The sequence below is a fragment of the Methanogenium marinum genome, assembly GCF_028912405.1.
Lineage (GTDB): Archaea > Halobacteriota > Methanomicrobia > Methanomicrobiales > Methanomicrobiaceae > Methanogenium > Methanogenium marinum.
In genome coordinates this window covers 461374-576716 of record NZ_JAKELO010000002.1, presented here as the reverse complement: position 1 = coordinate 576716, position 115343 = coordinate 461374, and the positions used below count along the sequence as shown (strand labels likewise).

Here is a 115343-nt window from a genome sequence, read left to right as displayed (position 1 = left end):
CCAGGGTATATTTGTGGTTAAATGACACTGGAGTTTTCTTAGAGGATTTCCACAAGACCCAAATAATGATTATTTATTGTGGATGACAATCGAACCACCACAAATGCCTGTGGTCAGATCCTCATCGTCGGACTCCCCCGGCTGATTATCATAAACAACCTCATCGTTGTTATCTAAATTCCAGATCTTAATCCTGAATAAGTCCACATCGGTGCTTGATGTCAGCTTCTCATCAGTAGCAGTCAGCATAAACCCATAGTTTCCGTGGTTGTTGATTGTACCTCTCCCTATGTATTTTGCATTAGGACACTCAACCAACAGCCACTGGTAGTCAGTGGAATGGAAATTTAGATCTGCAACTTTAAATTGGAATTCTGTTTCACCAGTGGGTACATCAGTTCCTTTCTTGTATTTGGAGACAAATCCAAAGGTCACTTTGCCATTAAGTTCTGGATTGGGATAATATGCTCCATTCGGGGATTCAATCCACCCACCACCGGTAACAAAACCGCCATCAGGATCATATACAACAATGTACTGGGTAGAAATTTCCTCATCTTCACCGCCATCATCATCAGATACAACAACACGCAACGTGTAGACACCGGGGTTCTGATAGATGTGCGAAGCGATTTCATTTGTATCGGGTGGTGCAAGACATTCAGAGATGGAAATATCTCCATCACCCCAATCCCATGTAAGGGTGATCCCGTCAGCGCCAGGATCAACAAAAATTGTAGATACATACACGTTCTCGCCAACAGAGACTGGATCTGCAGGCATCGAGAGTGATTCAATCGTCGGTGCGACATTAAATACGTTTATTTCTGTAGATGTTGAGCTGTTGTCTCCGTCATCATCAAACACAGTAAGCACGATGGTGCTGTTGAAATCATCTTCCCAGATGTATTCCAACGTTTCACCAGTGAAATCAGTTTCACCGTCCCCCCCTATATCCCAAATATACTCCACAATACTGCCATCAGGATCGGTGGAATTCTCCGCGGAGATGATAACCATTGTTCCTTCAGCAATGGTGTAGGGGCCGTTTGTCCGGGCGAACGGTGGTCGGTTTATCACAGTAACATTGAACATATCACTTCCCATTCCACCGTCATCATCAGATACCGTCACATTGACCTGGAAGAGACCATGGTCCATGTAGGCATGATCCCCTATAACCTGGCCTTCAGTTTCATCGATGATTATCGACTCTTCCTCGCCGTCTCCCCAATCAACAAATGCGAAGTGAAGATCAAGAATGCCTGGATCGGTAAATGAGGAATTAAGGGCAAAGGTTTCATTTGTATATACCTCAATATCACCGCCGGCATCAACATCCGGTGCGATATTTAAAACTTTAATGGTCGTTGTTGCAGTGTCTGTTTCACCATCAGGATCGGTCACAGTCAGACAGACCATATATTCGCCATTGCTCGGATATAAGTGTTCGACCTGCATGCCAGAACTTGTTTCTCCGTCACCAAAGTCCCAGTTATAGGAGATTAAATCGTCATCGGGATCCGATGATGTGCAGGCATTGAAGCTTATGTTTGCGCCTTCATCACACGCAGTATCGACTGTGAAAGATGAAATCGGGGGTTGATTGCCTGGTAATACTGTGATGGTAACATCCGCTGTGTCTGTCAGATCGCTGTCGGAGACCTCGAAATGGACTGTGTGGGTGCCAATCTGGGATGTGTCGGGTGTCCAGGTGAAGTTCTGATCGGTGAACTCGGCCCCGGAGGGGAGATCGAGCGCCGAATAGGAGAGCGCATCGCTGTCAGCATCGGTGGCGTTCACACGGAATGTGAGTTCATCGCTCGTACAGACGGTCATGTTCCCTATTAGGTCCTCTATTGGATCGAGAACCGGGGGCTGGTTGCCCGGTATGATCTTGATCGTAACGTCCGCAGAATCGATAAGCTCCCCATCGGAGACCTCGAAATGGATGGTGTGGTTGCCGACCTGGGATATTTCTGGCGTCCAGTTGAAGATACAGGTTTCAGTGTCAAACAGAGCCCCTTGCGGAAGGTCGGTAGCTGTGAATATGAGTTGATCAGAATCCGAATCCACTGCAGATAGGGTGAACTCAATTATTTCACTTGCATTTATCGCTATTTCTGGGATGTATTTGAATTTTGGTGGGTGATTCTCGACTCTTATGCCTGTCGAAAAGAAATACACATATCCATTCTCACTGGCCGCTGCGAGTTTTGTCCCATCGTTGGAAAACGATATGCCTGTATTCGATCGAATGGGTTTTCCTGTTTCATATTCCCACAGCACATCCCCATACCGGTTCAGGAGAATAACCGTTCCTGTACCTATCCCGAGAGCAACATACTGACCGTCGTCGGAGATGGCGGATGCGGACACATAACTGTAGCCGATGAGGGTCCCGATCTGGTGCTCCCAGAGGAGATTGCCCTGAATATCGAAATAGTGCAGGCAATATTCACTGTCCGCAATAACATGAGTTCCATCGTGTGAAACCGCAACATGATAGCAGCAATCTCGATCCCGGACTACATCGTGAGGACGGTATTTCCACAAAAGGGTCCCGTTTTTGGCATATATACAGAGATCAGTATCCAAGTTCGAAAGAGCGATGTACTCCCCGTCGCCTGACATCGATATTCCCTCATAATAGACATACATAGGGTAATTGTGCCAGAGTTCGGTTCCATCTCCATCGAAGAAATAAACGGTGTAATCGTTTTGGCAGTAGGCTGCGATATACTCCCCGTCATCGGATATTGCTAATGCATAGAATATGTCATCTTCTGTCTGACTGCATTCGTAGCTCCAGATTATATTCCCGTCTTTATCAAATTTGAACAGGCTGTCTCCCTCTCGCTGGCTCGGTGCAACAACAAGAGAGTTCCCATCCCTTGAAAACTCCGGTTCTTTGATGTATCCGTAGTAGGTACTGAATGTGGAATAGTTCCAGAGAGATTCGCCCAACGCATCAAAAACGAAAAGATCGTATCGGCCGTCAACGGCAACCAACTGTCCGTCGTCAGAAGGGGTCACCAGAGTAATCTGGTTCGGGACATACGGAAGATCGTCATATTTGTGGTTGGTGAAGTTCCAGAGTTTTGTCCCATCGGAGTCAAAATAGTACGCGGTATTAATGGTATTTGCACCTACGTATTGGCCATCACCGGAGAGATCAACCGAATAAACATTGCCACCGAGATCCTTGCACCATGCCAGATGATCGCTTATCAGTACAATATCGATATTCTCACCATCGGTTAGTTGGCCATCACTAACTTCAAAATGAATCTGCACATAGGTTTTGTTCTCTTCAGCTGGTTTCAGAGTAAACTTTTTTGTCACTGTATCGAAATTTGCTCCGGGGGGGAGGTTCGTGGCGGTATAGGTAAGGGAATCACCATCAGGGTCTGTTGCAGTGATGAAGAACTCAAGTGTATCACCTGGCTGGAGTATTTTATTACCGATAGACGTGAGCACCGGCACCCGGTTAACATGATTCACCGTGATTGGGATATCTATACTCGCGGTGAATTTTCCATCATTTGCGTCAATATGAACGTTATATGATCCAGACTGGTCATACATCGGTGTCCAGTTGAATATCCATGTTGCAGGATCAATTGTGGGCGAAATAGTTGCCCCGGAAGGAAGCCCACTCACCGTCAAGTCAAGAAGATCGCCATTCAAATCTTTTGCAACGACACTGAATTGGAGGTTCCCGTTTTCATCAACGACTTGATCACCTACTGGTTCGATCACAGGGATCTGGTTAACAGGATCACTGTCAAATAAGTACACATATCCATTCTCACTGGCCGCTGCGAGTTTTGTCCCATCGTTGGAAAACGATATGCCTGTATTCGATCGAATGGTTTTTCCTGTTTCATATTCCCACAGCACGTCCCCATACCGGTTCAGAAGAAGAACTGTTCCTGTACTGGTCCCGACGGCGACATACTGGCCGTCATCGGAGATAGCTGATGAGAGCACATGACTGTCACCGTTGAAGGTCCCGATCTGGTGCTCCCAGAGGAGATTGCCCTGAATATCGAAATAGTACAGGCAATATTCACCGTCCGCAATAACATGAGTTCCATCGTGTGAAACCGCAACGTGATAGCAGCAATCTCGATCCCTGACTACATCGTGAGGGCGGTATTTCCACAAAAGTGTCCCGTTTTTGGCATATATACTGAGATCAGTATTCAAGTTCGAAAGAGCGATGTACTCTCCGTCGCCTGACATCGATATTCCCTCATAATAGACATACATAGGGTAATTGTGCCAGAGTTCGGTTCCATCTCCATCGAAGAAATAAACGGTGTAATCGTTTTGGCAGTAGGCTGCGATATACTCCCCGTCATCGGATATTGCTAATGCATAGAATATGTCATCTTCTGTCTGACTGCATTCGTAGCTCCAGATTATATTCCCGTCTTTATCAAATTTGAACAGGCTGTCTCCCTCTCGCTGGCTCGGTGCAACAACAAGAGAGTTCCCATCCCTTGAAAACTCCGGTTCTTTGATGTATCCGTAGTAGGTACTGAATGTGGAATAGTTCCAGAGAGATTCGCCCAACGCATCAAAAACGAAAAGATCGTATCGGCCGTCAACGGCAACCAACTGTCCGTCGTCAGAAGGGGTCACCAGAGTAATCTGGTTCGGGACATACGGAAGATCGTCATATTTGTGGTTGGTGAAGTTCCAGAGTTTTGTCCCATCGGAGTCAAAATAGTACGCGGTATTAATGGTATTTGCACCTACGTATTGGCCATCACCGGAGAGATCAACCGAATAAACATTGCCACCGAGATCCTTGCACCATGCCAGATGATCGCTTATCAGTACAATATCGATATTCTCACCATCGGTTAGTTGGCCATCACTGACTTCAAAATGAACCTGCACATAGGTTTTGTTCTTCTCAACTGGTGTCAGAGTAAATTTTTGTGTCACTGGATCGAAGCTTGCTCCGGGAGGGAGGTTCGTGGCATTATAAGTAAGGGAATCGCCATCAGGGTCTGTGGCGGTGATGAAGAACTCAAGCGAATCACCTGGCTGGAGTATTTTATCACCGATAGACGTGAGCACTGGCACCCGGTTAACATGATTCACCGTGATCGGAATATCCACGCTCGCGGTGAATTTACCATCATTTGCGTCAATATGGACGTTATATGATCCAGACTGGTCATACATCGGTGTCCAGTTGAATATCCATGTTGCAGGATCAATTGTGGGCGAAAGAGTTGCCCCGGAAGGAAGCCCACTCACCGTCAGGTCAAGAAGATCGCCATTCAAATCTTTTGCAACGACACTGAATTGGAGGTTCCCGTTTTCATCAACGACTTGATCACCTACCGGTTCGATCACAGGGATCAGGTTAACAGGATCACTGTCAAATAAATACACATAGCCATTCTCACTGGCTGCTGCGAGTTTTGTCCCGTCGTTGGAAAACGATATGCCTGTATTCGATCGAATGGTTTTTCCTGTTTCATATTCCCACAGCACGTCCCCATACCGGTTCAGGAGAATAACTGTTCCTGTACCTGTCCCGAGAGCAACATACTGACCGTCGTCGGAGATGGCGGATGCGGACACATAACTGCAGCCGATGAGGGTCCCGATCTGGTGCTCCCAGAGGAGATTGCCCTGAATATCGAAATAGTGCAGGCAATATTCACTGTCCGCAATAACATGAGTTCCATCGTGTGAAACCGCAACATGATAGCAGCAATCTCGATCCCGGACTACATCGTGAGGACGGTATTTCCACAAAAGGGTCCCGTTTTTGGCATATATACAGAGATCAGTATTCAAGTTCGAAAGAGCGATGTACTCCCCGTCGCCTGACATCGATATTCCCTCATAATAGACATGCATTGGGTAATTGTGCCAGAGTTCGGTTCCATCTCCATCGAAGAAATAAACGGTGTAATCGTTTTGACAGTAGGCTGCGATATACTCCCCGTCATCGGATATTGCTAATGCATAGAATATGTCATCTTCTGTCTGACTGCATTCGTAGCTCCAGATTATATTCCCGTCTTTATCAAATTTGAACAGGCTGTCTCCCTCTCGCTGGCTCGGTGCAACAACAAGAGAGTTCCCATCCCTTGAAAACTCCGGTTCTTTGATGTATCCGTAGTAGGTACTGAATGTGGAATAGTTCCAGAGAGATTCGCCCAACGCATCAAAAACGAAAAGATCGTATCGGCCGTCAACGGCAACCAACTGTCCGTCGTCAGAAGGGGTCACCAGAGTAATCTGGTTCGTGACATACGGGAGATCGTCATATTTGTGGTTGGTGAAGTTCCAGAGTTTTGTCCCATCGGAGTCAAAATAGTACGCGGTATTAATGGTATTTGCACCTACGTATTGGCCATCACCGGAGAGATCAACCGAATAAACATTGCCACCGAGATCCTTGCACCAGATCAAATTGTCAAACGAATCATCGGCATTTACACCCTGGAATAAACAAATTAGCAATAATCCAAAAATAATAATCGAAAAATTATCTTTCATTTTCGTCCCCCCATTTACGCTTTACCTGAAATCTGAAGAAGCGACGAAATGACTGAATGTGGCTAAAATCGCCATAATCAGAATTTATGTGAATTATTGACGATATTATCGGAGTATTGCAATTTTCATGTCGCTATTTAATCTGAGATGTTCTGCGATCTGATGTGTCAGGACGCAGTTCAAACTATCCTCTCATTAAATGTTTGGAATTATGTGTTTGTAGTATTTTAAATGTTTGATACAGTGTCTAATTGTGGCAATGATTTTATTATGAGTTTTGATTGGATATTTTAAATCTCCTGAAGTATATTCTGGGTTGTATCGTTTAGATACTTCCAAAATAGAATGGATCCATCAGTATTCGACGTATATTCAACCCCTTATCTCAACCCTTTTTTAAAAGAGATCCAGGCGCGTTACCTGTGATGGATTGTATGATTGTGGCGGGCAGAATGAATTGTTGAATCACAGACGTGCGGAAAGAACAAAACGAGGATATTAAAATGCGAGGTTACTGAAAATTCAATTAAACCTTAAATAACAAAAATAGCTCCTAAATGCTGATATGGGGATTCGAACCCCAGTCGCAGGAGTGAGAGTCCTGCATGATTGGCCGGACTACACTATATCAGCAATGTAGTGGTGCCTACTAAGATATGCCTGATTCGTACTTAAATATACGTATTTGTCCTTTGAGTTCTGGTTGTTCTGGTCGAATCGGCTGTTCTGACCGGCCCGACGTTTCTCGTATGTTTCTCACAAAATCCCCCTCTTCTCTCCCCCGGGGTGCGAAATGCTTAATGACTGGCGGGGTTATCAAGACACAGAGGGGTCTGTATGCCATTCCAGGAAATTATCCTTATCCAAGAGGCAGAGGCAGCGGCGCTGGCAGAAATAGAACGGGCACGCACAGAGGCAGATGCCCGCATCAGTGCGGCCCATGCAGATGCCCGGGTGGCTGTAGCAGATGCCAGAGAGCGGGCCGGGGCTGAAGTTGCAGCCCACATCGCCGCTGTGGAAGAAGAGGCGTCTGCCGAGGCGGCAAAGATTCGTGCGGCGGCAGAAACAGAGGTCGCAGCCATCCGGGAAGCAACTGATGCCAGGCTTGATGAGGCAATTACGTTCGTTGTCGGGGAGGTGACTGGGCGTGCTCAGACCCGCTGAAATGGTCAGGCTCACGGTGGGGGTGCATGCCGTTGGACGGGATGAGATGATCGCTACTCTGCACGAGGCGGGGGCCGTTGAACTACAATCGGTAGCCGATGAAGAGAGTCTTCGTCAGCTTGTCACTTCGTGCCACCGGTCACAAGCCGTCCCTGATATTGCATCTGCACGGTCCCGTATTGAGCGGACCGTTGAAGTTCTTGCAGTATTTGTCCCGGAAAAAAACGCGGTTGTCGCACTATTTTCCCGGCCACCAGACAACAAAATATCATTTCCGGTCACTAATGCCGCGTCTGCCCTCAAAGAAGCAGCCCGGTTTTCAGAAATAACTGACTCCATACTTGCCCTGCATGCCCGTGATATTTCCATCGCAGAACGCCTTGGACGGATGGATGAGGAAGAGGAGATGCTTTCCCTGTTGCTTCCGTTTGGCATCGAACCCGGTCGGCTTGGGGGAGCAGGTTTCCTGGAGGTGCGGGCTGGCATTGTCCCGACCGGCGAATGTGCAGATATTGATGCACACCTGAGAGAGGAGATGCCTGAGCTCGCTGTGCCGTTTCTTCTCTGTGGGGTTGGAGATCGTCCGGCAACCGTTGTTATCATTACTCATCCGGATGCATCAGCAGATGCCGATCGGGTGCTCCGGGCACTTGCATTCCGGGAGTTTACTCTTGAGACGGCTGAGGGAACCGCATTAGCAGGGATTGCATCCATACAAAACGAACGAGACCAGCTCCGGCAGGAACAAAACAAGATTCATGTCTCCCTGAAAGAACTGGCCCAAACACATCTCACACTGCTTGAGGCGATGGCGGAGGAACTGGGGGTTATGCGCGACCGTGAGGATGCCCGCCCTCTGTTCGGGGAGACTGGTTCTCTCATAGTCATGCAGGGATGGGCCAAAAAATGTGATATGCCACGGATACGGGAATTATGTGACCGTTCGACAGGCTCTCTCTCCTTCTGCACCACAGAGCCTGCAACAGGCGCTGTGCCGTCTGCCTTTGACCATCCCCACTGGCTGGCACCGTACGGATTTCTCACCGCCATGTTTGGAATGCCGGCGTATGGCAGGATTGACCCGACACTCTTTCTTGCGCCGGTTCTGATCCTCACATTTGGCCTTATGCTCGGGGATGCCGGGTATGGCATTCTTCTCTTTCTCATCGCAGCCCTCCTTCTCCGTGGAGCAGGGCATACACCGGGGACCACCCATGACCTTGCAATTGTCCTTTGTGCCTGTGGTGTAGCGGGTGCGGTCTTCGGTATCCTGATGGGGAGTTTTTTCGGTAATCTGGCGCCCTTCTTCGGTATCACATTGCCGTTTACGGTCATCGAACCACTGAATGATCCCCTCTCTCTCCTGATTTTGGCACTTGGCATCGGGATCGTCCATCTCAACCTTGGTTTTGTGATTGCCGCATCTGAACATCTCCGGTGTGGTGAACGTCGTAAGATGCTCTATTCGGAAGGTACCTGGTTTCTGCTCCAGCCCTGTGCGGCTGTTCTCATCCTCTCATTCTTTGGCTGGGCCACATTCTCATCTCTCATCACCACAGTTGCGTGGGCCGGTGCTGTGGTTGCCATCATTGGCATCCTCCGGGATAATGGGCCGCTTGGTTTCTTTTCTCTCACCGGTTACCTTGGAGACTGGCTCAGTTATGCCCGTATCCTTGCGCTTGCCCTTGCCACGAGCGGCATTGCGATGATGATCAACATCCTTTCCGGCATGATTGCAGGAATTGGGCCGTTTTTCCTCATTGTAGGCATCATTTTTGGCATAGGAGGGCATGCGGCAAACCTGGTCCTCCAGTGTCTTGGGGGATTTATTCACGCACTTCGTCTTCAGTATGTAGAGTTTTTTGGACGGTTCTTTGATGCAGGTGGCAGGGCGTTCTCGCCTTTTATCGCACGGCGGATACACACCAGACCGCAGGAGGAAAGAGATGGTAGTTGATGCAGGCACCATCCTTGCCGTAACGGGGGCGGGCCTTGCTGTTGGCCTCTCTGCTATCGGGTCTGGTATCGGTGTCGGGATTGCCGGTGCAACCGGTGCCGGTGTTATTGCGGTCCGTCCGGAGAAGTTTGGGCGGGCACTGGTCTTCCAGGCTGTGCCTCAGACACAGGGTATGTATGGTCTCCTTGTCGCGGTTCTCATCCTGCTTTCAACCGGTGTCATCGGTGGCGGGGGCGGTGATGTACCTCTCCCCCTTGGTCTTGCTGCGGTTGGTGCAGGACTTGCGACCGGTATTGCCGGTTTTTCAGCGATAGGCCAGGGCATTGCAGCATCAGCAGGTATTGCTGCTACTGCAGAGCATGATTCTGCAATGGGGAGAAGCCTGATATTTGCAGTAATTCCTGAGACGCAGGCCATCTATGGCCTTTTGGTTGCGATTCTTATCATGGCCTTTACCGGTCTTCTGACCGGAGACGCGGTTGCCACTGAAGCGACCGGTCTTGCTGCAATCGGGTGTGGTCTTGCAGTGGGCATCGCCGGCCTCTCTGCCATTGGCCAGGGTATCGCTGCTGCTGCAGGCTCTGCTGCCTCTGCCGAGCATGAAGAGAGTTTCGGAAAGAACCTCGTCTTTTCAGTGATACCCGAGACGCAGGCCATCTATGGCCTTTTGGTTGCGATTCTTATCATGGCCTTCACTGGGATGATTGCAGGAGAGCATACTGTAAATCTTGCTCTCGGGTTTGCCGCCGTCGGGTGTGGATTTGCGGTCGGGCTTGCAGGCATATCGGCCATTGGTCAGGGTATTGCTGCTGCTGCCGGTACGGCAACGACCGCAGAGCATGAGGAAAGTTTTGGGAAAAATCTGGTATTCTCGGTGATACCAGAGACACAGGCGATATACGGCCTTTTGGTTGCCATCCTGATTATGGTCTTCACCGGTATGATCACCCGTGATCTCACCGCTACCCTTGCCGCAGGGTTTGCTGCCATTGCCTGTGGATTTGCTGTGGGATTTGCGGGAATTTCTGCCATTGGTCAGGGTATTGCGGCATCTGCAGGCATTGCGGCAACCGCAGAGGACGAGGAGATGTTCGGGAAAGGACTGGTCTTCACCGTCATCCCGGAGACACAGGCAATTTATGGTCTTTTGGTTGCGATTCTCATCATGGCCTTCACCGGCATGATCACTCGTGATGTCACCGCAACGGCTGCAGCAGGCCTTGCTGCCATCGGTGCCGGATTTGCTGTAGGACTTGCAGGGCTCTCTGCCATTGGGCAGGGGATGACTGCTGCCTCGGGTATAGGTGCCACTGCCCAGCGCAGAGATGCGATGGGGGCAAGTCTTGTCTTTGCGGTAATGGCAGAGACGTTTGCAATATTTGGCCTCTTAATTGCTGTTTTAATCATGTTCGGCATTGGGCTCTTTGGGGGTGCATGAATGGGTGTGGAAGAGATTATTGCACGAATGAATGCAGACGCAGCTGCAGAAACCTCACGGATTCTGCGTGCGGCAGAAGAAGAAGAATCCCGTGTCCGGCGTGAAGGGGATGCCGCAGCACAGATGGCATACACAACCCTTTCTGCTGACGGCAGACGGGATGCGGAGGCCCGGCGCAGGAAGATTCTCGCACGGGCACAGCTTACAGCACGAGGTGGGGTGCGAAAGTCACGAGAGGAGGGAATTTCCCGTTGTTTTTCCGGGGCAAAAGAGTCTCTCTCTCAGCTTCCCCGTAATCCTGCCTATTCTGAAGTGTTGCGCCGGTTAATTGCAGAGGGGCAGGAGATTGTCGGGTCCGGGAACCACCAGGTGCTCTTCCGGGAGGAAGATCAGGATGCCGCAGAAGCGGCGCTTGCAGCCTTTCCAGCCGTTACCGCTGCCCTGCTCCGTGAAGACTCTACTGATCGCAGTGGGGGTGGAATAGTGGTCACCTGCCAGATGCACCGGTGTGATCAGCGTTTTTCTGCCAGGTTTGAGCGTATGCGGGAGCGTCTGACCCGGGAAACAGCGCAGATACTCTTTGGTGACCATGACTGATCTCTCTCTCTCATCCATATTCTCCGACCTTCTCTCCGGTGAAGGTGCAACAACACTTCTCGTTGCCGCTCTCTCCATTTCTATCCTTGTTGGTCTGATGTTGGCGGCATCAGCTGGATACTTCCGTATTATCCTGAATATTGCAGCCTTTGCCCGCCCGGATGCACGGGTGCGGGCCATAGGCAATCCGATGGTGGACCCTGTTAAGGTTGCAGCTGTGCGTGAGGCACATAATCTGCACGATCTCTTTGATCGTTTCCGTTCTGTCGGCCACCCCCTCCCGACAGCAGGCGAGATGAATTCTGAGATTGCAGAACAGGCAATCCGCAGCTATTACTATGGAAAGGTGATGAGTCTCAGTGAGAATGTGCCGGACGGCGTGTGCCATTTCTTTGCAATATATGGTGAGATGCTTGTTTCACGGGAGGCTGCATGGATTATCATGGGTAAAGCCAGAGATGTCTCCCCTGCAGACCTTGAGATGCAGGCATCTCCTGCAGGACCGCTGACACCGGAAGTGATTCGGAAAGCCGTACATGCCGGAGGCCCTGAGGATGCTCTGAGCAGGTTAAGACAGACATCCTTTGGGACGGTGCTTACCACAGCATACCATGAGGCAGCGGGCGATCCTGCACAATTCTCTGTAATTGTGCAGGCGAAATTGCTTGAAAACCTCTCCCTTGCGGCCCGGAGTGTAGATATATCTCTGTCCCCGCCGTTCACAGAGATAGCCGGCCGGATGGTAGATACTGCAAACATCCGTGCACTTTCCCGTGCACTCTCGTTTGGGACCGGGCGGGAAGAAGCAGGTCGTCATCTCATCTTTGATGGTGGATTTGAACTCACGGGTGACCGGTTCGAACATGCACGGCGGGCCGGGTCACTGCCTGATCTCATCCAGGCACTTGCCGGGACGCAGTATGAATCCTATCTTTCCCGTAATCCTGAGGCTGTCAGGGATGAGAATATACCTGTTTTAGAGGCAGCCCTTGATCAGTGTATGCTTGACGCTGTACGTGGGTTATCAAACCAGTATCATCTGGAAAGCGGCCCTTTGCTCCGTTATCTCGTCGCACTGGGATATGAGGTTCAGAATATGCAGGCGATTGCAGGAGGGGTTGCTGCCTCTCTCTCGCCGGATGAGATAGAACGGGAACTCGTGCTGGAGGAGACTGAAGAATGAAAATTGTCGCAATAGGTGATCGTATGACGGTCTCTGCCTGCAGGGCGGGAGGTATCTTTGATGTCATCCCCTGTAAAGATGCCGGGGAGGCACTCCGTGCTTTGGAAGAGGTTCTTGAGCACCCGGATATTGGTGTTGTCTGTGTGCTGGACCGGTATCTGGGAGATTTTGTCCTTCCTCGTTCAAAAGAGGCATATCCGGTTATCATCGGAATTCCCGGGCCGGGTGGTCCGGTCAGTCGTGAAGATGCGGTACGTGCTGCGGTCAGGAAGGTTGCAGGACGGCATGTCCCGGAGGCAGACCGTTGACCGGCCGTATCATCCGTATCACCGGACCGGTAGTTGAGGCAGATGGTATGCGGGGGGCGCTCATGTATGAGGTGGTCCATGTAGGAGAGGACGCCTTAATTGGCGAGATCATCGGCCTTTCTGAGGATGTGGCGACAATTCAGGTGTATGAAGATACCACCGGCCTTGCCCCGGGTGAAGTGGTGGAACGGACTGGTGCACCGCTCACCGCGGAACTGGGTCCTGGTCTTCTCGGTATGGTCTATGACGGCATTCAACGTCCACTTGAAGTGATACGTGAAGGGATGGGTGATTTCATTATTCGTGGTGCCTCGTTTCCTGCTCTTGACCGGAACCGCATGCATGCATTCACCCCGGTGGCAGAACAGGGTGCAGTGGCAACGCCTGGCACCGTGATTGGAACTGTGCAGGAAGGCAATTTCATCCATTCTGTTCTTGTCCCGAATGGTATAGAAGGCACCTTTGTCCGTGTGGCAGATGCCGGGGACTATACCATAACGGGGGAGATTGCCACTGTCCTTGTGAGTGATGGAAAAGAAGTGCCTGTTACCATGCTCCGCCGCTGGCCGGTGCGGGTGGCGCGACCGGTTGCAGAGAAGCTGAAACCCGGTGCTCCACTGATAACCGGGCAGCGGGTCATCGACTCTTTCTTTCCTATAGTTAAAGGTGGGACTGCTGCTGTGCCTGGGCCGTTTGGGGCGGGAAAAACAGTGGTTCAGCATCAGCTGGCAAAGTGGTCGGATGCAGATCTCATTGTTTATGTGGGATGTGGGGAGCGGGGCAATGAACTCGCTGACGTGCTCCGCCAGTTTCCGGCCCTCACTGACCCAACAAGTGGGGAGCCCCTGATGGGACGAACGGTTCTCATCGGTAACACCTCAAATATGCCGGTTGCTGCACGGGAGGCATCGGTTTATACCGGCATCACCATCGCTGAGTACTATCGTGACATGGGTTATGATGTGGCCCTGATGGCTGATTCCACCTCGCGATGGGCCGAGGCAATGCGGGAGATTTCCGGACGTCTCGAAGAGATGCCTGGTGAACATGGGTATCCTGCCTATCTTGCCTCCCGGCTTGCGAGTTTCTATGAACGGGCGGGGAATGCTACTGTCCTGGGTTCATCAGATAGAACCGGTTCTGTCTCTGTCATCGGTGCAATCTCACCGCCGGGTGGAGACTTCTCTGAACCAGTTACCCAGAATACGCTGCGGGTCGTACGGGTATTCTGGGCACTGGATGCGGATCTTGCCCACGAACGCCACTTCCCGGCGGTCAACTGGCTTACGTCCTACTCTCTGTATCCGGATGATGTAGAAGCGTGGTGGAATGAACAGGTGGGTGAAAGATGGGGGGAGATGCGTAGGGAAATGATGGCTATTCTCCAGAAAGAGAGTGAACTTGAGGAAATCGTCCAGTTGGTGGGACCTGACGTACTGCCTGAAGACGACAAATTATCCCTGCATATCGCCGAATATATCCGGGAATCATTTTTGATCCAGTCTGCCTTTGATCCGGCAGATACCTTCTGTGCACCGGAAAAGCAGTATATGATGATGCAGCTTATTACTGATTATGCCCGGTATGGGAGGGTGGCAGTGGCAAATGGCATGTTAGTATCTGCGATTGTAGCTTTGCCGGTCGCAAAACGCCTGTTGCGTCTTGGCGCAGTTCCGGGAGCTGAGTTCAGGAACTATTTTGAGGAGACTCTTCGCGAGATGAAAGAAGCATTCCACGGTTCTGGTGGAGGGACTGCATGACATCCCCGGCACGTGAATACACCTCGGTTGTCCGGGTGGCAGGTCCTCTGATGGCAGTATCCGGAGTCGGTGATGCTGCATACGGCGAGGTGGTGGAAGTGCGTCTTCCTGGTGGTGGAACCCGCCTTGGGGAGGTGCTGGAAAGCCGTTTGGATCTTGCCATCATTCAGGTATTCGGTGGAACACGGGATCTTGATACGGACATTACATCGGTTCGGTTTACGGGAGTCCCCATGCGCATGGTCGTTAGTCCCGAGATTATCGGCCGGGTATTTGACGGGTCTGCCGCACCGGCTGACGGCGGAGGGGCTGTTATCCCCGGAAAGGTGATGGACATCGCAGGGTCGGCTGTCAATCCCACCGCACGTGCCTACCCGGAAGACTGCATTGAGACCGGCATCTCGGCAATTGATGTCATGAATACCCTTGTGCGTGGGCAGAAACTGCCTATATTTTCCGGTGCAGGACTGCCACACTCTGCTCTTGCCGCACAGATTGCCCGCCAGGCCCGTGTCCTGAGGGATAATGAAGAGTTTGCCCTGGTCTTTGGCGCGATGGGAATAACTAATGAGGATGCGCAGTTCTTCCTGGATGAATTTGAAGACACCGGTGCTCTGGGGCATGCGGTCCTCTTTATCAATCGTGCCGATGACCCTGCCATTGAGCGTATTATCACCCCCCGTCTTGCCCTGACCGCTGCAGAATATCTTGCTTTTGATCGTGGGATGCATGTTCTTGTCATCCTTCAGGATATGACTGCTTACTGTGAGGCACTGCGAGAGGTTTCTGCCGCCCGTGATGAAGTCCCTGCCCGTCGGGGCTATCCTGGATATATGTACACTGATCTTGCCTCTATCTTTGAACGGGCTGGGAGAATTTATGGTCGTAAGGGGTCGATTACTCAGCTTCCCATCATCTCTATGCCGGATGATGACATCACCCATCCTGTGCCTGATTTGACCGGCTACATCACTGAGGGGCAGATTGTTCTTTCCCGCGATCTGCACCGCAAGGGCATCTATCCCCCCATTGATGTTCTCCCTTCCCTCTCGCGTCTGATGTCGGGGGGCATCGGTGAAGGGAAGACCCGGGAAGATCACAGTGCGGTATCAGACCAACTGTATGCCGCTTATGCAAAAGGAAGGAGGCTGGAGAGTCTTGTGACGGTCATTGGTGATGAAGGGCTCAGTGAATCAGATCGTCGATATCTTGCATTTTCCGCACGATTTGAGCGTGAATTCATTGGGCAGGGTCGTGCAGGGGGACGCGCTGTTGAGGAGAGTATTGACGCAGCCTGGGACCTTCTGAATATCTTCCCGGAGGAAGAACTTAATCGTATTTCGACAGACCTGATTGAAAAATATCGAGGCGGTGCGGAACAGTGAGCCGGCAGATTATACGTGGTATCCGGCCCACCAGAATTGAACTCTTAAAGATCAGAAAACGGATTGTGGTGGCAGAAAAGGGTCATGAACTGCTGCAGGAGAAGCTTGACACTATGGTAGTGGAGTTCTTCCGTCTTAAAGAGATACAGGATGGTCTGCGCAGGGAGGCAGAGGCTGCTTTTGCTGCTGCCTATTTGCCCCTTCAGCGTGCAGGGATGCTCATGGGTCAGCGGGGGTTGGAAGAGGCAATCTCTCTAACGAAATCAGCAGAGGGGATAGATATGGATACAAACACCGTGATGGGGACGCTGATTCCTGTCATAAATCTGCCTGTTCCGTTTCGGGATCCTGGTGTTCCGGGGTATCCGCTTGCGGTGCCATCTGCCCATCTGGATGTGGCATACCGGGGGTGCGAGGAGGCAGTGAAAGCTATCCTCACCCTTGCGGCACTGGAAGGATCCCTTGTGCGCCTTGCCGATCAAATTGTTGTAACCCGACGGAGGGTAAATGCCCTTGCAAATATTCTTATTCCTTCGCTGCATGACACAGCAGCCTATATTGATGACTATCTGGAGGAGATGGAACGTGAAGATATTTTTCGGAGAAAACGGGCAAAGATGACCCGTTCCGGAGGGTTGATTCCATGAATCCTGAAGGATCTGCCGGTATATTTTTTCTACTCCAAATTGCCGGTGTTGTGGCTCTTGCTGTTGGTGGGGTGGTATTTCTGCTTGTTCTGGTATGAATCCGGCCCGTGTAAGCCTGCATGCAGGAGACACTTTTCTGGTTTCATGCCATATTTGTATTAAACATGGATGGTGTGCTGGCAACACTCATCATAGGGTTTGTGATTGGGCTTTCCGGGGCCCTGGCACCCGGCCCTAACCCTGATAGCAATCATTCAGGGATCTGTCCTTTCTGTTCGTCAGTATCGTATTGTTCTTGCTGCCTGTGGGGTGTTTATCCTTATCTTCGGTGTGTCGTATTTCTTCAAAATGGTTTTAGGGTGGTGAGGGAGGTCACAATAATGGGGTTAATTTCGTCCGGGTATTTTGGATGGCTGGTGCCCTATATAGAGGTGATTTGATAAATCCGGGCCAATATTGTTGATTTTTTCCGTGATAGGCGTTCTGCAGAAAAACCGGGAGATACACTACCCATAAGTAGTGTCCCGCCGATATGTATAGCAACACCAATGGCCACAATTGAAGAAGAGATTAAACTAATCGAAGACGAAATTCGCAATACTAAATATAACAAGGCGACCTCCGGGCATATAGGAAAGCTCAAAGGAAAGATTGCCCGTCTCAAAGATGATGCCGTTTCCCGTGCCATGGCCTCTGCTGGCGGTGGTGAAGGATTTTCAGTGAAAAAATCAGGTGATGGAACCGTTGTCCTCGTTGGTTTCCCATCTGTTGGTAAGTCCACACTCCTGAATAAACTGACCAACACAGAAAGTGTGTCTGCAGCCTATGCTTTCACGACTCTTACTGTTGTGCCCGGTTCTATGGAACACAAAGGGGCAAATATCCAGATTCTGGATATCCCTGGCCTGATTGCAGGAGCTGCAATGGGGAAGGGGCGTGGTAAGGAAGTGATTGGCGTCGTACGTGGTGCTGATCTCATCCTGCTTCTGGGTGATGTGTACAATGAAAAACACATCAATGTCCTGATTCGAGAACTCTATGATGCTGGTATACGCCTGAACAAGGATAAACCGGATGTCACCATCAGGAGAAGGGGATCTGGTGGCCTCCGGTTCAACACGGTCGGGAATTCAGGCATCGATATCGATGATATCCGCCCTGTTCTTGCAGATAACAAGATTGTAAATGCTGATATCCTTGTCCGTGGAGAGGTAACGCAGGACGACTTTATTGACGCGATGTTCGGAAACCGTGTCTATGTCCCGGCGTTTTTTGCCGTCAACAAGGTAGACCTGGTCGACAAAGTGACCCTGGCTCAGATCAATGAGGATGTGACGGAACGTTTCGGCCGACCGCCAATTCTTCTCTCTGCTGTCAGTGGATTCAACATTGAAACGCTCAAAGATGAGATATTTGATCAACTGGGTTTCATCCGTATTTACATGAAGCCAGTGGGTGGCAAGGCGGACATGGAAGAGCCACTTATCATCCGTGAACCGGCAACCGTAGAGGCAGTCTGTATGAAACTGCACCGTGACTTTGTCGAGAAATTCCGCTACGCAAAAGTGTGGGGTCCGTCAGTGAAGCATGATGCCCAGCGGGTTGGCCTGTCGCATAGTCTCATTGACGGTGATATCCTGACCGTTGTTACCCGCGCGTAGTTATTGCATCCCTAAGAACATGCAGGGGTGCATCTGTTTTTATTCCCCGTCCATCGTAATGGGTCCGTGATGCCTGGTATCCTGCATCACGGATGGTTGCAATGACATCGTCTGCAGGAGACGGTGAGATCCGCCAGTGTTTGGCAAGCCGGTGGTAATTATAAAACGCTGGTGTGGGAAGTTCTCCGTCTAGGATTGTGACCAGCCGTGCGAGTACACTCTCTCCCATACCGTCTGCATCCAGATCTGCTGCCAGTTGCGTAAGCACCTCATGGTTGTTGATGGGGCCGACCCAGAGGGGCCCAATCCTGCTCATCTTAGCACCGCACTCCGGACATTCCTGCACAGATGGGAGGAAGGCGGTTTCTGTCATCCGCCATGGGCATGCAGGGCACTGGTGAATGTAGCCGATGTTTTTGAGCGCCATATCACCCTTGCCTGCACCATTTGTCATGCGCAGGTGGAGGCGGACGAAGTGCTCCCGCGCAAAGCAGAAGAGCGGTTCAATCCCCCTGTCATATTTTACTGTCTCGCGCACGACAAATCCAAGAAGTAAGCGCAGGCCCACCTCACTGTGGTATTCTGTGTTCATTGGGCGGGCGCCATATCGGCGAATGCCTGCCTTCAGGTGTGCTCCACAAAGGGGTGCAGTGTCGGTTGCAGTGACAAAGAGATAATGGCGTGCGCTGGTGGCTGCGATATCTACAAACGGTGCTGGTGTACCAAATGGGTCCAGGTCTACAACATCAAACCGCTGTCTCAGCATCACCGCTCTGCAGTCCTCTTCTGTAACAGTGATCTCATTCTCCGGGTACATGGCTGCATTCTTCCGGATAAGGGCTGCTGCCTCCGGGCTGTAATCATTAATCGTGACGGGGATGCCACATTCGTGAGCCACTCTCAGTCCGCGGACGCCGGACGCTGCCATTGCATCAAAGTATGATGATACGTCCAGCTGACGGAGAAGGTAATTTGTGCTGTCACGGTTCAGCCTCATTCGGTCATTAAAGAAAACCGCTGCACTTCCGGGTGGGAATGAACTGTTTTCGTCCTGTTCCGGTATGAAAAACCGGGTGCTCCCTTCCAAAACCTCTCTGTCACTCATCGTTCCAGAAACGTGGTGGTTCGGAAATCTTATACCTTCTGATGATGAAGGTTATAGGCACGTATGGGCTTGTGGCCTAGTCTGGATAAGGCGTTAGCCTCCTAAGTTAATGATCAGGGGTTCAAATCCCCTCAAGCCCGTTCTCCATTTATTTTAGACAAAATTAATCCGAAATGAACTGTATAGGATTTTGATACATGAGTCTTCGCGGATATCTGCAGATCATACGTCCTGTCAATGCGCTTGTCGCAGGCATTGCCGTCCTGCTTGGAGTGCTTGTCGCAGGGATGGAGCTGACTCCTGCCATGCTCCTGCTTGTTTTGGCAGTATTCTGCATTACCGGTGCGGGAAACGCAGTCAATGACTATTTTGATCGTGAAATTGACGCCATTAATCGTCCGGAAAGGCCGATTCCCTCCGCTGCTGTTAGTGTAAGGGGTGCAGCCATCTTCAGTGCTGTTCTCTTCCTTTCGGGTATCATCTGTGCGGCATTTGTCCATCCGTTTTGTTTTGGTTTTGCCTGCGTCAATTCCATAATTTTGATAGCCTATGCAGCGAGGCTGAAGGGTGTGCCTCTTGTGGGTAATTTCGCTGTCTCATATCTGTCCGGAAGTATCTTTCTTTTTGGGGGTGCTTCAGGAGGTATGGACGGTATTCTTCTGAATCTCCCCATTGCAGGCATCGTCTTTTTCCCAATGATGGCGCGTGAGATCCTGAAGGATGCAGAGGATATCGAAGGTGATCAGGCAGGGGGTGTCCGTACCCTTCCCATGGTCACCGGTGTCCTCACTTCCTGCCGTGTAGCGGCTGTCCTTGCGGCGGGAGCAGTCGTTCTCAGTATTTTGCCCATTGTGCCCTGGTGGGGAGTGTGGTATCTTGTCACAATTGTTGTGGCCGATTTGGTAATCCTTTCTGCGGTGGCATCTTCCCTCAGGTGTTCGACATCTGCCTGTGTCAGGAAATCCGGCGCGACAAAATCGCTTAAAACTGGAATGTTTGCTGTTCTCGCATTATTTATCCTCTGGGCCATGATTGGATGACTCTTCGGCAGAAGCAGAGAGTATAATTAATAATCTTTGAAATGGGAAACCTAATCAATGAAAGTTTACCGGCAGGGAGACAGTTTCATTGCACCAAAGGGATCCTTCTTTGACGGTAATGTGCAGATACCCGGCAATTTTATTGTAGCCCCTGACACCCACTTCTGGGGGCGCCTTGATGTGGGGGGTTCTCTTGAACTCGGCCCGCGTTCTACGGTAGGAGGAGATGTCACTTGTGATAATGCAGTCATTGGAAATCAGGTGCGCATCAAGGGTTTACTCAATGTTATAGAGGATGTGATCATTTGTGATGAAGCCCGTATCCGCAGTCTGCACGCCGGAGGGAACATCACTTTGCGCCCCGGTGTGCAGGTTGGGGAAGTCTCCTCTGATGAGACAATATTTGTGTGTGGAAAGATTAAATCTGGAAAACTTACCGGAAGAAACGTAAAAGTGGTTGGAAACGGCCCTTAGATGGCCGTATCTACATTTTCTGTACCAAGCAGTGCCACGTCATAGACATCCTGCCAGTTGACGGCTGTTTCCACACACCCGTCTTTGATGGTAACAACTCCCATGCCGATGATACCTGCCTTGTCGCACATCTCAAGGCCCTCTTTTACTTCCATCAGGCATCCGATGCCGATGATTGCAGTGGGGTGGTACTTTTTGAACATCCGTTTGATGAGTGTTGAGCCGGGTGCAACCCAGACACGATATCCAATTGCCTCAAGGTGATCAATATTCTCCCCGACTTCACATCTGCCGCACCGCCGGCAGATAATTCCTTCGGGGGTGAGGTGCGCCGGGCAGTCTGCTGCCCGCATGCACTGCGGGATGAATATCGCACGCTCTTCCACCGGCACTGCCTCGAACGATGTCGTGGAGAGGGTGTTGTGCAGGTGGATGAAAAATGCCATCAGTTCCTGATCTTCCAGGCCAAAAAAACGACAAAATGCCTTAATCATCCCTTCCGTCATCACGAGTCCCGCCTTGAGCAGACGGGGGGCATAAAAATGGCGGTTATGGATAGAAAGAAGGATGATGGCACTCATGATGAGCGGGACGATGATCATAAAAAGGAAGATGAGCAGAGTCACTTCCCCGATGAGATAGATCAACTGGTCCCACCACGGTGTGCCGACAACAACCGTCGGGTTAAGGTATTCTGCGCTCATGGTCTGTTCCTGCCATCCTGGCCCGCCAGTTCAGTATAGGGCTGCCGAATAATTCCCTTGTCAGTAATGATTGCAGTTATGAGGGCTAGGGGGGTTGCGTCAAAGGCGGGATTTATGGTTTCAACTCCGTCCGGCATCAGCTTACGGGTGCCACATACGGCCAGTTCATCACGTACACGTTCTTCAATTATTACATCCGCCTCATTCCTGCTATTGTCAAGAGTTGAATAGGGTGCTGCCACATAGAAGGGGATGGAATGGTGGTGTGCACATACGGCATGCATATAGGTCCCTATCTTATTGAATACCGCATCCGGGGTAATCCGGTCAGCACCGACCACTACCGCATCAATCATACCTTTCCTCATAAGGTGTGCTGCTGCAGAGTCAGGAATGGTTTTAACCGGTATGCCGTCCGCATGAAGTTCATATGCTGTGAGGCGTGATCCCTGATTTAAGGGGCGTGTTTCACAGGAAAGAACAGATATGTTCTTGCCTGCTTCAACAGCAGAGCGGATGACGCCCAGTGCCGTACCCCATTCAACGCAGGCAAGGGCTCCTGCATTGCAGTGTGTCAGGACGGTGCAGGTATCAGGCAGCAGAGATGCTCCATATGCACCGATGCGGTGGCAGAGTGCGATATCCTCTGCTTCGATGACCTGTGCCTCCTGCAACGCTGCCTCATATGCTGCTGCAGGTGTATCTTCTGCCATTGCATTCTGCAGTACACGGTCGATGCCCCATCCCAGGTTGACTGCTGTTGGTCGGGTTGCCCTGAGGAATGCTGCATCCGATTTGACTGCATGGCAGAACCCCTGAAAGGTTCCTTCATTCTTATGTGAGAAACAGGAGAGGGCCGCCCCGTATCCACCAGCAACTCCCAGTGCAGGTGCACCACGGACTTCGAGACGGCGTATGCCGTCTGCAAGGCGTGAGACTGACTGTGTCTCTACGGTCACCAGCTCCGCAGGCAGGCGTGTCTGGTTAATGTATGTGAGGCATCGTCCCTCAGTGTTCCATGTTATTGTTCGCATTGAGTACTCCTACTCTGCGGTGACTGTGTCCAGGAACGCTCGCATTGCTGCTGCTTCTCCCTGTGTCACACTGTCGGGGATATCCTTTGGCGCAACAGCTGCACCTGCAATGTAGATTCCCGGGCGTACGGTTTTGACTGGTGCGCATTTCATATCTTCCTGCTCGAAAAATCCGTTTTCATCCAGTTCGATTCCAAATTTTTCTGCAAGTTCTGCTGCTCCGTCCGCTGGTTCAAGGCCAACAGAGAGTACTACCAGTCCAGGCTCCAGTGTTTCCAGTTCTGACGTTTCCGTGTTTTCAACCGGAATTATCATCCCATCTTTTGTCCGGATAATTTCTCCCGGACGACCCCTCAGGAAACGAACTCCCAGTTCCTGTGCCCGGACATAGTATTCCTCGTATCCCTTCCCATAGGCACGGATGTCCATATAGCAGATGGTGACTCTGGTATCCGGGTTTTTCTCCTTGATGAGAATAGCGTTCTTTACCGCATACATGCAGCAGACACCTGAACAGTATGGTCGTTTCGCAGGAATGTCACGTGATCCGAAACACTGGATAAATACGATGTGGTCAGGTGCCTTTCCGTCAGAGAGGCGTTTAATCTTTCCGCCGGTAGGGCCGCTCGCGTTGATGAGTCGTTCAAATTCAAGGCTGGTGATAACATCCGGGTGGCGAAGATACCCGAATTCCGTCTTCTTATCAGCATCAAAGGTACGGAAGCCGGTTGCAATGACGACAGAGGCAACATGGAGCGTGATCTCTTTTTCTTCCTCCTCCCGGAAGATGGAGTCCTTGCCACAGATGTCATAGCAGAGACCACAGTCAATGCAGTGAACTGCATCACGAATCGTGATGTCGGGAACTGCCTGTGGGTGCGGTTTGTAGATTGCTTTCCTTACGCCCACTCCTGCATCAAATTCATTGTAGACCTCCACCGGACATATTTCGGTGCAGTCTCCGCAGCCGTTGCAGGTGTTCTCATCGACATATCGTGGGTGACGGATAGCTGTTATCGTAAAATTGCCTACGTCTCCGGTGATGCCGGTGACCTCAGTGAGGGTGTGGACAATCACATTCGGGTGGCGGGCAATATCCACCATCTTCGGGGAGAGAATGCACATTGAACAGTCGTTTGTGGGGAATGTCTTGTCCAGTTGGGCCATATGGCCCCCAATGGACGGTTCACGTTCTATCAGGTGTACTCTGACACCATGATCTGCTATATCAAGGGCTGCCTGGATGCCGGCCACCCCACCGCCGATGACTGCCACTTCAGCCATTGTTCGTATCCCTCCCCAGTTTAACATAGGAATGGGCATTCTTCAGGATATTGCTGATCTGTTCTTCTGATGCCTCTCGTATCACTTTGCCTGGTACGCCCATCACAAGGGATCGTGGGGGTATCTCTTTTCCTTCCGTCACAACAGATCCTGCTGCAATAATGCTGTCTTCTCCTATGACTGCGTTATTCATCACGATAGCGCCCATCCCTACCAGTACTCTGTCCTGTATTACTGCACCATGGATGATGGCACCATGGCCGACAGATACATCTTTGCCAATGGAAACCGGGCACCCGGTGGTGGTGTGAACAACAGCATTGTCCTGTATATTTGAACCTGCGTGGATGGTAATTTGGTCTTTATCGGCCCTGATGACTGCGCCGTACCAGATGCTGACATCATCTGCGATGCTGACATCTCCGGTCACGGTTGCATTTCCGGCAATAAATGCAGGTATCCCGGCAGAAGTATCGCTATTCATAATAGGTTATACGTTTAACGTCACGCTCCAATGAAGATTATGGTAGGGGGCACTTTCAGCCCGCTGCACGACGGCCATAAAAAGCTCATATCCCGTTCATTTGAGCTTGCCGGGAAAAACGGGCACGTTATTGTCGGTCTTTCCACTGATGCGTTCGCAGGTGGAAAAAATCATCCGATTTTATCGTATGAAGTGCGCAAAAAAAGCCTTGATGCATTTATCCGTGATTCCGGGTATTCGGCAACCTGGAATGTTATTCCCCTTGAGGACAGATACGGTGCTACCCTCGACACCGATTTTGATGCTCTTGTCGTCAGTGAGGAGACATTTCCGGTGAGTCTTGAGATCAATCGTCTGAGAAAAGAACGTGGCAGAAAAAAGGTGGATATTCACCAGATCACCTGTGTCCTCGCCGATGACGGGAGATGGATATCAAGCACCCGGATACACCGGGGTGAAATTGATGACCACGGGCGGATGATCAAATGATATGGTTTTCGGGATTTGTGGTTATGACGGTGTCACAGTACAGGCAGTGAAGGCCTTCCTCTGTGACTTCAAATGCACTTTTTATGGGTTCATTGTCATTGGTAATGCACCCGGCATTGGTGCACCTTATAATCCCTGAAAGGAATTTTGGTATTTCGACACCCTTCTTTTCGACCACAATATAGTCACGGATGATGTTGATGGTGGCATGGGGTGAAATGAGCGCAATTCTGTCCACTTCCTCCTTTGAAAGTTCCCTGTTGCTCACTTTGACAATATCTTTTTTACCCTCATGCCCGCTGGTCATGGAGGTCACATTCGTGGCAATGGAGAGTTCTTCATCTGTCTGACCCGTTATGTCCAGCATCCGCAGGACGGTGAGTGCGGCACCGGCACTGATATGGTCAATCACGGTCCCGTCTCTAATGGGGCTTATGAGGAGACCCCTTGGTTCATTCTCCATTTTTAGATCACCTCTTCAAGCATTGCCATTCTTACCGGTATCCCATTTCGTGCCTGTTCAAAGTAGCGTGCACAGGGCAGGGCATCCACGCGAGGGTCGATTTCACCTGCACGTGGCAGGGGGTGAAGAATAATCATCCCTTCTTTGCGGCCTTCTAATATTTCTGGTGTGATGCGGTAACTCTCTGCTACATTATAGTAGGATGCCGCGTCCGGGAAACGTTCCCGCTGGATTCGTGTGGTGTACATCACATCAAGATCCGGGACAACTTCTGTGATATCTTCATGCTCCTGCACTGTGCACCCGCGTTTGTGCAGTTCAGTCACCAGACTCTCCGGCAGTTCAAGAGTGGGGGGTGCGATGGTGTGGATGGTGACATCATAATTGGAGAGTGCATAGGCAAGTGAATGGGTAGTTCTTCCGTATCTAAGGTCACCCAGAAGGCCGATGTGGATGCCTTTAAGGGGCATCGACTGGCGGATGGTATAAAGATCAAGAAGGGTCTGGGATGGGTGCTGGCCTGCTCCGTCTCCTGCATTTATCACCGGCACTGATGCAAACTCACTTGCCAGGCGTGCCGCTCCCTCCTTTGGGTGGCGCAGAACGATGGCATCCACATAACTGCTCACCACTCGTACGGTATCTGCCAGTGTTTCACCCTTCGATATCGAACTGCCCTCAACACTGTCAACGGTGATTGTCGTGCCCCCAAGGCGTGCCACCGCGGATGTAAATGACATCCGTGTCCGTGTACTTGGCTCAAAGAAGAGGAGTGCGACCTGTTTTCCATCCAGTGTCTTTCGTATCTGCGGTGCTGCATCAATTGCACCTGCCCGTGCAAGAAGGCTGTCAATTTCCTCCCTGTCAAAATCCTTTATTGATATGATGTTTTTCATCAGAGGCCTGCCTCCTGTTGTAACGGCAAAAAAAGAATGGAAATATACGCAGGGAAATGCACCAGGCATCTCCGTCTGCGATTTCATTCATATTTAATAATGTGCGATTCGGGGTAATAGAAGTATCCTGCAGACAGGTTGTGCGCGGGAAAAAATGGGCTGGAAGTATTATTTCTTCCGGGCAACGGTGATATATCCGCTGTGACTTACGCGCGTGGATGGGCGGGTTCCTCGTTTTGTACGAGTCAGTTCACGCCCGATCAGTTCATGGCAGACGACATCGGTGAAGAGTGGTTCTGCTGTGTCCATGACAATGAACGTCTGTTCCAGAAACGGTGTGTAGGTGGCAAGATAACCGCCTGGTCTGAGCAGGGAATGAGCATGACGAATGTGTGCCTCTGTGATCTGCAGATCCAGATGGACAACGTCATATTCTCCTTCTGCATCGAGCATGTCACCTGCAATGACCTCAACATTCTCGAGGCCTGCTTCCAGAATGTTCTTCTGGCAGACTTTTGCAAATTCCTCGCGGATTTCATAGGTGGTGACAGTTCTGGCAATACCACCGAAGAAGATTGAGGCAATCCCGCTGCCAGTACCTGCATCCAGAACATCGTCATTCCTGTTCATGCCAGTCAGTGCACAGACCATTCCGATATCCTTTGGGAGCATCGGTGCCCCAGTACGTCGGGCGTGGGAAAAAAAATCAGTCGGCCGGGGTATTCTGATATAAAATGGGATTCCCAGGTGTGTTTCTATGTTCTCACCTGGCGATGCATCCAGGAGGGCATTCAGATCAATAATCCCCTTGTCAGTTGAGAGTGTCCCTTCGCCTGCACGTACGTAATACTCTTTTCCTTCCCAGATCAGAAGGACTCGCTGGCCAGTATTAATCATGCGCTGGTGAGCCTGATAATTGCCTCTGCAATTTCGCCTTTTGCCCCTTTGAGTGCAGCACGTGCTTCTTCAGGGGAGACCTGTGCCTGTTCTGTGACAAGCATCACATCTTCATCAGGTATTTCCATATCTTTTGGCGTGAATACTGGCTCGCTGCCCTGCAACTGGTAGGTCTTTGAGCCCTGCATTGTGGTGACTACGACCTCTGCGGGATCAAAGACATATTCCCCCTCGGTTGTATAGATGACCACCCGCTCGACACCCTCGATGTCTTCCATCTTCATGCCGAGCTGCTTCATCATCTGTTTCATTTTTTTTGGATTCATTCCTGGTATCATTAAATCGACCTTCCTGACCGTACTTGTACTGCTCCACCATAATTAAATGCCATCATCTCATCACCTGAGAGAAGCGCATTCCCGGTACCGATGAGCTGATCATCGCCTGTGACAACGAGGACTTCATCTCCTGCCATAATGTCCGGGTCAGCTGCGATGACATGTTTTGCCATAGCATTCTTTCCTTTCATAATGAACTCTGCCACCTCTTCTGCGACAGAAACGCGGTAGACGGGCGCGGGCAGGAACTGCCAGAGACGTTCCGCTCCTTCAATGGACAAGGTGAATCGTCCGTCATGTGCCCGGACTGTTGCGATACGGACTTTGTCCAGCATCACATAGCGTATTCGCTTGGTGGTGGAGAGTTTGAATGTACATTCATCGGGGAAGAGGGCAACTCCTGCCCCTCTCCCGAACTGATAATCCGCGATCGTCCGGACGCGGTTAATTGCGCTGTTCTGCGATAATTCTGTTGACACGTTCTGCAAACCCCTCTTCGGCATTCCGTGGTATATATGCTCCCGCAGCTATCTTATGTCCTCCGCCGCCTCCACCGATCTCTTCAGATGCTGTGATGAGTGCTGCCTGCAGGTCGACCCCCCGTTCAACCATCCGTGTATTGGTTCGCATGGATACCTTCGTGAGTTCAGGATCGTCATTGAGGTAGCAGAGGATCATGATTGGTTTTTCGTAATCCAGTTTGGAGAGTGCCATCCCTGCCCCTATTCCTACGATGGTATCCGGAAACCGGTCACCGACATGGATGTGCTGTATATGGCTTAGTGCAGTGGTGCCCGTATCAAGGATGTACTCCATCATTTCCCGTATGATCCGTTTGTGATGGCGCAGCATCTCTTCTCCTTCGCGATATGCCTGTGCCCGGTCGCCGGCGCAGACCGCACTTCCCACCCGTGGTTTGGCCCAGCGACCGCAGGCATTGAGCATGGTCGCATACTCAGACGCATTTCGAAGCGGTGTTCCTTTTTCTTCGCCCGGGAATATGTAGTGCTCTGCGAGAAGACGGGATATGTCCTGTCCGGTTGCAAGCATCTGCTGTGCAAGACCATTGATGATGGCAGACTTCTCGTTCTGGTTAAGGTCTTCCCAAACACGCTGTCTGCCGCCTGCGGTTCGCTCTTCTATCTCCAGTTTCCTGAGGAATGCTTCTGCCTTCTGTTCGTTATTGGAGATCCCCGGGATGAACGGGTCATCACTGTATGAAAGACAGATCCTGAGGGGGCGGGTGGAGATGCCGTAGCAGTTCAGCTCCTGTGGCACAATTCTGATTGTTCCCGCCCGTTCTCCGTCTGCTGCGATTTCGTGTGCCGGCCCTGTCAGGCCACAGTGCTCCCGTGCCATCATGTCACCAACATTTCCGACGACAGCGTTCTGTGCAAGTATTCCAAGGTGGGGATGTCCCGGGTTCATTTCCTTTGCGACGAGATATCCGATACCTGCTGCTGATAGCTGATTGTAGCCATACGGCTGGCCGTTTGCCTGCAGATATGGTGTGTCAACATTCTGTGCGACATGGTGGTCGATAATGGCCACATCTTCGGTGCCCATGCTTCGTTCCTCAAGCAGATTCTGTTGTCCTGCGCCGAGGTCGATGAAGACTTTCAGACTGCTGTCTTCAGGCACATATTTCATGGTCATTGGTTCAAGCTGACGTACGAAGACGCTCTGCGCAGGGATTCCCGCATCTGCGCATGCCTGCATCATGATTGCTTCACTGGTGATGCCGTCTGCATCGATATGGGATATCACGGTGACCGTGTCTGCATCCTGTATCTGCCGGGCAACTCTCCGTACATCATCTTCAAACGTCATTGCTGTGTAGTGGTTGTCATTGCTCTCTGATGAAAGGTGCCTTTATGGTGGAACGTTAATGGGGGAGAACAGTAAATGAGTCTGATAGGAGTGTAGGCAGGTGCCACGAAGATGAATCCTGGACAGTATTCGATAGAATTTTGTGAATTTCTGGAAATGGGTATCATAAGCCCGGAAAGGATGCGCTCAGTTGATGCCAATGCGCAGGCACTGGGAGTGTCTGCTGTTCAGCTGATGGAGAGTGCGGGAAAAGGTCTGGCAGACTATGTGAGGGGTATGTCTCCTGGCCATGTTGTGGTAATCTGTGGGAAAGGCAACAACGGTGGGGACGGGTTTGTCGCAGCCCGCCATCTCTGCAGGGATTGTATGGTGACGGTGTTATGCATGTCGCGTGAAATACGGACGCAGGAAGCCGCCCGTAATTTACATGTTCTCTCTCATTGCAGTGTCTCTGTCATTATTGCTGATACTCCGGATGCTCTTTTGGCGTGCAGGGACAGTATTTCTTCAGCAGATGTCATCGTCGATGCCATGCTGGGCACCGGCATCCGGGGAGGGCTTCGGGAGCCATATGTTACTGCTGTAAGAGTCGTGCGGGAATCGGGTGTCCCGGTGGTGGCTGCAGATACGCCGACTCCCGGTCTTCCTGCAAAGGTTTTCTGTTCATTTCACCGGTCAAAAGGGGGTGATCCTGTGGTTATTGACATAGGCATTCCGGATGAAGCCGAGTGTTTCATGGGGCCGGGGGATCTGCTACTCCTGCCGGCAAAAGCAGCGGGCAGTCATAAGGGCGCGGGGGGTGAGGTGTTGGTCATTGGTGGCGGGCCGTATCAGGGTGCGCCGTATCTTGCCGGGATGGCAGCCATCCGTGCGGGGGCAGATCTCGTCCGGGTGGCAACTCCGAATCTGCTCCCCTGTCCTGATCTTATTGTGGAACGGACCGGGGGGTCGGTGATTAACGAAGAGGACACGGACCTGCTTGCCGGGCTTGCGGAGCATGCCGATGTTACGGTATGTGGGTGTGGCCTGGGGACGGAAAGTCATCAGGTCATTTTAGAGATTGCCGAATATATGGGGCGGGCTGTCTTTGATGCGGATGCCCTCCGGCAGCCTTTGCCGGTTGCAGATAATTCGATATATACACCTCATGCGGGAGAGTTTTTTCGGATGACAGGCTGCCGGCTGCCGGACGACGCTGCCGGGCGTGCCCGCATGGTGCGTGATCACGGGCCTGCCGGAGTCACACTCGCAAAAGGGTTGGTTGATGTTATATCTGATACTGCCCGTGTACGGTTCAGCCGTAGTGGCACCCCGCATATGACCGTTGGCGGTACCGGGGATGTTCTTTCAGGTATCGTAGGGGCATTATTCTGTCGTCTTCCGGCATTTGAGGCAGCAGCCCTGGGTGCCTATGTCAATGGCTGTGCCGGAGAATCTCTGGCTGATTTGGGTGATGGTCTTGCTGCGACAGATCTCCTGATGCAGATCCCCCCGGTCCTTTCTGGTGCGAACAGTGGCCACAATCGTAAGGCATATCATAATAAGTCAGATCATAACGAAGCATTCTGACAGAATCTCCGGAACTGCAGTGACAGGAACCGGAGATGGAGAGACAATATGCCAGAATTTTCTCATATCAATAATGATCGTGCCTATATGGTGGATGTAACAGAGAAGGATGACGTACATCGCCTTGCACGGGCAGAAGGCCGGATTCATCTCCGTCCGGAGACGCTGGAGGCCATCCGGTCGGGAGAAGTTATCAAGGGAAATGTGCTTGCAACAGCACGGATTGCAGCCATCCTGGCGGTAAAGCAGACATCATCGCTGATTCCGATGTGCCATCCGCTTCCGGTCGGTGGTGTCGATGTGGATTTCCATGATGGTGATGGTTTTATCTCAGCAGAGGTGGCCGTGCGGACATACGGCCGGACTGGTGTTGAAATGGAAGCTCTGACCGGTGTCAGTGTGGCGCTTCTCACGATATGGGATATGGTCAAATCCGCTGAAAAAGATGAGGACGGGCAGTATCCGGAGACATCCATTGAGGGAATATGTGTCACTGAGAAACGGAAGTCCTGAATCAGCACCCCTCTATATTTAATAGACAAAGGTCTAATATATGGGAACCGCCGGGTGTATACCCGCTGGAAAAAGGGATGTGGCCATACATAATGGATGGCTGAACCTTCATGGTGAAAACCAATGTCAAAATCAATGTACGCCTATGTCCGTGAGGCATGGAAAAAACCAGACGAATCAGAAGTCAAGCAGCTTCTGTGGAACCGGATGCAGATTTGGAGACGGGAAGGTAGTGTTGTGCGTATTGAGCGCCCAACTCGTATCGACCGTGCACGCACCCTTGGATACCGTGCAAAGCAGGGTATCATTGTGGTCCGTGTCGGCATTCGCCGTGGTGGACGAAGGAAATCCAGGTATATCCGTGGACGCCGGACAAGCCGGATGGGTATGCGCAAGGTGACCATGGGTAAGAGTATCCAGCGTATCGCTGAAGAGCGTGCCTGCCGCAAGTACCGTAACATGGAAGCACTGAACTCATACTGGGTTGGAGAGGATGGTCGCCAGAAGTGGTATGAAGTTATTCTCGTTGATGGGCACCACCCGTCAATCGTTAATGACCCGCACCTCGGATGGATGGCAGATCCGGTCCACCGTGGTCGTGCCGAGCGTGGTAAGACCAGTGCTGGTGTGAAGGGACGTGGTATGGGCAAACGTGGAAAAGGAACCGAACACACTCGTCCAAGTATCCGTTCAAACGGAAACAAAGGGAAATAACCCTTTTTTCTTTTCCAGCTGATGCCGGGATACATGCGGCAGTTTCCGGCTGACACAAATTATTCATTTCTGCCGCAGGGACACATTTGTTATGAAGACTGCTGATGCATGTATTTATCCATATCCGGTGGGAGATACCTCCCTTCGGAGGCTCGCAGATGAGCTTGAACTGCGGGGTTTTACCGGGGCAATAGCTGTGGGTATCCCTGCGGGTTGCACGGTAGGGAATGTCCGTTTTCTCTCAGGGGCAGATATTACTGCAAACTCCGTGAAGTCCTGCAGGGATGCGCTCCGGGGTGCACCAAAGACAGATGTTGTGATGGTTCATGCGGGGGATGCCGTTTTTAACCGTGCAATTCTGGGAAATATTTCCCTGAATATTCTCCGGGGAATTCATCATACAGACAGACGAGCCTTTGATCATGTGAGTGCCCGGATGGCTGCTGATCGGGGTGTTGCTGTGGATATTGATCTTTCGCGTATCATAGTGGAGTCAGGTTCACGAAGACAGCGGGCACTGGAACGCTACCGTGAAATAAGCCGTCTGTCTCAAAAGTATGGATTTATGCTGACTATTTCATCCGGGGGACGTTCCCTCGTTGGTCTGCGTTCTGTCAGGGCGTTTGCCCGTCTGGGTGCGGTGGCGGGGCTTGATGAACTGCAGGTTTGTGAGGCACTTTCTACCCCGGCAGCATTACTGTCACCCCGTCGATCAGTGGAGGTGATCAAATGAGGCCCCTTCCACCGACACAACGGCCAAACTGGCGCTACATTGCTGCTGAGATGGTGCCGCAGTGGTGCTCTGCATCAGCACGGGATATGCATTATGCGATTCTGGGGTGCGAGGCATCCCTTTTTGGCGATACTGGTGCCGCAACAATGCGGACCAGTGTCATATCCTGTGGTGGGGGGTTTGTCATTCTGCGTTGTATTCGTGGTACTGAAGATGACGTAGAAACGGCTCTTGCAACCGTGACAGATGTAGGGGGTGCTCCGGTGGCTCTGCACCCGTTTGTCACCTCAGGTACCATCCATGGACTAAAGAAAAAGATCGTAATTTGTTCTTTGCCCTCTGATGAGGGAAATTGTAAAATTGGTGAAAATACCTACCGGATTCTCAGGATATCGGGTCAAAAGGTTGATTTAGTTCAACAGGGTATTAAACAAACAACAGCACTGTACTTAAATACAGATGATTTGGAGGATTTCTGATGCAGCCAATGCAGGCACAAATGGGATATGACAGGGCTATTACTGTGTTCAGCCCTGATGGCAGACTGTACCAGGTAGAGTATGCCCGTGAAGCAGTTAAGAGGGGGACAACAGCCGTCGGTATCAAATGTAAAGATGGAGTTGTTCTCATTGTGGATAAGCGAGTCAGTTCCCGCCTTCTGGAACAGACCTCAATTGAGAAAATATTCAAAATAGATGGTCATATTGCCGTTGCTTCCTCTGGTCTTGTAGGGGATGCACGGGCACTTGTTGATCGAGCCAGGGTAGAATGCCAGATAAACCGGGTATCGTATAATGAGTCTATAGATCTTGGGACTCTCTCTAAGAAACTATGTGATCATATGCAGACGTACACACAGTTTGGTGGTGCCCGTCCGTATGGCACTGCTCTTCTGATTGCTGGTGTGAGTGATGGCGCTCCCCGACTCTTTGAGACGGATCCGTCCGGCACTCTGCTGGAATACAAGGCAACGGGAATTGGTACTGGTCGGCCTGCTGTCATGAAGGTCTTCGATGAGAAGTACACCGATGATATGGATTGTGCGAAATCGATCAATCTTGGCCTTGAGGCATTGTATGCTGCAACGGAAGGCAAATTTGACGTGGACAATGTTGAGATAGGTATCATACCTCTTGAAACCGGCATGTTCAGGAAGATGACCAAAGAGGAAGTTAGCGAATATACCACCACGTTTGTACCGGAAAAGGCTACTGAAGATCAGTAGGTGGTGAACAAGATATATGATTCCGCTTGACCAGGCAGTTGTCGCACGGCTTGAGAGCCATGGGGAACGATTTGAAATTCTCGTTGACCCTGACTTGGCAGCTGCTATCAGACAGGGTGACGACATTCCGGTAGAGGATGCAGTGGCAGCACTGTATATCTTTGAAAATTCGTCAAAAGCTGAAAAATCACCTGAAGAGACACTGAAAAAGGTATTTGATACGGTTGAATTCGAACCGATTGCCGAGCGTATCATCAGGAAAGGGGAGATCCACCTGACCTCAGAGCAGCGGAAACGGATGACTGAGGACAAGCGGAATCAGATTGTGACATTCATCTCCCGGAATGCTATCAATCCCCAGACGAAACTTCCTCATCCCCGTGTGCGTATTGAGATGGCAATGGAGCAGGCGAAGGTTAGTGTGGATCCGTTCAAACATGTTGATGAGCAGGTAAAGGATGTCGTAAAGGCATTACGGCCGTTAATACCGATCAAGTTTGCTGAGATGAAATTTGCAGTGAAGATTCCTGCTGATTATGCGCCAAAGGCGTATGGTGAACTTCGCACAGCAACAACCATAGAGCGGGATCAGTGGCAGAATGACGGATCATGGATCTGTGTTGTTCGCATCCCTGCGGGAATTCAGGAGGAGTTCTACTCCCTCATCAACCGTCTCACAAAAGGGGACGCTGAATTGAAGATTCTTGATCAGGATTAATAAAGGTTGAGAGAAAATATATACAGACATATCAGGGGCAATATTACATGGCAAAAAAGAGTAACCAGAGAGCAAAGGGACGTATTACAGGAAGTGCTGGCAGATTTGGGCCACGCTATGGGCGATTCCTTCGGAAGCGTGTCAACGAGATCGAGACAGTTTCACGCGCGAAGCATGTATGTCCGCGCTGTGATACACAGGCTGTTGCCCGGAAGGGTACCGGTATCTGGGAATGCCGCAAGTGCGGTTTCAAGTTTGCTGGTGGTGCATATGCGCCGCAGACACCAAATCTGAAGGTTGCACTTCGTACCATTGAACGTTCACTGATCAAGGAGTAGTGACTCCGTCGTGTCTGGATACAAGTGTGCCCGGTGTAAACAAAGGGTCGAAGTGGATGTCAATGTCCGTTGTCCTTATTGTGGTCACCGAATTCTCTTTAAAGAGCGCGGGGCAGGGATAAAAACCCTCAAATCCCGATGAAGCTTGTTACAACATCACGGAAACCTGCCCCGGAGTTGCGGACTCTGGGGAAGGATCTTGCATTTTCTCTGGGGGGAAAATATTCCTCTCGTGGGAAGGCAGGAGTTGATGAAGTATTATCCTGGGGAGATATCGTTTTGATAGTCTCGCGACGGGGAAGAAAAATTCTGATTGAGACGTATGTCTCCGGTGATCTGATAGCCGGGATTCTTCTTACAGGATTTTCCGTATCCCCGCGTGACGTGCCCCTTGAAAGGGGACTTCGCACTGGCAGTGAGTTGGTGTATCATGAATTGGCAGAATGCCTGGATATTACCCTCACGGATGCTGGTGTGAATGAAATCCTGTTCCATGGGACGCAGAAAAAAGGATATGTCCTCAGAATCGCAGAAAAACCTTCGGGAACACAAAGCAGTGTTTCACATCAGGACCGCTCGTCCTGATGTGCTATATGTAGCTGCACTTCCGGAGATGGGAGATATGGGGCGTTCATGCGCCTCGCTCTCCCGGGAAACGGATGGGAGAATTGTTCTGTCTGTTGAAGGGGAGGACATCTCCGCACTCAGGGCGGCAGTAAATTCATATCTTCGAATAATTATGATTGCAGAAGAGATGCAGGAAGTATTGAAATGAATGGAGTTTCACCAAAAGTTCAGAATCAGATTGCAATGATTCAGCAGGTCCAGCAGCAACTTGGGACCATTATTCAGCAGAAGTCACAATTTGAGATGATGGCAAAAGAGGCCCGCAAAGCAGAGGCGGAGCTTGGAAGCATCTCTGAAGAATCAGAAGTCTATGTCACCATCGGAACCGTGATGATGAAGCAGGATCGTGATAAGGTTATTGCAGATCTGACAGAGAAGACTGAAACATTAGAACTCAGAATAAAATCACTTGAAAAGCAGGAAAAAGCTCTCACTTCAAAGTTTGAGCAGCTTCAGGCCCAGATAAAAAGTGCGCTTGAGAGTGTTAAAACACCCTCAATGAACTGATTATCCTTATTTTTTTAACCGGTACACGAGATTCAGTGCATTAACCATCGCCTCTGCTGATGCAAGGACGATATCGTCCGATGAGGCGCTGGCATCGTACAATCTTCCTTTTGCATCCTCAACAGCAATGGATACGTGGCCAATGGCGTCACTCCCGCCTGAGATGGCGGATACGGAGAATTCTTTTAATGTCAACTCTTCAGGGACTATACCCACGACTGCTTTCATGGCAGCATCGACTGGTCCGTTTCCGATTCTGCAGCAAATCGTTTCTTTCCCTTCCACATTTGCTCTGACAGTGGCTGTTGCCATCACGTGGTTTCCGTTGATAACGGTGATGTCATTGAGGACAACGGTCTTTTCAATACCTGTTTTGCCGATGATTGTCTCTGCAATCTCAAAGAGATCATTTTCCGTAACTTTTCTCCCGCGGTTTGAAATCTCTTTGACCTGTGCGACAATTTCGTCCAGTTCGTTTTCTTTTGTGGTGATGTGTGCATCGGAGAGCATCTGTGATACAGCATGGCGACCAACATGCTTGCCCAGTTTCAGTCTTCTGCGGTGCCCGACCATCTCTGGTGTCATAATGCCCGGTTCAAACGTGCTTGCCTCTGCGAGCACTCCCTGTGAATGTATGCCGCTCTCGTGGGCGAATGCATTCTCTCCCACGACCGGGTGTGTCGGGCCTACTGAGATGCCTGAGAAGCGTGAAACCATCCGTGATGTCTCTACCAGCCTTTCGGTGCTGATTCCTGTCCTGATGCCATATATGGACTCCAGTGCCATCACAGTCTGCGCGATGTCTGCGTTCCCTGCCCGTTCCCCTATTCCGTTGACGGTTACCTGTACCTGGGATGCCCCTCCCTCTACTGCAGATATGGTGTTTGCAACTGCCATGCCGAAGTCATTGTGGCAGTGCACATCGAGTGGGCAGGCAATAGTATCTGAAAGGGTGGAAAGAAGTGCTTTCATGGATGTCGGGGATGCTACTCCAACGGTGTCGGGCACATTGAGGATTGTGGCCCCTGCATCCACAGCTGTCTGGTATACTTCAGTGAGTTCGTCTATTCCGGTGCGTGTGGCATCCATCGCCGAGAACATCACCTGGTCTGCATGGTCGCGGGCAAACCGGACAATAGAACGTGTGATTTCGACGACCTCCTCATGGGTCTTTTTGATGGTGTGCACGCGCTGCACTTCTGACGTTGGTATGAAGACGTGGATTATATCAACACCACAGTCGGCACATGCCTCTACGTCTCTCTGAGTTGCCCGTGCGAGACCGCAGATGCTACTCTCCAGTCCTTCTGAGGCAATTTCCCTTACAAATGTTTTTTCATCATCAGACGATGCGGGAAATCCTGCTTCGATGGCATGAACACCAATATCTGAAAGCTGATGTGCGATGGTTACTTTTTCATCACGGGTAAATGACACGCCGGGTGTCTGTTCACCATCCCTGAGGGTGGTGTCAAAAATGGTTACTCTACTCTGAATGCGTTTCGAATCGCCGAAGAAAGCGACCTGCCGCAGCTCTTGCGACTGTCCCGGTTTCGTATTCTTTTTGAGACATGCTTTTTTCATATGTCTGGCGTGAATATAATGGTTCGGGCTGTGGTATTGGCACATTCTGGAATCAAAACACAATCTTTAAGCCTACCGCAGTGTTATATTGTAGAGCACCACGGCGCAAAACCCGCCTTAACTCAGACTGGTAGAGTGCGCGGCTGTAGTATAGTTTGCCGGTCAACGGTAACTGCGCGGCTACCGCGATGTCCCCGGTTCGATTCCGGGAGGCGGGATTTGTCTGAGCGTGTGTGCGAAATGCCCAGGTAGTGTAGGGGCCTATCATGCAGCCCTGTCACGGCTGCGACACGGATTCGAATTCCGTCCTGGGCGTAACAATTTTTTGAACGGTTTCTTTAGTCACTTTGTTTATTGCAGTCTGTTTCAGACTGTTTTTATCGTATTTCTGAGTAATCTGGTGTTATTTTCCCATTTTTATCGTATGCCTGTGTTACGGTTGGCAGAATTTGTTTTTAGCCATTTTTGGGGATTTTTAGAGGATATATGAATATTCAGAATAATGTTGAATGAGATAATTTGTTGTATCCCTTTCTTTCCTGATTTTATCACTGTACCTGCACGTAATGTCTTCATGGATCAAAAAAAGTGGAATTGATTTTTCAGCGCTTTGTGAAATTCAACCTAAGTTTGCCACTTGGTTCATCGAAGTGCTTTGTGTTCCGAAATCTCAAAAAATGTCAAAATTAAATCTGACAGTTGGGTTAGATTTGAGGGGAAAATGCAACTTTGATTATCTAAATTCGAATTTCGTCTGAAATTTAAGGCAAAATTGGAGATATTTTGAGAGAAAATTTTCCAAATACCTGGAACGGTCAAATTCTATTTTGCCAAAATCAAAGAAAATTGAGTGAAGTGGCAAACTTGGATTTTATCCCAGATGTGCTTCCCTCTAGCTTCCCTCTAAATGGTGTGAATTTGCGAATAATTCCACGACTGTCTCAAACTGATCAACATAAAATATCCTTTACATACACTCCGTAGACTTTTTCTCTCTCATCCCGGCTGTCCTATCAATTTCTGTGCACACCACTTCGTGCACAGGAGCAAAACTCCATGACCAAAACAGAACAGAATGTTCTCAGCCACGTCCCGGACCCGTTTGCAACGCGTGTCCGTAAGAATCGAATCGCAGAAGAAAAGAACCGGCTGATGATGCCGAACGGGGAGGTGCGGACATGCAACCCGGAGTGATGCAACCACATCCGGCATTGCGAAGCAGTGGAGGAGGAGGAGGTCTCGGGAGGCCTACCGACGATGGAACGGGTCGGTGGTCGTCTGGCTTGATTCTGTATCACCCGGCGGGGATGGCAGCGGAGGTGATGGGGGAACACCCGCCCACCAATGGCAGGGGTGACGTTGGCGGAATGGCGGCAGCTTTGCAGCAGCATGGCGGCACTTTCCGCCAAGATAAAACCCGGGCATTCCAACCGAATGATACAAATCTAAGAGAGAATAGAGAGACGCTTCTTCAAGAGAAGAGTATATTGCGGAAGAATGAGACCCCACAGCTCCCGGACGTCTCCCATGCAGATGTGGGTTCGGGTGCCTGCGCCCAGGGATTTTCCGCCAACCAAATTGCTTCCGGTGCAATTCAGGACGAAAAGTTCGAATAAAGCAATATACTCGCCCTGTATGATGGCGGCAGCTTCCGCCATCTGCTGCACTCTGCTGTACATGCCGCCAACAAGGGGACAACCGGTGTCTGCGACATGGAACGTCCGTCCGGCATCATTCCCCTGCCGGGGATGCTTTCGCCGAAAGAGTTCTTTCGGACGGCGAAGGATATGAGGAACAGTTAGGTCTGTGACGAGGGCAGGATTCAATCGGGAAAAATTGTTATTGAAGAATATGAGATTCCTGTGGGAAATTTTGAAATCCTCTGAAAAAATGTATTATTAAAATTGAGTTAGTTAGCGTGGCAGCATGTGCCATACTGCTTCTTCATCGCCAAGGTCCAGCACCATGTATGCCTTTGCGGGATCAAAGTCATGTGGCACCTTGAAGACAAGCACGCCCTCATATGCTTCTTTTCTGTTCAGATTCATCTTATAATAGGGATATCCTATCGGTTCGATATAGGTCGTTGTATCCAGTGTCCGGCCGACGTAGGGGGAAGGAGTGATGCTTGTGTATTCCTCTCCGTTGTAAAAGATGCTGAAATCATCTGTGTCCGGGGTAGTTATGCGTGAGGATCCGGTTCCCCGGTATCCCAAATGGTGGAATTCTACGACAGGGAAGATATACTTGTATCCATATCCTGCAACATTCCTCTCTACATTGTCGCCCTGCTTAAGGACGTAGGTATCTGTGCTGCTGAATGAACTCAGTTTTGCAGAGATGTCGTTTCTTTTGTAGGTGTCCTGATACTCGAAATTTTCATAAATATATTTTGCATTGGGGAATACATCTGTACTGGGCATTTCAAAGAGTTCTGTTTCAATGGTCTCTATATCAAGTGCTTCGAGTGCATCGTTATTCTTTGAAAATCCTTGCTGAATATAGGTGTTGCCTGTTTTGATGGGTTCAATTTCGGTAAATAATGAACCATACCAGAAATAAGAACCTGCATATCGGTAATTTCTCATTCCTTCCAGGAAATTTTTTGCCACATCAGTGTATTCCGGGGAGATTGGAAGCTGTTTTATTTCGTCTTCTATCTCTGCTGCTCTGATCATCATATTATTTGAGGTGTCTGCCATGCTGCGGAAATCAGAGTTGATTGAATCGTCGGATATTTTCTGGATATAATTCTGAATTTCAATACTGTATCTGCCGAAAAGCTCTTTTAGATCATTTTTGGATAGGTAGAGGTTGTATTCAGTGACTGCACTCACGGGTGTCGCTGCATCGGAAAACATGCCCTCGTTTCTCTGAGTTTCCGGGAGGGCAGTATCAATATTTTCGTAGGGCACAATGCCTTCGGATGAATCAATGGTCACAGTGGACCATGCAGACATCGGAAGATAGTTGTCCTCAGTCCAGTCACTGCTGATAGTCCCGGCATCCTGCGCAGTAAGGGTGACCTGAAACCGTGGGGCTTTCTCTGCGAACATGTAGGATACTGTCACATATCCGGTATCTGATCCGGCAGTGCTGCCATAAATGGAATGGGTAATGAGTGAGGCGTCAGTCAGGTGGCCCCAGTATGTTTCATCGATATTGCTGGGCGAACTGTTGTAGACAATCGACACTTTCACTCCTTTCTCCCGGCCAAGATAAGCTGGTTCTGCAAAGTCAGGGTCTGTGAGCAAATCAAATGTGTCAACTTTATAGGTTTCCATTCCTTTTCCGGCTCCGGAAAACTGTTCTGCTGCCTGAAGAAATGAACCAAGTACAGTCTCCTCATATTCTGAGGAATTTCCGTTCCCATTTGAGTTAACTACTCCCTCCACTTTAGGGATCCGTTTTATATCTTCTTCTGATATTTCGACTTCTGCAGGCCGGGTCAGGTTAGAGATGAGGTATGCAATTGGTTCGCCTGCCTCGGGAGTTTCTGTAGTATGGGATGTATTATTAAAAAGTGCAATTCCGATTTTACCTTCACTTGCAAGTCCTAAAAAAAGGAAAATTGCAATAACTGCAAATATCAGGATGAATGTTTTTATTTTATGATGTTCCATTCGCTTCATTCCTCGTATATAGTATCTATGATTTATAGTGTCTGGAATTTCTTAGGATAGTATTGGAAAAATAAATATATAGTGATGATGTTTTTGCTTAAGGGAACCGAGGTATTTTTGCCCCAATCGTTCAAACATTATCAGGATATGATACCGGAAAAGTCAGTTGAAGAAATCATAGCAGACCTGCTCTCAGACGATGGTGTCCTCAGGCAGTCGGCTGAATCCTCTCTGAAGGATTTGCCTGCTGAAATAGTGCTTCCGGAAATCTCTGTTCTTCTGCGTTCTCCCGATAAATCCATAAGAAAACGTGGCATGGAATTATTTTGTTGTATTGGTTGCGATGCAGTCCCTTCTCTTGCGGTATTGATGAATGATGATGAATGGATTGTCCGTTACCGTGCTGTAGAAGCCCTGGGTATCATCGGCGGCGATGTGGCACATAGTCTTCTTGTAGAAGCCCTTCAGGACAGCAGGGATCACGTGAGATACATGGCAGCAAAGGGACTGGGCCTTTCATCAGGGATCGAAGCTGCTGATGCTGTGGCTGTTCTCCTTGATGATGAGAATGAGTTTGTTCGTGCATCATCCGCCCGTGCCCTTGGGCAGATGAATCTTATGGCATATGCACCACTCATTGAGGGTGCTCTGCAACGTGAAAATTATGAAAAGACCCGTGCTGTGATGTTAGAAGCCCTGATAAATCTTGGCAGGGACAGATAGGGGTTGCATGAATCCTGATACACCTTACCGTCGTGGATGGACTCTTGCAGGCCTTGTTGTCCTCATATTATGTTTGCCAGTATCGGTCTATGTTATTGGTTCGATGTTGGGTGCGGGGGTGCAGTTTCCGCTCTTCCGGTATCAGGAGACCTATATGGGTGCAAATGTGATCACAATTTTCCGTGACCTCCAGTACGTGCTGGAGGGAACTATTACCGGCAGAAGTGCACTGATGCCGGTATTATGGGTGGCAGGGGTTGTTTCCGGAATTGCAGGAATTGTTTCTGTTGCCATTCCGTCCCGGATGCAGCGCATGTATTCTCCCCGCAGGGGTGGAATCTGCATCATGGGGTCAGGACTCCTCTATCTTTTAGCTCTCATTGCACAGTATGGGCCATCGTTTTCATCAAGTGGGGGGTTTGCTATCCCTGTCGGTGTCCCCGTGCTTTTCGTGGCCGGCTGGCTGGTATGGTCAGACTCCCTATTCCGGTTTGATGAAACAGATGAATCTGTTCCTGAGGAATCTCAGGACAATTCGTCATAAAACAGTTTTTCAAGACCGGCTTTTCCGGAATATGCGGTGCAGTCAAGAGTGATGGGGGTGATTGAAATGCGTCCTTCATGGATTGCATGTACATCAGTACCATCCTCCGCATCTGAGCAGAGGGGCCCGTTGATCCAGTAATATGGACGACCTCTGGGATCGGCGCGTTCTTCTACACCGGTGAAGAAGAGTTTCTCTGCGAGATGGGTGATCTCATATCCCCCTTTTACTTCTGCCGGGATATTGACGTTGACAACATCTGTGCTCTGGGGGAATCCGTCTTTTAACAACCGCTTGCAGATGTCTATGATCGCCGTCTTTGACGTGCCAAAATTCTCATCGGAATAGCGTGGGTCATCAAATTTCTTACCCTGATCTTCCACTTCAAGAGAGAACGCAATGGATGGCACTCCCTGGTTGGATGCCTCCAGTGCGGCCCCGACAGTACCTGATGTCATGATGGATTCAAATGAGAGGTTTTCACCGATATTGATGCCACTTACAACAAGGTCAGGTTTCAGATTTAGTGAGTAGATACCGATTATAACAGAATCGGTTGGTTTCCCACCGACAGAGTAGGCTTCGGTGTTGTGCATCGGAATTTTTGTGACCCTGATTGGTTCAAATATTGATATGGAGCGTCCCACAGCACTCTGTTGTGTAGAAGGGGCGACGACTGTCACATCTGCAAAAGGGGTGAGTGCATCATAGGCTGCCCACAGCCCTTCTGATGTGACGCCGTCATCGTTTGTGAGGAGTATTTTAGGTCTCATTTGTCTGGATGAAGATGGTGTGTCATGGCTACAAAAAAAGTTCGATCGGCACTCTCATAATTTCCGGAGGTGTATAATAGTACACAATGCTGGCACTTCTTGCAGAATATACTGTATTTCACAATCCTGCACTTGCGCCGGAAGGAAATGCAATGCTCTCTGTCTTAAAAGAGAGTTTCCTCCGGTCAGGATATGATGTGATAACCCCGGAGTCCGGGGATTTTGAAGCAGAACTCAGGCGCCTCTCTCCCCTCGCTGATGTGGGTCTTGTTATTGCACCGGACCATCTGCTGGGAAGATATTCAAAGATTCTTGAAGACAACTGCCATTCAATCGGGTGTGGAAGTCTCAACTGCGCTCTCTGTTCAAAAAAACCGCATGCAGGAGCAATTCTTGCTGCACAGGGAATTGCTGTGCCAAAGGAGATATCAGAAGGTATCCGGGTAATTAAAGAAAAGCAGGGGGCAGGAGCACAGAATATGCGTATTGCAGATGAAGAACCCGGTCCCGGTGAGTTTGGGCAGGAGTTCATTGAAGGCGAACATATGAGTGTAAGCCTTGTCATCAGCCGGTATGTAGGGAATGCCTGTTCATACTACAGCGGGCGTCCACCACTGGTGCTATCCCTGAATCGTCAGTTCATTCGGTTTGATGATGGTCTGGTGACGTTTGAGGGTGGTGAGATTGGCATATCCCATCCACGCAGAGATGAGATTGTTGCAACCGCTATCAAAGCGGCCACGATTCTTGGCTGTCAGGGGTATGTCGGCGTTGATGTGATTGTCAGCGATGATGTCTATGTTGTGGATGTCAATCCACGACCTACTTCCAGTCTTACTGGTATTGCTGCGGTGATGGATGAGGAGATCGCTGAGATTCTTGTTGCTGCATCGAAAGGGGACATACCTGAATCTGTCCATCTCAGGGGACAGGCACGCTATGACAAGGATGGGACGGTGACGGTGCTGTGATAGGAATTGACGTCGGAGGTGCAAACCTGAAGATTGTGGACGGGGATGATATCATCATTCACTACTGTCCCCTCTGGAAAGAATCATCTTTAACAAAATATCTGAAGCCATATGCCGGGAGAAAAGCTGCGGTGGTGATGAGTGGGGAACTTGCAGATGGCTTCTCCTCCAAGGAAGCAGGCATTGCTTATATTGTCAATGCTGTCAGAGCGGCCATTCCTGATTCACTGTTCTATGGGACGGATGGGGAATTTCATACCGAACCCTGTATGTGTCTTGCAGCAGCCAACTGGCTTGCTTCAGCGGATTTTCTCTGCAGCGAGTTCGCGGATTCAGTCTTTGTTGACATGGGAAGTACCACAACAGATATCATACCCCTCTCTTCATTTGACCGCCTCTCTTCTCTGCGTGACCTTGATCGGTTGCAGCGGGGAATGCTGGTTTATACCGGCCTTCTGCGTGCACCGGTGGCATCACTGTTGCGGGAGGTATACCTTGACCAGGGGGCCACACGAACGCTGATTGCGAATGAACTGTTTGCCATCAGTGCCGATGTCCATCTTGTGCTGGGACATATCAGGAAGGGAGAATATGCCGTGCCCACACCGGATGGTGCAGGCGTCATGATCACGGAATCCCTGCAACGTCTTGCACGGATGGTCTGTTCAGACCTTTCAGAGATTGGAGAAGAAAATGCGTGTGCGGTGGCTGCTGCATTCTGGGATGAACAACGGAGATGTATTGAAGAGGAGATCCTGCGGGTCTCCGGCAGCGAAACAATGCCTGACCTGATCTGCGCAGGAATTGGGTCAGCACTCCTGGCAGAGACCTTCGGCGGTAGGAACCTCTCAGATATCTATGGGACAAAGACAGATGCCTTCCCTGCGTTTGCTGTCCGTGAGGTGGCGAAACGAAACGGAGAAATCTAAGCCTTATTCTTTTTATAGGCTCTTTGGCAGTTACTCTGGGTTGTTATCTGGCAGGGTACCCGTTCTTCTTATTTTTCCTGTTTATTCCGCTGATTCCGTTTGCTGCCGCCTCCCATCGTGTGAAGAAATGCCCGTGCTGCGGGTGGGAGACCACTGGCAATGAAGTGTTCTGCCCCTGGGATGGTGCTGCTCTCGTTTCCTCTGAATGATTGTTCATTCATGTTAAGAATGGAAATGGGAATTGGCACACCATACATTTCAATCACATCTGGCAATGGAAATGAACGCTGCGCGTAGTTTCTGAGTGTTCCTCTGTCGACCACAATCTCAAGAGCTGCAAGAATTCGTGCGGCATGATGATAGGGGTGCTTTTCAATCAGGGCATTGCAGAGGTCAACGATGGGTATCCCCAATCGTGTATCCGGATAAAATGGGGATTCTGCATAACAGAGACGTCCACATTGTTCGCAGTGATATCTTTTAACAAATACATATACCGTCTTTTTCCCGCTGTTGTCTCTGACTGTTGCAAATCGTTTTCGGCGTATGTCATGCCCTTTTACCGGTCCGCCACAGTATGGACAGGCATCAAGATTGGTAAATGTGATGCCGTCAACTGAAATAATTGCTGAAGAGACGAGATCTCTGAGCATTGAAGGTATCTGAACTGTGCGCATCGTACATTTTCTCCTGCCGGATAATTGTCTGTAAATATTTCTTAAGTGTATGCATTCTCTTTTTTGTCTCCCAATTCTTCTTTCACTTTATGCATGCACTATCCTCCTCTTTTCCGTACAGGGGAATGGGTGAATTTTTGTGTCTGGTTTATTATGCATTAGAAAAAGAGGAATAAGCAGGTTAGCAGATGTCAAGACGTGCAGTGGATGCCCTGTTTCAGGCGCTGTATCTTCTCACAGATATTCGGTTTATTCTGCGGGAGACAGCACCTGTCCACGAACTCGATGATGAACAGAAGGTTCGTGCCGGAAAAGCGATTGAAAAACTAAAAAAACAGGTGACCATTCTTGAGGAGGAACTGAGCTGATGAAATGCACCGCTGATATCGATACCCGTGATGTGGAGGAGCTCTACATAAATATTGATCCCATCCAGGCAGGCGGTCGTTTGACCGTTGATGCCCAGAAGGCGGCACTTGCCTATTCAGACGGATATTCGGTATGCGACAACTGTCGGAAACCGTTCCGTCTGGATTATATCAATAAACCCCCGATTGCAGATTTTCACCATGACTGTGCGGAGTGGCTGAACATGGATGCAGTCCGGCTGGTTCCCGGTGCCCGGCGTGGATTTCAGGCAGTGGCAAGTTCAATTGTTGAGAAGGGAGACCCTGTCCTTGTGACAGCCCTTTCCCATTACACGGAATTTGTCTCTCTGGAGCAGGCGGGTGCTGACATTCACGAGATCCCGAAGGATGAATGCAATCATATTACTGCCGATAACGCTGCGGCACGGATTGAGGATGTCACCCGTGAGGCGGGAAAGACGCCGTCCATTCTCTTTGTGGAACATGTGGATTACCAGTATGGCAATATCCATGAGATTGCAGGAATAGCAAAGGTGGCCCACCAGTATGACATCCCGGTTCTTTTGAATGGTGCATACAGTGTTGGCATCATGCCGGTGGATGGTAAGGCACTTGGTGTGGACTTTGTCATCGGTTCAGGACATAAGAGCATGGCTGCTCCTGCCCCATCAGGGCTTGTTGCGACAACAGATGAGTATGCTGACATTGTCTTCCGGACAACTCAGGCGAAAGGGGATATCACCGGCCGCACATTCGGCATCAAGGAAGTGGAGATGATGGGATGCACGCTGATGGGTGTGACGGTAGTTGGCCTTATGGCATCATTCCCGGCGGTAAAGGAGCGGGTGCTTCACTGGGACCGTGAAGTGAAAAACAGCAACACCGTAGTGGATGCACTCTGTGCCATTGAGGGTACCCAAGTGGAAAGTGACATGCCACGTGAGCACACGCTTACGAGAATCAATACGATTGATTCGTTTGACAAAGTGGCTGAAACTCATAAAAAGAGGGGTTACTTCCTTTCACAGAGCCTTAAAAAGAAAGGTGTCATAGGAGTTATACCCGGATCAACACGTGTCTGGAAATTTAATACCTACGGCCTGACTGACGCACAGATTGATCATGTCTGCCAGTCATTTCAGGAGATTGCCCGGGAAAACGGGCTTAATGTTTCCTGATCGAGTGCCTTGAATTATTCCTTATTTTTGGGGGGTTTACCCTCTAAATAAAACGTATTTTTGTTTCTGTTCTTTTTTATGGGTTGTTTTCTGTTTGCCATTTCTGAATTGGTCAATTACGTGAGTTTTTCCCTGAAATATTCAAATTTGTTACGATTCATAAGAGTGTGGGAGGATGTGCCCCCACCCTGCAGGCTCTCCCTCAAGTTTGATGATTCACAGATGGGATGGAAAGTTTGTCCCTCCTGTCCTACTTATTTTGGAGGATTTTGTGAGTATTGTAATTGTGTTCCACGCGATGTAAAGGAGGATATCGGAGACATTTGCCGGAACAATTCAGCAAAGATCCCTTTTTGTTTTTTCTGGTAGGGTTTTATGCGCTTACTCCGGGCAGAAAACATAAATGAAACGGAAAACAGATGCTGAAAAATGAAACCGGAATTGAGCTGTTATGCTGTTTTAAAAAGATGGTATTTAGGAATTCAGTATTCTGAATTTTTGATCTTCATTCTGTAATTAATAGTGTCTGACTTTTACTGAGGCGGATATTCAATGATTTCTCCATTGCGTGCCTCGACAATGGTAGCGTTGGCCAGAGCATTTGTTAGCAATTCATCGAGTGCAATGTGTGATTCGTCAATGCGTATCGCTTCAGAATCTGCTGCAATGGAGGGATGTTTTGGAACAATGGTGCACCCGAGATCACCGGCATTGTCACGGAAGGTTCCGATCATCCGGGCGCGGAGGATTATTTCTTCCTTGTCATAGGTCAGAAGGGGGCGGAGGATGGGTGTCGCCTGATTTGCCACTTCCTGTACCACTCCAAGGTTTGCAAGAGTCTGTGTTGCCACCTGACCGATATTGTCGCCCATCGCAATGGCAGCGATATTCTCCTGCCTGGCAAATTCTGTGGCCAACCGGAGCATGAACCGTTTACAGAGGATACAACGGGTTCTGAGGATGTCAGAACCAAGAAGTGCATCATAGAATGGCTCAAGGGGAATTACTGTCATCTGAACGTTTTTTCCCGGGCACCAGGTGGAGATGGTGGCCAGATTCTTATCTACGGTACTGCGGACGTCTGCACCGGCATGCCGGCCACCATCGCAGTGGAGAAATACGGGAACACATCCGCGGCGCATCATCATCCATGTAGCAACCGGGGAGTCAATTCCTGCAGAGAGGAGAGATAGGAACTTGCCCTGTGTGCCGAGAGGAAGGCCCCCCGGTCCGGGTATCTGGCTGTCATAGACGATTCCTCCAAATACCCGGGCCTCCGCAAAGATCTCATAGTCAGGTGATGTCAGGTCGACGTGGATGCCGGGACACCGATCAATGATTCGTGCGCCCGTTGAGGCCCCCAGTTCCCGGCTGGTAAACCCTTTCATGCCGGACCTTTTTGCACGAACCGCAAATGACATGCCGGGAGTAAGTTTTTCCGCTGCAAGCCGGGCAGCTGTTTCTTCGATTATGTCCCGGTCCGGCGGTGTCATAACGCACCTGCTCACTCCGACAATGCCAAAGACCCGTGATGCAGCCCGTGCAATCTTCTCCGGATCATCTCCTGTTATGATTATTCTCTCCCTGTGCGGTTTAATTGAACATTCCAGCCCTTCTGCTTTGACCGCTGCAGCCAAATTGTTTGTCAGGATATTGATATAATATTTCATGACAGATTCGCTCTTCAAAAAAAGCTCACCATATCGTACCATCACAGCCTCGTGTGTTTCCATATTTTCTTCCATTATGTTTCATCTCTTTCGGCTGTCCGCAGGCCGGCAATAACCGGAGATACATTGGTACCAACGGGCAAAGTAGATTGTTACCTCAGGCAGGGTAAAAAAAGGGCAACGCGAAAACACTAATAGCGCAGATATACAATTGAGTACTTACTATGGCGAAAAAGAAGGATAAAGTGGAACCACAGTCAGTCCTGTATTATTTTTATACACAGGAACGGTGGGATAACTGGATTAAGACACTTGAGGAGATGAGTTTTGAGTATGACGAAGATTCAGAGGATATGCCGGAAGGACTGCAGTCACTCAATAATTTCACTGAAGATATCAATGTATCCGTCCTGAAAATAATCAAACTCTTCCTTCTTGGTAATTATAGCGGAGAGGCTGCCAAAAGGAAGATTGAGGAAGTTGAGGAGATCGTCATGGGACCGCTGCCTGAAAGTGACCTCGCTGATATCGTCTCTGGTGTTCAGATGCGCTTTTTAGTACTCTTTGCCGGATGCAAGGCAGTCATCGACGGCACTGCCACAGGTGTGGTAAAAGATCTCATAAAATACGGCAGAACACTGGGGGAAGACCAGGCAGAAGAAGCCCTCAAAACTGCAGCGAATGTTTGTGCGCTTGTCATCCAGGGCGGGTCGTGCTGTGGTAAATATCTCCGGGGGGAGATGGATGATCCGACGCTCTTTGATGACTGGTTGATTGAGGTGGATGATATCGGGAATGGACTCAAATCACTCAAAAACTTTGAAGAACAGTTTGGAGAAGGCATTTGATCGCCGCGAAGGCCAGATTCAGGAACGCAAAAAAACTCCAGAGGATAGCAGGATACCGTGTGCCTGAATTTGCCTTTAACGGGGCATTCATGGATATCCTTGTATCATCTCTGGACTATGATTCCCTTGACCGTATACTGCGGTCACAGATAATTCAATTTTACAAAGATTTTCTTGAATGCAAATGCAAGGAATCACCCCAGTGCGGATGCCCTGAGAGAAAATTTGCCATGAAAATTCTTGAACTCCGCAGCCTTGGACTTGACCACCGGCATATCAGTGAAATACTGATGGATGATTATGGGGTGGAAATTTACCCTGCTGATATTCTGAGTTTCCTGGAAGATAGTGTGCATACCCTTGAAGCGATACGTGATGTGGCACGGATTGAGGGGAAAGAAAAACTTCTGCAGAAAACAGTCGATTCGATACGTGAGATTGAAGGAAAATAATATTTATTTTCTCATTGTTGTGTCGTAATTCCGGATACTATCCATTTTTAATGGTATTTATTATTTTCTTGGTTCTTCGCTGTTCCATGTGTGTGGCAAAATATGCGCTAAATCAATTTTTACGTATTTCATTGTAGTTTCCATTCCTTTGTAATTCCATTTACTCATGTTTCTGATGAAGAGCAGGGGAGGGGGTGCCCCTCTCTGTAACCATTCCCCGGGTGTGATGGTTCACATAGGAGAGGTGGGCAGTTTTTCCCTTCTGTTCCATTTTTCCGTGGGGTTTTGTGCGTGCTGAAAATGTGTTCACACCAATTGAAAATGAGAATTTCTGAAACATTGACCCATGCGATTCAGCGAAGAGCCTTTTTCCTGTTCACGTTTCGCGAAAGGTATTTGTGGGAATATTCTACTGTCAGGATTATTGTGTTTTCACCCAAAAAAAAGGAAATATATGGTCTCTTCTGAAAGAAACGAATCCTAAAATGAGAGATACGAAAAAATGAACCGAAAATGTCAAGAGAGGGAATTCAGATGGAAAGTACTGCTTCCGTGATGAGGGTGGCAGACTGCCTCAGAATTTATTTCATCTCCTGAAAAATCAAATTAAGAAGACAGAGGTGGTGACCTAGAGTATCCCCATCTCGCTCAGACGGGTAGGGAGATACTCTTTGGTGACATAGTCCAGTCCCCTGCTTGCAAAGGCCTGCTGTTCTGATTTCAGACCTATCTCAAGCTGAAGCCTGATCTGGTGTCTCCAGTATTCGGTGTCAAACCGTGGGTCGGTAAGAATTGCTTTCAGGGCCGCCGTATCACCCTCTGTGAGCGTATCTGACGGCAGGTTATAATCACTGATATCACTTGGCTGGACACCGATGAAGCGGGCCGCCGGTGTGACAAGTATGTCTGACATATGCGCTGCCTTGATTGAACCATAGGCGATGCTTGCAAAGATGCGGTATGACCAGGGGTCACCATCGGTGAAGATGACTACCGGAATGCCCAGTTCATTGTTCATCCGTTTGAGCATGCGGCGGGTAGAACGTGCCGGTTGTCCCTTGAGATGAAGAAGGATGGCATTATGTTCTTCATCAAATCCGTTCTCCATTAAACGGGCATACATACCACCAGTCTCCATTGCAATAATGAAGGACGCGTCGTGGTCGAGAAACTTGATATTCTCAACATTTGAAGGGATGGGATATCCCGCTTCCCCCACATTCTCCTGACAGTGGATATCACGGTTCCCCCTCTTGGTCTGTTCACGGAGGTGGAGTGGCCCGTAGATGGACGCTCCATCCTCTTCCGGGCGCAGATGGAAAGCTTCCCGGGAGAGTTTGGTGACGATTTCAAGGTCTTCGACCAGCATATTACTCTCATCCTGTGCTGCAAACTTTGCCCGTTTCCAGCCTTCTGAGATGTAGTACATCTCCCTGAGCGTTGATGACCGGGATTCGTTGAGTTGTTGTTTTAAAAATCCGACGACATACGCCATCTTCAGGATATGCAGTGCGCTCTTTGCGGAATTTGCCGTCCGTGTTGTTCCTTTGCTGCCGTACTTCCAGACTTCGGTCTTTGCATCGTACTCGATGTTTGCCTTTGTTCGTGTGGGGAGGGTGATTGAGGGTACCTGCCCTCCTGCCATCTGCCCATACCAGTCTGCAGCGATGGATACCAGCCGTTCCTGTGTTACCTTGTCTTTCTCAGTATATGCCATCGAGATCCACCACCACTTTCATCTTCTCATCCACACCGCGGATATCAATAGTCCCTCTCCCTTTTCCGGGATATGTGGCCTTCCATGCGGACTCCGGTTCAATTGTTATTCGCCAGACTGCATTGAATTCACTCCCGATGACATCGATGAAATCTGGTTTTGGTACTGCTTCTTCCTGATTGTCTTCAGAGAGGCTGTAGACCATCACCTCTATTGGTTTTCGCGTGTAGTTTGTGACAGAGACTCCTACCATCCCATCTTCCGTTTTTTTCTTTGCCACTACCCTGCGCATGATCTGTCCTTCAATCGGCGATATGTCGGGGGGAGGGAGTTCAACAATTTCTGCGACCTTCGTTGCAATATCCGGAATGATGGAGCAGACTGCACGGGCACGGTCTTCTGCGAGTTTATTGCGGTCCCGTTTGTTGATGAAGTTCTTCAGTTCCCTTCCCAGATCCTGAAGTGCGAGTGTTATTTCCTTTTCAATTTCAGGGATGGCTGCGATTGCATCTTTTGATTCAGATGTGAAAGGCACATTTGTCGAGGCCACATGGACCAGCAGAAGGATGGGCCCGATCGGGAGGGACTGCTGGGAGATGTTGTACGACCGCCAGTTAATTCCTGCAATGGCATTCGTGACTGCACAGGCCCCCTGCTGATAGAGCAGCGGAACCCGGTTTGCAAACCTCAGGAGGAGTGCCTGTCCTTCCTGATCCAGTTTGCCGCCGTAGCCAATGGCTGCTTCTACAATGAACGGGTGACCGGAGAAGACCTGTGCCTTTCTGGTCCGTGCCTTCACAAAGTCCAGTTCAAATTCCTTTTCCAGTCCCTGCACGATCATCTCCTCGGTTATCGGAGAGAGGCAGAGAGATGCGGGAGGTGGAGGTACATCCACTTCCTGCATGGCCGCAAGAAGTGTCTTGAGGTGTTCTGATGAGAGGCCTTTTGCCTTCCGTGTACCCTTAATGCCGGCTATCTTCAGCATCTGGTCTGCACTCTTCAGACCCACACGGGAAAATCCTGTTATGAGGAATTCATGCACATTGTCTTTTGAAATGGCAGCCATCCGTTTTAGGGTGCCGAATTCAATTCCGTACGGATGCGGGGCAATTGCCTGTGGTGATACGATGATCTCGTCACTGACCCGTTCGAATGAATGCCATTCACCGTCGATATCAGCCTGTATCCGCGCATGCGGATTTACCACTGCTGTATATTTCAGGTAATCAATGAGCCGTCGTTTGGCAGCAAGCGAGCCGGTGAATTCAAGCTCAATTCGTGTGCCGTGTGTCCGGTCCCAGTTATATTCCTCCTTTCTGATGATTTCCGGTTCGTTTTTTTCTGTCCTGATCATCAGGTCAAAAAGATAGGCCGGTTTGTCTGCGCCTGTCCGTGAGATGACGCGTGCGGGGACCCCCGTTGTCAATTGAGCGAAGAGGACTGCTGCTGATATTCCAATGCCCTGCTGCCCCCTGCTCTGGCGTATCTGATGAAATCGGGATCCATAGAGGAGTTTTCCAAATACATATGGGACATTGTCCGGGACAATGCCCGGCCCGTTATCCTCTACGGCTATCCGGATTGTCTCTTTCGTGAGTTTTGTGATGGATACCCAGATGTCTGGAAGTACTTCTGCCTCTTCACAGGCGTCCAGGGAGTTGTCTATCGCCTCTTTGATGGTGGTGATGATGCCACGGGTCGGTGAATCAAATCCCAGCAGGTGTTTGTTTTTTTCGAAGAATTCTGCAACACTGATGCTCTTCTGCTGTGATGCCAGTTTCTCGGCTATTGCCACTCCTGGCTCACCCCATGTAGTGCCTCTGCAACACTGCACTCTTTCTGGGTTCCCGTTTTCATGTTTCTGAGGGTTACGGTGCCACTCTGCATCTCCCGGTCACCGGCAAGAACAGCATAGCGGGCAGTCTTTGCGGCATGTTTCATCTGTGCGCCGATGCCACGGGAGAGCAGGTTAATCTCTGTTCTGAATCCTGTGTCCCTGAACTTTCGTGAGAGAGAGAAGGCATACTCACGTGCTTCAGGGGTATAGAGCACTGCAACAACGGTTTCATCAGGGACTGGCACATCACCGAGGGAAACCATCACCCGGTCAAATCCTATGCCAAATCCGCATGAACCAACGTCGTCGCCGCCGAAGAGGTGGGCGAGGCGGTATGCGCCTCCGCCGATGATCTGGTTTTCTGCCCCGAGATTTTCTGCAAATCCTTCAAAGACCATGCCGGTATAGTAATCCAGCCCGCGGACGATGCCATAGTTCTGGCGGAACACGGTGCCTTCGTTCTCCAGCACATTGACCATTGATTCAATCCGTTCCTGTTCGGGAATAGGACCGGTAATTGCAAAGACATCGTCTGTTGTGTCAGCTTCAAGCAGCCCTTTTAATGAGGACTCCAGGTCTTCCAGGTGCCATGAATCGAGGGTTTCTTCCAGTCCTTCCATGTTCTTCTTATCAAGAAGGGCCATGATAGTCCTCTTTCGGTCTTCGGGTAAATCCCGGAGGATGGCCCGCATTGGGGAGAGATGGCCGACATGGAGATCATAGGTGACGCCTGCTGCACGCAGAATGTCATCTGCGAGGAGAATTGCCTCAGCATCCCCTTCTGGTGTGTCGGCACCGATGAGTTCTGCACCAAACTGCCAGAACTGGCGGTATCTCCCTTTCTGGGGGCGTTCATAGCGGTAACAGTCGGAGAGGTAACACCAGCGAAGGGGTTTTGCTAGCACCTTTGCTTCATTCACATACATCCGAAGGACGGCAGCGGTGCCTTCCGGACGCAGTGCCAGTGCCCGTCCGCCTTTATCTTCGAAGGTGTACATTTCTTTGATGATTCCTTCTCCTGAACGGATGGTATAGAGCTCCTGTGTCTCAAATGTGGGTGTGCACACTTCACGGTACCCCCATTGCCGTGCTGCCTTTCGCATCTTCATCTCGGTATTCCGGCGGAATTCCATCTCGTCGGGAAGAAAGTCCCGTGTGCCTCGTGGTCGCTGTATCATGTATTTTTATCTCCTTTTTTGGGGTTTATTTCCCTGGATATTTTTATTGGGACTGTTCCCAGTAACCGATCTGTTGCGGTGGTACCAGGGCCAAAGAGTTTTTTCCGCTCCACTCTTCCCTGCAGGTATAATGCAATGAGTACAATGCCCATTCCAAGAAATTCAGCCTGTTGGTATGCAAAATAGATCCCCATCGAAGCAAATGCGGTGAAGAGTACCCCCATATATGCAGCCTTTCGATACGTCTGGTCGCCAGTTCGGTAAAAAATCCGTGCATCACGCAGCCAGAGGAATGCCACCCCGATGACTCCGAAGATGGTTACATAGAGAAGGTATGTTGATGCCATGCAATACGTAGTTATTTCACGTATACCAATATGATAATTATCAGCCATGAATCCGCATCCGACACTCAGGGATGTTCTGAACGCATACAAATCCGGGGATGTTTCTCTCAGCGATGCTGAAGAGGAGATCCAGGGCTTTCAGATCGAAGCACTTGGAGAAATTGCACGGATTGATACCGGTCGTACAGTGCGGTGTGGAATTCCTGAAGTTGTATTGGGGGAAGGAAAGGACCGCGCCCACCTGATTGAGATTATTCTTATGATGGTCAGGAAGACCGGGAGATGCATTGCAACCCGGGTGCCGGAAGATGTCAGTGATGAAATCAGGAATGTTGCAGCAGAGGAGGGATTTTCCTGTGATTACCATCCTGCCGCACGGGCACTGGTGGCATACCGCCTTCCGGCGCCGGCTCTCCATGGTGGAGTGGTCGGTATTCTCACTGCAGGCACGTCTGACATTCGGGTGGCAGAAGAGGCGCGGATCATCGCAGAGGAAATGGGATGCCGGGTAATAACGGCATATGATGTCGGTGCTGCCGGCATCCACCGCCTCTTTCCTGCACTCAGACAGATGCAGGGCGCTGATGCTTATATTGTCGCTGCAGGGAGAGAAGGGACACTGCCTGCTGTTGTTGCAGGGCTTGTCAGCCGTCCGGTGATAGGGGTTCCGGTATCCACCGGGTATGGGTATATGGGCCAGGGAGAAGCTGCCCTTGGCAGTATGCTTCAGTCATGTTCGGTGATTGCTGTCGTCAATATTGATGCCGGGTTTACTGCGGGCGCATTTGCCGCACAGATTGCACGGGGTGCACAGAATGGAGAAGATTAGGGGTTTTTACATAGGCCGTTTCCAGCCATACCACTATGGCCACGAGTCTGTCATAAAACACATCGCTGAAGAGGTGGATGAGATTGTGATTGGCATCGGCAGTGCCCAGCTGAGTCATTCTCCCAATAATCCGTTTACTGCTGGTGAACGGGTGCTGATGGTCACCCATGCGCTGGAGGAGTCTGTGTCTCTGCCGTTTTATGTAATACCTATTGAGGACATTCAGCGAAATGCGCTTTGGGTCTCACATGCGCGGTCTATCTCTCCTCCCTTTAATGAGGTGTATTCTTCAAATCCACTGGTTGTCCGTCTCTTTCGTGAATCCGGGACGGAAGTCATCTCCCCGGAGATGTATGAACGGGAGAATTACAGTGGGACAGAGATCCGCAGGCGTATGCTTGCAGGGGAAGACTGGCAATCCCTTGTTCCGCCGGTGGTAGCGGGGGTCATCAATGAAACCGATGGTGTCAGACGGTTGCATGATGTGTCGGGAAGTGACTAACCGGTATCTGGGCATATGCGGAATAAAAGAGAGATGCTGAAACGATTTTTACAGGGATGAATATGGGTTTTTTTGACAAATTATTGAAGCGCAGTCCGGAAACGAAAGAGATTGAACTTGCATTTCCGTATATTCCTGCATGGATATTGGAAAAAGAACATGGTATTCATGATGAGGCAGACAGCGCAGTCCGGGAATCGCGCCCCCGTGTCTGTGCCGCACTTCAGGAGATGCAGGGAACAGTTGATGAACTGAAAGATGCAAAACCCGATGAGAATGTTCCTCTCCATCCCAAACTGCTCCGGGTGGTTGAACAGGGCGTGCCCCGTTATGCTGCGGCAATGGAGAAAACGCTCTCTCTGTCTGTTTCTGATGTTCCTGGTGAATATTATGATGACTGTGTTGAACTCATCTCACAGATTGCAAAGAATACCAAAGGGCCGGGCCGCTATATTGGAAATGTGTTTCCCGCGCCGCTGAAGGAGATACGCATCCAGACTGATGTTATCGGACGTGAAATCAATGCGCTCTCGGGTGTTCTTACCAAAACGCGGGAACAGTCCGGGTGGGTAGATGAGGCGACTGAAGCGCATACTCTCATATCAGAAAAGAAGAATCAGTTAGCAGAAGTTCAGGATCTGGCTGTACATCTGGCAGAGAAAAACGATGCAATGACGGCAGAACTTTCCACCCTGGGACGTGATCTTCAGGCATATGGTGAAGGAGCTGAATCTGTGGAGTATGATGAACTCATGGCACAGATGAGAATCAGTGAGGGAAAATTCCGTGAAGCGGATGTGGATTATAAACGGATTATCTCCCGTTCTGCGAATGTATTCAGAAAGGCGGTTCATGCCTGTGAACTTTCCGGGGATAAAGAGACGATTGAACTTCTGAATATTGTCCGAAATGGGCTGGAGTCTCAGGATTATGTAGAACAGGTGCAGGGACTTGCTGCCTATCCGTCACTATTTCCCCGACTTGCCCGGATTATCCGTGAAAATGATGGACTTATAAAAAACAAGGATGAAATGTCCCTTTTCTCTGAACAGGATGCTTTTATTGTTCCATTGACCGATGCCATTGCACGGATAGAGGAACTGGATGTGGAGAACCGACGGGTGGCAGATGACCTGAAGAATCTTCCGTTTGTTGGAAAAAAAGAGTCAATGGAAAAGAAAATCCAGATGCTGAATGAACAGATTGCCGCGAATGCTGCTCAGATCAATGATATTCGGGATGTCATCGATGGAATTCGTGCCTCAGCTCCTGGGATGGTGGAAAATCTCAGGCAAACTCTTGATCATCTGGCAGGTGAGGGTGTGCATGTCAGCCTTATTCAGATACCTGAATTTACCTGAATGCCACGATAAACGGGAGACCGGTTTTGGCCGGTGAATGGGATATGAAATCCATTGATCTGACGAAAGGCCCAATTTCCCGCTCCCTTATTATTATCGCGGCACCCCTTGTTGCCGGCAATATCCTTCAGGGTATGGTAGAGGTTGTCGACCTCTTTTTTGTCGGACGGCTCAGCCCAGCGGCAATTGGGGGTGTGGGCCTTTCAATTTCAGTTATCTTTGTTCTGATGACCCTTATTATCGGACTGTCCGGAGGGACGACAGCTTTTGTCTCCCGTTATTATGGAGAGGGAAATTATCCGTATGCCGGTCGTGTTCTGATTCAGGCACTCATTCTCGGTCTTATCTTTTCTCTGATGATCTCTGTTGTGGGCACGCTCTTTGCAACAGATCTGCTGGAGTTGTTCGGGGCACCGGAAGAGGTTGTCATTGAGGGGGCAGCATATCTTAGGGTGCTCTCCCTCGGGATTGTGACGCTTGTTGAATTCTGGATTGTCTCGGCCTTCTTCCAGAGTATTGGTGACACAAAAACACCTCTTCTCATCATTCTGGTCATCAATCTGCTCAACATCGTCCTTAATCCAGTCCTTATATTTGGGATTGGTATTGCACCGGCGATGGGTGTTTCCGGTGCTGCAGCGGCAACGGTCATTACCCGGGCTGTAGGGCTTGGTATTGGAGTGATGTTGCTAGGCCCTCTGAACAGGCAGATGGAGTTCACCCGGCAGGCAGAAGCTGATGTCTGTCTTATGCGTCGAATCCTGCGGGTAGCTGTTCCGAATATGGTTCAGTCGGGAGTGCGGAGTGTGTCCTATCTCATAATGTACATCATCATTGTTTCATATGGCACGCTTGCCCTCTCGGCGTTTGGCATCGTCAGCAGGATAGAGATGCTTGCGCTCATGCCGGGGTTTGGGATAGCAACTGCAGCGGCGGTGATGGTTGGGCAGAATCTTGGTGCAGGAGATCCGGATCGTTCTGAAGCGTCTGCATGGAAGGCACTGGAGTTGTATGCCGGTTTCATGGCAGTAATCACGGTTTTATTCCTGATGTTTGGTGCCAGAATCACTGAATTCTTTGACCCGAGTGGTCTGTCGAATCCGTATGCAATCTCTTATTTCTTAGTTATATCACCTTTTTACGTGCTGATAGCCATCGCGATCGTCCTTTCGTTTGCCCTGAACGGTGCAGGTGATACCAGAAAACCGATGTATGCAACGTTACTCTCCTATCTTCTGGTTCAGGTGCCACTTGCGCTGATTATCCCGGATCTCACAGGAACAGGGATTGTGGGAGTCTGGTATGCAATGGCGATTGGTATTCTCGTTCAGACCGTTGCACTCTATCTGATGTTTCGGTCCGGAAAATGGAGAAATATTAAAATTTAGGATATTTGGTTGTCAGAGGGAGCTAAAACTGATGTCGCCGATATCATCGGCAATCCCGGCCACTTCCTGCGCCCCGAATGCTGTCATCACCGATGTGATGTCGATGTCGATTGCTGCCTCGCACATATAATCGATGATATCGATGGAGAGTTCACGTTTCTGTTTGGATTTTTTAATCTGATCCACAAGGAATGTTATTCTCTCAGGCGGTTCCATCCGGAGTTTTGCCGTACTGACAACGCACATGAAGATTCGTGTCATATTCCGGTCAGGGCCGGTGATCGTCTCAAAGAAATTTCTGATCACCTGAGCCTGAAATATCTCTCCGCCCATAATTAACAGAACATTTTTGTTAATGGTTTATATTTCTTGTGGATGTCTGGGCGTGAACCATATGCTTCAGGCACGGTTTGGTCGGGAAATCACACGGTGATTATCATAAAAAAAAAGAAATTGTCTATTTGGTTGAGACGATCTTGATAACGTCGCCTGTCTGCAATTCATGGGTTTCTTTGATTCTCATCTTTGTCTTTGCGTCAACCGCATACAGGAATCTGTCCCCGATATCGGAGTGAACCTGGTAGGCAAGGTCGTGGGGTGTTGAGCCGCGCTTCATGAGGAAAGCATCCGGGAGCACTCTGCCCTTTCCGTCACAGAACTTGTTCTCATCTTCCACCGGGTAGACAACGATCATATCCAGGAGATCAAAGACAGAGCCATTGATTGCCTGCTGAACACCGGTTCCACCGAGTACGTCCATTACACCCTGAATTGCCATCAGGCCTTTCTTCTGGGCATCACTGAGGTTTGACCCGGGTGGAATTTCAAAGGTGGGATCTCCAGGCAGATATGTGATGAATTTACCCTCAGCTGCCTTTCGCAGTGCAAGTTCACTAGCTGCTGAAGCAAATGAGATGCCGGTATCTTTCAGCTGGCTGCGCATCTCTTCTGATGTGAGGTCTGCTTTGTTTGCAACCACTACCATTGGTTTGCTCAGGGGCACGAGAATGGAACAGAATTTAATTAGTTCTTCCTTGGTGCATACTTTCAGATCAATCTCTGCATTGCGTTCAGCATCGCGGATGTTTTCATAGGATATTTTAAGGCCGGCCAGTGCCTCAGTCACAGCTTCAAGGATGTCAAAATTCCGCTGCTGTGTTGAACGCTGCAACTTTGACCAGTTCTTATCGAGAATTCCGTAAACCCACATCGACATTTCGTATTCGATGAATCCGATGTCCTCATTTGGATCGTGAGATCCTAAATCGACAGGGTTCCCTTCACTGTCTGTTCCGCCGCTGCCGTCAATGATGTGGATGATGGCATCTGCATCCTTCAGGTGATCCAGAAACTGGTTTCCCAGTCCCTTTCCCTCGTGGGCATCAGGCACCAGTCCTGCAACATCAATCATTCCAACCGGGATGAATCGGACACCGTTTGAACAATAGTCACACTGCACACCGAGTTCCTGGCACGCACATGGGACACGCAGGTAGGCAACGCCGGTATTTGCATCAATCGTGGTAAACGGATAATTTGCAATTTCGACAGGCGCGAGTGTGGATGCGGTAAAAAACGTTGATTTTCCACAGTTAGGTTTTCCTGCAATAGCAATTTTCAGCATTAATTTCTCCTCACTTCTTCAATATTGATTCATATCTCAGGCAATTTTGGTGCCTATGCATATGGTATCTGATTGTAGTACCAGTGTATAAATGATAAGATGCAAAAAATGTTATCATGAGTTTTTCTGAAAAAACGGTATTTTACTTTGACCGGCCGGGAAAAGAAAATTCACACGATGCTGCAAAAATTGCGGTAACGCGTGCACAGGAACTTGGAATATCCACTATTATTGTTGCAAGCACCACCGGGAAAACAGCGAAGATATTTGCTGAGGCAATGAAAAACACCGGTATTCACCTTGTTGTGGTAACTCATCTTGTCGGGTTCCGTGAACCGGGAGTGTGGGAATTTGATGAGGCACATCTGCCATATTTCAAAGAAGAGGGTGCGGATGTTATCATGGGGACACATGTTCTGTCAGGCCTTGAACGCGCACTGTCAGCGAACCCAAAAATAGGTGGTGGATCACGAACTGATACTGTGGCTGAGACCCTCCGGCGGACGATAGCAATTGGACTGAAGGTGGCTGTGGAGTGTACGCTCATTGCCGCAGATCAGGGGAAAGTCCCGGTAGCAGAAGAAGTGATTGCAGTGGGTGGCACGGCACAGGGCGCTGATACGGTATGTGTTGTCCTCCCCGCAAATACGGCCCGATACTTTGACCTGCAGGTTCGTGAGATCGTAGCTATGCCACGGAACCGCTGAGAGACATACACCATGGTATTTCAATCACTCAAAGAAGCATTCCGCTGTATCCTGCGATATCCCCTTATTCTTCTGTCAGGAGTATGGGTCGGGTGTAGTGTGGCAGCTCTTGAATACTGTGTATTCAATGGTCTGAATTTTTATGCTGAAACCATTGGCTTCTTTGCAATCATCATCTTCCCGTTCTTTGTTGGGTCATCCTATGAAATGATATATAGGGAAGATGGGGCACTGTCAGCATTTTGGACAGGGGGTATCTCCCGGTATTTCGCCGTTCTGCTTCCAGGAGTATTTGTAACGTTCATCGGTAGTGTTGCAGCATTTATTCTCACCATTATTCTTGCTGCAATTGGTGGAGGACAGGATGATATGCTGATGATTATGGGTGTATTCTGGATTTTCATCCCGATAGTGTTCTTCTTTTTCTTCTACGATACCGCAGTGGTTCTGGAAGATAAGAAGGTTTTTGCTTCTTTGTTGCGGAGTTTGCAATTTGTCCGTTCCCGCCCCTTTGAGGTAATTGCATTTTATTGCGCCTGCTTTATCCTTCTCATTGTGTTGTTTATTGCAAGTGCCTTCATTGGTTCTGTTTTCCTTGCAGGTTCAATGGTCTTTGATCCGTCTCTTGATGTGAACACACTTTTGAATATGACCGTGGAAGAACAGCAGGCTCTTATTGGAGAGGACGGGTTGTCTCTTATTATTGCCCTGTATGCAGTGGTGGCGGGTATTTTTACTGCAATTCTTCTGCCGTTGAAAGCGGTATTTTACCAGCGGCATGTCCAGGGCATCTCTGAAGAGAAGCAGGAAGAGGAGATACAGGAAGCAGAAAATAAGGGCGGTGTCTATGATGAAAAAGGACGCTGGTACAAATATTAGTGCTTCCCTTTTTTTGTGGTTTTTTTAAAATGTATAAAAATCAACGGAGATGGTGAGTGGTCTCTCCTGACGGGTAAAATAATCTGCATCTTTTCGACGTTCTCTGTTTCTTTTTTGGGACGGTTAAGCTGGGTGTGAAGGGTGAAAATCCGGCCGGATGAATATTGGAAACGTGGGCTACTGTGTTTCCCTCATTCCTGTTTTTTGTAACCCTTTGTCCACCCTTTTTGACCCCGTTTATTGGTGAATTGGGGCGTGAAATGAACGTATTTTCTGCTTTTTTTTACTTGTGAAAAAATACGGCTGTAATGCCTTTTATTTGCTAAAAATACGGTTGATTGTGAGATACTGAGCGGTAGCTATTTGCAGGAATTTTGGGAGGATGTATTGGTTGTCTCAACCGAGAACAGTCCACTCCGTGGTGCTATGAGGGTGGTTTTTTCCGGGGCAAATATTGGCCGGATGTGTAATCGATACGTTATTTGGCTGTAAATTGCAGGACGTTCTATCAAAATGACGATAAATGAGTTGTCCGCAGTTACAAGAGAAAGCAAACAGCACATCTGGTGCCCATCACCCGGAAGAATAATCTGAATTCCATGGTTGGGAAACGGATGACGAATGAAACTAATAAGGCAGCAAAGAATGAGTGGAATTGCCGGTTTTCCGAATTCTCAAATATTAAAAAGAGATGAATGCATAATACACTGCCATCGCAAATATGCCGGAAAGTAACGTGGCAAGGAAATTCGTTCCGGCATTCCCGATGAGGTTTTTATTTTCATATAATGCACCTATGAGGCTGTCGATGTTCGTGCCAAAAAAACCTGCAAGCACTGTGACAACAACAAGTGTCGGGTCAGCAACGTGCAACAGATATGCCAATGCTGCAATGACAACTGCGCCCGCTGTTGCTGCAAGTTCTCCTACTATTGTCACACCTCCGTTTGTTCCCCGCGGTACCTCTCTGAACGTGGTGATGAGGCGGGGTGTCTTTCCTACAACTCCGATTTCACTTGCGAGGGTGTCTGAGGTGGCGCAGGCGACACTTCCCAGAAAGAGTGCGATAAATATGGGATTCTGGGTGACACCATACAGGATTGCCCCGCTGAGTGACACGAGTCCGTTTGCGAAGACATTGAAGTATCCACGCACACCTCCGTGGGATTCTGCCACGCCCAGTTCTGTCTTCTTTTTAAACTGGAATTTTGTGGTTCCCGCACCAAGAATGAAGAAGGTAAGCATGATCAAAAACCAGCTCACGTCCGTGAAGACAATGAGAAGTATGCCCATCAGTGCTCCGGAAAAAAGACCGGAGACATCTGCTGCTTTCAGTTTGTATGATGAGAATGCAAATCCAAATCCGATGATGACTGCAATGAGAAGAATGGTTGTCTCAACATGATATCCAATGTCATAGAAGAGGAGCATTGTCATTGCAACTCCCAGCGTCTCGATGAAGATACTATCCTGACGGTCGCGCAGAATGGAGTGGAGCATAAGAGCAACGATAACTCCTGTTACAGCCACAAACGGGACGTTATATCCGGAATACATCATCACCATGAATGCACTGACGAAGGCGACAATGGTGAACGGGATGTATCCTTTTGTACCCCTTCCTGCAATCCGGTAGGCAGTCTCACCCATAATTACGATGGCAAACGTGGTGGAAAAAACCACCAGAGGTATTAGTTCAAGGCCATAGAACACTGCTATCGCTGCGATGGACACTGAGGTATAGCGGGATTTTTTGATGAGAAAAAGCAGTGCACAGATAAGCACAACAAAAAGTGAGAGAAGCCAGGGGGGAGATACGTATGGGGCAATAATGATGCATATCAGCGAAAGTGCTGACGCTGCCCACATCTCTGTCTCCCATTCCATTGTTCTTATTTTTGTGATTCATGGTTAATGGGTTTATGCCTGATGAGTTTTGTTTTCCTGAATATTATCGGTATTTTTGGTTCATGAGATATGGATTGTTCCCATTTGATTGCCCAATCTCAGATTACTATTAAGAGAAAAAACAACCAATGTTTCTGAAATGTCTCCATCAGCGGAAATACCGAAGACGTATGATCCTAATTCTGTGGAAGAGCACTGGCTACAGGAATGGAAGGATGAGGACAATTATTTTGATCCCGTCTCGACGAAACCGCAGTTTATTATCGACACACCTCCCCCCTATCCGACAGGGAACTTCCACATTGGAAACGGGTTTAACTGGTGCTATATCGATTTTATCGCACGGTATAAGCGGATGCGCGGGTTCAATGTTATGTTCCCACAGGGGTGGGACTGTCATGGTCTTCCCACCGAAGTGAAGGTTGAAGAGATTCACGGTATCACCAAAAATGATGTATCACGTGATACATTCAGGCAGATGTGCCGTGATTTAACGATTCAGAATATTGAAAAAATGCGCGCGACCATGCGGCGGTGCGGTTTCTCAACTGACTGGAGCAATGAATACATCACAATGATGCCGGAGTATTACCGGAAGACCCAGATCTCATTTCTCCGGATGCTTAAGGCAGGCGACATATATCAGAGTGAGCACCCGGTCAATTTCTGTACCCGATGTGAAACAGCTATTGCATTTGCAGAAGTTGCCTATGAGGACCGCACCACCCTTCTGAACTTCTTTAACTTTGATGGTGTTGAGATTGCCACCTCCCGGCCCGAACTTCTTGCTGCCTGTGTGGCCGTTGCTGTCCATCCGGATGACGAACGGTATGCAGGGTGTGAAGGGAAGTCTCTGGCCGTGCCGTTCTTTGGCTACAACGTGCCGGTTATAACCGATGTGGCAGTTGACCCGGAGTTTGGCAGCGGTGCGGTGATGATCTGTACGTTCGGTGACAAGCAGGATGTGCACTGGTGGAAACAGCATAATCTTGACCTGAGAAAGGCGATTAACTCATCCGGAAGGATGACTGCCATTGCAGCCCCCTATGACGGCCTGACCTCGAAAGAATGCCGTGAAAGAATCCTTGCTGATATGAAGGAAATGGGCATTCTGGTCCGGCAGGAAAACCTGGAACAGCGTGTCGGTACATGCTGGCGCTGCAAGACTCCGATAGAGATTCTCAGTGAACGCCAGTGGTTTGTGAAGATTCATAGTGAAGGAATCATCAAAGCGGCAAAGGAGATCACGTGGACACCGGATCACATGTATTCCCGTCTGGAAAACTGGGCATCACAGATGGAATGGGACTGGTGCATATCACGCCAGCGTGTCTTTGCCACCCCGATTCCGGTGTGGTTCTGTGATGGCTGTGGAGAGAAGATTCTCCCGGATGAAGCAGACCTGCCGATTGACCCGACCGCTGTGTCCCCGAAGCATGCCTGTCCGGTCTGTGGCGGGACATCGTTTACCGGAGAAACGGACGTACTCGACACCTGGATGGACTCCTCCATTTCTGTCTTAAACGTAACCGGCTGGGACGGTGGCGATATCCCGGAGCGCTTCCCTGCACAAATTCGTCCGCAGGGGCATGACATCATCCGGACGTGGGCATTCTATACCATTCTGAGATCCCTTGCCCTGACCGGGTCCAAACCATGGGAGGAGATTCTGGTGAACGGGATGGTGCTTGGTGAAGATGGCTTTAAGATGAGTAAAAGCCGTGGCAATATCATTCCCCCGGAAGAGATCCTCAAGGATTACGGCGCAGATGCATTCCGCCAGTGGAGTGCCATCGGTGCGGCAACAGGATCTGATATTGTCTTTGCCTGGAATGATGTGGTTGCTGCGTCCAGGTTCCAGACAAAGCTATGGAATATCGCACGCTTTGTTCTGATGCAGGCAGGGGACGCGGGTTCCCTTACTGAAGATTCAATGACGGTTCTTGCTGACCGGTGGCTGATGTGCCGGCTTTCTGCAACCGTGGCAGAGGTAACAGAGGCGATGGAGTCTTATCAGTTTGACCGTGCCATACGTGCTATCCGCGAGTTTTCCCGTGATATCTTCGCAGACAATTATATTGAACTGGTCAAAGGAAGACTCTACGAAGAAGAAGGGCCTGCACGTGACAGTGCCCTCTATACCCTGAGAACAGCACTTGCAACTATCTGCAGGATGTTTGCACCGATTTCACCGTTCTTTTCTGAGGAATGCTATTCATATCTGAATGCCGGAAGTGTGCATGCCGCAGGGTGGCCTGATCTCTCGTTTACCGATGCGGATGCATACCGTAACGGTGCCCTGCTTGCTGAAGTGGTATCTGAGGTGCGAAGGTTCAAGCATGATAATAAAATGGCTCTCAACGCCCCTCTTGGCGCTGTCTATGTGTATGCTGATGAGGAGATCGATGATGCCGGTGATGCGTCCCGTGCCCTGAATGCCACAGTGACCTGGACAACGGAAAAACCACAGCTTGAACGGGTTATATCCGATGTAAAATTTTCAATGGGAGTAATCGGACCTGCGCTGAGAAACAAAGCCCGCGGGTTTATGGATGCGGTGCGTGCACTCTCTGAAGATGACCTTCGCAGCGGTGTCTCACATGTGACTGTTGACGGAGAAGAGGTGGCAATCCCGGAGGGTTCGTATGAACTGGTTTATTCGTTCCGTGTTGCAGGAGAAGAGGTGGATGTTCTGACCCTGAATGATGGGGTCATTGTCACCGTTTCACGAATTGCCTGATACTGTCAGCAACAAAATTTCCAATTTTCTCTTTTTCAAGCATCGCATCAACAATGACGAATCGTTCCGGATCACGTTCTGCTGCCGTTAGATAATTCTTCTGGACACGGGTGAGGATGTCTGCTTTTTCAAAGTGTTCGGCGGTGTCGCGGTCATTGGAGAGTCTTTTCATCGCTTCTTCAACCGGGATGGTCAGAAGGTAGGTGTGGTCAGGGACAATAGTCCACCCACGGTGGACTGCCTCCAGCCAGCCAAGGGCATCCGGCAGAATGGAATCCAGCGTGACAGACTGGTATGCATAGCGTGAGTCACTGTAACGGTCAGAGATGACGACCTTTCCTTCTGATAGAGCCGGCCTTATTACGTCACGAATATGCGCGGCGTGGTCGGCCGTGAAGAGGAGCGCCTCTGCAACAGGGTCAATCTCTTCTGCGATACCTCTCCTGACCTGTTCTCCAATCCATGTTGATCCCGGCTCCCGTGTGATGACAGGCCCTAGATCTATCAGATTTTCGGTGAGATTTCTGATAAGTGTTGATTTGCCTGTTCCGTCTATTCCTTCTATGGTAATTAGCATTGTGTGTCCTTCCTGCCGGTATTCATCATTGTACAGCACCGTATTGTATTCCGCGTGCCCCCTCTTTCTTTCTGAAAAAAACCGGGGGATACGGGGCATAATGGTGTATGTCCGGATATGATCATACGTAATCACTATTATGGGGAGTATCCAAAAATAAGTATGGAACTCTTAGTCAGCCCCAGTAGTGTTGAAGAGGCACAGAGTGCCCTCGCTGCTGATATCATCGATGTGAAGAAACCGTCCGAAGGTTCACTTGGTGCCAATTTTCCGTGGGTTATTCATGCAATTAAGAAGCTGTCAGACAAGCCTGTCAGCGCTGCAATCGGAGATTATTCATTTCTTCCCGGTGGGGCCTCGCTGGCTGCGTATGGTGCAGCATCCGCCGGTGCAGATTATGTCAAGGTCGGTCTGAAATTTGACGGCGCAGATCGTGCTGCAGAACTGATTGAGGCTGTTGCAAAGGCAGTTCACTGGCAGTATCCTGAAAAGACTGTTGTTATTGCAGCGTATGCGGATTATGAACGGATGGGTACGATTTCTCCGATGGAAGTGGCTCCTCTTGTGGCAAAGTATGGTGCAGATATTGCCATGATTGACACAGGTATTAAGGACGGGAAGAGCCTCTTTGATTTCATGGATGAATCAGTTCTCGGAGAATATACGGATCTGAACCGAAGTCTGAATCAGAAGACTGCTCTTGCCGGTTCCCTGAAGTTTGAGGATCTCGAACCTCTTCGCCGTATAAATCCTGAAATTATTGGTGTCCGTGGAATGGTGTGCGGTGGGGATCGCAGCAGTGTTGTCCGGGAAGAACTTGTTGAAAAAGCAATGTCTTTATTGAGGTAATGAGAATGTACGCCGGAAAACTGCAAATTCCACTGGCCCTGACGTTCGATGACGTCCTGCTGGTTCCCGCTGAGTCATTTGTAGAACCATCAGAAGCTGACACCCATTCCCGGCTGACCAGAAATATAGCACTTAATAGTCCCATCATCTCGGCAGCGATGGATACGGTCACTGAATCACGGATGGCGATTGCACTTGCACGTGAGGGCAGTATCGGGATAATCCACCGCAATATGAGTGCAGAGCGTGAAGTGGAAGAGATCAGGCTTGTGAAACAGGCAGAAGATATCATTGAGCGTGAAGTTCTCACCGTTCAGTCTGATTCCACGGTTAGTGATGTGGATCGGATGATGCGTTACCATGACATTGGTGGTGTGCCGGTGATGGAAGACGATGTGATAATCGGTATTGTCAGCCGCAGAGATCTGCGCGGCATCGTCGGAAAGCGTGGTGATGAGAATATCCGCAATGTTATGACGCATGAACCCATCACCGCAGTAGATGGTATCGGTCTGGAAGAGGCTCTTGAGAAGATGTACACCAATAAGGTGGAGCGCCTGCCGGTTACGAATCTGGATGGCAGTCTTATGGGCATCATTACCATGCAGGACCTTCTGGAACGCCACCAGAATCCAAATGCTCTGCGTGACAGGGATGGCAATCTCTGTGTTGCCGCAGCTGTTGGTCCGTTTGATTTTGAACGTGCCGTCATGCTTTCTGAGGCAGGTGCTGATGCACTTGCCGTTGATTGTGCCCATGCGCACAATATGAATGTTGTATCAGCTGTCCGTGATATTGTGGAGAGTGTCTCTGCAGATGTCATCGCAGGTAATATTGCGACCAAAGAGGCTGCGGAAGAATTAGGTTCTGATGTTGATGCAGTTAAGGTTGGAATTGGCCCGGGATCAATTTGTACAACACGTGTTGTCGCAGGTGTTGGTGTGCCCCAGATTACTGCTATTGCGAATGTTGCAGAAGTGATGCAGGAGTATGATACGCCGGTCATCGCTGATGGTGGTATCCGGTATAGTGGTGATATTGCAAAGGCAATTGCTGCCGGTGCTGATTCGGTGATGTTGGGAAGTCTTCTTGCAGGAACAGATGAAGCACCAGGACGTCTTATTGCAATGAAAGGGCGGCGTTACAAACAGTATCGTGGTATGGGATCTCTTGGTGTGATGAGCGGTGGGGAATCAAGTGACCGCTACTTCCAAAAGAAGGATATTGGAAAGAACAAATATGTTCCTGAGGGTGTGGAAGGAGCTACTCCCTATGTGGGCAATGTTTCTGAAGTAATATATCAGCTCATTGGTGGCCTGAAATCTGCGATGGGATATACTGGTTCTAAGACCATTGCTGACCTTAAGAAGAACGGAAGATTTGTTCAGATTACTTCAGCCGGATATCTTGAAAGCCATCCGCATAATATCCTCATAACCGATGAGGCTCCCAATTATCGCGTGATGGAATAAACAACAAATATTTATATTATTTTTTACATTTACTTTAGGTAAGTATGATCGGTGATGATGGGGGCTCTGATCTTCTCGATATTCTTGGTAATCGCAACAGGCGGCGTATCATTGTACTTCTTCGGGAAAAGCCGTGTTATGTGACTGAGATAGCTGAGCGGCTGACGCTGAACCCCAAGGCAGTGATTGACCATCTTCAGTATATGGAGCGCGCAGAGTTCCTTTCCTCACGTACGGATACGCGGAGGCGGAAATACTACTGTCTTGTTCGTGACATCAGTATTGATATAAAAATGGCAGAACTACCAGACATGATTCAGAAATCATTCTCCTCGTCCCAGGACATGTTTTTACAATCCGTTCTGAATCTTCGTTCTCTTCTGGATGCCCGCAACAGGTATCTTGAGACGCTGGAGTATCTGGAGAGTGATCTAGGTGCAGCTATGGATGATCTTGTGTCTACGAGCAAAGAAATATTAGCTGGGGAAACAGAAATCAATCTAATAACCGCACTATGTAACGGTGATCTGTCTGTTCCTGAAATTCACAGGATAACAGATGTCCCTGTTTCCTCCATTGAGGGTGCAATTGCACGGCTTGAGGGGATAGGGATTGTAACGCGTCATGGACAAAAATATTCGGTGCGTGAAATAAATGGCAAATGAACCATACGACGATGTCTTCAGAAATCTTGCAAAAGCAATGGAAGAGATGATTCGCAACCTGCCCGGAGATGAACCTCCCCGGTTTATTGGCTGCACGATTATATCTGGTTCAGGTGATGACGGGCGTATCTTCCATATGGACGATTTTGAAGATGAGTTCGATTATGACCTTGTCGAGGATTCCGGTTTTTTTTACATCACTCTGGAATTATCCGGTGATGAATCCTCTGCACCCCGTGTGGAGTTCCGGGATCAGGAAGTGCGGGTGACCATAGAGGGCCGGGAATTTGACATTCCTCTTTCTGCTCCTATCCATCAGGGACAGGGCAGATTTGGTATAAAAAACGGTGTTTTGGATATTATCTGTCCGAAACTGAATTAAAGACAAATTCCCTCTTATTTTTTTAGTCTTTATCAGATTCGTCTGGTCCGTTATATGCAATAATAGAATTTGGAAGGTTTTTTTCCTGTGCAGGATGTTGTGGTTTGCATGTATGCATGCGGACTTCGGCAACGTGATCTTTTTTGTGAATTAGTTTTGGGGTGGAGGGATCTTCGTCATCTGGATTGAGCCATAAGGTGCGCTGAGGGAATGGGATCTCCATTCCGTCCTCTTCAAGTGCACACTTAATTTTCCAGAGCATGGTTGTTCTGATGTCCCACCATACTTCTGAAGGTGCCCACATGCGTGTTTTAATCATGACTCCGTCTGCTGCAAGTTCATCAACGAAAACTGATGGCCCGGGGTTTTTCAGACAGAATGGTTCGTTTTCAATGAGTGCTTCAATGATCTGTATCGCGCGGGATGCATCGTCCTGATAGCGGATTTCCACGTCGTATTCAAATCGGCGGGCAGTATTTGCTACATAATTGGTTATGGTAGTGGTGAATATTTTCTCATTTGGTATCCTGACATAGATACCTTCAAAGGTCTTTCCGATGGTGGAAAATATTCGTATGTCCTCCACAATGATGAGTGTGTCCTCTATGAGCACATTGTCCCCGATCTTAAGGGGCTGCTCAAAGATGAGGAAGATGCCAGAGATCAGATTTGAAACAACGCTCTGTGCTGCAAACCCGATGATGATACCGAATACACCTCCTGCAACGAGGAGGCCGGAGAGGTCTACTGGAAGATTTGGAAGGGCAATTAAAAATCCGATAAAAAATATTCCCCAGTATATGGCTTTGGTGATGAGGTTCAGGTCATTTTTCCGGACACGGTCTTTGAGAAATCTGCTGAGGTTGAGGGAAATAATTTTAGCGATGATGACTGCGAGAATGAGAATAATGATGAACCAGAGGATGTTGCCTAATGTGGTTTCGCCATAGACTGGTGCTGCGAATATGGATGATTCAAAAATGATGGAGGTGTTAATGATATCACTCATTGGTCAATACCCCCATTCCATAAGATATGTGCGTTTAATTGAAGGTATGTTGAGGGTGTGATAGATTTCGACTGCTTTCTGAAAATCTGATGCAGCAGGATTGCGGATGAACTCAGTTTCAGCAGTGGTTGGTGTAAGTATTTTCATGCATGCAAGCATTGATACATATGGGCCAAAATATATCTTCATGCTATACCCATCAAGAACAGTTTTGCTTATATTTGCCCATTCTGGGGTCTTATTTTGAATTTCCAGTCGGAGAACTCCAGTGCAGTATCGGTCTGTTTCCGGTGGGGATGAGTAAATGTCACTTGCAAAATATTTGGTGATAACTCCTCCTCCTGATGGTCCATAGAGTGAATATTTTTGCGGGCAGAAAGAGAAGGTGTCCACTGCTTCCATTTTTTTATTACCAAAGACGATGACTCCAATTTCTATTGGAAAAAGGAGATATATGATCTTAATCCCTTCAGGTTCTATGAGTATGGGAGTGAATTCGATTTCCAGATAATGGGTGACTTTTTTTGGGAGATTTACCGGTTCGATGGGGTTGACAGCTACGACAGCACTACCTGTTGTCAGGAGAGTTTTTAGAATTGTTTCTCCTCCTGGTATCTTTCTGATATAGCGGAAAAAGTCTCCATCTTCTGTTATGGAGAGGTTAATAGTATCATCTGAGTATTCGAAGGGAATTTCGTATCTCCCGTACATAGAATTACTGCTTTTATGCGGAATAATAACCTTTCTGTGAAATCCGTGGGAAATACTGCAGTTTGGATGGAACAAGGGGTTATATGGTATCATAAAAAAAACAGTACCGTGACTGAGTGATGCATAGTGTCATAGGCTTTAAAGAGCGCAGATATATTGAAGAACTTCGTATTCTTACCAAATCGATTGCACTTGACTGCATTGTAGATGATGGATTTGACCGGATCATTTATGTGGTTAAAAAAGGCGACATGGGTCTTGCAATCGGTAAAAACGGGGATAATATACGTAAGATGCAGAGAGTTCTGGGTAGGCGCATTGAGATGGTTGAGGAAGGTGTTTCTTTTGATGAATTTGTCAGAAACATTCTCCGACCAATTGATGTGCTGAAGACGGAAAATGATCCGGATGGTGAAAAGAAACGGATTGTTATTAGAAAAAAGGGTGATCTTGGTATTGCTATAGGCAGGGGTGGTTGTAATGCGGAAAAGGTGCGACTGTTGTGCCGGCTTATATATAATACAGAGGTTGCAGATATTGTAGCAGAGGGTGAATAACGTGGATGCTGACGTAATTGTTGATGTGTGGAATACGATAAATCAAAGGATGGAGGATCGCCCGGAGGGTTCGTATGTTGTTTCCATACTTACTCATCGTAAGGGGATGGATAAGGCCCTTGAAAAGGTGGGAGAAGAGGCGACTGAATTTATTCTTGCGGCGAAGAATGGTTCATCTGATCGAACAGTCGAAGAGGCTGCTGATTTGTTATTTCATATTCTGCTGGCTTTGCGTGCTTCTGGTGAAGACCTTGGTGATGTGCTTGAGGAGCTTTCCCGGCGACGCAACTGACTCTTCTGTATTTAACTGAATATTTTTTCTTAAAATCGATATATTTTTTATTTTTCTGCAACTGATCTGCGCGACCATGTGGGTGAAGTATATAATTCTGGGGCTGGGGTAATAATTTCATATATCCAGCGCTGTTTTTGGGGTAAAATCCGGAAATAATTCGGAAACATTATATCATGTGGCGTGCCATGTTGTTAGGTCGAATGTCTGGGACAAACAGGGGCGATTTCGCCTTTTTTGTATCGCAGGCAATAGCGTTTCTGAGAAATTAACTATCTGTAATTATCTGACATTTGTGTTGGTGGTTGCTGAGGTTTGATTTCTTATGCCTGACTTCAAATGGAAATACGAGGGTTTATATCGTCGGAGGTTCCATGTTGTTAGGTCGAATGTCTCAGGAATCTGGGGTCGAAATGACCTTTGATTGATTTGCAGACAACAAGATATCATAGAAATATGACTCTCTGTGTTCCTCCGAAATTTTTCGGACGATCGCAGAGAATAATCTCCGGACTCGAAATGGAAATGCGAGGGTTTATCATCCTTTAGCATCTATATTAGAGTCCGAGATTTTGATGGAGAACCGAAATCGCTCAGATGGGAGTGTCGGTTCTGACGTTGGCATTGGCAATGCGGAAATTTATTTAGTAACCGCTAATATCCTTTAAAAAATAAGTCGAACGTAAGTGTGCTTTGAAAAGCAAAACTGTGTATCAGTTTGCCTACTTCAAGAAATTAATTCTGGTTGATCCTGCCAGAGGTCACTGCTATCGGGGTTCGATTAAGCCATGCGAGTTGAGAGGGTTTAGACCCTCAGCGGACTGCTCAGTAACACGTGGATAACCTGCCCTAAGGTGGAGAATAACCCCGGGAAACTGGGGATAATACTCCATAGACTAGAGATACTGGAATGTTCTTTAGTCGAAAGCTCCGGCGCCTTAGGATGGATCTGCGGTCGATTAGGTTGTTGTTGGGGTAACGGCCCAACAAGCCTGTAATCGATACGGGTTGTGGGAGCAAGAGCCCGGAGATGGAATCTGAGACACGATTCCAGGCCCTACGGGGCGCAGCAGGCGCGAAAACTTTACAATGCAGGAAACTGTGATAAGGGAACCCCGAGTGCCCGTATACGCGGGCTGTCCAGGTGTTTAAAACGCATCTGAAGAAAGGGCCGGGCAAGACCGGTGCCAGCCGCCGCGGTAATACCGGCGGCTCGAGTGGTGGCCACTATTATTGGGCTTAAAGCGTCCGTAGCTGGACCGATAAGTCTCTTGGGAAATCCGCCGGCTTAACCGGCGGGCGTCCAGGAGATACTGTTGGTCTAGGGACCGGGAGAGGTGAGAGGTACTCCGGGGGTAGGAGTGAAATCCTGTAATCCCCGGGGGACCACCGATGGCGAAGGCATCTCACCAGAACGGCTCCGACAGTGAGGGACGAAAGCTGGGGGAGCGAACCGGATTAGATACCCGGGTAGTCCCAGCCGTAAACTATGCGCGTTAGGTGTACCGGTGACCACGAGTCACTGGGGTGCCGAAGGGAAACCGTGAAACGTGCCGCCTGGGAAGTACGGTCGCAAGGCTGAAACTTAAAGGAATTGGCGGGGGAGCACCACAACGGGTGGAGCCTGCGGTTTAATTGGACTCAACGCCGGAAATCTCACCGGATAAGACAGCGGAATGATAACCGGGCTGAAGACTCTGTTTGACCAGCTGAGAGGAGGTGCATGGCCGTCGTCAGTTCGTACTGTGAAGCATCCTGTTAAGTCAGGCAACGAGCGAGACCCACGCCAACAGTTGCTAGCTTGTTCTCCGGAATGAAGAGGACACTGTTGGGACCGCCTCTGCTAAAGAGGAGGAAGGAATGGGCAACGGTAGGTCAGCATGCCCCGAATTATCCGGGCTACACGCGGGCTACAATGGGCAGGACAATGGGTATCGACACCGAAAGGTGAAGGCAATCTCTTAAACCTGTCCTAAGTTCGGATTGTGGGCTGTAACTCGCCCACATGAAGCTGGAATCCGTAGTAATCGCGTTTCAACATAGCGCGGTGAATGCGTCCCTGCTCCTTGCACACACCGCCCGTCAAACCATCCGAGTGAGGTCTGGATGAGCCTGTGGTTTTTGCCGCAGTCGAATCTAGGTTTCGCAAGGAGGGTTAAGTCGTAACAAGGTAGCCGTAGGGGAATCTGCGGCTGGATCACCTCCTAAAGATTGGGTTGATGCGGTTACTAAATAAAACGTAAAATTGCTGATGTCGACATAATATGGGAACTTGGGCTTATAGCTCAGTTGGAAGAGCGCGGCGTTTGCAACGCCGAGGCCAGGGGTTCAAATCCCCTTAAGTCCATTGCCTGGTTTTCAGAGCTGTCATTCGTGACATATTCTTCTGAACACCAGGCCTCCCAATGCACCCGGCGACGTGAGTCATCGGGGAAGGGCCGAGAGTCTAACCGACTCATTGAGGCTGTGTATAGGTGTGCACATAGGACGTTAAATGAGTTTTAACGGACACAATCATAAAGACAAGCTGATACAAGCCTGTCAGTGGATGGCTCGGTTCGAGTGCCGATGAAGGGCGTGCCAAGCTGCGATAAGCTCCGGGTAGGCGCAAGGAGCCTATGATCCGGAGATTCCCTAATGGGACCTCCTGCTTCTTTTTTAAGAAGCGATCCGTAAGGATTGGGAACCCCCCGAATTGAAACATCTCAGTAGGGGGAGGAAGAGAAATCAAACGAGATGTCGTTAGTAAAAGCGATCGAAAGCGACAGAGTTCAAACCGAATCCCTTCGGGGACATGTGGTGTTGTGAGCCTTCCGTTTACCCAAACATCATAAGCGGAAATATTTCTGGAACGGTTTGCCACAGAGGGTGATAGCCCCGTACGCATACCGATGTTTGGCGAGGAAGTGTCTCGAGTAGTGCGGGTTGGAATTCTCGCATGAACCTGGGGGTCATCAACCTCCAAAACTAAATACTCCTCGAAACCGATAGCGAAATAGTAGCGTGAGCGAAAGCTGAAAAGTAACCCTGGAAAGGTGGTTAAAAGTGCCTGAAACTGATAGGTGATAGTGTGTTATGGCATAAAAGGATCTTTACATCGAAAGAACCCGTCGCGAGGCGGTAGTATGGGATGTATTGCCGGTGTCATAACTTACGTTTGGAAGAACGGGCCAGAGAGTTTATTCTGTTGGCGAGGTTAACCGGTAAGGGAAGCCGAAGCGAAAGCGACAAGTCCGTAGGTTTCGGCCATGGGACGACGTATTAATAGTGCGTGTAGTCGACAGGATAAGACCCGAAGCCCAGTGATCTATGCGTGGGCAGGCTGAAGGGTGACGAAAGTTGCGTGGAGGGCCGAAGCGGTATTGATATGCAAATCATTCGTGTGACCTGCGTATAGGGGTGAAAGGCCAATCGAACTGGGCATCAGCTGGTTCCTCTCGAAACATGCCGTAGCATGACCTGGCTGGAGATAGACGGTGAGGTAGAGCACTGACTGGAGGAGTTGGGGGAGAAATTCCTCACCTTCCTGTCAAACTCCGAATTCCCCGTCGTCGAAGAAGGCTGGAAGTCCGCACTACGGGGTAAGCTTGTAGTGCGTAAGGGAAAGAACCCAGACTGTGGTTAATGTCCCTCAGTGTAGGTTAAGTGTCAATACTAAAAGATGTCCTAGGCCAAAGACAACTGGAAGGTGAGCTTAGAAGCAGCTACCCTTTAAAAAGTGCGTAACAGCTTACCAGTCGAGGTTTAGGGCGCTGAAAATGGACGGGGCTAAAACCTACCACAGATACCACAGACCACCGCAAGGTGATGGCGTAGAGAGGCGCTCTGCATGGGTGGAAGCAGGGGTGTAAGCTCCTGTGGACCGTGTAGAATTGAGAATTCTGGCACTAGTAGAAGCATAGTTAGGTGAGAATCCTAACCGCCGAAGGGGCTAGGTTTCCTCGGCAATGTTCGTCAGCCGAGGGTTAGTCGGTCCTAAGTTGTACCGTAATTCGAGTACAGCGAAAGGGAAACAGGTTAATATTCCTGTACCATCTGATTGTAGTTAACTTCGGTTAACCCTGACGTTTCTGGATATGTTTTGCAGGGCTGTCGCCCTGTCTAATCGTATAAGCTCTTGGAGAACCGTAATGGTGAGAATTGAGTGAAAGCGTGATGGAGAAATAAAGCAAACTCCTGGAACCCGTGAAAAGGGAATCAGATGTCCGTACCGAGATCTGACACAGGTGCCCCTAGCTGAGAAGGCTAAGGCGTGTCGGTTTAATTGTGTTTAGGGAATTCGGCAAAATGGCCCCGTAACTTTGGAAGAAGGGGTGCCTGCCCGGTGATCGGGCAGGTCGCAGTGACCAGGGGGCTCCGACTGTCTAATAACAACATAGCAGACTGCAACTCCGTAAGGACTAGTATAGTCTGTGATTCCTGCCCAGTGCAGGTATCTGAAAACCGGGTTCAACCGGACGAAGGACCTGTAAACGGCGGGGGTAACTATGACCCTCTTAAGGTAGCGTAGTACCTTGTCGCTTAATTGGCGACTTGCATGAATGGATTAACGAGAGCCCTACTGTCCCAAACACAAGTCCGTTGAACATTTTATCCTGGTGCAAAGGCCAGTGACTCCAAATGGGAAGTGAAGACCCCGTGGAGCTTTACTGCAGCCTGTCGTTGTGTTACGGTATTCATTGCGCAGTGTAGATGGGAGATGTCGATCCAACCCTCGTGGGGGTTGGTTAGTCACCAATGAGACACCATCCTTTGATTACTGTAACACTAACTCCTTGTGAGGACATCGGTAGGTAGGCAGTTTGGGTGGGGCGCCACACCCTCGAAAAGGTATCAAGGGTGCCCCAAGGTCAACTCATGTGAGTCAGAAACTCACAGAAGAGTGTCAAGAGCAAAAGTTGGCCTGACGTGAACACGCAAAGCAAGTGTTCACGAGAGGAAACTCGGGTCTAACGAACCAATACGCGCTTTTGATGAGTGCTATTGACGACAGAAAAGCTACCCCGGGGATAATTGAGTCGTCGCCGGCAAGAGCACATATCGACCCGGCGGCTTGCTACCTCGATGTCGGTTCTTTCCATCCTGGCTGTGCAGCAGCAGCCAAGGGTGAGGTTGTTCGCCTATTAAAGGGGATCGTGAGCTGGGTTTAGACCGTCGTGAGACAGGTCGGTTACTATCTATTTGGAGTGTTAGAGGTCTGAGGGTAAGACGGAAATAGTACGAGAGGAACTTTCCGTCGTCGCCACTGGTATATCGGTTGTCCGACAGGGCAGTGCCGAGTGGCTACGCGATAATGGATAAAAGCTGAAAGCATCTAAGCTTGAAACCAGACCTGAAAAGAGACCTCGTTTGAGGGCACGGATAAAAGATCCGTTTGATAGGCTCGGGATGTACGCACGAAGGTAACGACGTGTTCAGTCCACGAGTACTAACGCCCAAATCAGCTAACACTGAAAACGTCCGTTAAAACTCAGACGAAATTCTGTGTGCACACCACAAACATATACAGCGTCATGTATTTGCGGCCATAGCAGCGGGGCAACACCCGGACCCATACCGAACCCGGAAGTTAAGCCCGTTCACGTAGTATGCTGTACTGAGTTGCGCGAGCGCTCGGGAACCATACTTCGCTGCAAATGCTCTGAAAAGCAAATTGAAATCTGTTCTGTAACTGTATTATACAAAAGAGCGTGAGCTTTCTTGTGTTGATTCTGACTCGTTCCTGCACATTCTTGGTAGTGAAATGTATAGCATTCTGTTCTGTATATACTATGCAAAAGAGCGTGAGTGTTTGAAATGATATTTCGCTACCTGTTTTCGTGATGATGAGATTTCAGTTATTGTAACGGGTACACTAATGAGCGTGAGCTCTTGGATACGATACTTTATTGCAAAGGTTTGTGAAGAAGAGATTCTACTCTGTAACTAATATGCTAAAGAGTGTAAGCTTTCGAAAATGATTCTTCGGTTGCAAAGACCGGAAAGGAGACATTCTGTTCTGTATATGGTATACAAAAGAGCGTGAGTGCCCGGGAATGATGCTGCATAGGCTGATTGTAGCATATGATCATGGATATTCTGACCCCCCACATAGACAGGAATTCATTCAGAACCTCCTGTACCTCTAGTGATTTCATTGAGTCTGCAGATAAGAGTTCCCCGGAGATGGACTTTGTTTGTTTTGAAATAAATGTCAGGATGATCTCAATATTGGTTATAATGTATTCAAGGCTACATCTGACTGCGTTCTTATCTTTATTCGGTTCAGACGGGAAGATAAGCTGTCCACAAGAAGAAAGCAGCCTGTTTTTTGTGTCCGGAAAAGATTTGAATATGTCTTCTGTATCACGGTATAACCTGAGACCACAAGCTTTCCTCCTTCCAATCCTCTCTTCTTCCTTAAGGACATCGAACACATTCCGGAACAAAACTCCTCATTCTCGCAGTTAGTAATCCTTGCTCCAAGAATCTCACGATATTCATCTTCTCTTACGACAACTGTGATGAGAAGTGCTTTGTTTACATGACCCATCCCATCACATACATTGAAATATGTTGCATCTACCAAAATATACGGAAATCTCGATTCAATTGGCCTGTTGAGGAATTCGTGGACGTGTTCATCAAATTCTTTTGAAATTCTGGATACACTTGAAGGAGAGAGCTGTTCTATGCAAAAGTGAGATACACAAAATAGTCTGAACCTTTTGTGTAGAGACGCCCTGAAGATAAGATTCAGCAATCATGTTCACAAGCGCTTTTTCCACACGGGCATATCTTCGAAACAATTATGTTTCAAAAGGAAACTTCCTGAACTGAGGTTTTTAAGATTTACCTCTCCATAGTTTCCATCTGCATAATGAGATTCTGCATCCCCTGATCATTGTCGCTAAGACAATCTTGTAATAACTCGTATGGTATCATTGTCCTGTACCTTCTTGTTCCAAATCAATGTTGGATACAGGACATCATCAATTATACAGAACTTTCGTTACACTACTGAATAAGATGTTTTAGGTGAGTTGTTGAGATAATCGAATGAATTCCATTATTTGATAATGTTCAGCATTTTCCGGATGATATCCGGATTATTTAGATATCTTACAATAGGAATTATATAGTAATCCGGTTGCATTTGATACACGTGGGGATTGTATGACGCAGAAACAAGATTCGATTTTATCAGATAATGCCGGCCGCCGTTATCGTTCATATACCATGAATTCTCTGGATGTTGTTCTCACACCAGGCACTCCTTCAAATCGTATTGTCACTGCTGCAGTGGCTTTAGCAGCATGGCGCTACCGACGTCGCCTGATGGTTCTCTCTCTGGCATATGCCACACTGACACGAGAGAAAGACAGATAAAGATGATGAAGAAGTCAAATCATCATGGTGATAAAATATGTATCCGTAAATTACTTTTGAGAATAATTTTTTTCAATTCAAAAAAAAGGGAAGATTAGAATATGTTATAGATCTGATCGGAGCCGGTGTCTGAAAGACGCTTGCGCTCGGTAGGTTCTTCAACAAGTGCAAGAATCGGAAGATCCATGTTTACACCAGGTACGAACCCGAACATCTTTTCCATCTCGACCTGCAGGGAGTGCATGAAGAGTGCATTCGGGATGTCCATTGCACAGAGTTCTTCGCACTGTCCGCAGTTCACACATGAATCAGAAATGTGGCTGAACCTGATAAGGTGGAACATGAAGGGCGGTGGAACCTGTCCAGGGGTAACCAGGTGTGGCTTCTTGGTGGAACACTCGACACAGTAACAGATTGGACAGTTCTCAATGCACTGGTAGCACTTGATACAGCGTGAAGTCTCATTCATGATGAACTTCAGGCGGTCTTCGCTCTCACCAAGCGCACCGAACTGTGCTGCACGGTGTTTGTCCGCGAGCTTGAACATTGCATTCTCGATCTTGCCGCGAATCTCAATACCCTTGGGGATTGGTTCTGCGGTTTCGATTGCGCCTGCTTTTGTTGCGCCCTCGAGAAGTGCTGCTCCCTTGTCGCTGCATACTTCAACGAAGGTTGCCTTGCCTGCTTTAGGACCAATGACTCCCCAGTTACCGCATGCGAGATCGCACTGGCGGGGAACCTTTGTTTTACAGCGCTGGCAGTTTGCACGGCGTCCGTATCCTGCTTCCTCAAGTTCGTCGATAGAGATACCCTTGTGCTCACCGTTCTGGTCAAGAACAATGAACTGACCTTTGTCAATTTCTTCTTTGACAACGGAGTCAGGGTCCATCTCAAACTTGTCTGCAATCATTGTCCGTGCCAGAACCGGGGAGACGGATCCACCACAGTTGAGACCGATCATGATGACATTGTCAAGGTTGATCTGTTTTCTCTTTGCGAGCTCGTACATTGCTTTTGCATCGCATCCTTTGAGTGTGACTGCAAGCTTCTCATTCTTTGCACCGTCAAGATATTTCTTGATCAGTTTTGGGAGGAGAAGTGTACCACAGTGGAGTGATCCTGCACAGTCTGCGAGCTCAGCCGGGTCTTTGATGAGGACAGGTTTTGCATCGTAGATGTCGTATCCCTTCTTCACCGTAAGGACTGCATCGACCATGCCGCTTTCAAGAGCGTACTTGAGAAGTGCTGTGACTGCACCGCCGCACTCTCCTTTCTCAAGGATCGCTGCATCACTTGCAGATGCGTATACCATATCGCCTTTAGCTACCATTTTCAGGCCTCCTGAATTTTCTCAACCTTCACTGAACAGGCCTTGTACTCCGGAATCTTAGCGATTGGGTCAAGAGCGTTGTTGGTCAGGAAGTTTGCTGCACATTCTGCAAAGTGGAACGGCATGAACATGACACCTTTCATGATGTCGGGGGTGACCTTTGCAGGAACCTCGACTTCACCACGGCGGGAGATTGCTTTGATCATCTCTTTGTCTTTGATGCCAAGTGCTGCTGCGTCTTCAGGATTGATTTCAATCCATCCGGTCTTTACTTCATTTGCAAGAGTGCTTGAACGACGGGTCATGCTACCAGTGTGCCAGTGCCAGATACAGCGGCCGGTGGTAAGGATGAACGGATATTCTTCGTCAGGTACTTCTGCAGGAGGTTTCCATTCGATTGCGTGCATAACGCCCATTCCGTCAGGGTGGGAGCACTTGTCGATGTGGAGAACTGGTGTGCCAGGGTGTTCTTTTGTTGGACATGGCCAGTGAAGTGCCTCAGGTTTGTTGAGACGTTCGTAGGTCATTCCTGCATAGGATGGAGTCAGTGATGCCATCTCGTTGAATACATCTTCTGATGTTTCCCATGCAAACTGGTCTGCATAGCCCATTGCTGCTGCAACGTCAGCGATTATTTTCCAGTCAAGTTTTGCCTGGCCTGGAGGTGCCTGAGCAGTTCTCCACATCTGAACACGGCGTTCTGTGCTGGTCTGTGTTCCGTCTTTCTCTGCGTAGCAGGTGGCGGGAAGTACAACATCAGCGTGCTGTGCCGTCTCAGTCAGGAAGATATCCTGGACAACGACGAATTCAAGATTTTCGAATGCATGCTCAACGTGGTGAATATCAGGGTCGGACAGGAATGGATTTTCTCCCATAATGTACATTGCCTTGAGTTCACCAGGGTTGTCGGTTAAGACATCCATCATAACGGTTACTTCGTATCCGTTCTGAGCTGCAGCGATACCGTCAGGGAATGCCCATGCATCTTCAAATTTCTTGTGTGCAACGGGGTCAATGACCTTCTGGTATGCGGTGAATACAACAGGGAGTGCTCCCATATCGCAGGCACCCTGAACATTGTTCTGTCCACGAAGTGCATTCACACCGCCTCCACGCCTGCCGATATTACCGGTAAGCATCTGGAGGTTTGCAGTGGACTTCACATTGTCAACACCACATGTGTGCTGGGTGATACCCATGGAGTAGAGCAGTGCACAGGATTCGGCGGTTCCGATCCATTCTGCTGCGGTTCTGAGTTTATCTGCTGGAATCCCTGAGAGTGTCTCGACATTCTCCGGCAGGTAAGCGTCCTGGAGAACGGTTGCTTTGAGCTCATCATAGCCCTTGGCGCGGTTCTGAACCCAGTCCTTGTCTTCCCAGCCGTTTCTTATGATCTCTCCCATGATACAGTTCAGGACTGCGACATCACTGCCTGATTTGAACTGCATGAAGAGGTCAGCCTGCTTTCCGGTTGCAGTTAACCGTGGGTCAACGTAGATGATCTTTGCGCCTGCTTTCTTTGCCTGCATTACTTTGCGGCCGATAAGCGGGTGCTGCTCAAATGTGTTGGACCCGATAATAAAGACACACTTTGATTCTGCGATATCCAGAATAGAGTTGGTCATTGCACCGGAGCCGAATGATGCAGCAAGACCAGCAACAGTTGAAGCATGGCAGAGACGTGCGCAGTGGTCGATGTGGCGTGTTTTAATTGCACCACGTGCGAATTTCATCAGAGCATAGTTGTCTTCGTTAGAAGTACGTGCTGATGAGAGTACTGCACACTCGTCAGGAGTGTAGCTTTTGAATTTCTTTGCGATGAGGGCGTTTGCCTCTTCCCAGGTTGCCTCCACAAACTTACCGTCCTTTTTAATGAGCGGCGTTGTGAGGCGGTCCTCTCTGTTCACAAACTCGTGGGCGTAAGTACCTTTTGGGCATAACTTACCTTCATTGACAGGAGAACGGTGATACGGAGCTGTATCAACGACCTTACCGTCTTTGACCACGAGATTTAATGAACAGCCTGTCCCACAGTATGGGCAGGTTGTCTGAACGTATTTCATGTCCATTATCATTACCTCGAACAAACATATTTTGGTGTTGTATTATTTAACGATAGTGTTTAACTGCGGATTCTTGATGAATATCGGTGGGGCGGGGCGTTTTTGACGAGTTGACGTCTGCCGGGGTGAATTATGTGATAAAAAAAGTAGTTAACAAATGAAAAAAGTTATTTGTTGTTGTATAAAGCTTCCCCAAGCTTCGGTTCAAATGCCGTATCGCTTTCTGTCCTTATGGCATGAGAAAAGAGAGCAAGTGGGATATCCATCGGACAGAGCTCTTCGCACTGGCCACAATTGATACAGGTGTCACTAATGTGAGCGAATCGTCGCATATGGAACATCGGGTTTGGCGGGACTGCTCCGGATGTGATCATCCTCGAATCGCCTTTGAGCTCATCTGCGAGCGTGAAACAGACTGGGCAGTTCTCGATACAGGAATAGCATTTAATGCAACGGCTGGTTCCTTTCTCGATCGTTCCCCAGAGATCTTCGCTGAGCGCTTTGAAGTCATTTTTACGCCATTTTTCACCGAGTTTGAGCATGGCATTTTCTATCTTGCCGCGTATCTCGATGCCCTTGGGGATAGGTGCTTCGGTCTGGACAACACCAGCTGCAACAGCCTTGTTCAGCAGATCCGCACCCTTGTCGCTGCATACTTCAATAAAGGTGGCTTTTCCTGCTTTCGGGCCAATTACGCCCCAGTTACCGCAGGCAAGGTCAGCCTGGCGTGGGACTTTATACTTGCAACGGCGGCAGTTGGACCGGCGGCCGTAGCCCTCATCTTCGAGTTCGTCCATAGCGATGCCTTTGTGCTCATCGCCATACTCGATAATGAACTGGCCTTTGTCGATCTCCTCCTTGCGGACGTCGTCAGGGTCGACTCCGAATTTCTCGGCGATCATCTTACGGGCGGTGACAGGACTAACCGAACCACCACAGTTCAGGCCGATCGTTGTAATGTTGTCGAGGTTGACTGAGCCGCGTCTTGCGAGTTCGAGCAGTGCCATCATGTCACAGCCCTTGACGGTGACCCCGATCTTCATGTCCTTGCTACCATTAAGATATTTCTTAATGGGACTGGCGACGAGAAGTGTACCGCAGTGGAGCGATCCGGCGGTGTCTGCGAGCTCAGCCGGGTCTTTGATGAGGACAGGCTTTGCATCGTAGATGTCGTATCCCTTCTTTACTGCCAGCACCGCGTCGACCATTTTGGATTCGAGGGCGAATTTCTGGAGTGCGGTGACCGCACCACCGAGCTCACCTTTCTTGAGGATCTCGGCATCGGTGGACCATGCGTATACCATATCGCCTTTAGCTACCATTTTCAGGCCTCCTGAATTTTCTCAACCTTAACTGAACAGGCCTTGTACTCCGGAATCTTAGCGATTGGGTCAAGAGCGTTGTTGGTCAGGAAGTTTGCTGCACATTCTGCAAAGTGGAACGGCATGAACATGACACCTTTCATGATGTCGGGGGTGACCTTTGCAGGAACCTCAACTTCACCACGGCGGGAGATTGCTTTGATCATCTCTTTGTCTTTGATGCCAAGTGCTGCTGCGTCTTCAGGATTGATTTCAATCCATCCGGTCTTTACTTCATTTGCAAGAGTGCTTGAACGACGGGTCATGCTACCAGTGTGCCAGTGCCAGATACAGCGGCCGGTGGTAAGGATGAACGGATATTCTTCGTCAGGTACTTCTGCAGGAGGTTTCCATTCGATTGCGTGCATAACGCCCATTCCGTCAGGGTGGGAGCACTTGTCGATGTGGAGAACTGGTGTGCCAGGGTGTTCTTTTGTTGGACATGGCCAGTGAAGTGCCTCAGGTTTGTTGAGACGTTCGTAGGTCATTCCTGCATAGGATGGAGTCAGTGATGCCATCTCGTTGAATACATCTTCTGATGTTTCCCATGCAAACTGGTCTGCATAGCCCATTGCTGCTGCAACGTCAGCGATTATTTTCCAGTCAAGTTTTGCCTGGCCTGGAGGTGCCTGAGCAGTTCTCCACATCTGAACACGGCGTTCTGTGCTGGTCTGTGTTCCGTCTTTCTCTGCGTAGCAGGTGGCGGGAAGTACAACATCAGCGTGCTGTGCCGTCTCAGTCAGGAAGATATCCTGGACAACGACGAATTCAAGATTTTCGAATGCATGCTCAACGTGGTGAATATCAGGGTCGGACAGGAATGGATTTTCTCCCATAATGTACATTGCCTTGAGTTCACCAGGGTTGTCGGTTAAGACATCCATCATAACGGTTACTTCGTATCCGTTCTGAGCTGCAGCGATACCGTCAGGGAATGCCCATGCATCTTCAAATTTCTTGTGTGCAACGGGGTCAATGACCTTCTGGTATGCGGTGAATACAACAGGGAGTGCTCCCATATCGCAGGCACCCTGAACATTGTTCTGTCCACGAAGTGCATTCACACCGCCTCCACGCCTGCCGATATTACCGGTAAGCATCTGGAGGTTTGCAGTGGACTTCACATTGTCAACACCACAGGTGTGCTGGGTGATACCCATGGAGTAGAGCAGTGCACAGGATTCGGCGGTTCCGATCCATTCTGCTGCGGTTCTGAGTTTATCTGCTGGAATCCCTGAGAGTGTCTCGACATTCTCCGGCAGGTAAGCGTCCTGGAGAACGGTTGCTTTGAGCTCATCATAGCCCTTGGCGCGGTTCTGAACCCAGTCCTTGTCTTCCCAGCCGTTTCTTATGATCTCTCCCATGATACAGTTCAGGACTGCGACATCACTGCCTGATTTGAACTGCATGAAGAGGTCAGCCTGCTTTCCGGTTGCAGTTAACCGTGGGTCAACGTAGATGATCTTTGCGCCTGCTTTCTTTGCCTGCATTACTTTGCGGCCGATAAGCGGGTGCTGCTCAAATGTGTTGGACCCGATAATAAAGACACACTTTGATTCTGCGATATCCAGAATAGAGTTGGTCATTGCACCGGAGCCGAATGATGCAGCAAGACCAGCAACAGTTGAAGCATGGCAGAGACGTGCGCAGTGGTCGATGTGGCGTGTTTTAATTGCACCACGTGCGAATTTCATCAGAGCATAGTTGTCTTCGTTAGAAGTACGTGCTGATGAGAGTACTGCACACTCGTCAGGAGTGTAGCTTTTGAATTTCTTTGCGATGAGGGCGTTTGCCTCTTCCCAGGTTGCCTCCACAAACTTGCCGTCCTTTTTAATGAGCGGCGTTGTGAGGCGGTCCTCTCTGTTCACAAACTCGTGGGCGTAAGTACCTTTTGGGCATAACTTACCTTCATTGACAGGAGAACGGTGATACGGAGCTGTATCAACGACCTTACCGTCTTTGACCACGAGATTTAATGAACAGCCTGTCCCACAGTATGGGCAGGTTGTCTGAACGTATTTCATGTCCATTATCATTACCTCGAACATGTTGCTTTTTATATCCACTGCATATAAATGTGATTAAAAATGTGGGAGATTATTGGTGGAATTTGGGGTTTGTGCTCTTTTTTATGGAAATGGGCGGTTATTTATTGTTAATTGATTTTTCAGCATGTTAATCTGAGAGTATTTACTTTGTTACATCTTGTCATACAGGAGCGCAGATCCTAATGGGTATTTAATCTGATGTTGCGCCATGTCGCCAAAAAAAGGTATATTATTCGTTGGAAAAATGTAATTTGTCGCTGTATTTTTTCTCAAGACGAACGGCAATAACCGTGATTGTAATTGCAAAGAGAATCTGCATGATTGGTCCTGTAGTAAATTCACTCCACGGATTGAAGATAATAATTGCAAAGATTGGCACTAAAAGAGATACCAGATCTTTTTTAGGTTTCAGATAGGCAATGCCGCAGAGGATAAAAGAACTGATTATACATCCCCATATTCCGGCAAAAGTCAGGAATGATTCCTTTGGTACTATGTCAGTGATAATTTCTATAAAGGTAACGCCAGGATTAGCTGTCCAAATAGAAAGCATACTAATGGCAATTCCTGCGAAGGCAATGATGGGAACAGATACCCACGCATATTTGGGCAGCTCCGGTAATGATGAAGTCTTGTCTGTCATATAGTAATCTCCGATATGATTTTTCCTTAGAAGAAATATGTCGTTTCGGTATTAAGAAGAGTGGGTTTACGTTTTACCAGACATTCGTTTGTCTCTGGTAAGTAAAATGTGAGAAAATTGTTCCTTAACCGGGTTTGGGTTTACTTGTTACTCTTCTTGCGAATGAGAACAGCATTAATCACTGGATCACCAACGACAACATATCGTTTGATGACCTGGCCAAGAACAACAACAATGTCATCTTTCTTTACGTCCTCTTTTGGTGTCGTGAACATCTTCACAGACATTACACCACTTTTATCAGCGATTTGATACTGAGGACGGTTCAGTGACTTAAAGAGTACACGTTCAACAACGCCTTCAACCCTGACAAGCTTACCGATGTCATTTGGGTGAATGTTGGCCATCCTGACTGACTCTGCTTCTTCTTCGTAATAGGGAATAAGGTCATCATACTGACTCTGACTCATGTAGTTCAGTGCTGTTGGAATGACAAGAAGCATTATAAGAACCGGAACTGCCCAGAGAAGAGTCCCATAATCTCCTGAGAGGAAGATGTATGCGAGTAAAATAAGGGTAAGGGCTATTACGAGTCCAACCTGAATGATTGAAACCCTTACCGTTGTTCCTTTAATTTTCATTGTTTAGAATTATGCCTGAATGTCTTTCTTGAATGAGACCCAGTAGATAAGAGCAACAAAGATCATACCACCGACGATGTTGCCGAGAGTGACGATGATGATGTTGTTTGTCCACATGGTGACCCAGTTCAGGTTTGCCAGCTTTGGACCGACTGCTGCGATCTGGTCAGCTGTCAGGGAAGGCATAGTAAGGATACCTGCAGGGATGAAGTACATGTTTGCGACACAGTGCTCGAATCCGGAGGAAACGAAAGCCATGATCGGGAACCAGATACCGACAATCTTACCGATTGCATCATCTGCACAAATACCGAGCAGAATTGCAAGGTTAACGAGCCAGTTACAACAGATAGCTTTACAGAATGCGGACCAGAGTGCAAGTCCACCGATGTAGCTGGTCTTTCCTGCTGCAATGTTTACTGCGGTAAGGCCGAATGCTGTTGCGGTTGCAGTGCTTCCGGAGATCGAGACGAGGGGACCTGCGGACATCAGATATGCGAATACAAGTGAACCAATCAGGTTACCGACGTATACCCATACCCATAGATTCAGGACTGCTGCCCAACTGACTTTGTGCTTAAAAGCAGCCATTGGGGCAAACATTGCGTCACCAGTGAAGAGTTCTGCACCGGTCATCACAATGATAATAAGTCCAACGGGGAACACTGAACCGAGAACTAATTTTGCGACACCTGCTCCGAGGAATGCTGCAGTGCCTGTTACACAAACGGTTGCAAGAGCTGCTCCCATTGCGATGTATGCGCCTGCCATGAAACCACGGAGGAGCATGTTCCATGCCGGAAGGGCACATTTGCCTTTACCTGCATCTCCAACTTTGGAGATGATTGCTGCTGGGGGATGGAATACCATTTTTTTTTCACCTCATTTGGCTTGAATTACCAAATAACACACAACTACCTATAATTTATAGGTGATTTAACGTCTGTATGAGTATATTAATAACTTTCGATAAATTCCCATTGAAACAGAGAGGATTTTGCTAATCTCTCTCTAATGTCCAAGAATGATGTAAATGTTGGCGTGTTAACAATAAGCCAAATAAAGTATATTTGTTTTACTAATGAGAAACCTCACGCGGATTTATCATATAATTATGGTAAATGGAAGGATGATGCCCACACATTAATGAAAAATAGCAAATAATTATAGTCAGTTTTAATATTAAGGGCAAAATCGAACTTTAACAAAAAAAAAAGAGAAATATGTCATTTCTGCAATTTACGATTTCTGCATACAATAACCGGAAATCAGACAATCTGTTCCAGCTTTCCGGTTCCAAGATCATAGAAAAGGCCATGGAGCTGAACTCTGCCTTCATCTTCTGCACATTTTACCGGTGAATATGACCTGAGGTTTTCCAGCTGAACCTTGATGTTTTCCATCTCAATTCCTTTTTTCCGGGCAGCAAGGTTAGCACACTCTGCAGGAGTCCCGTGTTCTTCTTCGATAGTCTCTTTTACTTCCTGTGCATTTTCCAGCCACACGGGGATATATTCCTCCTCTGACATGTCAGCATCAAGGGCTTTCATGGCACCGCAGTCGGAATGACCACATATGATGATATATTTCACCTTTAAGTGGCCAACTGCATATTCAAGGACACATCCAAGGTTTGGATCGTCCTTTGCAACAATATTGCCGATGTTACGGTGCACAAAGATGTCACCCATCTTTGCATTGACAATGCGCTCGGGGTTTACCCGTGAATCAGAACATGCAATCCAGAGGGATTCCGGACTCTGGCTGGTTGCCAGTTTCTGATAGTGCTCATTGTCTTTGCGGAAATCGTTTTCAATAAACGCACGGTTCCCTTCAATAAATCTCTCAACCACGTTATCACACCTCTGCGATAATTTGTAGTTGTCCGGCAGGGTTATTTCAGCATTATGGTTTTCTTTTTGAGGGGGATTGTTTCTGTTTGGTTGAGTATATGGGCCTGATATTGGAAAAAAAGCCTTTATTGGGTTTTTTGTTGATTTGCTTTCTTAACTGTTGCAGGAGGGGTATATCCTTTAAGAAGAAGGGAGAGTGAGATGACCGTCACCGAACTGAGTGCCATCGCAAGCCCTGCAAATTCGGGACGGAAGGTTATGCCATACAGGGGATAGAGGATGCCTGCAGCAACCGGAATTAAGGCTGCATTATAGGCAAATGCCCAAAAAAGGTTCAATTGTATTCTTCCCATAACTTTTCGTCCCAGCTGTATGGCTGCTGCCACATCAAGAGGACTGCTCTGGACGAGGACGATATCACCACTCTCAATTGCGATGTCGGTGCCACTTCCGATAGCGATGCCGATGTCTGCTGCCGCTAGCGCGGGTGCGTCATTGATGCCGTCACCCACAAATGCAATCATTTTTCCTTCGCCCTGCATCGTCTGGATTATCCCTGATTTCTTATCTGGCAGCACTTCTGCTTCCATAAAGTCAATCCCCAGCTGCTCTGTCACCGCTGCTGCAGTTCGTTCATTGTCCCCTGTTATCATGCCGACAGTAAGGCCCATTTTGTGAAGTTCTTCAGTAGCTGCCGCAGATGTATCCCTGACACTGTCTGATATGCCGATTATGCCTGCAATAGCCCCACCGGCCGCGACTCCGACAGCTGTTTCTCCGCGGTTCTGAATTGCTTCAAACGCATCAATAACCGGAGGTATCAGCCCGATTCCCTGTTGTGAAAGAAATGCCATGTTGCCAATAAGAACAGGGACTCCCCCTGCCTCTGCTTTTACTCCTCTGCCACTCACTGCCTCAAATTCAGTGCATTCTTTTGGCACGATTCCTTTTTCTTTTGCATATGAAACAACGGCTGCTGCGAGGGGATGTTCTGACCGTGCTTCAACACCGGATGCAATTTCCAGAAACTCCTCTTCACTCTTTTTGAAAAGGACCGTTTCTGTTACCACGGGGATTCCCCGTGTGAGGGTGCCGGTCTTGTCAAATATGACGGTGGTGATTTTTTGCGACACCTCGAGAACTTCACTGTTTTTGATGAGAATCCCCAGTTCAGCGCCTCTTCCGACACCAACGGTGATCGCAGTCGGTGTGGCAAGACCAAGGGCACATGGGCACGCAATGACAAGAATGGAGATCAGGACAGTGATGGAAAAAAGACTGGTTGCTCCCAGTGCGAAGTACCAGACAAGGGCGGCTGTGATGGCTATGGTGAGGACCGTCGGGATAAACCAGGTGACCGCAGTATCCGCATATTTCTGGACGGAGGGTTTTGTGGCCTGTGCGGTCTCCACAAGTTTGATTATCTGTGCGAGATAGGTCTCTTTTCCGACATGGGTGGTGGCAAATGTGATGGCACCGGTGGTGTTAATCGTGCCGCCGGTTACGGTTGCACCCTTTTCTTTATACACCGGCACCGGTTCGCCGCTGATCATCGATTCATCGATATATGATTCCCCGGAGAGAATCTCCCCGTCAACGGGTATTTTTCCCCCCGGCCTGACAAGGATAATATCGCCAATCGTGAGTTCTTCCACCGGAACCTCGACTTCTTCTTTTCCCCTGAGGACGATGGCGGTTTTTGCCTGAAGTTCGACCAGTTTTTTGATGGCATCGTTTGTCCTCACTTTTGCCCGTGCCTCGAGATACCTGCCCAGAGTGAGAAATGCCGAGAGCATGACGGCGGTTTCATAAAAGAGAAAATCACTTGTGAGGATGATGCCGAATGTGCCAAGGACACTAGACCCGTAGGCGACACCGATACCCATCGCATACATCACATCCATCGTCAGTGAGGAGTTTTTCAGTGCTCCCCATGCCGCCCGGAATATGGGGTATGCAAGATAGATGAAAAAGGGTGTTGAGACGATGAACATGAAATATGTCATCGGAATGGGCAGCATAATCCCGGAGAACATGAAAACCATCAGGAATGCTGATACGGCAAATCCGATGAGCGTACGGTTGCGGAGATTTCGTATCTCGCGGGACCGCTGTATCTCTTCCTGACTTCCCTCTTCATCCCCGACAAATCCACGATATTCATACCCGGCACCGACAATGACCTCTATCATCTGTGCTATCTCAACCGTATCCGGATCATAGCCGACAACTGCCCGGTTGGTTGTAAGATTTACCTCTGCGGAGAAGACGCCGTCAAGGGACATGAGCGCTTTTTCAACGGTTGCGACACAGGTGGCGCAGTGAATGCCGCCGAGACGAATCTGCAGGGTTTCCCGGAGGACGCCATATCCGGCACCGGTGACAGCCGCTTCCAGATTCCGGACGGTGCACGTCTCCGGGTTATATCGTACAACGGCCTTTTCGGTGGCAAGACTGACGGAAACTTCGTATACTCCGTTCACAGCACGGAGTGCTTTTTCAACCGTAGCAACACATGTCGCACAGTGCATGCCGGTCACCCGGATAACTGTGGTTGCCCCTTCGGTATCTGGTTCTTTTATGCTGATGGATATCCCCCCTGAATAGTGATTGCCTGTTTTAACCGGTGTTTATATTTTTATGCCGTATCCGGCGTTTTCAACTGCCGTTTTCATTTCGTCCGTTGTTGCCTGTGCCGGATCATAGGTGACGGCGGCCTCTTTCTTTTCGAGGCTGACATCTGCATTTTTTACCCCCGGAACAGATTCAAGGGCGGCTTTTACTGCTGCGACACAGCCATCGCACATCATTCCGGTAACAGGGAGGCGGATAATGGTATTCTGCTTTTGTTCTGTCATGGTCTATCCCAATGAGCGATGAGAGTATTTTTGGGAATAAATAGGTATGGTCTCATCCGGTAATCTCGCGGGGTGAATTCTGAAAGAAAAGTGTATATCCGGCCCTGTCCAATATTTTCTATTCATGAAATTATCATCCTGTGTCAAAGGTTACTCTGTGGAGACGCACCGGACGGTTTCACCGGAAGCAACGCTTGAACGTGTTGATCCACTGGTGCCTCTGACAGGTGTAACCCAGGTAAATGACATCACTGATGTTGACCGGCTGGGGATTCCGGTCTTTACCTGTACGCGCCCGGGAATAAACGGGAAAGAGTTCGTACACAACGGCAAAGGGGCAACTCCCGTTGCCGCACGCGTATCTGCCATTATGGAAGCGATTGAACGGTATTCAGCTGAACCTGATGGCAGTGATATGATCGTGGGAACCTTTAGTGAACTGTCAGGTGAGCATACAGTTCTCTGCCCGGAGGATCTGATTCTGCCGAATAATGTGGATCCGAATGGCACTATTCCGTGGGTATGGGCCTATGATATTATCCGGGATGAACCCGTGCTTGTGCCTGCCCATGCGGTATTCCACCCCCTTGATCCGTCACACGGGAATCTCATGCGGACGCATACAAACGGGATTGCGTCCGGAAACACCCTTGAAGAGGCAATCTTTCATGCACTTGCCGAGCTCATTGAGCGGGATGCATGGTCGCTTGCGGAGATTACACGGAATGGCGGGCCGGTTGTCGGGGATATCACCGATGAACGCTGTTTAAAGGTCATTGAATCATTCCGTGAAGAGGGTGTTGAGGTGCTTGTCCGTGATATCACAAGTGACATCCGCCTGCCGACGATTGTGGCCATCTGTGATGATGTAAAACTGAAGGATCCTACTCTGCTGTGTACGGGAGCAGGTACCCATGTCTGTCCGGAGATTGCGGTGCTCCGTGCCCTGACCGAGGTTGCACAGAGTCGTGCCACCCAGCTTTTTATCGATGGCACAAAGCCAAACGGGGCGGATATGCGGCGGGTGATGGGATATGATCGCACCAAACGGATGAACAAAATGTGGTTTGCAGAGGATGCGGAGTCTGTCTATGGGGATATCGGTGCCTTCCGGAGTGATGATTTTCTCACGGATATCGAATATGTCCTTGATGAACTGAAGAGGGCGGGCCTTGACCGCTGTATTGTGGTGGATATCACCCGTGAGGATATTGGTGTGCCGGTGGTCCGGGTTATTGTGCCCGGTCTTGAGGTGCTTACGATGGATCCGGGCAGAATTGGGAAGCGCTGTCGGGACGCTGCCAAAAATGGGTATAAACCGGGCGTCTGGAATTTGGAGAAACCTGCCCGGTGATCAGGTCGCCTGTTTTTTCCGTCAGATGGAATCTCATCTGCTGCGGGGAATTATTTTTGGGAATCGGGATGACAAAACATCCCTATTCCGGAACATTTTCAAGAATTTTTTCAATATTGTCAACCTTTTTCCCGATTGCATCAATGGATATCCGCATCTGAGTGACCGTCTCCCTGAGGTCTGCGATCTCGTTTGGTTTTTCCGTGATGGCGTTCAGGTATTTTTCAACCCATTCCTTTGCTTTGATGATGATATATATGACCAGTGAGAGGATTGCAAACTGCAGTATGATATATACTGAGCCAAATAGCGGGGTGATATCAATGGCAAAGAATGTCCCGAGAATTCCCACAATGGCGAGGATAAATACAGCGACCAATGCTGGCTTATAGTATGATTCAATTCGTTTGGTTTCCATTTTTTTCACTCCTGCTCTGCCTGTGATAATGTCTCCAGGGTTAGGGTAAATTTGAATGGTTGTGCCCGGTAATACCGTCGGTGATATGGTGGTTCGTCGCATCTCTGGTCAGTGCCTTTCACGAGTCCATGTTTTTCCAGCTGTTTCAGGTAGATAACAACGAGAGGCCGTGAGATGGTGAGTTCTTCTGATATTTCCCTTGCAAACTTCTCTTTATGGGAGATTGCCGCAAGTATGTGCAGTCGCTGTTCATTGCCAAGGAATCCAAGAATTCCTGCGATTTCCGGTAGGGTACGAGGAAGTCCATTCAATGGTGTTTAATATTCATTACACCATCAAATACTTTTTGCTCTTTCTCTTTCTCGTTATCCGGCAGATGAGGGTTATACGGTACAGCGGTGTAATCGCTCTTTGAATTCTCTGAAAGCAGTCATTTTCCAAAAAAGAATGAATGATGGGATTATTTTTCTGGTAACGAGTGTTCGGTATTGCACCTTTCTGCCTGTTCAAAATAGTATGCTGCTTCATCATCTCTGCCCATGTCAGTCAGTGTTGTCCCTTTGAAATACCATGCGTCTTTGAAGTCTGGATTTATCGCAATTGCCTCGTCAAAAGATGTCAGTGCTTCATCATAGCGCTGGAGGTTGTAGTTGCTGATGCCCTTTCCAAACCATGCCTCCGCGAAGTCAGGATCTATTGCGATTGCTTCATCGAAACATGCGATTGCTTCTTCGAACCGGCCGTTTTGGGCGTTATATGTCAGGCCGTCAATGAACAGACGCTCTGCCTCCGGGTCGGATGCTGATATGCTGCTATTGTCGACGGCGAAAGAAACGACTGTGACCTTTGTCCCGCCAGGCGAAGTGTCTCCTTTCGTAATGCACCCGGATGAGAGCACAAATGACATGATCAATAACGCTGCAATGGCTGCTATAGAGATGCGGTTGGTCTGTTTTTGATCTGAGCGGGTGTGGTGTATGGCTTTTTTGATCATCTGATAAATTCAACTCCAACGGGATAATTCACGACATAGGTATTCCAGAATTCCCGGCTTCCTGACAATTCTGCGCTGATATAGACTATAAGTGTCTCCGGGTTCTCTGCTTCCCGGAACGGGTGCATCAGGAAATCAAACCGGACTGTTCCTTTTCCCTGCACTCCCATGTCAGGAATGTCCAGAACACTGACACTTTTTCCGGATTCAGTATTGGTATGGAAGGATATCATGGGATAGGGATTCCATTCCGGTGTTTTCAGATAGATGTCACCATATGAGAATGCTGAAGTTTGTGGTGGGTGGATGCTTATTTTCAGGCGGTCAATTTTCGTATTTTTTGGGTGAGTCACGACGACCATCAGGGGTATGGTGCTGTTGTCAGAGTAGGCGCCGGGCGTTGCACGCACCGAGAGCGTCACAATATCTTCACCCTTGTGAGAAAAGGTGACGTGTTTCTCATTATCCTGTGTCTCTTCCCAGGAATCATTCAGCGTTGTCCGGGACAAACCGGTTGTTGCGGCAAACGCGATAAAAAGGATGAACGCTGCGCATATGAAAAGCACCCCCAGTATCTGTTTTGTCTTATCATCCATTATGTTTTATTTTATCCGCGTTGATTTAAATCAGATCCCTGTAGTTAATTGATTGTGATTATCTGGAAAATTATATGCCCTGATTTCTCATGCAGGGATTGACGGGAATATGTTCCTTTTGACAACAGAAGAGAAGGCCAAATCCGGTATCTTTGAGGATCACACGTCTGTCGTGTATACGCTGCGAAAGTTTGATGGAGAAACCGGTGCTCTTCTCTCTGAGAAATCAACCGGGGGCCATGAACGCTTTGAAGATGCCCTGCTGTATTCTGATGGTTCTGTGGATTCGTTTGCCTTTTAGGGTGGCAAACTGACTCTTCACAGATATAATGATGATTTAAAACGGATTTTGGCAGACATCAGGTTTGAAGGAGAATATGGCATGCATTATGATGTGATTGCAACAGCGGACGGCGGGTATCTGATTGCGAGCATTTAGTGAGGCAGATCTGCCGCGGTGATTTTTACGATGGTAAAAAAGAGCAAAAAATGTCCATTTCATTTCCAAATTGTCAATCAAATTAGTAAAAATGGGTGGAAAAATGTGTCCACACAGAAGGCCTGTGTGGGCTGTTTTCATTCAAGACAGCCTATACGTCCTCCTAAAATATTCACCAATAGCAACCGCTCAGTAGTCCGCAATTTGTCGTATTTTCAGCAAATAAATGGCATTGCAGCCGTATTTTTTCGACAGAAAAATAACTCAAAAAATACGTCCATTTAGCCCCCCAATTTCCCAAAACAAGGGGTCAAAAAGGGTGGGAAAACGTGTCCATACAGAAGGCCTGTGTAGACCGATCTCAGTTAAGATAGCCTATTCATCCTCCCAAAATACCTGCCAATAGTGACGGCTCAGTAGTCCGCAATTTGTCGTATTTTCAGCAAATAAATGGCATTGCATCCGTATTTTCCCCGCAGAAAAACAACTCAAAAAATACGCCCATTTAGCCCTTCAATTGTCCAAAAGAAAGGGTCAAAAAGGGTGGGAAAACGTGTCCACACAGAAGGTCTGTGTGGACCGATCTCAGTAAAGGCAACCTATACGTCCTCCCAAAATGCCTGCCAATTGTGACGGCTCAATAATCCGTGATTTGTCCGATTTTCAGCAAATAAATGGCATTGTGGTCGTATTTTTCCGACAGAAAAATAGGTCGGAAAATACGTCCATTTTGGCTCTCAATTCCCCAAAACAAGGGGTTATAGAGGGTGGGGAATAGGATCTAATTTAGGAGGGGATTGCCCGGCATGTGCACAGGTCTTTTACGGGGAGTGTCTATGGGATGAAAGAGAGAGCAGAATCGAACTGGCCTGATTGCCGTCTGTTCATTTTCGGTATTTTTTATTTTGACAACATTTCTCCAGATCCTGAATGGTGTCAATCATTGCTGAAATATCAAATGCCTACTATTTCTGGAAAAAAAGTTACGCAGGAGATTCATCCATCTCCAAAAATGTAGTCACAATGGTTCCGTATTCCACCGGTGCATAGGATGAACCTGCATGGGGAATGCCTTTGAACCGGACAAGCCATGAGCCGTTGATCTGTCCGGCAATATCGACTGCCACTGACTGGGGGGTGATATCATCTGCGGTGCCGGTGATGAGCATGACATTGTTTGTGATGCCTGAGAGGCCGTCATAGGCACCCTCCCATTCGAGGTTTGCAACCGCTTCTTTGCGCACTCCTTCAGGGACATCCGTATTTTCTGCAGATTCTTCAAGAAGGCCGTGCAGTTTCTCTGTTTCCGGAATGCTCGCACTGTATGAGGCAGATGAAAGAATAGCTTTTCGAACTTTTTCGGGATGGGCGATAAGAAGCTCCTGAGTTACTGACGATCCCATGGAAACACTATAGGTGTTCATGCTCTCATACCCGAGTGCGGTGATAAGTCCTGCTGCATCGTCTGCAAGCTGGGGAATCGTAAACTGTGTGTCACTCTCACTACTTTCTCCCATGTCGCGGTGGTCATAGGCATAGATGTGGTAGTTCTCTGCAAGGATGCCCACAAAGGTGGTATTCCAGTGTTCCATTGTACTGCCGAATCCGATGATCATGAGGAGGGGTTCGGTGTTTTCGGTGCCGAATTCACGGTATGCGAGGGTAATACCGTTTACATCGCTGTACTGAACCGGCGCATCATCAAAGGAGACAGGCTGGATAACCGTTTCTGTGGGTAATGCGGTTGGTTCCGTTGTGACCGGTGCCGTGCAGCCGCATGCAAAGAGGATGCAGAGTGCAAGGAGAAGGGTCAGTGCTGTTAGTGCAGTTTTTTTCATAGGATTGTCCTTCTCTTATCCGTTTGGGTATATTATGGATACTGTCTGTGCTTTTTCGGTTTCATCAATGATTGGAACTCCGTTTGCCGGGTTTTGAGGGGTGTGCAGTGCATATGTCCAATTTTTTGGTATCGTTGTGTGAATGTTATGCTGTGTCTTTTCTCCAGACAAATACAATCCCGGCGATTATGGCGCCGGAGAGAATGATTGTCGGCATGATGCCATCCAGAATCATAGAGATGGTGCGGGCGTATCCATGAGAAATAAATGAATAATCATCAGCCGGTGAAGCAAAGGATACATGAGCGATTAGGTCCCCGAGTATAAACAGTAAAATGATGGCCAGAATCGTTAGCAACCATGCTTTTTGGTCCTTATGACTGTTCATCTGTCTGTACCGGTAATGGGATTCCTTTCTTCCCCCTTTTCAGGATTCAGTGTGGTATGGTGTGGTATGATGTGATGTGATGTGGTTATATAATTCTGTACGGTGAATGCCCTGATATCGGGATGTTGTAATTCCAGACCTGTTTCTGCTGCGGTATGAAAACGTATGATCTGGTGAATGACGAGGTGGATGATGCCCGAACATTTTTACCATATGGCGGTTGAGTATCACCATCCGTCACCAGGTGGGTTCTGAAGGGAGGCGGGCTGAAGGTGGGAAAACAGGTATGGAAGATATGCAGATACGAAGAGAGCTGACTGAGGATCTTCTCAGTCGCCTTGTTCATCCGGAAGAAGACGTGAGGGAAGCTGCTGTGGAGGCACTTGCGATAAGCACGGAAGACGAGGACTGGCGGGCAAACGAGCTCATTCGGCAGAATGGCATCGAAGTGATTGCAGACCTCCTTGATGACCCGAATCCCCACATCCGTGGTGCGGCTCTTGATATCATCATCGCCGTCGCTGCCACCGGCGAGGGGGAGGCTCTCATCGGTGATGGGGTGATTGCAAAGCTTGACCCGATGCTTGACACGGATGATCCGGTGATACGAAAGAAGGTGGTGAAAGCCCTCTGGCTTCTGGTGCCTGAGGTTGAGGACACGGTTATGATGAAACCGCAGGATAATTATTGAGTGCGGTTCACCATTTTTTAGATTGTGAACTGAATATTTGACGAATTGCAGTACTCCCGGACATCTTCATTGATAACTTCATTGATAAGTTTCAGTTCCTGATGCCCGGAAAGCATCTCGCTAAAAATCAGGAACACTAACGGGCCGGGATGGATGTCATAATAGACAGCCTGTGGACCATATGGTCCCTGGGTGTCCGGTTCGTGGTTGCCTGCCAGTCGTGGCGTGCAATTAACGTGGCTGCCCGGGATGCCTTTGACTGGATAATGATTCGGAAGAGGGGCAGAGTTCTCCGAAGGCAGGAAGCTGAGAAATTTCAATCTCCTCTGGAGCAAGACTCCAACGGACTGCTGTTATATTGTGTTCCCGGACTGGAACTTCTCATACAGTGTTATCCATCTTCCTTTCTGCGGAGATGGCCGGGACCCTGGCTGGATCTGGTATAAGGGGCAGCTTACGGTGGATAAAAAGGGCGAATAATTAATTTGTGCAAAATCAATAAAAATACTATATGCATTCGAACGAACGAAATATCAACGACTATACATTATTATTAAATCCTAGTGTAAATGAAATTGAGAATCTTGAAGATATTTTAAATAATCTTGCAAAAATGGGTGACAAAGCAAAATTGGAAAAATATTGCTTATTTTCATTAAGTTTTGAATTACCGTATCCACATAATATATATTCTCATTCTGATGGGACCGTTTCTATTGATGTTTTTGAAGACAAAGATCGTAATGCACTTGAAAATCCGTTAAAATATGAAATTGGCCTCATTAAGGATTTCAAGAACGACACTATATGAGAAACATCATGACTTACGACTGGCCCACTCTCCTCTACCCTGCAGAATGGGGCTTCCGCTTCTTCATTTTTGGAGTAATAATCTTCCTTGTTTCCGGACTATCCACCACGCTCTTCATGGTTGCATACTGGACAATGATTGCTGCAGCTGCAGGGGCGTTCCTCATCCAGGCAAGGATCCTGTTCCTGGTTGCAACCGGCAGGATATCAGAAATAGAATAAATAATTGTAGACAATATTCATAAACTCGTATTGTGGAATCAGTCATTGTGGAACCACCCACATAAAGGACACCATCCAATCGCGTGAATTTCTCTTGGACTATCTGGAAAATATTTTCCTGAACCATTTATTGAAATTACCAATTATATTGGGGCTTTTTTTCTGCGTTTTAATTGATGAAGGCGAATCTGTGTTCCTGCTTTTATTGTGTTCAGACTTTCCTTCACATAATATTGGAATCGGATCTGAAGAATTTGTATTGTGGTTGCAATTGCTGGTGAAACAATGGTTTTCAGACTGTCTTTCACTGAATATTGGAATAGGATCTGGAGAATTCATGTTGTGGTTGTAATTGCCGGTGCAACAATGGTTTTCAGGCAATCGGTGTTCGGTACAAACAATTTTCCCACAATACCTGCAAGGGCGTATAGACCAATCATCTCTTCCGCACACCTCGCATTTAACTTTCTTTAAAATAGTAGGTTCTGTCACAATTTCGAAATTACCAATTGGATCTGGAAAATTCATATTGTGGTTGTAATTGCCGGTGCAACAATGGTTTTCAGGCAATCGGTGTTCGGTACAAACAATTTTTCCACAATACCTGCAAGGGCGTATAGACCAATCATCTCTTCCGCACACCTCACATTTACCTTCCTTTGAAATAGTAGGTTTTGTCACAATTTTGAAATTGTAGTTTTATATTATTTAAATACGCCGAAAAGAATATATTGTGATTTTATCATTGCAATTGTGATAATATTCGAAACGATTCTGACTTTAGCAAATATCTGTGTTGATTTAAATCACTCATTCTGAAACCAACCACAAAAGGGACACCACCAGCCGATTGCATGAAATCGTTGTTTCCCATCCTCGCAAACCGGTTTGATATATGACCTGGGCATGTCCCCTTCGTCACACTTAGGATTAGGGAAAGGGATCGTTTTCCCTTACACAGGATTCTTTTTTATGTGATCTTGAATTAATTATAAACTTGAATAAATCCAAAAATAAGATAAAATCAAAAAAAGGACGTTTTAATGTCCCAAAATAAGCCTCAGGAGGGAGTTGAACCCCCGACCTGCTGATTACAAATCAGCCGCTATACCACTAAGCCACTGAGGCGCTCTACCTAATTGGATCTAAGGGGTAAAAAATGTGGCGATATGATCCTGCACATTTTCATATGTTTGCACCATCTGCCTGGACTGTTCAATATCTGCTGGATTCGCCCCATATTTTTATTCTTCATCTTTGTCACCACAGTATCCTCTGGTCACTAAAAAATGATTAAAAATGATTAAAAATGATTTAAAAACAGAAACCAAGCCTCAGGAAGGAGTCGAACCTCCGACCTGCTGATTACAAATCAACCGCTATTCCACTAAGCCACTGAGGCGCTCTGTCTTATCATACCTCAGGGGAGAAGAATGTGGCGGTATGATCCCGCGAATAAACACCTGTTGACGATGGTGTGTGACAGATTTTCTGTTTTCTGTTTACTCTCATCTCCTGTCTATCTCACCACACTCACTTCCGGCCAGCCCCCTGTCCGATATTCCCCCTGGCATACCGTTTGATATTCCACCCTGGCTTCCACCACCCAGCCCCCTGCCCAATCTTCCACCCGCCATACCATCCGATATTCCATCCAACCTTCCCCTGCCCGATCTTTCATCTGCTATTCCACCCGGCCACCCGATCTTTCCCCCAGTCTTCCTCCCATTCCCATTCCAAATCCCTTTATCCCGTCAGGGTCAGAATAGTACATAATCATGGTACACCTGACTGTAGATATCGGAGGCAGGCCCGGCCTGGACTGCAGGGGATTCTGTAAATATTGTTACTTTAAAGGGGTCCGCGAGGAAGAGGAGCCCGAACCCCTGGGCTGTAAGCACTGTATCCCGTTTGCTGTCGGGTGTGACTACTGCACCAATTTTGTTCGTGAACGATATACCGGGTTCAAAGATCTCCGGGATGTGGCAGATGATGTGCTCGGCAACCTGCAGCTGATGGGAGGTAACCTGGAAAGGATCACGATATCCGGTGGCGGTGACCCGTCCTGTTACCCGGCATTTGATGACCTTATGGATCTTTTGGGCAGCATGGAGGTGCCCATCCACATTGGATACACCAGCGGAAAAGGGTTCGATGACCCGGATATGGGTGACCGGATGGTGGAACAGGGCCTCACTGAGGTCTCATTCACCGTATTTTCGGTGAACCCGGAACTGCGCCGTGAGTGGATGGGAGACCAGACACCGGAGGCTTCTCTTGCTGTTCTTGAAAAACTCTGCCAGAAGATAGATGTCTATGCCGCAGCGCTGGTCATCCCCGGTGTCAATGACGGTGAAGATCTTGAACGCACCTGCAAATGGCTGGAGGAAAAGGGTGCAAAGGGTCTCATTCTCATGCGGTTTGCGAACCGTGAAGAACAGGGGCTTATTCTCAAAAATGCGCCAATTGTTAAGGGCCAGCGTGTGCAGACCATATCTGCATTCCGTGATATGGTGACAGACCTCAACGAACGTCATAATCTGCGCATCAACGGGACTCCGCTCTGGGACCCGACCCTTGGGTCACCGTTTGCCATCCTGAATGAACCCGAGCTCCTGGAAAAACTCCCGCGGGTGCGAAAACATGCGAGTCTCATCTCCGGCTCAATCGCAGCCCGCTATGTGCAGGACGTGCTTGACGCCTGTGGGAACAAGTCATGGGTGCACAGCCCGAAAAAAGAGATTGCCTGTCTTATCACCCGTGACGACCTGAAAGAAATTGACCTCTCCTCGCTTGAAAAAGTCGTCATCATCCCGGGCCGTTCATTCGTTCATGAGATGGAAGCAACAGAGATACTTTCAGCAGATGGTGTGCGGCGGACAGTTATCCGTGGCCCCGATACCCTCACCGCCGATGCAGAGACCTCCATGGGTATGACCCGTAATGAAGTGCTGCAGATGGAGATCGATGGTTTTTCCTCTCTTATCTACCTCATCAATCAGAATGGGGTATAAGTCACATATTTTTGGTAGATTTTGTTGAAATGGGTGCAGCCGGGAAATCCGGCCTGTGCCAAAAAAGGTGTGAACCGGTAGGTTTTGTATATCCCAATAAAACGGTTAGAACCAGTAAAAATGGTGTATTCGTCTTATCTGCACTTCTGATTGAAGAGTTCTGCACAGTGTTCAATCTCTGAGATAATCTCCCCGCCGATGAGGCCTTTCACTGTCTGTGCGAAGGGAGTCAGTTCGATCGGGCCGTTTTGTAATGTGCAGGAAACGCCTCCGTCTTTACTTGGATGGACATCGTAGACGCGGCCGTTTTCAAAGGTTACAAGCAGACCTTCATTGGTATATTCTATCTTTGCTGAATCTGTCATATTTTTCTTCACCTTGAATAGTTCAGCATTTGATCCCGGATGGCTTAATCCCTCTTTTCAGATGCAGGAGAGTATTTATAACCCTGTTTGACAACAATCCCCTTGCCATGTGCATGCGTTATACCCTTACCCATACCGAAGATTTTGCCTCTGTCTTTGGTATCTCCTGTGGGGATATGGAGGACCGCTATAATATTGCCCCGACACAGGAGGCCCCTGTCCTAGTGGTAGAGGGGGATGTTCTTGCCTGTATTACGGCCCGGTGGGGGTTGGTTCCTGCACGAAAAATGGGTGATGAATCCGGTAAATGGCTGGCAAACTCCCGGGCAGAGACGCTTGATGAGAAGGCAAATTTCCTGGATCTTGTGGAACATGCACGCTGCATCATTCCTGTGTCCGGGTTTTATGAATGGGAGGGGGAGAGCGGAACTTCTTCTCCCTTCTATTTCACCATCCCGTCCCGGCCGATCTTTGGGTTGGCCGGCCTCTGTAACTGGTGGGCCGATCCGGTATCCGGGATGCTGAAACCCACCTTTACCATCATCACCTGTCCCTCTAATGACCTTGTCGGCCGTGTTCACAACCGCATGCCTGTCATCCTTTTGGAGGAAGATGTAACGCCCTGGCTTTTTGGCCCGTACGTCCCGGATGTTCTGGAGCCATACCCGGAAGCAGGGATGGAGATGGTTCAGGTAACAGAATCCGTCAATAATCCCGAATATGAATCTGCTGACTGCATCAAAAAAGCAGGGGGACGCAAGGGATGGTAATATCTTTTTGACCAAATGAACATGGTTTTCTTTCTCACCGGTACATATTATTCTAATGAACCATCGGTACTCGGAGAGAATCTGCTCAACACAGAAGTCTTTTATTCGTGAGATACTGAAGGTCACCGCAGATCCGGAGATTATCTCCTTTGCAGGCGGCCTTCCCAATCCCAATCTCATCGATGATGAGGGGATACAGAATGCGGCAGCAGCACTGCTGAAAGAGGATGGCAAGACAGCGCTTCAGTACTCGACAACAGAAGGACACCCCCCTCTGCGGGAATGGATTGCAGAACGATACCGTACCCGGTATGGTCTTTCTGTTGATGCTGATCAGATTCTGATCACAAACGGGTCCCAACAGTGTCTGGATCTGGTCGGAAAAGTCTACCTTGATAAAGGCGATTCTGTCGTTGTTGAAGACCCTGGATATCTGGGTGCCATTCAGTCCTTCTCTATGTTTCAGCCGGAATTCCTTTCGGTCTCCCTGAATGAGGAAGGTCCTGACCTGGAGCAGCTTGCCGATGTCCTGAATACATCATCCCCGAAGTTTATGTATGGCATTCCGAACTCACAGAATCCTTCCGGAATTACCTACTCAGAGAACCGGCGACGCGATCTCGCGGCCATCCTCTGCGAAAGTGATGTGCCGTTTATAGAAGACGATGCATACGGGGAACTGCAGTTTGACGGTGTTGCCCGAAGGCCTGTCAGTGCATATATGGATGGCGAGGGTGTTCTGACAGGGTCGTTTTCAAAGATTTTCTCACCCGGTATGCGGATGGGATGGGTCTGTGCTCCTGCAGAGGTCATGGATAAGGTTCTCATCGCAAAACAGGCGTCTGATCTGCATTCAAACTACCTCTCCCAGCGTATCCTGTCAAAATATCTGGAAACAAACGACATCAACGCCCATATCGCAGTTATCAATGAAGAGTACCGGAAACGTGCTGAATGGATGGTCTCCCGGATGGAGGAGTGCTTCCCGGACGATGTCTCTTTCACCCGGCCAACGGGCGGGATGTTTGTCTGGCTGACGCTTCCTGAGGGTGTCTCATCCACCCGTCTCTTTGACGCTGCCCTGAAACAGAAGGTAGCTATCCTGCCGGGTACACCATTCTATGCAGATGGCGGTGGGGAGTCTACGGCACGGATTAATTTCTCCAATTCGGATGAAGAGCAGATCATGACCGGCATTAAAATAGTCGCTGATGTGCTTGAAGAGATTCGGATAACCCCACAATAAGTTTTTTTTTGTTCTGTCCCTGATTTCTGCTTTGCCTTTGTTCCGTAATTGGCGGGACGTTCAATTCTCATCATTTAATAGTAACAGAAGCACTAATTTTCAGCAATGGTTAACCGAATCACGGGTATTGTTCTTGTGGGGCTCTGCCTCTGTTTATTGTCAGCAGGATGCACCACTACTCCTGACGAACCGGCAGCGACACCGGGAGATGCAGAGATGACTACTCTTCTGGAAAACGCAACCGCGGACGTCTTTGCCGGTCTTTCTCAGTTGCAGGAGAGCAACGCAAAGAGTGCTGAGAAATTATCCGAAAGCGGTATCACGGGTGATGCGGCAGGAGAAGTATTGCAGGAGAAGCTTGCTGGCGTGTCTCCCGATGTCATCTCTTCACTGGTGATAGATTCAAAAGGAATCGTCACCGCAGCAGCGCCGGTGCACTACGATACCATTATTGGCACAGATCTTAGCTACCAGCCTGGGGCGCAGTATACAAATGAAGTGAAAGAACCGGTGTTAAGTGACCTTTTCATGCTTGAGGAAGGATTTGCCGGTGTAGCACTCAATTATCCGGTATTTTCCGGGGACACCTATCTGGGATACACGAGTCTCACCTTCCGGCCGGAGATATTTTTGCGCCAGTATTTCCGTCCCCTTACTGAAGAGACGGGATATGAGTTCATGGTCCTGCAGACGGATGGTACGATTCTCTATGAGACCAATGAAGAGGAAGTGGCGAAGAACACCTTCACGGATCCTCTCTACCAGTCAACAGAGATACCCAGACTGGCAGAGAAGGTTGTTGCAGAGTCATCGGGCCGGGGAGAATACACTTTCTGGGATGGAGACTGGAAGAGGGAAGCGGTCCGTGAGATCTTCTGGTCAACGGTTTCCTTTGACGGTACGGAATGGAGAGTGGCAGTCATTCACAACGTTGATGACAGTGCATCCCCGACACCGGTGCCTACTCCGCGTGCTGACGAGACACTGGATGCAGATATTGCTTCCATGACTATCTTCGTCGAAGAAGCGACCGTCTTTGCCCAACAGAACGGCAGGGATGTGGCTCTTCAGGCTTTTAACGATCCGGAAGGCGATTTCATTGATGGTGAGCTCTACATCTTTGCCTATGATATGAACGGTACCACACTTGCCCACCCCTATCAGTCAGGGATTGTAGGTGAAAACCGGATGAAGTTGGCAGATGAAAATGGGCTTGAGATCGCAAAGAGTTGTATGGATATTGTGGCCCGTGGTGGCGGGTACCTGTACTTTACCTTCCCGAATCCATCAGAAAACTATCGGGAAGAACTGAAAATTGTCACAATCAGGCCCGTTGATGAGACCTGGTATGTGGGTTCAGGTATCTATATTCCGGAGATGAATGTCGCGCTGAATCAGACGGCAATTGACGCTCTTGTGAGTCGTGTGAAAGAGGCACAGGCTTTTGCCCTGACGTCATCTGCATACGGAAACGAGAGCGAACTCTTTGCAGCGATGAGCGATAGATTCGGGAACGGCGCTGATTATGTATTTGCGTATGATATGATCGGCACCTGTCTCAACCTCCCCTTCCAGCCGGAGATGACAGGGGTTGACCGCCTGAACTTTACTGATGCATATGGGGTTGAAGCAGTCAAACTCGAGATTGATGCAGCACAGCGGGGTGGTGGGTGTGTCTATGTGGTTTGTGAGAATCCTGATACGGGAAATGAGGAACTTAGGTTCTGCTATGTAGCACCCGTTCTGGATGAGTATTTTGTTGGGTCAGGGATTTATGCGGGGGAAGTTGCCTGATAATTCTTATTTTTTTCAAAATGGTTTGAACAGAATTTTCTGAAGTGTGTGGTTTCATTACATACAATAGGGTGGTCTGAACAGGATTTTTGGTACACTCCTCCTGTGAAAGTGTATGCTTTGCATGGGGATAGCCGGAAGGCACTGCATGGCGTTGTATCGCCGAAGTTTCCCTTCTCCATCCGGTTAAACAGCTTCCCGAATATTTCCCTCTCTCTTGGTATTAGTTCATGGACCTGACACACTCACATCTGGTGAGACCGGTTTTCAGATATTCGTCATCCCGATACCCTGGGGAAGGTATATCTTCATTATCATCACCCTGTATCATCAGGAAACACTGATCATCCATGTTCGATCTGGCAATTGTCTTTGGAACTCTCATCCTTGCGCTGATCCTCTTTGCAACAGGCAGGGTCCGTTATGACATTGTTGCCCTGATAGCACTTCTCATAGTCACCATTACCGGCATCGTCGACCCGATGGATGCCTTCCTTGGGTTTGGCCATCCGGCGGTGATCACCGTTGCAGCTGTTCTGATTCTCAGCAAGGGACTTCAGAACTCCGGTCTGGTTGATATCCTGGCCCGGTGGGTTTCACGGGTCGGGGATGGGGAGGTCCGGCAGATCTTCTCGCTCACTGGTATCGTCGCCGTCCTCTCAGGATTTATGAATAATATCGGGGCACTTGCCCTGATGATGCCGGTTGCCATCCGGACTGCCCGGAAAAGCGGGAGGTCTCCTTCCTACCTCCTGATGCCAATAGCATTTGGCTCTCTTCTTGGTGGGATGACAACCCTCATTGGTACTCCTCCCAATATCATCATTGCCAGCTATCGTGCACAGAATGGGGGCTCTCCATTTCTGATCTTTGACTTTGCCTATGTCGGGATTGGTGTGGCCATTTGTGGAATCCTCTTCATCTCTTTTTTAGGATGGAGACTTGTCCCGTCCCGGCAGAGTCCGGCATCAAAAGAGGAGCTTTTTGCCGTCAGGGATTATCTTACTGAGGTCAAAGTTCCGGAGAAATCAAAACTTGCAGGAAAGATGATCCTCGACATTAGTACTGCCACCGAGGCAGAGATGGTGGTGGTCGGGCTGATACGAAATACCCGAAAGATCGTCGCACCATCAATATACGAGACGATACTGGAGAATGACATCCTTATAATCAGGGCAGATTCAAAAGACCTGCAGACTCTTCTGGATGCTACACGTCTCGAACTCGTTGGGAAGGTAGATCTCTCGGAAGAGATGATCGGATCCGATACGATTGGGATCACTGAGGCTATTGTAAAACCGGATTCCCCGATACTGGATAAAACTGCGTATTCAGCAAACCTTCGCTGGATTCATGGAATCAATCTCCTTGCTGTAGCACGGGAAGGGGGGCGTCTCCGGGATCGGCTGAACCAGATTCGTTTCCAGCCGGGTGATATCCTTCTTCTTCAGGGAAAGAAAGATGCCCTCCAGACAGCCCTTCCGAAAATTGGTTGTCTCCCGCTTGCTGAACGGGGTCTTCGGATTGGGGGGCAAAAAACACTCCTGCTTGCGATGGGAATCTTCGGGACAGCCCTTGGAATATCTGCCCTTGGAATCATGCCGGTTCAGATCACCTTTAGTGCCGCGGTTGTTTTGATGATCCTGGCCTCCATTGTCTCTCTGCGTGAAGCGTATGAGAGTGTGGAGTGGCCGATTATCATTCTTCTTGGTGCGATGATACCTGTCGGCCAGGCGCTTGAGACAAGCGGCGGGGCAGCACTTATCGCTGGGAGTATTGTTACTGGTGCATCCATCTTTCCGCCCGAAACGACGCTCGTCCTGCTTCTGGTTATCACCATGTTCCTCTCGGATCTGGTGAACAATGCAGCCTCTGCGGTTTTGATGGCACCAATTGCGATAGGAATTGCGAACGGCCTTGGTGCCTCCATAGATCCGTTCCTGATGGCTGTTGCAATTGGGGCATCCTGCGCCTTTTTAACCCCGATCGGGCACCAGTCGAATACGCTTGTCATGGTGCCGGGAGGGTATCTCTTTACTGACTACTGGAGGATGGGGGCAGTACTTGAGATAATCATCGTAATCGTCTCTGTCCCGCTCCTCCTCACTTTCTGGCCGATGTATTGATCCGGAGGACTCTTTGCCCGCCTGCGTGTCATACGCTGTATATGCCGGATGATGTAGCAAAAAGAGAGTATAGTGTTCCGGTTCGTTTTTGGGCAGAGGAATATATTGAATTCCCGAATTATCCGCGGGATATAATGCCAGAAACCGCGAGGAGTTCCGGGTGTGTCCCGTATTAGGGAATCCAGTCTATCGGGTGAGGGGAATGATAACCGTGGTGTCTGTCTGTGTTATTGGTGTCTCAATAACGCTTCAGCACTCATAAATTTCAGCAATTCGGTTAACCACAGAGAGCATATACCCTTTTTGAATAATATCCGAAACCTCTCCTGGCATCATACGGTCGATGCGGACGTGGACAGTGAGAATACGGCGGATGGTCTCTGTTTCTGCCACACAGAGGAGCGATGGTTTTTCAAAATATCCCGTTGTTTCATCCGCCCAGCCCTGCCAACGCGAATTTATGAGCCAGTTATTGTCATAGAGCATTCGCACAAATTCATTCACTGGCGGGCATGTCCCTGTTTCCCTGATCTCTTCTTCGTGGCCTTTCAGGATTTTTGCTCCGTCTAAAAGCCCCCGATAGGCAAGAACTGCCTCAAAATTTTCAGGAGTGGGTGTCTCCAATTCACGGTGCATTCAGAAATGTGTGTACTGACCAGTGATAAATGGATTGAAAGTTTCCTCTCTCAAACAGAAATGTGATGACAAACGAACCGTAAAAATGTATGCTGTCGATGGGACCCGAACCCACGACCTCCAGATGTCTCAGATAAAGCGCTCCGAAATTGCTCAAACCCTATGAGTCTGGCGCCCTAACCAACTAGGCCACGACAGCATGTAATCACACATACAATGTGCACAATAAGGACGTCACGTAGCTTATTAAAGCTTGTGATATTGATTTTTCATCTTTGGAGTTTGAATTTTTTTCGCAGTCAATTGTTAAATTACCTCCTTGTCATGGGAGATGATTCCATGGCTGGTTTGCCATTTCCTGTAATAAAATGACCTGAATTCCAAAAATATGACAATAAGGCTATAAATGTGACAATTAAGTCCAAAATAAAAAGGAGATGAGATATCCAGAGATGAGCCTTTTTTGAGTATAATGTTGGTATCTCTGTGTAAAAAGAAATTAATCATACATTTACCCCGACAACACTGGATAATAAATGCAACTATATAGATAATTATTTTCAGGATCCGGGCAGGGCCAATCACTGCTCTTTCAACAGTGGAATATTGGAAGGAAGGGAGAATGGGAAGGAAGAAAGAGAGAAAAAAGGAACGAATGAAATAATCTACCCGCCCTACTCGGATCGGGTATGTTTCTGTGATATATACACACTTACTGCAGCAGAGATTGCCGCTGCTTCCTTGCCGTGGCGCAGGGAGTCTGCGAGAGTCTGCATGCGTGTCTCTTCTTCCCGGAGATATCTGCTGAGATTCTCACGCATGTGCTCTTCCTGCAGGAAATGTGTGTGAGTATCTCCTGCGATAAAGTGCCGGTTATTCATGATGGCATGGTGAAGCGGCAGCGTTGTCTTCACCCCGAGAATCACATATTCAAAGATGGCCCGCCGCATCCGCTCAATGGACTCTGTTCTCGTACGGCCCCACCCGCATAGTTTTGAGATCATCGAGTCATACATCGGCGGAATCGTATAGCCCATGTGAATACCGGAATCAACACGAATACCGGGCCCTCCCGGAGAGCGGTAGCGCACAATCTTGCCTGGGTCTGCCTGGAAATTATTCAGGGGGTCCTCTGCATTAATCCGGCACTCAATCGCATGACCGTTCAGGGTAATATCGCTCTGCTCAAAAGGCAGCTCTTCCCCTGCAGCAATCGCAATCTGCTGGCGCACCAGATCAACGCCTGTCACCATCTCTGTTACCGTGTGTTCGACCTGCAGGCGGGTGTTCATTTCCATGAAGTAAAACTCACCGTTTGCGTAAAGAAACTCCACCGTACCGGCATTATAGTAACCTGCTGCCTTTGTCACCTTCAGCGCTGCCTCCGCCATCCGTTCCCGGAGCTCATCCGTCATAATCGGGCAGGGCGCCTCCTCCACCAACTTCTGGTGACGCCGCTGAATGGAGCATTCACGGTCATACAGGTGAATCTGGTTGCCGCACTGGTCGGCAAGCACCTGAAACTCAATATGGCGTGGCTTGACCAGGTACTTCTCGATAAAGACCGTGGAGTCCCCGAATGCAGATGCAGCGATACGCATGCCCTTTTCGATTGCTTCCTCGAGACCTGCCTCGTTTTCCACAATCTGCATCCCGATGCCGCCGCCACCTGCCGATGCCTTGACAATCACTGGATAGCCTATTGCAGCGGAAATCTTCCTTGCATCGTCAACGCAGGTGACCCCGTCCGGGGTATACGGCAGCACCGGAACTCCCACTGTCTCCATCAGGTGCTTTGAGCCAAGCTTTGACCCCATCTTTTCAATAGAGCGCCATGATGGGCCGATAAACGTCAGCCCCTCCTCTTCACACCGGTGGGCAAACCCACTGTTCTCCGCCAAAAAACCGTATCCGGGATGAATTGCCTCAGCACCACTCTTCTTTGCGATATCAATGATCCGGTCCTGATTCAGATAACTCTTTGACGGGTGTGCCTCTCCGACGAGAAACGATTCATCAGCGTACTTGACATGGAGAGAATGTTTGTCTGGTTCAGAATAGATGGCGACCGTCTCAATCTCCATCTCACGGCAGGCACGCATTACGCGGATTGCAATCTCTCCACGGTTTGCTACGAGCACCCTCTCAAAATACGTCATTCAATCACCAGCAGAACGTCCCCGTTCTGGACAGCGTCACCCACATCCACAAAGATGCTGGTGACCTTTCCGTCCCTCGTTGAGACGATGGGGTTCTCCATCTTCATTGCTTCAAGGACAACGAGAGTGTCTCCTTTTTTGACCTCAGCGCCGATTCGGGTCTCTACTTTCAAGACCATCCCCTGGATATTTGATTTGACGCCGCCTTTGATTGCCGTCCGGGGAATTTGTTTTGAACCGGTGGATGCAGCATCCCGTACCTCGCCGCCATCGACAGAGAGAATACGGACCGCGAAAATTTCACCGTCAACCTCAACGTCCATTGAGGTAGGAATCATACTTGCCTGCGTAGCCCCGGCATCCACTTTCCGTGGAATAATTTCGGCAACACGTTCGCCACGCAAAAACGAGGGTGCAATGGCGGGATAGAGAATATACGTGAGAATGTCCTCCTCCTTTGTGACAATACCCTCTTCTCTCGCCTCTGCTGCCATTCTCTCATAGGCAGGATCAAGGAGATCTCCGGGCCTTCCGGTGAATGGTTCTTCATCACCGATAATAATCCGGCGAATCTCATCAGAGATGGGGCCCGGTGGTTTACCGTAGAGGCCAAGCACATAATCCTTGACTTCCTTTGTTACATTCGTGTAACGTTCTCCGCCCATCAGGACATTCAGGACTGCCTGTGTTCCCACAATCTGGCTCGTGGGTGTCACAAGCGGGGGATACCCGAGATCTTTTCGGACCTGCGGAATCTCCTTGTGCACTTCTTCAATCCGGTCAAGGGCATCCTGTTCTTTCAGCTGCGAGACAAGATTTGAGATCATACCG

Annotated in this window: 111 protein-coding genes, 8 tRNA genes and 3 rRNA genes (1 of these 122 running past the window's edge); 65 read left to right on the top strand and 57 right to left on the bottom strand. The window is 48.8% G+C overall.

Annotated features, from left to right (window positions below):
- Positions 1–69 precede the first annotated feature (69 nt).
- Both L0665_RS03245 and L0665_RS03240 read right to left on the bottom strand, forming a co-directional pair.
- A complete protein-coding gene (locus L0665_RS03245) occupies positions 70–6534 on the bottom strand; it encodes a PKD domain-containing protein (RefSeq protein ID WP_274924270.1) in 6465 nt (2154 codons plus the stop codon).
- 558 nt (positions 6535–7092) lie between these two features.
- Positions 7093–7167 (bottom strand) — tRNA-Glu (locus L0665_RS03240).
- 204 nt (positions 7168–7371) lie between these two features.
- Between L0665_RS03240 and L0665_RS03235 the strand changes: the two genes are divergently transcribed.
- The 10 genes from L0665_RS03235 (at position 7372) to L0665_RS03190 (ending at position 18634) form a co-directional block, all read left to right on the top strand.
- Positions 7372–7698 (top strand): V-type ATPase subunit subunit G family protein, encoded by a 327-nt coding sequence (locus L0665_RS03235; RefSeq protein WP_274924269.1) that lies wholly within the window; start codon positions 7372–7374, stop codon positions 7696–7698.
- Entirely contained in the window at positions 7682–9655 is a 1974-nt protein-coding gene (locus L0665_RS03230) for a V-type ATP synthase subunit I (protein ID WP_274924268.1), read from the top strand. Before L0665_RS03235 ends, L0665_RS03230 begins: the two co-directional genes overlap by 17 nt.
- Positions 9645–11093: a V-type ATP synthase subunit K gene (locus tag L0665_RS03225; RefSeq protein WP_274924267.1), complete on the top strand. Its 1449-nt coding sequence runs from the start codon at positions 9645–9647 to the stop codon at positions 11091–11093. Before L0665_RS03230 ends, L0665_RS03225 begins: the two co-directional genes overlap by 11 nt.
- Positions 11094–11690, top strand: a complete 597-nt coding sequence (locus tag L0665_RS03220) for a V-type ATP synthase subunit E (RefSeq protein ID WP_274924266.1) — start codon at positions 11094–11096, stop codon at positions 11688–11690.
- Entirely contained in the window at positions 11683–12873 is a 1191-nt protein-coding gene (locus tag L0665_RS03215; RefSeq protein ID WP_274924265.1) for a V-type ATPase subunit, read from the top strand. The genes L0665_RS03220 and L0665_RS03215 overlap by 8 nt, the downstream gene beginning before the upstream one ends.
- Positions 12870–13181: a V-type ATP synthase subunit F gene (locus L0665_RS03210; RefSeq protein ID WP_274924264.1), complete on the top strand. Its 312-nt coding sequence runs from the start codon at positions 12870–12872 to the stop codon at positions 13179–13181. Before L0665_RS03215 ends, L0665_RS03210 begins: the two co-directional genes overlap by 4 nt.
- A complete protein-coding gene (locus tag L0665_RS03205; RefSeq protein ID WP_274924263.1) occupies positions 13178–14941 on the top strand; it encodes a V-type ATP synthase subunit A in 1764 nt (587 codons plus the stop codon). The genes L0665_RS03210 and L0665_RS03205 overlap by 4 nt, the downstream gene beginning before the upstream one ends.
- Complete coding sequence (locus L0665_RS03200; RefSeq protein WP_274924262.1) at positions 14938–16326, top strand: V-type ATP synthase subunit B; 1389 nt, start codon at positions 14938–14940, stop codon at positions 16324–16326. The genes L0665_RS03205 and L0665_RS03200 overlap by 4 nt, the downstream gene beginning before the upstream one ends.
- On the top strand, positions 16323–16973 hold the full coding sequence (locus tag L0665_RS03195) for a V-type ATP synthase subunit D (protein WP_274924261.1): 651 nt from the start codon (positions 16323–16325) through the stop codon (positions 16971–16973). The genes L0665_RS03200 and L0665_RS03195 overlap by 4 nt, the downstream gene beginning before the upstream one ends.
- A gap of 548 nt (positions 16974–17521) precedes the next feature.
- Positions 17522–18634: an OBG GTPase family GTP-binding protein gene (locus tag L0665_RS03190; protein WP_274924260.1), complete on the top strand. Its 1113-nt coding sequence runs from the start codon at positions 17522–17524 to the stop codon at positions 18632–18634.
- Here the strand turns inward: L0665_RS03190 and L0665_RS03185 are convergent.
- Positions 18621–19739 (bottom strand): tRNA (guanine(10)-N(2))-dimethyltransferase, encoded by a 1119-nt coding sequence (locus L0665_RS03185; protein WP_274924259.1) that lies wholly within the window; start codon positions 19737–19739, stop codon positions 18621–18623. The genes L0665_RS03190 and L0665_RS03185 overlap by 14 nt on opposite strands.
- A 65-nt stretch (positions 19740–19804) precedes the next feature.
- Here L0665_RS03185 and L0665_RS03180 point away from each other — a divergent pair.
- The 3 genes from L0665_RS03180 to L0665_RS03170 all read left to right on the top strand — a co-directional run bounded on the left by L0665_RS03180 (position 19805) and on the right by L0665_RS03170 (position 21253).
- Positions 19805–19879 (top strand) — tRNA-Arg (locus L0665_RS03180).
- A 57-nt stretch (positions 19880–19936) separates the two neighbouring features.
- A complete protein-coding gene (locus L0665_RS03175) occupies positions 19937–20779 on the top strand; it encodes a geranylgeranylglycerol-phosphate geranylgeranyltransferase (RefSeq protein ID WP_274924258.1) in 843 nt (280 codons plus the stop codon).
- A gap of 57 nt (positions 20780–20836) precedes the next feature.
- Positions 20837–21253 carry a bactofilin family protein gene (locus tag L0665_RS03170; RefSeq protein WP_274924257.1) on the top strand — a complete coding sequence of 139 codons (417 nt, stop codon included), beginning with the start codon at positions 20837–20839 and terminating at the stop codon, positions 21251–21253.
- On the opposite strand, the gene L0665_RS03165 is transcribed toward L0665_RS03170, so the two are convergent.
- Genes L0665_RS03165 through L0665_RS03150 form a run of 4 tightly spaced genes read right to left on the bottom strand, consistent with a single transcriptional unit; the run spans position 21250 to position 24759 of the window.
- The gene (locus L0665_RS03165; RefSeq protein WP_274924256.1) at positions 21250–21957 is read right to left on the bottom strand and encodes a DUF116 domain-containing protein; all 708 of its coding nucleotides are present in this window, start codon (positions 21955–21957) and stop codon (positions 21250–21252) included. The genes L0665_RS03170 and L0665_RS03165 overlap by 4 nt on opposite strands.
- Positions 21954–22991: an S-methyl-5-thioribose-1-phosphate isomerase gene (mtnA, locus tag L0665_RS03160; RefSeq protein ID WP_274924255.1), complete on the bottom strand. Its 1038-nt coding sequence runs from the start codon at positions 22989–22991 to the stop codon at positions 21954–21956. The genes L0665_RS03165 and mtnA overlap by 4 nt, the downstream gene beginning before the upstream one ends.
- Positions 22992–23000: 9 nt before the next feature.
- On the bottom strand, positions 23001–24275 hold the full coding sequence (locus L0665_RS03155; RefSeq protein WP_274924254.1) for a CoB--CoM heterodisulfide reductase iron-sulfur subunit A family protein: 1275 nt from the start codon (positions 24273–24275) through the stop codon (positions 23001–23003).
- Positions 24268–24759: a gamma carbonic anhydrase family protein gene (locus L0665_RS03150; protein WP_274924253.1), complete on the bottom strand. Its 492-nt coding sequence runs from the start codon at positions 24757–24759 to the stop codon at positions 24268–24270. The genes L0665_RS03155 and L0665_RS03150 overlap by 8 nt, the downstream gene beginning before the upstream one ends.
- A gap of 30 nt (positions 24760–24789) precedes the next feature.
- Between L0665_RS03150 and L0665_RS03145 the strand changes: the two genes are divergently transcribed.
- Positions 24790–25248 carry a phosphopantetheine adenylyltransferase gene (locus L0665_RS03145; RefSeq protein ID WP_274924252.1) on the top strand — a complete coding sequence of 153 codons (459 nt, stop codon included), beginning with the start codon at positions 24790–24792 and terminating at the stop codon, positions 25246–25248.
- Here L0665_RS03145 and pyrI read toward each other — a convergent pair.
- From pyrI to recJ, 6 genes are all read right to left on the bottom strand, one after another.
- Complete coding sequence (gene pyrI / locus L0665_RS03140; RefSeq protein ID WP_274924251.1) at positions 25241–25711, bottom strand: aspartate carbamoyltransferase regulatory subunit; 471 nt, start codon at positions 25709–25711, stop codon at positions 25241–25243. The genes L0665_RS03145 and pyrI overlap by 8 nt on opposite strands.
- Positions 25712–25713: 2 nt before the next feature.
- Complete coding sequence (gene pyrB, locus L0665_RS03135) at positions 25714–26607, bottom strand: aspartate carbamoyltransferase (protein ID WP_274924250.1); 894 nt, start codon at positions 26605–26607, stop codon at positions 25714–25716.
- 168 nt (positions 26608–26775) lie between these two features.
- Positions 26776–27504, bottom strand: a complete 729-nt coding sequence (locus tag L0665_RS03130; RefSeq protein ID WP_274924249.1) for an rRNA adenine N-6-methyltransferase family protein — start codon at positions 27502–27504, stop codon at positions 26776–26778.
- On the bottom strand, positions 27501–27815 hold the full coding sequence (locus tag L0665_RS03125; protein WP_420847016.1) for a nascent polypeptide-associated complex protein: 315 nt from the start codon (positions 27813–27815) through the stop codon (positions 27501–27503). The genes L0665_RS03130 and L0665_RS03125 overlap by 4 nt, the downstream gene beginning before the upstream one ends.
- A gap of 26 nt (positions 27816–27841) precedes the next feature.
- Positions 27842–28321, bottom strand: a complete 480-nt coding sequence (locus tag L0665_RS03120) for a PUA domain-containing protein (RefSeq protein ID WP_274924247.1) — start codon at positions 28319–28321, stop codon at positions 27842–27844.
- Positions 28287–29672, bottom strand: coding sequence for a RecJ family nuclease (gene recJ, locus L0665_RS03115; protein ID WP_274924246.1), 1386 nt, complete (start codon positions 29670–29672; stop codon positions 28287–28289). Before recJ ends, L0665_RS03120 begins: the two co-directional genes overlap by 35 nt.
- 111 nt (positions 29673–29783) lie before the next feature.
- Here recJ and L0665_RS03110 point away from each other — a divergent pair, with 111 nt between their 5' ends.
- The 12 genes from L0665_RS03110 to L0665_RS03055 all read left to right on the top strand — a co-directional run bounded on the left by L0665_RS03110 (position 29784) and on the right by L0665_RS03055 (position 36616).
- Positions 29784–31241, top strand: a complete 1458-nt coding sequence (locus tag L0665_RS03110; RefSeq protein WP_274924245.1) for an NAD(P)H-hydrate dehydratase — start codon at positions 29784–29786, stop codon at positions 31239–31241.
- A gap of 48 nt (positions 31242–31289) precedes the next feature.
- On the top strand, positions 31290–31754 hold the full coding sequence (gene moaC / locus L0665_RS03105; RefSeq protein ID WP_274924244.1) for a cyclic pyranopterin monophosphate synthase MoaC: 465 nt from the start codon (positions 31290–31292) through the stop codon (positions 31752–31754).
- A gap of 123 nt (positions 31755–31877) precedes the next feature.
- Positions 31878–32468, top strand: a complete 591-nt coding sequence (locus L0665_RS03100; protein WP_274924243.1) for a 50S ribosomal protein L15e — start codon at positions 31878–31880, stop codon at positions 32466–32468.
- A 91-nt stretch (positions 32469–32559) separates the two neighbouring features.
- Positions 32560–33201 (top strand): RNase P subunit p30 family protein, encoded by a 642-nt coding sequence (locus tag L0665_RS03095; RefSeq protein ID WP_274924242.1) that lies wholly within the window; start codon positions 32560–32562, stop codon positions 33199–33201.
- Positions 33198–33680, top strand: a complete 483-nt coding sequence (locus tag L0665_RS03090; RefSeq protein WP_274924241.1) for an Rpp14/Pop5 family protein — start codon at positions 33198–33200, stop codon at positions 33678–33680. Before L0665_RS03095 ends, L0665_RS03090 begins: the two co-directional genes overlap by 4 nt.
- The gene (gene psmA, locus L0665_RS03085; protein ID WP_274924240.1) at positions 33680–34426 is read left to right on the top strand and encodes an archaeal proteasome endopeptidase complex subunit alpha; all 747 of its coding nucleotides are present in this window, start codon (positions 33680–33682) and stop codon (positions 34424–34426) included. The genes L0665_RS03090 and psmA overlap by 1 nt, the downstream gene beginning before the upstream one ends.
- A 16-nt stretch (positions 34427–34442) precedes the next feature.
- Positions 34443–35144 carry a ribosome assembly factor SBDS gene (locus tag L0665_RS03080; protein WP_274924239.1) on the top strand — a complete coding sequence of 234 codons (702 nt, stop codon included), beginning with the start codon at positions 34443–34445 and terminating at the stop codon, positions 35142–35144.
- A 47-nt stretch (positions 35145–35191) separates the two neighbouring features.
- Positions 35192–35482 (top strand): 50S ribosomal protein L37ae, encoded by a 291-nt coding sequence (locus L0665_RS03075; RefSeq protein ID WP_274924238.1) that lies wholly within the window; start codon positions 35192–35194, stop codon positions 35480–35482.
- A gap of 10 nt (positions 35483–35492) precedes the next feature.
- Positions 35493–35624: a DNA-directed RNA polymerase subunit P gene (locus L0665_RS03070; protein ID WP_274924237.1), complete on the top strand. Its 132-nt coding sequence runs from the start codon at positions 35493–35495 to the stop codon at positions 35622–35624.
- On the top strand, positions 35621–36067 hold the full coding sequence (locus L0665_RS03065; RefSeq protein ID WP_274924236.1) for a Brix domain-containing protein: 447 nt from the start codon (positions 35621–35623) through the stop codon (positions 36065–36067). The genes L0665_RS03070 and L0665_RS03065 overlap by 4 nt, the downstream gene beginning before the upstream one ends.
- Before the next feature lies 1 nt (position 36068).
- Positions 36069–36257, top strand: a complete 189-nt coding sequence (locus tag L0665_RS03060) for a KEOPS complex subunit Pcc1 (protein ID WP_274924235.1) — start codon at positions 36069–36071, stop codon at positions 36255–36257.
- Entirely contained in the window at positions 36254–36616 is a 363-nt protein-coding gene (locus L0665_RS03055; protein ID WP_274924234.1) for a prefoldin subunit beta, read from the top strand. The genes L0665_RS03060 and L0665_RS03055 overlap by 4 nt, the downstream gene beginning before the upstream one ends.
- 6 nt (positions 36617–36622) lie before the next feature.
- On the opposite strand, the gene L0665_RS03050 is transcribed toward L0665_RS03055, so the two are convergent.
- Positions 36623–38200, bottom strand: a complete 1578-nt coding sequence (locus L0665_RS03050; protein ID WP_274924233.1) for a 2-isopropylmalate synthase — start codon at positions 38198–38200, stop codon at positions 36623–36625.
- 111 nt (positions 38201–38311) lie between these two features.
- On the opposite strand from L0665_RS03050, the gene L0665_RS03045 reads away from it, so the two are divergent.
- From L0665_RS03045 to L0665_RS03035, 3 genes are all read left to right on the top strand, one after another.
- Positions 38312–38418 (top strand) — tRNA-Tyr (locus tag L0665_RS03045).
- Between the two features lie 24 nt (positions 38419–38442).
- A tRNA-Asp gene (locus L0665_RS03040) sits at positions 38443–38515 on the top strand.
- Positions 38516–39256: 741 nt separating this feature from the next.
- Entirely contained in the window at positions 39257–39394 is a 138-nt protein-coding gene (locus L0665_RS03035; RefSeq protein ID WP_274924232.1) for a hypothetical protein, read from the top strand.
- A gap of 251 nt (positions 39395–39645) precedes the next feature.
- On the opposite strand, the gene L0665_RS03030 is transcribed toward L0665_RS03035, so the two are convergent.
- Positions 39646–40026 carry a hypothetical protein gene (locus L0665_RS03030; RefSeq protein ID WP_274924231.1) on the bottom strand — a complete coding sequence of 127 codons (381 nt, stop codon included), beginning with the start codon at positions 40024–40026 and terminating at the stop codon, positions 39646–39648.
- A gap of 87 nt (positions 40027–40113) precedes the next feature.
- Positions 40114–41832, bottom strand: a complete 1719-nt coding sequence (locus L0665_RS03025; RefSeq protein WP_274924230.1) for a hypothetical protein — start codon at positions 41830–41832, stop codon at positions 40114–40116.
- 138 nt (positions 41833–41970) lie between these two features.
- Between L0665_RS03025 and L0665_RS03020 the strand changes: the two genes are divergently transcribed.
- Together L0665_RS03020 and L0665_RS03015 are read left to right on the top strand one after the other, a co-directional pair.
- A complete protein-coding gene (locus tag L0665_RS03020) occupies positions 41971–42546 on the top strand; it encodes a HEAT repeat domain-containing protein (protein WP_274924229.1) in 576 nt (191 codons plus the stop codon).
- Positions 42547–42553: 7 nt separating this feature from the next.
- Complete coding sequence (locus tag L0665_RS03015; RefSeq protein WP_274924228.1) at positions 42554–43090, top strand: hypothetical protein; 537 nt, start codon at positions 42554–42556, stop codon at positions 43088–43090.
- Here the strand turns inward: L0665_RS03015 and surE are convergent.
- Positions 43072–43863, bottom strand: a complete 792-nt coding sequence (gene surE, locus L0665_RS03010; protein WP_274924227.1) for a 5'/3'-nucleotidase SurE — start codon at positions 43861–43863, stop codon at positions 43072–43074. The two genes, L0665_RS03015 and surE, sit on opposite strands and share 19 nt — an antisense overlap.
- 86 nt (positions 43864–43949) lie before the next feature.
- Here surE and L0665_RS03005 point away from each other — a divergent pair, with 86 nt between their 5' ends.
- A complete protein-coding gene (locus L0665_RS03005; RefSeq protein ID WP_274924226.1) occupies positions 43950–44834 on the top strand; it encodes an ATP-grasp domain-containing protein in 885 nt (294 codons plus the stop codon).
- Positions 44831–45763 (top strand): hydantoinase/oxoprolinase family protein, encoded by a 933-nt coding sequence (locus L0665_RS03000; protein WP_274924225.1) that lies wholly within the window; start codon positions 44831–44833, stop codon positions 45761–45763. The genes L0665_RS03005 and L0665_RS03000 overlap by 4 nt, the downstream gene beginning before the upstream one ends.
- A gap of 68 nt (positions 45764–45831) precedes the next feature.
- Here the strand turns inward: L0665_RS03000 and L0665_RS02995 are convergent, their stop codons facing one another.
- Positions 45832–46440, bottom strand: coding sequence for a hypothetical protein (locus L0665_RS02995; protein WP_274924224.1), 609 nt, complete (start codon positions 46438–46440; stop codon positions 45832–45834).
- Positions 46441–46628: 188 nt separating this feature from the next.
- Between L0665_RS02995 and L0665_RS02990 the strand changes: the two genes are divergently transcribed.
- Positions 46629–46808, top strand: coding sequence for a hypothetical protein (locus L0665_RS02990; RefSeq protein ID WP_274924223.1), 180 nt, complete (start codon positions 46629–46631; stop codon positions 46806–46808).
- Positions 46808–47986: an O-phospho-L-seryl-tRNA:Cys-tRNA synthase gene (gene pscS, locus L0665_RS02985; protein ID WP_274924222.1), complete on the top strand. Its 1179-nt coding sequence runs from the start codon at positions 46808–46810 to the stop codon at positions 47984–47986. The genes L0665_RS02990 and pscS overlap by 1 nt, the downstream gene beginning before the upstream one ends.
- 533 nt (positions 47987–48519) lie before the next feature.
- Here pscS and L0665_RS02980 read toward each other — a convergent pair.
- On the bottom strand, positions 48520–49719 hold the full coding sequence (locus tag L0665_RS02980; RefSeq protein WP_274924221.1) for a tRNA sulfurtransferase: 1200 nt from the start codon (positions 49717–49719) through the stop codon (positions 48520–48522).
- A 161-nt stretch (positions 49720–49880) separates the two neighbouring features.
- Between L0665_RS02980 and L0665_RS02975 the strand changes: the two genes are divergently transcribed.
- Together L0665_RS02975 and L0665_RS02970 are read left to right on the top strand one after the other, a co-directional pair.
- A complete protein-coding gene (locus L0665_RS02975) occupies positions 49881–50504 on the top strand; it encodes a DUF2150 family protein (RefSeq protein ID WP_274924220.1) in 624 nt (207 codons plus the stop codon).
- Positions 50501–50956 carry a DUF5814 domain-containing protein gene (locus L0665_RS02970; protein ID WP_274924219.1) on the top strand — a complete coding sequence of 152 codons (456 nt, stop codon included), beginning with the start codon at positions 50501–50503 and terminating at the stop codon, positions 50954–50956. The genes L0665_RS02975 and L0665_RS02970 overlap by 4 nt, the downstream gene beginning before the upstream one ends.
- Before the next feature lie 628 nt (positions 50957–51584).
- Here the strand turns inward: L0665_RS02970 and L0665_RS02965 are convergent.
- Genes L0665_RS02965 through L0665_RS02950 form a run of 4 tightly spaced genes read right to left on the bottom strand, consistent with a single transcriptional unit; the run spans position 51585 to position 56035 of the window.
- Positions 51585–52673 (bottom strand): DNA topoisomerase IV subunit A, encoded by a 1089-nt coding sequence (locus tag L0665_RS02965; RefSeq protein WP_274924218.1) that lies wholly within the window; start codon positions 52671–52673, stop codon positions 51585–51587.
- Positions 52660–54468 carry a DNA topoisomerase VI subunit B gene (locus L0665_RS02960; RefSeq protein WP_274924217.1) on the bottom strand — a complete coding sequence of 603 codons (1809 nt, stop codon included), beginning with the start codon at positions 54466–54468 and terminating at the stop codon, positions 52660–52662. Before L0665_RS02960 ends, L0665_RS02965 begins: the two co-directional genes overlap by 14 nt.
- Positions 54459–55688, bottom strand: coding sequence for a histidine--tRNA ligase (gene hisS, locus L0665_RS02955; protein WP_274924216.1), 1230 nt, complete (start codon positions 55686–55688; stop codon positions 54459–54461). Before hisS ends, L0665_RS02960 begins: the two co-directional genes overlap by 10 nt.
- Positions 55685–56035, bottom strand: a complete 351-nt coding sequence (locus L0665_RS02950) for an ABC transporter permease (protein ID WP_274924215.1) — start codon at positions 56033–56035, stop codon at positions 55685–55687. The genes hisS and L0665_RS02950 overlap by 4 nt, the downstream gene beginning before the upstream one ends.
- A gap of 46 nt (positions 56036–56081) precedes the next feature.
- On the opposite strand from L0665_RS02950, the gene larB reads away from it, so the two are divergent.
- The 4 genes from larB (at position 56082) to L0665_RS02930 (ending at position 60115) form a co-directional block, all read left to right on the top strand.
- On the top strand, positions 56082–56864 hold the full coding sequence (larB, locus tag L0665_RS02945) for a nickel pincer cofactor biosynthesis protein LarB (RefSeq protein WP_274924214.1): 783 nt from the start codon (positions 56082–56084) through the stop codon (positions 56862–56864).
- Positions 56851–57366, top strand: a complete 516-nt coding sequence (locus L0665_RS02940; protein ID WP_274924213.1) for a nicotinamide-nucleotide adenylyltransferase — start codon at positions 56851–56853, stop codon at positions 57364–57366. Before larB ends, L0665_RS02940 begins: the two co-directional genes overlap by 14 nt.
- 62 nt (positions 57367–57428) lie before the next feature.
- The gene (locus tag L0665_RS02935) at positions 57429–58727 is read left to right on the top strand and encodes a hypothetical protein (RefSeq protein ID WP_274924212.1); all 1299 of its coding nucleotides are present in this window, start codon (positions 57429–57431) and stop codon (positions 58725–58727) included.
- Positions 58728–58771: 44 nt separating this feature from the next.
- Positions 58772–60115 (top strand): MATE family efflux transporter, encoded by a 1344-nt coding sequence (locus tag L0665_RS02930; RefSeq protein WP_274924211.1) that lies wholly within the window; start codon positions 58772–58774, stop codon positions 60113–60115.
- Positions 60116–60127: 12 nt separating this feature from the next.
- On the opposite strand, the gene L0665_RS02925 is transcribed toward L0665_RS02930, so the two are convergent.
- Together L0665_RS02925 and L0665_RS02920 are read right to left on the bottom strand one after the other, a co-directional pair.
- On the bottom strand, positions 60128–60448 hold the full coding sequence (locus L0665_RS02925) for a hypothetical protein (RefSeq protein ID WP_274924210.1): 321 nt from the start codon (positions 60446–60448) through the stop codon (positions 60128–60130).
- 124 nt (positions 60449–60572) lie between these two features.
- Positions 60573–61739, bottom strand: a complete 1167-nt coding sequence (locus tag L0665_RS02920; protein WP_274924209.1) for a redox-regulated ATPase YchF — start codon at positions 61737–61739, stop codon at positions 60573–60575.
- 116 nt (positions 61740–61855) lie between these two features.
- On the opposite strand from L0665_RS02920, the gene L0665_RS02915 reads away from it, so the two are divergent.
- Complete coding sequence (locus tag L0665_RS02915) at positions 61856–62446, top strand: pyruvate kinase alpha/beta domain-containing protein (RefSeq protein WP_274924208.1); 591 nt, start codon at positions 61856–61858, stop codon at positions 62444–62446.
- 12 nt (positions 62447–62458) lie between these two features.
- The gene (locus L0665_RS02910) at positions 62459–63325 is read left to right on the top strand and encodes a DUF7847 domain-containing protein (RefSeq protein WP_274924207.1); all 867 of its coding nucleotides are present in this window, start codon (positions 62459–62461) and stop codon (positions 63323–63325) included.
- A 681-nt stretch (positions 63326–64006) separates the two neighbouring features.
- Here L0665_RS02910 and L0665_RS02905 read toward each other — a convergent pair.
- Positions 64007–65212: a DUF92 domain-containing protein gene (locus L0665_RS02905; protein WP_274924206.1), complete on the bottom strand. Its 1206-nt coding sequence runs from the start codon at positions 65210–65212 to the stop codon at positions 64007–64009.
- Between the two features lie 160 nt (positions 65213–65372).
- Between L0665_RS02905 and L0665_RS02900 the strand changes: the two genes are divergently transcribed.
- Positions 65373–67973: a valine--tRNA ligase gene (locus L0665_RS02900; RefSeq protein ID WP_274924205.1), complete on the top strand. Its 2601-nt coding sequence runs from the start codon at positions 65373–65375 to the stop codon at positions 67971–67973.
- Here L0665_RS02900 and tmk read toward each other — a convergent pair.
- Positions 67951–68550, bottom strand: coding sequence for a dTMP kinase (gene tmk / locus L0665_RS02895; RefSeq protein ID WP_274924204.1), 600 nt, complete (start codon positions 68548–68550; stop codon positions 67951–67953). The genes L0665_RS02900 and tmk overlap by 23 nt on opposite strands.
- A 162-nt stretch (positions 68551–68712) precedes the next feature.
- Here tmk and L0665_RS02890 point away from each other — a divergent pair, with 162 nt between their 5' ends.
- The 4 genes from L0665_RS02890 to L0665_RS02875 are packed head-to-tail and all read left to right on the top strand — an operon-like array spanning position 68713 to position 71918.
- Entirely contained in the window at positions 68713–69399 is a 687-nt protein-coding gene (locus L0665_RS02890) for a (5-formylfuran-3-yl)methyl phosphate synthase (RefSeq protein ID WP_274925712.1), read from the top strand.
- A 5-nt stretch (positions 69400–69404) separates the two neighbouring features.
- Positions 69405–70871: an IMP dehydrogenase gene (gene guaB, locus L0665_RS02885; RefSeq protein WP_274924203.1), complete on the top strand. Its 1467-nt coding sequence runs from the start codon at positions 69405–69407 to the stop codon at positions 70869–70871.
- A 44-nt stretch (positions 70872–70915) separates the two neighbouring features.
- Entirely contained in the window at positions 70916–71536 is a 621-nt protein-coding gene (locus L0665_RS02880; RefSeq protein ID WP_274924202.1) for an ArsR/SmtB family transcription factor, read from the top strand.
- Entirely contained in the window at positions 71526–71918 is a 393-nt protein-coding gene (locus tag L0665_RS02875) for an Hsp20/alpha crystallin family protein (protein WP_274924201.1), read from the top strand. Before L0665_RS02880 ends, L0665_RS02875 begins: the two co-directional genes overlap by 11 nt.
- A gap of 22 nt (positions 71919–71940) precedes the next feature.
- Here L0665_RS02875 and L0665_RS02870 read toward each other — a convergent pair whose 3' ends face one another.
- Together L0665_RS02870 and L0665_RS02865 are read right to left on the bottom strand one after the other, a co-directional pair.
- Positions 71941–72927: a mechanosensitive ion channel family protein gene (locus tag L0665_RS02870; protein WP_274924200.1), complete on the bottom strand. Its 987-nt coding sequence runs from the start codon at positions 72925–72927 to the stop codon at positions 71941–71943.
- 3 nt (positions 72928–72930) lie between these two features.
- Entirely contained in the window at positions 72931–73638 is a 708-nt protein-coding gene (locus L0665_RS02865; protein ID WP_274924199.1) for a DUF432 domain-containing protein, read from the bottom strand.
- A 119-nt stretch (positions 73639–73757) separates the two neighbouring features.
- Between L0665_RS02865 and L0665_RS02860 the strand changes: the two genes are divergently transcribed.
- The 6 genes from L0665_RS02860 (at position 73758) to rrf (ending at position 80126) form a co-directional block, all read left to right on the top strand.
- Positions 73758–74195, top strand: a complete 438-nt coding sequence (locus L0665_RS02860) for a NusA-like transcription termination signal-binding factor (protein WP_274924198.1) — start codon at positions 73758–73760, stop codon at positions 74193–74195.
- Position 74196: 1 nt separating this feature from the next.
- The gene (gene hisE / locus L0665_RS02855; RefSeq protein ID WP_274924197.1) at positions 74197–74487 is read left to right on the top strand and encodes a phosphoribosyl-ATP diphosphatase; all 291 of its coding nucleotides are present in this window, start codon (positions 74197–74199) and stop codon (positions 74485–74487) included.
- A gap of 738 nt (positions 74488–75225) precedes the next feature.
- A 16S ribosomal RNA gene (locus L0665_RS02850) occupies positions 75226–76693 on the top strand.
- Positions 76694–76761: 68 nt separating this feature from the next.
- Positions 76762–76834 (top strand) — tRNA-Ala (locus tag L0665_RS02845).
- Between the two features lie 173 nt (positions 76835–77007).
- Positions 77008–79938: ribosomal RNA gene (locus L0665_RS02840) — 23S ribosomal RNA — on the top strand.
- A 66-nt stretch (positions 79939–80004) separates the two neighbouring features.
- Positions 80005–80126 (top strand): 5S ribosomal RNA (rrf, locus tag L0665_RS02835).
- The 16S, 23S and 5S rRNA genes sit together here with 1 tRNA gene alongside, the layout of an rRNA operon.
- A 575-nt stretch (positions 80127–80701) precedes the next feature.
- On the opposite strand, the gene L0665_RS02830 is transcribed toward rrf, so the two are convergent.
- On the bottom strand, positions 80702–81127 hold the full coding sequence (locus tag L0665_RS02830; protein ID WP_420847043.1) for a transposase: 426 nt from the start codon (positions 81125–81127) through the stop codon (positions 80702–80704).
- Complete coding sequence (locus L0665_RS10840; protein WP_420847042.1) at positions 81111–81233, bottom strand: hypothetical protein; 123 nt, start codon at positions 81231–81233, stop codon at positions 81111–81113. The genes L0665_RS02830 and L0665_RS10840 overlap by 17 nt, the downstream gene beginning before the upstream one ends.
- A 409-nt stretch (positions 81234–81642) precedes the next feature.
- On the opposite strand from L0665_RS10840, the gene L0665_RS02825 reads away from it, so the two are divergent.
- A complete protein-coding gene (locus L0665_RS02825; RefSeq protein ID WP_274924195.1) occupies positions 81643–81855 on the top strand; it encodes a hypothetical protein in 213 nt (70 codons plus the stop codon).
- Positions 81856–81949: 94 nt separating this feature from the next.
- Here L0665_RS02825 and L0665_RS02820 read toward each other — a convergent pair whose 3' ends face one another.
- From L0665_RS02820 to L0665_RS02775, 10 genes are all read right to left on the bottom strand, one after another.
- Positions 81950–83185, bottom strand: a complete 1236-nt coding sequence (locus L0665_RS02820; protein WP_274924194.1) for a Coenzyme F420 hydrogenase/dehydrogenase, beta subunit C-terminal domain — start codon at positions 83183–83185, stop codon at positions 81950–81952.
- Between the two features lie 2 nt (positions 83186–83187).
- Positions 83188–85254, bottom strand: a complete 2067-nt coding sequence (gene fdhF, locus L0665_RS02815; protein WP_274924192.1) for a formate dehydrogenase subunit alpha — start codon at positions 85252–85254, stop codon at positions 83188–83190.
- 161 nt (positions 85255–85415) lie between these two features.
- On the bottom strand, positions 85416–86570 hold the full coding sequence (locus L0665_RS02810) for a Coenzyme F420 hydrogenase/dehydrogenase, beta subunit C-terminal domain (RefSeq protein WP_274924193.1): 1155 nt from the start codon (positions 86568–86570) through the stop codon (positions 85416–85418).
- A gap of 2 nt (positions 86571–86572) precedes the next feature.
- Positions 86573–88639 (bottom strand): formate dehydrogenase subunit alpha, encoded by a 2067-nt coding sequence (fdhF, locus tag L0665_RS02805; RefSeq protein WP_274924192.1) that lies wholly within the window; start codon positions 88637–88639, stop codon positions 86573–86575.
- Between the two features lie 247 nt (positions 88640–88886).
- Positions 88887–89300 carry a hypothetical protein gene (locus L0665_RS02800; RefSeq protein ID WP_274924191.1) on the bottom strand — a complete coding sequence of 138 codons (414 nt, stop codon included), beginning with the start codon at positions 89298–89300 and terminating at the stop codon, positions 88887–88889.
- A gap of 140 nt (positions 89301–89440) precedes the next feature.
- On the bottom strand, positions 89441–89941 hold the full coding sequence (locus tag L0665_RS02795; protein ID WP_274924190.1) for a nucleotide-binding protein: 501 nt from the start codon (positions 89939–89941) through the stop codon (positions 89441–89443).
- A 9-nt stretch (positions 89942–89950) separates the two neighbouring features.
- Entirely contained in the window at positions 89951–90811 is an 861-nt protein-coding gene (locus L0665_RS02790; protein WP_274924189.1) for a formate/nitrite transporter family protein, read from the bottom strand.
- A gap of 398 nt (positions 90812–91209) precedes the next feature.
- Positions 91210–91794 (bottom strand): carbonic anhydrase, encoded by a 585-nt coding sequence (locus tag L0665_RS02785; protein WP_274924188.1) that lies wholly within the window; start codon positions 91792–91794, stop codon positions 91210–91212.
- Positions 91795–91919: 125 nt separating this feature from the next.
- A complete protein-coding gene (locus tag L0665_RS02780) occupies positions 91920–94334 on the bottom strand; it encodes a heavy metal translocating P-type ATPase (protein WP_338036411.1) in 2415 nt (804 codons plus the stop codon).
- 90 nt (positions 94335–94424) lie between these two features.
- Entirely contained in the window at positions 94425–94652 is a 228-nt protein-coding gene (locus tag L0665_RS02775) for a heavy-metal-associated domain-containing protein (protein WP_274924187.1), read from the bottom strand.
- Between the two features lie 124 nt (positions 94653–94776).
- Between L0665_RS02775 and L0665_RS02770 the strand changes: the two genes are divergently transcribed.
- Positions 94777–96006, top strand: coding sequence for a YcaO-related McrA-glycine thioamidation protein (locus L0665_RS02770; protein WP_274924186.1), 1230 nt, complete (start codon positions 94777–94779; stop codon positions 96004–96006).
- A gap of 82 nt (positions 96007–96088) precedes the next feature.
- On the opposite strand, the gene L0665_RS02765 is transcribed toward L0665_RS02770, so the two are convergent.
- The 4 genes from L0665_RS02765 to L0665_RS02750 form a co-directional block, all read right to left on the bottom strand.
- Positions 96089–96424, bottom strand: coding sequence for a hypothetical protein (locus L0665_RS02765; RefSeq protein ID WP_274924185.1), 336 nt, complete (start codon positions 96422–96424; stop codon positions 96089–96091).
- A gap of 5 nt (positions 96425–96429) precedes the next feature.
- A complete protein-coding gene (locus tag L0665_RS02760) occupies positions 96430–96735 on the bottom strand; it encodes an ArsR/SmtB family transcription factor (protein ID WP_274924184.1) in 306 nt (101 codons plus the stop codon).
- A gap of 149 nt (positions 96736–96884) precedes the next feature.
- A complete protein-coding gene (locus L0665_RS02755) occupies positions 96885–97418 on the bottom strand; it encodes a tetratricopeptide repeat protein (RefSeq protein ID WP_274924183.1) in 534 nt (177 codons plus the stop codon).
- Positions 97415–98014, bottom strand: a complete 600-nt coding sequence (locus tag L0665_RS02750) for a DUF8121 family protein (protein WP_274924182.1) — start codon at positions 98012–98014, stop codon at positions 97415–97417. Before L0665_RS02750 ends, L0665_RS02755 begins: the two co-directional genes overlap by 4 nt.
- Positions 98015–98132: 118 nt before the next feature.
- Between L0665_RS02750 and L0665_RS02745 the strand changes: the two genes are divergently transcribed.
- Positions 98133–98315, top strand: coding sequence for a hypothetical protein (locus L0665_RS02745; RefSeq protein WP_274924181.1), 183 nt, complete (start codon positions 98133–98135; stop codon positions 98313–98315).
- A gap of 1121 nt (positions 98316–99436) precedes the next feature.
- Here L0665_RS02745 and L0665_RS02740 read toward each other — a convergent pair.
- Positions 99437–100291 carry an alpha/beta fold hydrolase gene (locus L0665_RS02740; RefSeq protein WP_274924180.1) on the bottom strand — a complete coding sequence of 285 codons (855 nt, stop codon included), beginning with the start codon at positions 100289–100291 and terminating at the stop codon, positions 99437–99439.
- A 145-nt stretch (positions 100292–100436) separates the two neighbouring features.
- A complete protein-coding gene (locus L0665_RS02735; protein WP_274924179.1) occupies positions 100437–100679 on the bottom strand; it encodes a hypothetical protein in 243 nt (80 codons plus the stop codon).
- A 286-nt stretch (positions 100680–100965) separates the two neighbouring features.
- Here L0665_RS02735 and L0665_RS02730 point away from each other — a divergent pair, with 286 nt between their 5' ends.
- Complete coding sequence (locus L0665_RS02730) at positions 100966–101370, top strand: HEAT repeat domain-containing protein (RefSeq protein ID WP_274924178.1); 405 nt, start codon at positions 100966–100968, stop codon at positions 101368–101370.
- A 17-nt stretch (positions 101371–101387) separates the two neighbouring features.
- Here the strand turns inward: L0665_RS02730 and L0665_RS02725 are convergent, their stop codons facing one another.
- The gene (locus L0665_RS02725; RefSeq protein ID WP_274924177.1) at positions 101388–101690 is read right to left on the bottom strand and encodes a hypothetical protein; all 303 of its coding nucleotides are present in this window, start codon (positions 101688–101690) and stop codon (positions 101388–101390) included.
- Positions 101691–101881: 191 nt separating this feature from the next.
- On the opposite strand from L0665_RS02725, the gene L0665_RS02720 reads away from it, so the two are divergent.
- Positions 101882–102181, top strand: coding sequence for a hypothetical protein (locus tag L0665_RS02720; protein WP_274924176.1), 300 nt, complete (start codon positions 101882–101884; stop codon positions 102179–102181).
- A gap of 8 nt (positions 102182–102189) precedes the next feature.
- Complete coding sequence (locus L0665_RS02715) at positions 102190–102402, top strand: hypothetical protein (protein WP_274924175.1); 213 nt, start codon at positions 102190–102192, stop codon at positions 102400–102402.
- A gap of 99 nt (positions 102403–102501) precedes the next feature.
- Here L0665_RS02715 and L0665_RS10835 read toward each other — a convergent pair whose 3' ends face one another.
- The 4 genes from L0665_RS10835 to L0665_RS02700 form a co-directional block, all read right to left on the bottom strand.
- A complete protein-coding gene (locus L0665_RS10835; RefSeq protein WP_420847041.1) occupies positions 102502–103044 on the bottom strand; it encodes an AN1-type zinc finger domain-containing protein in 543 nt (180 codons plus the stop codon).
- A gap of 414 nt (positions 103045–103458) precedes the next feature.
- Positions 103459–103530, bottom strand: a tRNA-Thr gene (locus L0665_RS02710).
- A 202-nt stretch (positions 103531–103732) separates the two neighbouring features.
- Positions 103733–103804, bottom strand: a tRNA-Thr gene (locus L0665_RS02705).
- A gap of 117 nt (positions 103805–103921) precedes the next feature.
- Positions 103922–104083 carry a hypothetical protein gene (locus L0665_RS02700; protein WP_274924174.1) on the bottom strand — a complete coding sequence of 54 codons (162 nt, stop codon included), beginning with the start codon at positions 104081–104083 and terminating at the stop codon, positions 103922–103924.
- Positions 104084–104180: 97 nt separating this feature from the next.
- Between L0665_RS02700 and mmp10 the strand changes: the two genes are divergently transcribed.
- Complete coding sequence (gene mmp10, locus L0665_RS02695; RefSeq protein WP_274924173.1) at positions 104181–105416, top strand: methyl coenzyme M reductase-arginine methyltransferase Mmp10; 1236 nt, start codon at positions 104181–104183, stop codon at positions 105414–105416.
- Positions 105417–105550: 134 nt separating this feature from the next.
- Here the strand turns inward: mmp10 and L0665_RS02690 are convergent, their stop codons facing one another.
- Complete coding sequence (locus L0665_RS02690) at positions 105551–105781, bottom strand: hypothetical protein (protein ID WP_274924172.1); 231 nt, start codon at positions 105779–105781, stop codon at positions 105551–105553.
- 113 nt (positions 105782–105894) lie between these two features.
- Between L0665_RS02690 and L0665_RS02685 the strand changes: the two genes are divergently transcribed.
- The 4 genes from L0665_RS02685 to L0665_RS02670 all read left to right on the top strand — a co-directional run bounded on the left by L0665_RS02685 (position 105895) and on the right by L0665_RS02670 (position 111717).
- On the top strand, positions 105895–106551 hold the full coding sequence (locus L0665_RS02685; protein ID WP_274924171.1) for an SOS response-associated peptidase: 657 nt from the start codon (positions 105895–105897) through the stop codon (positions 106549–106551).
- 55 nt (positions 106552–106606) lie between these two features.
- Entirely contained in the window at positions 106607–107797 is a 1191-nt protein-coding gene (locus tag L0665_RS02680; protein WP_274924170.1) for an aminotransferase-like domain-containing protein, read from the top strand.
- A 105-nt stretch (positions 107798–107902) separates the two neighbouring features.
- Positions 107903–109591: a cache domain-containing protein gene (locus tag L0665_RS02675; protein ID WP_274924169.1), complete on the top strand. Its 1689-nt coding sequence runs from the start codon at positions 107903–107905 to the stop codon at positions 109589–109591.
- A 350-nt stretch (positions 109592–109941) separates the two neighbouring features.
- Positions 109942–111717, top strand: a complete 1776-nt coding sequence (locus tag L0665_RS02670; protein ID WP_274924168.1) for an SLC13 family permease — start codon at positions 109942–109944, stop codon at positions 111715–111717.
- A gap of 249 nt (positions 111718–111966) precedes the next feature.
- On the opposite strand, the gene L0665_RS02665 is transcribed toward L0665_RS02670, so the two are convergent.
- The 4 genes from L0665_RS02665 to L0665_RS02650 form a co-directional block, all read right to left on the bottom strand.
- Positions 111967–112353, bottom strand: a complete 387-nt coding sequence (locus L0665_RS02665) for a DUF6508 domain-containing protein (RefSeq protein ID WP_274924167.1) — start codon at positions 112351–112353, stop codon at positions 111967–111969.
- A gap of 90 nt (positions 112354–112443) precedes the next feature.
- A tRNA-Met gene (locus L0665_RS02660) sits at positions 112444–112552 on the bottom strand.
- Positions 112553–113027: 475 nt separating this feature from the next.
- Complete coding sequence (locus tag L0665_RS02655; protein WP_274924166.1) at positions 113028–114512, bottom strand: acetyl-CoA carboxylase biotin carboxylase subunit; 1485 nt, start codon at positions 114510–114512, stop codon at positions 113028–113030.
- Positions 114509–115343, bottom strand: the final stretch of a protein-coding gene (locus L0665_RS02650) for a pyruvate/oxaloacetate carboxyltransferase (protein ID WP_274924165.1). The gene runs 905 nt beyond the window's last position; the window shows 835 of its 1740 coding nt (coding positions 906–1740); the start codon falls outside the window, past its right edge; the stop codon is at positions 114509–114511. Before L0665_RS02650 ends, L0665_RS02655 begins: the two co-directional genes overlap by 4 nt.

What these genes read in the sequence shown, in the direction of transcription:
- L0665_RS02990 (WP_274924223.1), top strand. Translation starts at nt 46,629, where the DNA reads ATGTCAAGACGTGCAGTGGATGCCCTGTTTCAGGCGCTGTATCTTCTC.
- L0665_RS02860 (WP_274924198.1), top strand. Translation starts at nt 73,758, where the DNA reads ATGCATAGTGTCATAGGCTTTAAAGAGCGCAGATATATTGAAGAACTT.
- L0665_RS03125 (WP_420847016.1), bottom strand. Translation starts at nt 27,815, where the DNA reads ATGAAACAGATGATGAAGCAGCTCGGCATGAAGATGGAAGACATCGAG.
- recJ (WP_274924246.1), bottom strand. Translation starts at nt 29,672, where the DNA reads ATGACGTTTGAAGATGATGTACGGAGAGTTGCCCGGCAGATACAGGAT.
- hisS (WP_274924216.1), bottom strand. Translation starts at nt 55,688, where the DNA reads ATGATACAGCGACCACGAGGCACACGGGACTTTCTTCCCGACGAGATG.
- L0665_RS03130 (WP_274924249.1), bottom strand. Translation starts at nt 27,504, where the DNA reads ATGATTAATACTGGCCAGCGAGTCCTTCTGATCTGGGAAGGAAAAGAG.
- L0665_RS03200 (WP_274924262.1), top strand. Translation starts at nt 14,938, where the DNA reads ATGACATCCCCGGCACGTGAATACACCTCGGTTGTCCGGGTGGCAGGT.
- L0665_RS02795 (WP_274924190.1), bottom strand. Translation starts at nt 89,941, where the DNA reads ATGAAAATTAAAGGAACAACGGTAAGGGTTTCAATCATTCAGGTTGGA.
- L0665_RS03210 (WP_274924264.1), top strand. Translation starts at nt 12,870, where the DNA reads ATGAAAATTGTCGCAATAGGTGATCGTATGACGGTCTCTGCCTGCAGG.
- L0665_RS03185 (WP_274924259.1), bottom strand. Translation starts at nt 19,739, where the DNA reads ATGAGTGACAGAGAGGTTTTGGAAGGGAGCACCCGGTTTTTCATACCG.
- L0665_RS02940 (WP_274924213.1), top strand. Translation starts at nt 56,851, where the DNA reads ATGGAGAAGATTAGGGGTTTTTACATAGGCCGTTTCCAGCCATACCAC.
- L0665_RS03220 (WP_274924266.1), top strand. Translation starts at nt 11,094, where the DNA reads ATGGGTGTGGAAGAGATTATTGCACGAATGAATGCAGACGCAGCTGCA.
- L0665_RS02875 (WP_274924201.1), top strand. Translation starts at nt 71,526, where the DNA reads ATGGCAAATGAACCATACGACGATGTCTTCAGAAATCTTGCAAAAGCA.
- L0665_RS03015 (WP_274924228.1), top strand. Translation starts at nt 42,554, where the DNA reads ATGAATCCTGATACACCTTACCGTCGTGGATGGACTCTTGCAGGCCTT.
- psmA (WP_274924240.1), top strand. Translation starts at nt 33,680, where the DNA reads ATGCAGCCAATGCAGGCACAAATGGGATATGACAGGGCTATTACTGTG.
- L0665_RS02750 (WP_274924182.1), bottom strand. Translation starts at nt 98,014, where the DNA reads ATGGATGATAAGACAAAACAGATACTGGGGGTGCTTTTCATATGCGCA.
- moaC (WP_274924244.1), top strand. Translation starts at nt 31,290, where the DNA reads ATGCCAGAATTTTCTCATATCAATAATGATCGTGCCTATATGGTGGAT.
- L0665_RS02980 (WP_274924221.1), bottom strand. Translation starts at nt 49,719, where the DNA reads ATGGAAACACACGAGGCTGTGATGGTACGATATGGTGAGCTTTTTTTG.
- L0665_RS02755 (WP_274924183.1), bottom strand. Translation starts at nt 97,418, where the DNA reads ATGATCAAAAAAGCCATACACCACACCCGCTCAGATCAAAAACAGACC.
- L0665_RS02770 (WP_274924186.1), top strand. Translation starts at nt 94,777, where the DNA reads ATGAAATTATCATCCTGTGTCAAAGGTTACTCTGTGGAGACGCACCGG.
- L0665_RS03090 (WP_274924241.1), top strand. Translation starts at nt 33,198, where the DNA reads ATGAGGCCCCTTCCACCGACACAACGGCCAAACTGGCGCTACATTGCT.
- L0665_RS03110 (WP_274924245.1), top strand. Translation starts at nt 29,784, where the DNA reads ATGAATCCTGGACAGTATTCGATAGAATTTTGTGAATTTCTGGAAATG.
- L0665_RS03225 (WP_274924267.1), top strand. Translation starts at nt 9,645, where the DNA reads ATGGTAGTTGATGCAGGCACCATCCTTGCCGTAACGGGGGCGGGCCTT.
- L0665_RS02915 (WP_274924208.1), top strand. Translation starts at nt 61,856, where the DNA reads ATGAGTTTTTCTGAAAAAACGGTATTTTACTTTGACCGGCCGGGAAAA.
- L0665_RS03080 (WP_274924239.1), top strand. Translation starts at nt 34,443, where the DNA reads ATGATTCCGCTTGACCAGGCAGTTGTCGCACGGCTTGAGAGCCATGGG.
- mtnA (WP_274924255.1), bottom strand. Translation starts at nt 22,991, where the DNA reads ATGCGAACAATAACATGGAACACTGAGGGACGATGCCTCACATACATT.
- L0665_RS02820 (WP_274924194.1), bottom strand. Translation starts at nt 83,185, where the DNA reads ATGGTAGCTAAAGGCGATATGGTATACGCATCTGCAAGTGATGCAGCG.
- L0665_RS02765 (WP_274924185.1), bottom strand. Translation starts at nt 96,424, where the DNA reads ATGGAAACCAAACGAATTGAATCATACTATAAGCCAGCATTGGTCGCT.
- pyrB (WP_274924250.1), bottom strand. Translation starts at nt 26,607, where the DNA reads ATGAAAAACATCATATCAATAAAGGATTTTGACAGGGAGGAAATTGAC.
- L0665_RS03055 (WP_274924234.1), top strand. Translation starts at nt 36,254, where the DNA reads ATGAATGGAGTTTCACCAAAAGTTCAGAATCAGATTGCAATGATTCAG.
- L0665_RS03235 (WP_274924269.1), top strand. Translation starts at nt 7,372, where the DNA reads ATGCCATTCCAGGAAATTATCCTTATCCAAGAGGCAGAGGCAGCGGCG.
- L0665_RS10840 (WP_420847042.1), bottom strand. Translation starts at nt 81,233, where the DNA reads ATGATTGCTGAATCTTATCTTCAGGGCGTCTCTACACAAAAGGTTCAG.
- L0665_RS03190 (WP_274924260.1), top strand. Translation starts at nt 17,522, where the DNA reads ATGGCCACAATTGAAGAAGAGATTAAACTAATCGAAGACGAAATTCGC.
- L0665_RS03100 (WP_274924243.1), top strand. Translation starts at nt 31,878, where the DNA reads ATGTCAAAATCAATGTACGCCTATGTCCGTGAGGCATGGAAAAAACCA.
- L0665_RS02825 (WP_274924195.1), top strand. Translation starts at nt 81,643, where the DNA reads ATGACGCAGAAACAAGATTCGATTTTATCAGATAATGCCGGCCGCCGT.
- L0665_RS02900 (WP_274924205.1), top strand. Translation starts at nt 65,373, where the DNA reads ATGTCTCCATCAGCGGAAATACCGAAGACGTATGATCCTAATTCTGTG.
- L0665_RS02685 (WP_274924171.1), top strand. Translation starts at nt 105,895, where the DNA reads ATGCGTTATACCCTTACCCATACCGAAGATTTTGCCTCTGTCTTTGGT.
- L0665_RS02730 (WP_274924178.1), top strand. Translation starts at nt 100,966, where the DNA reads ATGGAAGATATGCAGATACGAAGAGAGCTGACTGAGGATCTTCTCAGT.
- L0665_RS03075 (WP_274924238.1), top strand. Translation starts at nt 35,192, where the DNA reads ATGGCAAAAAAGAGTAACCAGAGAGCAAAGGGACGTATTACAGGAAGT.
- L0665_RS02925 (WP_274924210.1), bottom strand. Translation starts at nt 60,448, where the DNA reads ATGGGCGGAGAGATATTTCAGGCTCAGGTGATCAGAAATTTCTTTGAG.
- L0665_RS03050 (WP_274924233.1), bottom strand. Translation starts at nt 38,200, where the DNA reads ATGAAAAAAGCATGTCTCAAAAAGAATACGAAACCGGGACAGTCGCAA.
- L0665_RS02715 (WP_274924175.1), top strand. Translation starts at nt 102,190, where the DNA reads ATGACTTACGACTGGCCCACTCTCCTCTACCCTGCAGAATGGGGCTTC.
- L0665_RS03215 (WP_274924265.1), top strand. Translation starts at nt 11,683, where the DNA reads ATGACTGATCTCTCTCTCTCATCCATATTCTCCGACCTTCTCTCCGGT.
- L0665_RS02675 (WP_274924169.1), top strand. Translation starts at nt 107,903, where the DNA reads ATGGTTAACCGAATCACGGGTATTGTTCTTGTGGGGCTCTGCCTCTGT.
- L0665_RS02890 (WP_274925712.1), top strand. Translation starts at nt 68,713, where the DNA reads ATGGAACTCTTAGTCAGCCCCAGTAGTGTTGAAGAGGCACAGAGTGCC.
- L0665_RS03150 (WP_274924253.1), bottom strand. Translation starts at nt 24,759, where the DNA reads ATGAATAGCGATACTTCTGCCGGGATACCTGCATTTATTGCCGGAAAT.
- L0665_RS02865 (WP_274924199.1), bottom strand. Translation starts at nt 73,638, where the DNA reads ATGTACGGGAGATACGAAATTCCCTTCGAATACTCAGATGATACTATT.
- L0665_RS02810 (WP_274924193.1), bottom strand. Translation starts at nt 86,570, where the DNA reads ATGGTAGCTAAAGGCGATATGGTATACGCATGGTCCACCGATGCCGAG.
- pyrI (WP_274924251.1), bottom strand. Translation starts at nt 25,711, where the DNA reads ATGGAGAATGAACCAAGGGGTCTCCTCATAAGCCCCATTAGAGACGGG.
- L0665_RS03035 (WP_274924232.1), top strand. Translation starts at nt 39,257, where the DNA reads ATGACCAAAACAGAACAGAATGTTCTCAGCCACGTCCCGGACCCGTTT.
- L0665_RS02975 (WP_274924220.1), top strand. Translation starts at nt 49,881, where the DNA reads ATGGCGAAAAAGAAGGATAAAGTGGAACCACAGTCAGTCCTGTATTAT.
- L0665_RS02935 (WP_274924212.1), top strand. Translation starts at nt 57,429, where the DNA reads ATGGGTTTTTTTGACAAATTATTGAAGCGCAGTCCGGAAACGAAAGAG.
- L0665_RS02700 (WP_274924174.1), bottom strand. Translation starts at nt 104,083, where the DNA reads ATGAAAGATCGGGCAGGGGAAGGTTGGATGGAATATCGGATGGTATGG.
- tmk (WP_274924204.1), bottom strand. Translation starts at nt 68,550, where the DNA reads ATGCTAATTACCATAGAAGGAATAGACGGAACAGGCAAATCAACACTT.
- L0665_RS02995 (WP_274924224.1), bottom strand. Translation starts at nt 46,440, where the DNA reads ATGCGCACAGTTCAGATACCTTCAATGCTCAGAGATCTCGTCTCTTCA.
- L0665_RS02910 (WP_274924207.1), top strand. Translation starts at nt 62,459, where the DNA reads ATGGTATTTCAATCACTCAAAGAAGCATTCCGCTGTATCCTGCGATAT.
- L0665_RS02905 (WP_274924206.1), bottom strand. Translation starts at nt 65,212, where the DNA reads ATGGAATGGGAGACAGAGATGTGGGCAGCGTCAGCACTTTCGCTGATA.
- L0665_RS03165 (WP_274924256.1), bottom strand. Translation starts at nt 21,957, where the DNA reads ATGAGCGCAGAATACCTTAACCCGACGGTTGTTGTCGGCACACCGTGG.
- L0665_RS02870 (WP_274924200.1), bottom strand. Translation starts at nt 72,927, where the DNA reads ATGAGTGATATCATTAACACCTCCATCATTTTTGAATCATCCATATTC.
- L0665_RS03095 (WP_274924242.1), top strand. Translation starts at nt 32,560, where the DNA reads ATGAAGACTGCTGATGCATGTATTTATCCATATCCGGTGGGAGATACC.
- L0665_RS02950 (WP_274924215.1), bottom strand. Translation starts at nt 56,035, where the DNA reads ATGGCATCAACATACCTTCTCTATGTAACCATCTTCGGAGTCATCGGG.
- L0665_RS02920 (WP_274924209.1), bottom strand. Translation starts at nt 61,739, where the DNA reads ATGCTGAAAATTGCTATTGCAGGAAAACCTAACTGTGGAAAATCAACG.
- mmp10 (WP_274924173.1), top strand. Translation starts at nt 104,181, where the DNA reads ATGGTACACCTGACTGTAGATATCGGAGGCAGGCCCGGCCTGGACTGC.
- L0665_RS02930 (WP_274924211.1), top strand. Translation starts at nt 58,772, where the DNA reads ATGAAATCCATTGATCTGACGAAAGGCCCAATTTCCCGCTCCCTTATT.
- pscS (WP_274924222.1), top strand. Translation starts at nt 46,808, where the DNA reads ATGAAATGCACCGCTGATATCGATACCCGTGATGTGGAGGAGCTCTAC.
- L0665_RS03065 (WP_274924236.1), top strand. Translation starts at nt 35,621, where the DNA reads ATGAAGCTTGTTACAACATCACGGAAACCTGCCCCGGAGTTGCGGACT.
- L0665_RS03025 (WP_274924230.1), bottom strand. Translation starts at nt 41,832, where the DNA reads ATGAAGCGAATGGAACATCATAAAATAAAAACATTCATCCTGATATTT.
- L0665_RS02680 (WP_274924170.1), top strand. Translation starts at nt 106,607, where the DNA reads ATGAACCATCGGTACTCGGAGAGAATCTGCTCAACACAGAAGTCTTTT.
- L0665_RS03155 (WP_274924254.1), bottom strand. Translation starts at nt 24,275, where the DNA reads ATGGCTGAAGTGGCAGTCATCGGCGGTGGGGTGGCCGGCATCCAGGCA.
- L0665_RS02800 (WP_274924191.1), bottom strand. Translation starts at nt 89,300, where the DNA reads ATGACAGACAAGACTTCATCATTACCGGAGCTGCCCAAATATGCGTGG.
- L0665_RS03005 (WP_274924226.1), top strand. Translation starts at nt 43,950, where the DNA reads ATGCTGGCACTTCTTGCAGAATATACTGTATTTCACAATCCTGCACTT.
- L0665_RS03170 (WP_274924257.1), top strand. Translation starts at nt 20,837, where the DNA reads ATGAAAGTTTACCGGCAGGGAGACAGTTTCATTGCACCAAAGGGATCC.
- L0665_RS02790 (WP_274924189.1), bottom strand. Translation starts at nt 90,811, where the DNA reads ATGGTATTCCATCCCCCAGCAGCAATCATCTCCAAAGTTGGAGATGCA.
- L0665_RS02670 (WP_274924168.1), top strand. Translation starts at nt 109,942, where the DNA reads ATGTTCGATCTGGCAATTGTCTTTGGAACTCTCATCCTTGCGCTGATC.
- L0665_RS02735 (WP_274924179.1), bottom strand. Translation starts at nt 100,679, where the DNA reads ATGAACAGTCATAAGGACCAAAAAGCATGGTTGCTAACGATTCTGGCC.
- L0665_RS02690 (WP_274924172.1), bottom strand. Translation starts at nt 105,781, where the DNA reads ATGACAGATTCAGCAAAGATAGAATATACCAATGAAGGTCTGCTTGTA.
- L0665_RS02880 (WP_274924202.1), top strand. Translation starts at nt 70,916, where the DNA reads ATGATCGGTGATGATGGGGGCTCTGATCTTCTCGATATTCTTGGTAAT.
- L0665_RS03145 (WP_274924252.1), top strand. Translation starts at nt 24,790, where the DNA reads ATGAAGATTATGGTAGGGGGCACTTTCAGCCCGCTGCACGACGGCCAT.
- L0665_RS02740 (WP_274924180.1), bottom strand. Translation starts at nt 100,291, where the DNA reads ATGAAAAAAACTGCACTAACAGCACTGACCCTTCTCCTTGCACTCTGC.
- larB (WP_274924214.1), top strand. Translation starts at nt 56,082, where the DNA reads ATGAATCCGCATCCGACACTCAGGGATGTTCTGAACGCATACAAATCC.
- fdhF (WP_274924192.1), bottom strand. Translation starts at nt 88,639, where the DNA reads ATGGACATGAAATACGTTCAGACAACCTGCCCATACTGTGGGACAGGC.
- L0665_RS02665 (WP_274924167.1), bottom strand. Translation starts at nt 112,353, where the DNA reads ATGCACCGTGAATTGGAGACACCCACTCCTGAAAATTTTGAGGCAGTT.
- L0665_RS03020 (WP_274924229.1), top strand. Translation starts at nt 41,971, where the DNA reads ATGATACCGGAAAAGTCAGTTGAAGAAATCATAGCAGACCTGCTCTCA.
- L0665_RS02775 (WP_274924187.1), bottom strand. Translation starts at nt 94,652, where the DNA reads ATGACAGAACAAAAGCAGAATACCATTATCCGCCTCCCTGTTACCGGA.
- surE (WP_274924227.1), bottom strand. Translation starts at nt 43,863, where the DNA reads ATGAGACCTAAAATACTCCTCACAAACGATGACGGCGTCACATCAGAA.
- L0665_RS03175 (WP_274924258.1), top strand. Translation starts at nt 19,937, where the DNA reads ATGAGTCTTCGCGGATATCTGCAGATCATACGTCCTGTCAATGCGCTT.
- L0665_RS02655 (WP_274924166.1), bottom strand. Translation starts at nt 114,512, where the DNA reads ATGACGTATTTTGAGAGGGTGCTCGTAGCAAACCGTGGAGAGATTGCA.
- guaB (WP_274924203.1), top strand. Translation starts at nt 69,405, where the DNA reads ATGTACGCCGGAAAACTGCAAATTCCACTGGCCCTGACGTTCGATGAC.
- fdhF (WP_274924192.1), bottom strand. Translation starts at nt 85,254, where the DNA reads ATGGACATGAAATACGTTCAGACAACCTGCCCATACTGTGGGACAGGC.
- L0665_RS02965 (WP_274924218.1), bottom strand. Translation starts at nt 52,673, where the DNA reads ATGGCATATACTGAGAAAGACAAGGTAACACAGGAACGGCTGGTATCC.
- L0665_RS02720 (WP_274924176.1), top strand. Translation starts at nt 101,882, where the DNA reads ATGCATTCGAACGAACGAAATATCAACGACTATACATTATTATTAAAT.
- L0665_RS03245 (WP_274924270.1), bottom strand. Translation starts at nt 6,534, where the DNA reads ATGAAAGATAATTTTTCGATTATTATTTTTGGATTATTGCTAATTTGT.